This is a genomic window from Pseudarthrobacter sp. Hb11 (assembly GCF_059383655.1).
On the sequence record NZ_JBWZCM010000001.1, the window covers coordinates 690,968 to 798,585 of the forward strand.

A 107,618-nucleotide genomic window follows, 5' to 3' on the forward strand; every position below is an offset into this window, starting at 1 on the left:
CGGGTGGACGGTCACCCATGTTGGTAAGAAGCAGTCACTCACGTTCTCCACGGCACTAGCGCTCGGGGCGGGCGAGTTCGTAACCGTGGACATGGAAAAGCGGGAAGTGCTCGCTCAAGGCCAGTCCGCCCGCGCCGGCCACGTTACCTCACGGGGCTGGTTCTCCCTGGATCCGGGCGAGAACGATATTGCCTTCTCGGCACAGAACTACTCATCCACGGCGCTGCTGACAGTGACTACTAAACCGGCTTGGTCTTAGGAGGACCCCATGACAATCATTCTTCTGCAGCCTGACGGTGTGCCGATCACGGCGACTGCTGAGCGTCAGGGGTCCGCGGCGCTGTATGGGGGCGGCGCTAACCGTCCCCTTGGTGGGCGTTCCGGGCTCAGGGTGGACACGCCGTCTGATGTGCTGACGGTTACGACTACTGCTTGGACGTTGAAGCCGTGCTCCGCGATGATCGACCCGGGCGCGGCGACGCATCAGGGCATGTATGGGTGGGCTTCGGACGCGAACGTGACCGGAGCGCCGAACCCCCCTGATTCGACGCTGCCACGCAAGGACATCTACTACATTCAGGTGAACGACTCCACGGCCGGGGACGGTTCGGGTGCGGTGAGCGCGAACGTTTCCTACTTGGCAGGCGTCCCTAGCGCCAATCCTGCCGCCCCCGCGCTCCCGCCGCGGTCCTTCCTGATCGGTACTGCTACGGTTCCGCAGGTTGGGGGAGGTTCACCAACGGTGGCTCTGAACCCGGCCCGGTTCGTTGCTGCTGGCGGGATACTGCCGGTGTATTCGGCCACTGAGCGCGATGCCTTGGCAAAGTACAACGGGCTGTCGGTCCGCCGTTTGGACGTCGCCGGCAGGCCCACAGAAACGTGGGATGGAGCGACCTGGAGCCCAGCAGTTGCGCTGCCGGTCAGTTACTCCTTCGTTGACCCGCAACCGAACTACGACTTTCAGGGGACGGCTAACGTCACGACCCTGACGGACGGGCGTAAGCGCGTGGAGATTGATATGGCGATGCTCCGGTTGAACGCGTCCAACCCGGTGTCCAGCACCCGGCAGGATATGGGCGTGGTTCTCCCGCCTGCGGCTATCGGTGCGGGTAACAGCAAGATCATCGCAGCGCCGTTCAGTATCGGCACAGGCATTGTGTACGTGCAGGTACGCCCGTCAACGGGTGTGCTGACGTTTTGGGCACCGTCCGCGGTGACGTGGGCAGAGAACGATTTCGTGTCTCTGAACTTCACCTACTACATCTAGCGCTTAGTCGTGCGGCGATGAGGATTGCAGCCCCATCGCCGCACTACCCACACTCAACACCTAAATAGGAGGCATCGCCCGCATGGGTAGACCACACATTACAACATTGCGGGAGGGCCAATATGCGGGACCTTAGGAAATACCTGAAGCCCAAAGCGCTCTGCAAGATCCGCCGCCACGTACTCGATGCGCTCCCGAAGGTGTACGGCCCACGAGGAACGATCATGCTCGGCAAAGGCTTCATCTGCCTCTGCTTCGGGTTCGCCTACGTCGGCGTCCTGCAAACAGCCAACAGCCCGGGGCTTGACCTGGTGACCCGACTCATGCCCCTACCGCTATGGGGTGTCCTCTGGTTCATTACTGGGTTCATGCTCATCTCGGCTGCGTTCCGGGTGGACCATTCACGGGCGTTGGGCTTACTCACGGCGATGCTGTCTTTCTGGTCCCTGACCTACCTTGACTACTTCTTCCGTGTGCCGATCCTCCCGAACGGCAACGACAACACGGCTTACCTGTTCGCCGCGATCATGGCGGGCATGGCGTTGAGTGCTGCGGGTGTCGCCCGGATGCTGAACCACGGCAAGTCACACGCGGAAGTCATCATCAAGCCTGGCGAAGTGATGCCGGATGAGTGAATTTTTCCGCGAATGGGCGCCGCTACTTTCCCTCATCGCCGGATCCGCTGCGGGCATCATCGCCGCACGATGGAACCGCAAATCACAGGCTGAGGCCAACACCCTCACTGGGACCGGGCAGATATTCACCCATCAGTCCACTCTTCTTCAAGATGTCCAAGAAGAGCGCAATGCCGCGAAGACGGAAATCGCTACGCTCCGGGCTGACTTCGAGGCTTTCAAGGAATCAGTCAAAACCCAGTTCAGCGGGTACCGCGCTTACATCCACGGGCTCCGTGGCCAGGTTCACGACCTCGGAGGCGTACCTATCGAGTGGCCGAAAGACCTAGACCAGTGAGGGCGCTATGAGCTACTACCTTGAGGATCACCCGAACGCGACGACGGCGCAGTACGGCTGGCCGCGCACTTGGGCTTCCGGTGTTATTGGCGTGCACACTACAGAGTCCGGTGTAGTCCCGGCCGGCGCTGATCCTGGCGCGGAGAACACTGCTGGGTGGATCAGTCGCCGCGCCGATCACGGCAGTTATCACATTCTCGCGGACTGGGACACCATCGTGCCGTTGACCCGGCCTACGTTCGCGGCGTGGGCTGACACGACGAACAACGTCCACGCCCTGTCCGTCTCTGGTGCTATGGACGCTGCCCGGTGGCGTGACCTAAGCCCGGAACGTGCGGCGGGCATCGTCCGCAACATGGGTATCGCCGCGGCCATGCTCGCCCGTGACGCCGTTGCCCACGGCGTGCTGCAGGAAGTTCCGCCCGCCCGCAGGATAACCGCGTCAGAGGCCATCGCTGGAACTAAGGCGGGCTTCTACGGGCACGGCGAAACGAACCCCGGCACACGGTACGACCCAGGCCAGAACTTCGACTGGGACCTGTTCCTCGCCACTTACGCAGCCGCAGTCGGCGGCGGCATCAATTATCAGAGCGTCACTACCAAGGAGTGGTACCTCATGCCTGACATCCCCAAAGACAACCTGCTGCAAATCGTTGAGGCGTTGAAGTCCAGGGACTTCGGCGCCTTTATCCAGATGTCGGTAATGAACGCCACGGCCCCGTCGTCTGACGGGAAGAAGTACACGCTCGCTCTCCACCTGAAGGGCACGGCAGCGCGGACCGTGCAAATGGTCAAGGAGGCTGCGGCCATCCGGGGCGAGCTGGCCGGCATCAAGAACCACCTTGGGCAGCTCGCGGCTAAGACTGGCGTGCAGATCGACGCGGCACAGGTTGAGGCAGCGGCGCGTGAAGGCGCTTCCCAGGCTCTCGCTGAGGCTCAGGCCATCGATGCCAAGCTCATTGCGGACGCGGTGGTTGACGAGCAGGCAGAACGGCTCAACAGCAACGCAAACGATACACCCGCAGACGGCGGTGCGAAGTGAACGCCCTCGCGCCGTACTTCAAAGCGGTTGTGGCGTTCATCGCACCGGCCGCGACGTTGATCACCGCGGCGGTGCAGGAGGGCTCTCCGGGCGGGGAGTTCATCACTCATGGCGAGAGCATCACCGCGGCGTGTGCTTGCATCATCACCGCCGCGGCTGTCTACGCCGTCCCAAACAAGCCCGCCGCTGACGGTAAGCACGAAGCATAGGAGGTTGCGTTGACGCTCTCATGGGTATCTGTGGATGCGAACACGGGGAGCGTCATCGCTGACCTGCCAACGTTGCGGGTTGATTCCGCGTTGAAGGCCACGCTGATGCGGTACGAGTCGCAGACTGCCGTACTGCCGATTGATCAGGCGCCGCCGAACTGGCGTGTGGCTACCCGCAAGGGCGCTATGTTCCTGGTTGCTTTGGATGAGTCTGAGCGGCCTTTGTGGGGCGGGATGGTTATCCGGCGCACCCGTGCCATAGGGGCCAGCGCTTCCATGTCTCTGGTCACGGCTGAGGGGTACCTTGATCGGGTGTACGTGGGGGACGTGTCCTACAAGGGGATCGCTCAGAACCTGATCGTCAAGGACCTTGTGGAGCGTTACGCCAAGACGGGTGCGCTCCGGGGCTTGCCCATACGGGTGCAGTTAGTGGGCGGCAACGGCACGCCTCGTGACCGCGCCTACAAGGACTCTGAGGACAAAACCCTGTACTCGGTACTCACTGACCTTTCCGGCCTGCTTGGTGGCCCTGAGTGGACTATCGGCTGGGAATGGGTGGACGCGAAGACCCTGGGGCTTGTGTTCTACGTCGGTGATCGTATCGGCTCACCTGCCCCGGCCGGGTTGAACCCTGCAGCGCAGTTTTACCTGCCCGGTTCCGTGTCTGATGCGGAGCTCGAGGAAGGGTATGGCGCGGATGAGGGTGCTAACGATGTGATGGCTGTGTCTTCGGGCACTGAGGGTGCACGGCCCAAGTCGCCGCGGCAGAAGGTTACGACAGACCTGCGGCCACGGTTTGAGTTCAGGTGGACGCCATCAACGTCCATCACCAGCCCCGCTGTCCTTACTAGCCATGCGCAACGCGCCCTAGCGGCGATGAAAGACGGCACAGTGGCACTCACCCTCACGGCCAACCGGGAGGAAGCCCCACGCCTCAATCATGACTGGCGGATCGGGGATGACATCGGGTTCGACATCACCGCGCCGGAGTTCCCCGACGGGCTGGTAGGCACGGCCCGGGCAGTGGGCTGGGAACTGACAGATACAACCATCACACCCCTTGTGGATGTTACTGACGTGGAAGGGGTTGACTGATGGCTCAGCCAGGTTTGCCAGGTTCGCAGTTCGCGGGCGAAGACGCTCTACCGCGGCAGTTGAAGGACCTTGAACGGCAAGTGCAACAGTTCTCCGCGGCGAACATCCTTGCTACAGCGGGGATCAGCGCGTCTGAGGGCGGCGTGATGGTGAACGGGTTCATGGAGTACCGGCGCGCGGACGAAACGCTGGGCGTGAAGGTGGACCCGGCTACGGGTACTTTCACCGCTTATGACGCTTCCGGCAACACTGCTGTGGCCCGGTTCGGTGCACTGATTGAGTCCTCTCCCGGTTCCTACGGAGTTGAGGTTCGGGTTGGTGGTACCTGGGTGCAGCTCGGTGCGCAGGTAGCCACGTGGGACCTGCTGGCGGGCAAACCTGGCTGGGCGGGCAACTCTTCCAGTATCGCGGGCTCGAGCATTTCCGGTGCTGTGGCGAACGCTACTGAAGCTGTCCATGCGGCACAGGCTGACGGCTCAGAGTACGGATGGGCGAACAATGTCGCCGGCACATCGTTCTACGCACTGTGGGTGGGCAATGACGGCGGGTTCCATCTCGGCCGGAACGTCTCATCGATCAAGTACAAGGAGAACGTCACGGACGCAGGTGTGACCCCTGAGGACGTGTTGAACCTTCGCCCTGTCCGGTATGACCGCAAACCAACGTTCAAGTACCCGACAGATGAGGACGGCAACCGCCTAGTCGGCCCGGAACAACGTTTCGAGGGTGCGAAGAACGAGTTCGGCCTCATCGCTGAAGAGGTTGAGCAGCACCTTCCCGAAATCGTCACCCGCTACGACGGCGAGATTGACGGCGTGCGCTATGACCTGCTGGGCGTTGCGCTCTTGCCCGTAGTGAAGCAGCAGACGGCGGACATCGCCGCTTTGAAACAAGCGGTCAGGGACCTTGGAGGGAACATTGCGTAGACGTACTTGGGCTAACGGCATTTTGGGGAATACCCCTTTGGAACAGGACCGGTTGAACGGCCTCGAGGAAGACCTTGGGGCGGCTCTTCTGCAGCTCGCTGGTTACCCGCCCGCCCTGTTTTCCGGGGCTGTGACGGTGGACGCTGATGGGGCTCAAATTTCCGCGTCCGTGACGTGGCCTGACGGGACTCCGGGCGTGTATTCCGGGACGGCCTCTGAGGACTTCCCGGGCGCCGTGGACGCGTACACGATCACCTACGCCGGCACTCCCACACTGACCATTACCCAGCCTGCCGTCACTCGAAACACTGACGGCCAGATTACTAACTCGCCAGCACTTACGATCACCTAGGAGCCATCATGTCCCTACCCGCTGGCGTATCCACTCGCCCTGTCCGGCTCGCGGCCCCGGTAACCCATACGGGGGAGCCGCTTACCGTCCGTGTGACTATTGAGCCGTCTCACACCATCGTCCATGCGGCATCCGGTACTGCACTGGCAAGGATCGTCACGGATAATTCTGCGGATCCGGGGACGGGGCTTGTCGTCCAAGTGCCTGTGACTGATCAGGCCGGCTTCATCGACACTTCCGGTAACAGCTTTGTGGGCTGGTCTTACACTGCCCGGATTGAGCTTGTGGATGTTGTGGGCAAGTCGCAGCAGTTGACCAAGAAGTTCAGTGTGCCGGCGTCGTTGACTGACCTTGATTTGATGATGGTCCCTGGCGGGAACCCTGCCGCACCTGTGGTCACCGCCCCGGCGATGATCCTGTCTGTTGCCGGCGGGACTGGTGTTGTGACTGCTGAGCAGATCACCGAAGCGCAGGGGACGTATCTGGCGCTTGCTAAGGACCCGTCTCAACTGTTCGTTGGTGTGGTCACCCGGAACGCTTCAGGCGCCCCGACATCGGCCGCTGTGATCTGGCCTGACGGTATACCGGGAACCTACACCGGTACGCCTTCAACCACGTTCCCGGGAAGCATCGACGGATACACCATCACCTACGACGACACCCGAACCTACACCCAGCCTGCAGTTACGCGTGACGCTGCCGGCAACATCACCAATCAGCCCGCCATTACCCAGGAGCCCTGATGAGTTTTCTTGACCCTAAACCCCTGACCCCGGCCGGGCTGGACACTGCCGCCGCGGCGAAGATCAACACGCCTGGCAGTGCCATGGCAACGGCACTATCTGCCACTTATGCCCCCGCTTCAGGGTCCGCAAACTACAGCCCTTCTGCTGCCGCGTTCAAAGCGGCCTTTGGGCAGCGCCGCGGCAACCGGCTTGCGCTGCTGGGCGACTCGATCACCGACCAGGGTGCGACCCTGTCCGGCGAAGGGACCATCTGGCAGCAGGCTTCCGGCTACTGGGTACACATGCTCCAGCGCCTTGGGCAACGTTTTGACCTCGTGTACCAGTCCGCCACTGACCCGGAGTTCGGCGTATCCGGTGCGACCACGACAAGCCTGCTAGACGGCGGTCACGTTGACCAGCTTGTTGCCTCCAACCCTGATCTGGCTTTCGTCATGGCAGGCACTAATGACTTGACCAACTCAGCGGCTGGTGCGGACGTGGTAATCGCCGGGCGGCTGGTGCAGATCTTCGACAAGATCAGGCTGGCGGGCATCCCGCTGATTGTGGCGACCATCCCGCCCCGCTTGGTGGCGTCTGACACCGCAACGCAGATAGCCAATCACCACGCTGTAAATGCCGCCATCCGGGCCTACTCGGCCGCAAACCGTGGTGTGATCCTCTGCGACTGGTACAAGGTCATTAGCGACCCGGCAACGGGGCGGGCGAATCAGCTCTACCTGGGCGATGACGTTCACCCGAACATCGCCGGCGCATCCCGGCTTGGGCAGTTCCTCGCGGACCTGCTCGACCCGCTGTTCACGAAACGCCCGGTCCTGCCGAACGTGGGCGATCCAAAGAACATCGCTCCGGCTGGCGCGTTCACGGCTGCGCACGCAAACTCCACGGTCGCCGTCACCACCGTTCCCAGCACCGACTTGGACCCCCGCGACTGGACGCAGATGGCCGTCTCCGCAATCACAGGAGCGGACAATAACTCCTACGCCCGCCTACTCAAGACAACAGCGGCGGTCACTGCCGGCGATAAGTACCAGGCGGTTCTTGAGTTCCAGACCGACGCGGCTAGCTGGAACGTGAAGGGCTTCTACCTGATGGTCAAATGCAACGGCGGCCCCCTGCACGCGGTCTATGACGGGTACGTGGTCACTGGCACATCCGTAATGAACCGCCCGGCTTCTGGGGTTTTCCGCACGCCGGTCCTGACAGTCCCCGCAGGCACGACAACACTCGAACTGGCGGTCCGGCAGTATGGCGTCGGCACCACTCGTGTTCGCGGCGAAGGACTTATGAAGGTCTAAATAAGACCGGTTAAGTTCCCCTCTAGGAATGGGGCGATGGCTCGATGGTTGCGACGCGCCCGCACCTGAAGCGCCGACACAGTTCACTGCTCCGGTTCATGCCACTCCATAATGGAGCGATCTAGTGCCAAGGCCCCACGGCCCGAAACAGGCACTTCGACAGCGAAATATTGGGGAAGCACAAGCGTGGAAAAGAAAGAACAGGTAGGCGAACTCACGGACGGATTAGTGCAGCTTCGCTATTCCGACGAAGGCGGGACCATACATGACCTCAACGCAGCGGAGATGGCAGATGCCCTGCAGGGACTAGTGGAGCTAAATAGCCAGATGGCTAAGGCGGGTCTATACGGTGAGGGCATTCCCCCCGAGATCCGAGTTCGCCCTCCGCAAGAGGGATCGTTCATTATCGAGGCAGTGCTGCAATGGGCAGCAGAAAACCCCGAAGGGGCCGCCGCAGTCTATGGCACCGTCGGCGGCGCTCTCACCGGTGTCATAAATATGGGTGTGAGGCTTGTTCGAGGAGATGTCGTTGACGACTTCGAGTATCTCGACAACGGCAACGTGAAGGTCAAGTGGAAGAATGGCAGCCCCGACGAGGTGCCCCAGAAAGTTTGGGATGAGCTGAATACAAAGAAACGGCGCACACGGAAATCCCTCTCCAAGATCATGGCTCCACTCGGTGATGATGCTGATCGGCTTGAGATCAGGGACGGTAACACAGCCGAGACCACCAGCGAGATCATGCAGACACAGCCGGACCTTGTCGTTGGCCGTGACGACTACCGGGCGGCTGTTCAGGAGGTGGATGACATCACCGAAAATGTTTCACAGTTTGTAGCTGAGGCACAGCTTAGGGCCATCGACTTCCGGCGCGGTGAAAAGTGGACTGTCAAGACTCTCTACGGCACGCGCAAGGCTAAGATAGAGGACGAGGAGTTCCTGCTCGAGTTGGACCGTGGTATGGCCCTCCACAAGAACGACATCTTCGATGTTACGATCCACGAAGTAATCACCACGAAAAATGGTCGTAATTCGACGGAGTGGTCGCTGATCAGGGTTTCACGCAAAAAGCGAGGAGAAGATGATGACGATCAGACATCATCACCACCAGAGCCCGCCCAGACATAAGAAACTAGATTCCGTCAGCCTTGTAATGCTGTTCATCGCCGTGGTCTCCATAGCGGTAGGGCTGGTGGGGATCGCCGTACGAGGTACTGCACCCTGGATCCTGATTGGGCCGACGCTATTGGGTTGCTGGGCGATTGTCCGCCTAAATCGCTAACTCGAACGGGCAGAGGACGTACCTAGATAGCGCCCCATCTCTTCGGAGGTGGGGCGCTTTTGGCGTCCCCTAGTCAGCGCCGCCCCAGTATTGCGGCGAGTCGATGTCGTAGAGGTCGCCCTCTTCCGAGGCCACCTGATCCTGGTAAGCCTTTTTGGGTGACTGACGGTAGAGCTTTTCGAATGGAGGTTCGGCGCCGCCGGCAACGCCTTCCGCGTATTCCATCAAGGCGGGCAGTGGCACTTGCACTGCAGCGGCGATCCGGCGCAGCTGTGTGATGTCTGGTAGCTTCTTGTCGTTGATGATGCGGGAGAATGTCCCGTGCGGGATGTCGGTTAGGCGTTCGACGTCAGCTTTGCTTTGTTCCAGCCACTGCATCTTCAGTCGAAGGATGGTCGTGATGGCTTTGGAGAACTTGTCCGGCTCTGCTCTTGCTCCTGTAGGCATGCCAAGAAGAGTGCCATGTGGAACAGAAAGTTGCAAGTGGCACTCTTGGGGTTTACGGTGAAGGTACCGAAACGACGGCGACCTGCCCGGTGCTGGTACACCGGACAGGCCTTATGCCGACATCCATTCACCGCTAAGCAACATGGAGACGACGTGCACAACACTACCCTCATTGGCGTACCCACGGCCCGTATCACGACGCCTGCGGAGCTCGCGGCCGCGGGCTACCTTGCCCGCTACCGCGGCAGCACGCGAGAGACGTACAGGGTGTCCCTGAAGCTGCTGTTCGACTGGTGCGGCGGCCTGGGCGTCGCCGTCCTCGAAGGCATGCGCCGGCCAGTGCTGGAACTCTTCGCCCGCTACCTCGAGGACGAACGGAAGAACTCGCCGGCCACGGTCGCGCACCACCTGTCCATCATCCGCGGCTACTACAGCTTCGCCGAGATCGACGGGTACATAGACCGGTCACCAGCTGCGCACCTGCGGATGCCCCGCGTGTACCAGGACGAATCGCGCACGATGGGGCTGGACCGAATGGAGCTCGGAAGCCTCATCCAGACCGCGCGTGCTTCCTGCCCCTCGGACGCTGCGCTGATTACGCTGATGGGGATGCTGGGCCTGCGGGTGTCGGAGGCGTGCGCGGTGCGGATCGAGGATTACCAGGACATCGAGCGTGGCCACCGCGTGCTGCGGCTGATTGGTAAGGGCGGCAAGCCTGCCACGATTCCCTTACCAGTGCCTGTGCTGAGGGCCATGGATGCAGCCGCTGGTGACCGTACTTCCGGGCATCTGCTGCTGCGGCGCAAATCCGGGCAGCCGGTAAATCGGAAGTCGGCGGCGCTGACGGTTACCAGGCTGTGCAGGAAAGCCGGCATCCGGAAGCGGGTCACCCCGCACGGGCTGCGGCACTCGTTCGTCACTGCCGCCCTGGACGCTGGTGTGCCGTTGCGTGATGTGCAGGTGGCCGCCCGGCACTCGGACCCGCGCATCACCGCCCGGTATGACCGCGCCCGGCACAACCACGACCGCCACGCCTCGCACGTTGTGGCAGCGTTCCTGGCCGGCGCCGCGTAAGGAAAGTCTGCGCCCGCCCACTCCGGTGGGCGGGCGCATTCTCTATGCTGGGCCAGTGGCACGAATCGAGAAGCGGACCAAGTTCACGCTGGGCGGGAGCGCCTACGAGCATGCTTCTCCGGAGCCAGAGCTGGCCGCTGGGAGCGTCAGCAGGTTCACCGCGGGCGCCGAGCCGCGGGTCATCGCACAAATCCCGCTGACGGGTGGTGGGACGGTCGAGGTACACGGCTACGCGACGCACTACACCCGCAAGTGGGTCAGTGTGGTGTGGAACGACGACAACTTCCAGCACTTCGACTGCTGGGTCCCGGCTGCTGAAGTACGCCGCCCTGGTGAAAGTGAGTGGCACGGCCGGTACGTCCCGTTTTAGGGGCCGCACACAGCCAGCATCGCTCCACTAATCGTCGTACTGTCAACCAGCCCCGCATCGCGATCGTCCCCGTCATGCTTTTATGAAGCCGTAATCTTGCCGGCAACAGGTCAAAAAGGACCAACCTTCGGATAATATCCAGCCCAGAGGCGAGCTGATTTGCAGGTGGCCGGGACATGTAGGGGGCGCTGAGCATGTTTGCCAAGGTAGTCGGAAAATCAATAGTTGCAATTGCTGCTGCAATAAGTATCTCTGCCACGGGCGTCACCCCAGCACAAGCAGTCAGCCCCGATCCCATCCCTGTTGCGTCCAATTCCCCCTGTCAGGACGTCGTAGTTCTTGGCGCCCAAGGGTCAGGTCAGACCTTCGCTGACGACAAAGGTTTCGGTGCGCAGGCTTGGCTCGGTCTAACCTCGTACGCCCACTTTATGGAGGGCTACAACATTGGCTACTTCACAGTTCCGTACCCGTCAGCTCCAGTTGACGTAATCGCCCTATCAACCCCGCAGTATCGCGAAACGTTTTTTAAGTCCATAGATCAGGGCGTTTACGAAACGCTGAACTTCCTCAAGCACCGAGTAGCACACTGCCAGAGCCAGGGGCAGGAGGAGCACTACGTGCTTATGGGATATTCACAGGGAGCAATGGTCATGCACCGTGTTCTCTGGCAGCTCACAGAAGCTAAATCAAAGTATCCGAACCTAGGAGCACAAGTACTGCCCCTCTTGGACGGAATACTCGCTATAGCTGACGGCGACAGGGTTTCCAACCAAGGTGGCGCTGCCATGGATACCGCTGGCCCCAATGGATACGGCATATGGTGGGCGGGTGGGTCGCTTATTGCTAAAGCAGAGTACCAGCCGCTTTACAAGCCAATTCCCGACCTGGGAGAAAAGTGGTCTGCATCCAGGTTCCATTCAATCTGTCACGCCCGGGATATTGTGTGCGACACGAGCAATCTCGGGTTGAAAGCATCAGGCAACAAGTTCTTGAATGCATTCCTGCAAGCCCGGAACGCTGCCACTGTACTCGCTGGAATGAAAGTACACACAACCTACTACGGCCCGGGTGGCGACAGCGAGGTTTATGTTCGATCCGCTGCTCGGAATATCTCGAAGACATCTAAAGCTGCCAATCCTAAGGAAAGTGCGCAGCCGGCCATGCCGGTCCGGGTCGGACAAACGGGCACGGCAGTCTTGACTCCCGACTTGAAGGATGTCGCCTCGGTCGCATGGCTTTCAAGTCCCATCCCAAACACGCAGCTATCTCCCGGAATGCCAACGATTCCGGCGACATTGGCGTGGTCGCCCTCTACGCCTGAAATCGTCAACTACTCGATCCGCGTCAACTTCACCGATGGCACAAGCCGTGATGTGTCAGGCTCCATGCAATCATTCCCGGTGCCCGCCCGGTCGCTGTCGGTCGCGAATCTGCAGACGACGTATTCAACGGACCCACTAGTATCTTCCCCGTTCTCAACCGTGGTCTTCAACGTGATCAAAACGGCGCCCTCAGACACCAGCCCAAAAAAGGGTTTCACAGATCGCGAGGACCCAGCTAGTGACTTTTACTCATACACCGGCGGAGATTTGAATAGCAACAACGTCCTCGACATCGGAGAGAGCTGGTCATATAGGGGAAGGATCGAATGGGGCTACTGGGAGCCCTCAAACGTCCGCACGCGCACGGTCCTGATTGACGCCAATGACACCACGGGTGCGGGAGCGTGGACCGAAATGGAACTCCCCCTCACGTTGACCCGCTAGTCGCACAGGAGTGGCGGCGGTCATGTGCAGCCACTCCTTCCGGCCGAAAGGATCAACCTGCCTTGTGGTGGCGTTCATCAGTAGTCCTATGTTGCCTCTAGTTGCCGGTGACACCTACGCGCAGATCCCCCTAGCCCAGACGCAGACGGCCCTGCCAGGGAGCCTGGCAGGAGCCTGACACTCCGGTTGCCGTTCTCGCTCAGTGTCAGGAAAGGAAAAATCCTCGCCTAAGCGGGGTTTCGATAAGCGGTGCGAGGACCGATGCCCACTGCCCGGACCGTTTACAGCGAGGCCCAAGATTCCATCATAATTGGCGGGGCAGAAGGTCTGCCGCCAACTGGAACCGTCGTGTAAGAAGCGCCGGGGCAGCGCCAGCGTGGCAGCCGCAGTGAGGACCCCCGCCAGGACAAGAACCTCGGCGGGGGTCTTCGTCGGTACGTCTAGAACTTGTATTCCCAGCCGTTGGTGCTGGACATCGGGGCTTTCAGAACAAGAATGCCCTTCGCTGCGGGCAGATCCAGAACAACCTTGCCCGATGCTTTTTCTGCCGGCCCCAGGCCTGCTGATGGGAACAATTGTGTACTTGGCAGGCAGCTGAAGGCTGCTCCCGTGCCCAGGTTTCCGTTGAACGTCGTTCCGTTGGGGGCGACGAACTTGAAGTCGCCAGGGCTTAGGTGATAGCTCTGCATTATCGCTTCTGCGAGTTCAGGCTTTGTTTCAACGGCTACGTCCACGGCAACGAGATGGCCGTTTTCTGTGGGCTGCGCGTATTGTTCGGTGCAGGTCACGGGCTTGATGGACTTAACAGTGAAATTCACGATTTCCTTGTTGTCCTTCACCGTGTCAGTTATCGAGGCGCCTTCGCCCAACTTCTTTACGATGTTTCCCCGCGGTGACTTGGACGATTCCGCAGCCGCGGGGGTAGCTGAGGAGCTTGCGATGGGCTCAACGGTCGGTGCTGTTGGCGAGCTTTGCGGTGAACCCCCACATCCTGCCAGTAGCAGCGCCGCGGCAGGCAGGGTGAGTAGTGCCTTTTTCAATTGTTGCCCCCAGAAGGTGAGATTGTACGAGTTTGCTCAGCTTAGGTGAGCGGACCGACATTGATGCGTATGCATGATGGCAGACAAGTAACATTGCTGGATCTGGCCGTAACTTCGTCGGTTTCCGCGGATGCTCTAGTTTTGCGCATAATGAAGTTTGACCGAACGGGTTTAGAGCGATGATGGCCCGCATAGAGGCGGAGCGGGTGGAGGCGGAGCACCAGCGGGCTGCTTGGCGCTCGCCGTACGAGGATCTAGAGTCCGACTACGAGTACATGCCCTGACTTCAACCCCTTGACAGGCGTTCATCCGACTGTAAATTGGACTGACACCGCCTGGGGAGGAATCGCCTGCAATGGCGCAGCATGATTCTTCATGCCTCACAAACAATCTCAGAAATAACCCCAATTGAGGTAACGCTATGCGCAAATTTCTCGTATCCTTGGCTATCATTCTTGCTACTTTCGGCACCGCTTCGGCAGCGGAAGCTGTCGGGGGACAGCTCCCTAACAAGCCCACTACCAAAGAACACTGCATGAACGGTGGCTACAAGATCTACGGATTCAGTAACCAGGGCAGATGTATTGCCTACGTGAATACTGGAAAATAGAGAACCGCATGAGGAAGGCCCCCGCACGTCGTGATGGCCAGCCGGGGGCTTTCTCTGTTTGCGGCTACGCGGCTACCAGATCCTCGCGTCTGCCCGCTTACGTCCAGTGACGACGCGCATGGAGTCGAAGGTGGAAGGTGAACATTGCCCTCGCGCAGATCGGTCGATCTTTGTCCAACTCCTGCCAGCGCCTCGCGCGAGTGTCCGGGACGTGGTGAAACTAGATGTTGAGGCAAGGAAACGGATCCTTGCGGGAGTCGCTGGCAGAGGTGGAGCCGGCGCCTGACGAGGACCTGGAACCGGACTAAGAGTTCATGCCGGCGCCCTGGTGCAACTGCCACTGCCCCTAAGCAGGCCCGGCGCTGCGATAAGTGCGTTACCGACGCAGGCAGTCTTTATCGGTCTCCCTGAGTGTCATATGTGTGGTTGAATCGACCCATGACAGAACCAGCAAGCAAAGACGAGCAACCGCAGTTTCGGAAGATCCAAGAAGTAGCGGACCTATTCCGGATCAGCCGATCGACGGCCTTCCGAATGATGAAGGAGCAGGGTTGGCCGAGACATGAGTTCGGCACAGAGATCAGATTCAGCGCCGAGGACTTAGAAGCCATCAAGGCCATGAATCGCAAAGTACCCTCGCCCCCAAAGGTCGTCCCTAATGTTGGTACACGCGCCAACCGGAGAAGACTGCAAACAGGCGAATAGTCAGTCTCGCCTTGCCCACATCCTGCCCACACTCGGCCCATATTGAATGTGATTCTGGGTGAGCACTGGTTATAGAAATCCCTGCGATTCTGCTGATTTCCTTACCAGCACTAGCGGCGGAGAGGTTTCAAATCCCACCGTCACTGCGGCAGACGTGCCGATGATCTTGTCCACTGTCTCCACCGTGGCTCTTTGCGCGAGGCGGAAGCTCAGGCTGGGGGTCCGGCCGGCGGCAGCGGTCCGTTCGCTTATCCCAGCGGCTGGCGCCAGCAGCAGGTCAGTCCGCAGAAAGTCCGCAAGAGGTCCGCAAGACGACAGATACAGCCAACAACCTCCAACGGGGAAACCGCGGAAACTCAACGTTCTCATCGTCAACCAGCATCAGCCCATCAAGGCTATTTAGTTCGAGCTCTACTACGGCGTCTAGCCGGACCATACGGCTGATGCGGCATTAGTCCGCACACAGCCTGCTCGAAACGAATTGCAACAAGGGCCGGTCCCCTCGGGGGCCGGCCCTTGTTGTCTCCGCAAGCTGGACTAAAAATTCAGCCAGCGCCACCAGCGCGACTGCTCCGGTTCCGGCGTTGGTTCCGGCTCCGGCTCCTCACCCAAGGCCAGCGCGGCCTCGACGATGTCGTCCGCGGTGAGCGTCATGACGGCCTCACGATCGAGCGCGTCGAGAGTTTGTTCCCCGTCAAGCGAGAGCCGCAGCGCCTGGCGGTTGAGCGCCTGCTCGAACAGCGTGCGGGCGAACCGGGCGTTGCCGGAGTCCTCGCCGGCGTGGAGCCCGGTGAAGATGCGGCGCAGCATCTGGCCCGCACCCGGCTCCAGCATGTACTCGTGCTGGGCCAGCATCTGGTGGAAGATCGTCTGGAGTGCGTCGACGGAGTAGTCGGGGAACGTGATCTCGCGGGCGAACCGGGAGCGCAGTCCGGGGTTCGAGAGCAGGAAGGACTCCATCAGCCGCGGGTACCCGGCCACGATGACGACCAGGCGGTGGCGGTGGTCCTCCATCCGCTTGAGCAGGACCTCGATCGCCTCGGGGCCGAAGTCCGTCCGGCCGTCCTCCGGGGCCAGCGCGTAGGCCTCGTCGATGAACAGGACGCCGTCCAGCGCACGCCGGATCACCCGGTCCGTCTTGATGGCGGTCGCGCCGACGTACTGCCCCACCAGGCCCGAACGGTCGACCTCGACCAGATGGCCTTTCTGCAGCAGACCGACCGCGCGGTACATCTCGGCCAGGAGCCGCGCCACGGTGGTCTTGCCCGTGCCCGGGTTACCGAGGAACACCAGATGCTGTGATGTGGCCACCTCCGGCAGTCCGTGCGTCTTACGGCGGGCCTGGACCTGGAGCAGTGCGACGAGGGCCCGCACCTGTTCCTTCACGGTCTCCAGTCCGACCAGCGCGTCGAGCTCGGCCTGCACCTCGGACAGCGGCCGGGCCGGGCCGGGCCTCGCACCGATGAGATCGCCGACCAGGTCGTCGACGCGTTCCGAACCGGGCAGCTTGAGCTGATCGGCCAGATGGCCGATGGTTTCGCGCAGGTCGTCGAGCGGATTGCGGCTGGCAGCCATGCATCCACTGTAGTACCGATACCCGAACGAGGTGAGGCTCAGCTCACAGTTCGCAATCGGGGCCGGGGGCCCTACGCGCGGCGGACAGAGTCACCGGCTGGCGAAGGTGGGGACCCAGCTCCAGACGTGCTGAGACCGGGAGCCGGATCCCCTGACGAATGTCCCCCGAGACGAAGACTTCGGAAGCCTTCCCCCCAACAAGGTTTGAAGAACACCGCCAATCCACATGATCAAGCAATCCGCGGCCAAGCGCAACGCCGGGCTGCTTTATTATGGCGCTGCGGCCAGGCCAAAGCCCCGAAACATGATCCGTTGGGGTCCTGCCGGGCTGCCGCAATATTGCCCGCGGTCCTCAAAACCCGCGCGGCGGTAGGCGGCCATACCCGCCGGGTTCGCTTCGTTGACGGAAAGGACGACGCCGGTCTCCCCGGTTCCCTGCCGGACGCTGAGTTTTTCCGCAGCCGCCACGGCGGCGGCAGCACCCAGCGGACCGAGGCCTTTGCCCTGTTGCCGGCGGTCGATCAGGAATCCCCGCAGCAGCCAGGCGGAATCGTCGTCCGGCCAGCCCGCCAGCCGGGCTGCCCCGGCCTGTAAGGTGAGGAGTCCCACGGCCAGGCCGAAGGACTCGATGACGTATGGGCGGCGCGACTCCTCGGCCAGCCCCGCTAAGGCCATCCTCAGCGGGTCGCCAACGAACTCCTCCTGGCCCGGCCCAAGTTCCAGCTCCGCCACTGCGCCGAGCTGGATGGCGCGTGCGTCGTCGTCGAGGTCCCTCAGCGAAATCAACCAGACGCTGGGGTCCACCCCGCTCAGGACTGCGCGCTGGCGGAATCGTCACCGGCGGTGGACTCAGCCGGCGGACCGGCGGGATCCATCCATGTCACTTCCCAGAGGTGGCCGTCCGGGTCCTGAAAGCTGTGGTTGTACATAAATCCGTAATCCTGGGGGTCCTCAGAAGCGGACCCGCCGGAGGCCAACGCGGTCCTGACGGCCTCATCCACTGCCTCCCGGCTGTCCACGGAGTAGGCGATGATCGCTTCCGCAGACTCCCGGCTGTCCGCTACATTCTTGGACGTGAAGGTCTTGAAAAAGGTCTCCACCAGGAGCATGACATAGGCGTTCTCGTTGATGATCATGCACGTGGCGTTCTCATCCGTATAGTCCGGATTGAAGGAAAAACCCAAGGCCGTGAAGAAGTCCACGGAGCGCTTCAGGTCCTTGACGGGCAGGTTGAAAAAGATTTGGGTAGCCATTGGCTCAAATTAGCACCATGCCCCGACGGGTGTCAGCCACTCCCGGGAAACGCTGCCTGGCTGCGGGGCTAGTGGCCGTAGAAAACCCGTTCGAAAACGGCGCGTGCCCGGCGGCTGACCCGGAGATAGTCCTCTTCCAGCACCGCGGCATTGCCGGGCTCGTAGCCGCACCACCGCGCCACCGCTTCCAGGTCGCGCCTGGATGACGGCAGCAGGTCCGAGGCCTTGCCGCTCCAGATGACATTGGCAGACCTGATCCGGCTGGCAAGGCGCCAGGCAGCCGCGAGCAGGTCCGCATCGTCCTTGGCAAGCAGGCCGGTGTGGGTTGCGGCTTCGAGCGCCGCGATGGTGGACGTGGTGCGCAGCTCCCTGTGTTTGCCGGCGTGTTCGAGCTGCAAAAGCTGGACCAGCCATTCGACGTCGCTGAGCCCCCCGCGCCCCAGCTTGAGATGCCTGGCCGGATCAGCACCGCGCGGCAGGCGCTCGGATTCCACCCTGGCCTTGACCCGCCTGATTTCGCGGACGTCCTGGGCGGAGACGGACTCCGGATACCGGATGGGATCGATGAGTTCCATGAAGTCCGCGGCAAGGGCGTCGTCGCCCGCCATCGGCCGGGCGCGCAGCAGTGCCTGCGCCTCCCAGATGAGCGACCAGCGCCGATAGTACTCGGCGAAGGAGTCGAGGGAGCGCACCATCGCTCCGTTCTTGCCTTCCGGGCGCAGGTCGGCGTCCACCTGCAGCACCCGTTCCGCCATGATCGCCGGTTTCAGCGGCTGGGTCAGGAGGTTGGAGACCTTGGCGACGATCCGCGAGGCCTGCTCCTGCGCCTCCTCCTCGGAGAATCCGGGCAGCGCCCGGTGGACGTACATCACGTCCGCGTCGGATCCGTAGCCGATTTCGCGCCCGCCCTGCCGGCCCATGGCAACCACCAGGACAGCGGTCTTTAGGGGCCCGTTGGCTGACACAACGCCTTCGGCAACACGCAGTGCGCCGAGGACGGCTGCGCGGTCAGTGTCCGCCAGCGCAGCCCCCACCTCGTCCTGGTTCAGCAGTCCGGCAGAATCGGCGATCGCGATCCGGAGGGTTTCCCGCCGCCTGATCAGGCGGATCAGCCGCATGGCGCTCTCCGGGTCCGAATGGCGGGACATCTTGGCGGTGATTTCCTGCCACTGGGCCTCGAAGGTGACCGGCACGAGGTCCTTGTCGTGGCCGAGCCAGGCCACCGATTCAGGGGAAACTTCCAGCAGATCCGCAATCAGCCGCGAGTTTGCGAGCACGTGGCACAGCCGCTCCGCCGCGGCCTTGGAGTCACGGAGCATACCCAGGTACCAGTGGGTGGTGCCCAAAGCCTCACTGACCCGGCGGAAGGCGAGAAGGCCGCCGTCGGGGTCCACTCCTTCAGCGAGCCAGTCAAGCAGGATGGGCAGCAGCTGCCGTTGCAGGGCCGCGCGGCGGCTAACGCCGGCGGTGAGGGCCTCGATGTGGCGCATGGCGCCCTTCGGATCCAGGTACCCGAGAGCCGCGAGCCGGCCCTCGGCAGCTTCGGGCGTAAGCCTGGCGTCCTCACTGCTGAGTCTGGCTGCGGTGTTGAGCAGGGGCCGGTAGAAGATGCGCTCATGCAGCTCACGCACCGAACGCTTGGTCTTTTGCCAGGCGGCCAGCAAAGCGTCGGGGTGCGGGCGCTCATTGGAAAACGGTCCCAGCACAGCCTTGGCCAGGGCACGGAGCGCAGCCTCCCCCACCGGCATCAAGTGTGTCCGGCGCAGCTGAAAGAGCTGGATGCGGTGCTCCAGCAGCCGCAGGTACCGGTACGCGTTGTCGAAGGCCGCGGCATCCGAGCGCCCGATATAGCCGCCTGCGGAGAGGGCTGCGATGGCGGAAGTGGTGTCCCGCCGCCGCAAGGTCTCGTCAGACTTGCCATGGACCAGCTGGAGCAGCTGCACCGTAAACTCGACGTCGCGAAGACCGCCCCGGCCCAGCTTGATCTGCCGCTGTTCTTCCGCCTGCGGGATGTGCTCCGTGACCCGCCGGCGCATGGCCTGCACGGACTCAACGAACCCGTCCCGGCTTGCTGAACTCCAGATCAGCGGCGCAATGGCGTCCTCGTACTGTTGGCCAAGGACAACATCGCCGGCGATGGTGCGGGCCTTCAGCAGTGCCTGGAACTCCCAGCTTTCAGCCCATCGCGCGTAGTAGGTCTGGTGGGACGCCAGGGTGCGCACCAGCGGCCCGGACTTCCCTTCCGGCCGGAGGTTCGCGTCCACTTCCCACAGCCCTGGTTCCCGCGCAACAGAGGAGATGGCCCGGGATATTCCGCTGGCCAGCGCTGTGCCGATGGTGCTGGCCTGCGCATCATCAAGGCTGCCCGCTTCCGCCACGTAGATGACGTCGACGTCGGAAATGTAGTTCAGCTCCCGCGCTCCGCATTTGCCCATGCCGATGACGGCCAGGCCGACGTCCGCCACCTCCGAGGCGCTGTACTGGCTGGCCGCTTCCGCGCGCGAGACGGCGAGGGCAGCCTCGATCGCGGCGCCCGCCAGGTCCGCGAGTTCCCTGCCTGCCATGGGCAGGAAGTCCAGCGGGTCAGCGGCGCAGAGGTCCTTGACCGCAAGGTCCACCACGCCCCTGCGGTACGCCGTCCGAAGTGCCACGTAGGCCTCCGTTCCGGTGACAGCGGCAACGGGCCGGGCGGCACGCGGGTCAGCACCTACGGACGAAAGGAGGGAAGCCCGCAACTGCGCTGGATCCGCCTGCAACGGCTCCGGGCTGGGCCGGACGCTGAAGGCGTCGAGGTGTTCGGGGTGGCGGATGAGGAACTCTCCCAGCGCCTCCGATGCGCCCAGCACCCGGTAGAGTGCTTCGCTCGTTTCGGGATCAGCACCCGCCAGCTGCCGGAGACCCGGATGCTTTTCAATCAGCCGCACCAGGGACTGGAGGGCAGTGTCCGGACTGGCTGCCATCTGCAGCCCCGCAAAGAGCCGGTCTTCGTCCAGTCCCTCGAGCTCGCGGGCAGCCAGGAACCGTTCGGCCTTCTCCAGGTCACTGAAGCCGGCCGAAATCAGGCGCCGTGCGAGGCTCACCACCACCTCCTAGAGGATGGCCAGGTTGCGCTGCAACTCGTAGGGCGTCACCTGGAGCCGGTAGTCCTGCCACTCGGCGCGCTTGTTCCGGAGGAAGTGTTCGAAGACCTGCTCGCCCAGGATCTGCGGCATGAGTTCGGAGTCTTCCATGGTGCGGATGGCGTCATGGAGGCTGGCAGGAAGGGGGTCGTGCCCCATGGCGCGGCGCTCCGCGGAACTGAGCGACCAGACGTCGTCCTCTGCGGCTGCGGGAAGGTCGTAACCGCCTTCGATGCCCTTCAGGCCGGCGCCCAGCAGGACGGCGTAGGCGAGGTACGGATTAGCGGCGGAATCGATGCCGCGGTACTCGATCCGCGCCGACTGGCCCTTGCCGGGCTTGTAGAGGGGAACCCGGACCAGTGCTGAGCGGTTGTTGTGTCCCCAACTCAGGTAGCTGGGGGCTTCGCCGCCGCCCCACAGCCGCTTGTAGGAGTTCACGAACTGGTTTGTCACGGCAGTGAATTCGGGTGCGTGCTTGAGGATGCCGGCAATGAACTGGCGGGCGGTTTTGGACAGCTGGAACTCCGCGCCGGCTTCGTAGAAAGCGTTGGTGTCGCCCTCGAAAAGGGAGAAGTGGGTGTGCATGCCGGACCCGGGGTGCGCGGTAAAGGGCTTGGGCATAAACGTGGCGTACGTGCCCTGCTGGAGCGCCACTTCCTTGATGATGGTCCGGAACGTCATGATGTTGTCCGCCGTCTGGAGGGCATCCGCGTAGCGCAGATCAATCTCGTTCTGCCCCGGGCCGGCTTCATGGTGGCTGAACTCCACTGAGATGCCCACCGATTCCAGCATGGTTACGGCCGTACGGCGGAAATCCTGGGCCACGCCGCCCGGGACGTGGTCGAAGTAGCCGCCTTCATCCACGGGCACCGGCGCGCCGTCCGGCCCGGGCTCTTGGGACTTGAGGAGGTAGAACTCGATCTCCGGGTGGGTGTAGCAGGTGAAGCCCATGTCTGCGGCTTTGGCGAGGGTGCGCTTGAGGACGTTGCGGGGATCGGCCGCGGAAGGTTCACCGTCAGGGGTGAGGATGTCGCAGAACATGCGGGACGTCTGCTCGGTTTCGCCGCGCCACGGCAGGATCTGGAAGGTGGACGGGTCCGGCTGCGCGAGCATGTCGGACTCAAACACACGCGCGAGTCCTTCAATGGCTGAACCGTCGAAACCGAGGCCTTCCTCGAACGCGCCCTCCACTTCCGCCGGCGCCAGCGCCACCGACTTGAGTGAACCCACGACGTCGGTGAACCACAGGCGCACGAAACGTACGTCGCGTTCTTCGATTGTGCGCAGGACAAACTCTTGCTGGCGGTCCATAAATGGCCTCTTCTCCGGTCAACGTCCATGCCCCGGTCCGCAGGATGCCGGCAGCAGTTCACAAACACTGTACTAAGCAATTGGCGCCGGTGCTGGAGCCTGCAGGCCGCGTAACACAGCGTTAACACTAACGTCGGGGAATGGCGACGGCGGCAGCCGTGGCACGGGCCGCCGTCGGGCTCCCCGCCTATGACGCGAATCACCCGGGTGGGAGACGCCGCCGGTAGCTAGGACCGCGGATGCCGCACTACGCTCATGCCATGGCCTCCAGCAGCAGCTCCGACGCAAGCATGTCCGCCGACGTCCCCGCCCCCTATGGCAGCGGGCCCGGGCAGGGCGTTCCGCCGGCCGCGGAGCGGAAGCCGGCCAAGGTGCGCATCCACCACCTGCAGCAGGCCAAGAACGAGGGCACCAAATTCGCGATGCTCACCGCGTACGAGCAGTACACGGCGGAAATCTTCGACGCCGCCGGCATCGAGGTGCTCCTGGTGGGCGACTCCGCGTCTAACAATGTCTTCGGCAATGAGACCAGCCTTCCGGTCACCGTGGATGAACTGCTGCCCCTGTGCCGGGCAGTTGCCCGCTCTGCCAGGCGCGCCCTCGTTGTGGCGGACCTGCCGTTCGGAAGCTACGAGGTTTCCGCCGAGCAGGCCGTAGCCACGGGCGTCCGGTTCCTGAAGGAAGGATTGGCGCACGCCGTCAAGATCGAGGGCGGCAGATACTACGCGCCGACTGTCCGGGCCATGGTGCAGGCAGGCATTCCCGTCATGGCCCACATCGGCTTCACGCCTCAAAGTGAACACGCGCTGGGCGGCTACCGCGTCCAGGGCCGCGGCGATGACGCGCAGCGTTTGATTGACGACGCCGTGGCGCTGGCGGAAGCCGGCGCCTTCACCGTGTTGATGGAGATGGTCCCCGCGGAGACGGCGGCGGCAGTGGATAAGGCCGTAATGGTTCCTACCATCGGCATCGGCGCCGGTAAGGAAACCACGGGCCAGGTGCTCGTGTGGCAGGACATGGCCGGGCTGCGGGGCGGCAGGATGGCCAAGTTCGTCAAGCAGTACGCGGACCTGCGGACCACGCTCCTGGATGCAGCCGCCGCCTACGGCGAGGATGTCAGGTCCGGCCAGTTCCCCGGGCCCGAGCACACCTTTTAGGCGGGTGCGGACCGGGCAGGCCGGCACTTCGCCGGCCTGCTCCGCCTGTCCAGTCAGTCGTCGTCGTCCTTTTCCCAGACTTCATTGCGCGCGCGGACCTTCTCAAGGGCGTGCTCGGCCTCTTGCCTCGTTTTGTAGGGCCCGATCAGCTGGCTCCAGTCGGAGAGCCGGTCCTCCTCCACCTCGTGGGTCTTGATGTTGTACCAGTACTCAGCCATCACTGTTCCCCTTCCGCCGGGCAGGGAACCTGCGGCGTGACGCGCGTAACTTAAATCCTTACGCGGGACAGACCCGGCTCCCGGTTGTTAGGCCTTCTGTGGTGCCTTATATGATCAATCTATGCCTTCCCTTGCCTCGACTGCACCCATCGGCACCCTTACCCCGGGCACCGTGGGCCCGCAGCGCCCCGTTCCGGCGTCCATCGCCCGCCCCGAGTATGTCGGCAGGCCGGCACCTGCCAAGTTCACCGGCTCCGAGGTCAAGTCCGCCGAAACCATCGAGAAGATCCGCGTGGCCGCAAAAATCGCCGCGCAGGCCATCGTGGAAGTCGGGAAGCACATCGAGCCGGGCGTCACCACCGACCAGCTGGACAAGGTGGGCCACGAGTTCCTCCTTGACCATCACGCGTACCCCTCCACCCTCGGATACCGGGGATTCCCCAAGTCCTTGTGCTCGTCGCTCAACGAGGTCATCTGCCACGGCATCCCGGACACCACGGTGGTCAATGACGGTGACATCCTCAATATCGACATCACGGCCTACATCGGCGGCGTCCACGGCGACACCAACTACACGTTCCTGGTAGGAAATGTAGACGAGGAATCCCGCCTGCTTGTGGAACGGACGCAGGAATCCCTTAACCGGGCCATCAAGGCCGTTGCGCCGGGCCGTGAGATCAACGTGATCGGCCGCGCCATCCAGTCGTACGCCAAGCGCTTTGGCTACGGCGTGGTCCGGGACTTCACTGGCCACGGCGTAGGTGAAGCCTTCCACACCGGGCTCATCATTCCGCATTACGACGCCGCCCCCGCCTACAGCACAGTGATCGAACCCGGCATGGTGTTCACCATTGAACCGATGCTGACCCTGGGCACGGTCGAGTGGGACATGTGGGCGGACGACTGGACCGTCGTCACCCGCGACCGCAAACGCACCGCCCAGTTTGAGCACACCCTGCTGGTGACCGAGTCCGGCGCGGAGATCCTCACCCTGCCCTGACCCCGCCGCCCAACGGAAGCGGAACACCACCTGTCAACGGCAAGCCGCTGACCCAGCAACCACCCCGGGGGCCGGCTGCCCGCCGCCCCTTCCCTGCCCGCCCCCCCTGCCACGAACGGAAACCCATTGGCCAAGAAGGACGAAAAGTCGCAAAAGAACGCCCCGCTGATCGGCATCGACATCGGAGGCACGGGAATCAAGGGCGGCATCGTCGACCTGAAAAAAGGCAAACTGCTCGGTGAACGGTTCCGCGTTCCCACCCCGCAGCCCGCTACCCCGGAGTCCGTTGCCGAGGCAGTGGCGCTGGTGGTTTCCGAACTCTCGGCCCGCCCCGAGGCTCCGGCCGCCGGCTCCCCCGTAGGCGTCACTTTCCCCGGCATCATCCAGCACGGCGTGGTCCACTCCGCCGCCAACGTGGACAAGAGCTGGCTCAACACCGACATCGACGGACTCCTCACGGCGCGCCTGGGCCGTCCCGTGGAGGTCATCAACGACGCCGACGCTGCCGGGCTTGCGGAAGCCCGGTACGGCGCTGGCGCAGGCATCGCAGGCACCGTCCTGGTGATCACCCTCGGCACCGGGATCGGTTCAGCCTTTATCTTCGACGGCAAGCTGGTACCGAACGCTGAGCTGGGCCACCTGGAGATCGACGGCCACGACGCGGAGACCAAGGCCTCCGCCGTGGCCCGCGAACGGGATGGCCTGACGTGGGACCAGTACAGCGTCCTGCTGCAGCGCTACTTCTCCCACGTCGAGTTCCTGTTCTCCCCCGAACTGTTCATCGTTGGCGGCGGCATTTCCAAGCGCGCGGACGAGTACTTGCCCAACCTCAAACTCCGCACGCCGATCGTGCCCGCAGTCCTGCGGAACGAGGCCGGCATTGTAGGTGCCGCCATTGAAATCGCACTGAAGCACAAGCTCGCCAAGTAAGGTGGGCACTCCTGCTCCCGCCCGGGGCGTTATGGTGGTCACCGGTGCCAGCCGCGGCATCGGTGCCGCCATCGCCCGGCTGGCTGCCCGTGCAGGCTACGCCGTGGTGGTGAACTATTCCGCAGATGCGGACGGTGCGGCAGCCGTGGTTGAGGATATTGCGAACGACGGCGGCACGGCCGTTCCTGCCCGGGCGGACGTTAGTGACCCTGCCGCGGTCCGTTCCCTCTTCGATGCCGCCGCGCGGCTGGGGACGTTGACGGCAGTGGTGAACAACGCAGGGATCACCGGCAACCTGATTGGGAACCTTGTGGACGTGCCGGCGGAGAATGTCCGGCGGGTCATGGACGTCAATGTGACGGGCCTGATCTACGTCTGCCAGGAGGCGGTGCGCCGCCTCAGCATCCACACCGGTGGCGCGGGCGGTTCGATTATCAACATTTCGTCCACTGCAACCAAGGCAGGCTCCCCCGGAACCTGGGCGCACTACGCGGCGTCCAAGGGAGCGGTGGACGTCCTCACCACAGGATTTGCGGCCGAAGTGGCCCAGCAGGGCATCCGGGTGAATGCAGTGGCGCCGGGCAGCACCAACACAGGCCTGCATGCGGCGGCCGGCATGCCGGACCGTGTGGAGCGGCTGAACCCGACCATCCCGCTTGGCAGGGGCGCCGAGCCCGAAGAAGTAGCGGCCGCGGTCCTGTGGCTGATGTCCGCGGAGGCGGCCTACATCACCGGTGCGGTGTTGCCTGTTTCCGGGGGAAGGTAGCCGCGTGCCCCTTGCGGGGCAGGCGCGGTGCCGGTGGTGGCTGCGGCTTCCCCTCCAGTGCCACCACCGGAGCTTACAGTGGGCTCTTTTCGGAGCTCTTGGCGCCCTTGGCGGGAGTGCTCTTCGCGTCTTCTTCGGCTTCCTGGCGGAGCAGGGCGATGGCCGTCTCGAAATCCTCGAGGGATTCGAAGGCCTGGTAAACGCTCGCGAAGCGAAGGTAGGCCACCTTGTCCAGCTTCTGCAGCGGACCAAGGATAACGAGTCCTACCTCGTGGGCGTCGATCTCAGCAGCGCCGGATGAGCGGATCTGCTCCTCGACTTCCTGGGCGAGCAGAGCGAGGTCGTCTTCGCTGACCGGGCGTCCCTGGCAAGCCTTGCGCACACCGTTAATCACCTTGCTGCGGCTGAAGGGCTCGCCCACGCCGGAACGCTTGATGACGGACAGACTGGTGGTTTCCACGGTAGTGAAGCGGCGCCCGCATTCAGGGCACTGGCGGCGCCGGCGGATGGCCGAGCCATCGTCCGCCATCCGGCTGTCCACCACCCGGGAGTCGGGGTTGCGGCAGAACGGACAGTACATGGCACCCCTTCTTTCGCTTGATGTTCTTGCTTGGTCTTGACAGGTTGTATGGACGCGGCAAAACAAAGCCCGGCCCGCGGCGCCTCCAGTTTACGTCCCGGAACCAGCTAATAACAACCCTGTAATTACTACATGTTGTGGTGGGCACTACTAAATGTCGGGCCCGCAGCAGTTCCTGGGCTCAGGAGAACCGGGCCGTGACCGCCTCGCCGTGGGCGGGCAGGTCTTCTGCGCCGGACAGGCTGACGATGTGGCCGCTCACTTCTGCCAGCGCCTCACGGCTGTAATTCACTACCTGGATGGCCCGCAGGAAGGTGGTGACGTTCAGCCCGGACGAGAAGGCAGCCGTGCCGCTGGTGGGAAGCACGTGGTTTGAACCGGCGCAGTAGTCCCCCAGGCTGACGGGGCTGAAGTCCCCAACGAAGATGGCCCCGGCATTACGGATCCTGGCGGCCACGCCGGCGGCGTCGCGGGTCATGATTTCAAGGTGCTCCGCCGCGTAGGCGTCACAGGCGGCGATGCCCTGGTCAAGGTCGTCCACCAGGACCGCCCCGGACTGCGGGCCGGACAGCGCTTCGATGACGCGGCCGGAGTGCTTGGTGGCGGCGGCCTGCCGGTCCAGTTCGGTGCGGACGGCGGCGGCGAGGTCTTCGGAATCCGTGATGAGCACCGAGGCCGCCTTGGGATCGTGTTCCGCCTGGCTGATCAGGTCGGCGGCGACCAGTGCAGGTTGGGCCGTGGAGTCCGCGAGGATGGCAATCTCGGTGGTGCCGGCCTCGGAATCGATTCCTACTGCGCCTTTCACCAGGCGCTTGGCCGTCGCGACGAAAATATTGCCCGGCCCGGTCACCACGTCCACCGGTTCCAGCGACGGGCCGGCCTCCGCGGCGGGCACCCCGTAGGCGAACGCTGCGATGGCCTGGGCGCCGCCAATGGCGTACACCTCCGTGATGCCGAGGAGCGCAGCGGCGGCAAGGATGGTGGGGTGCGGCAGGCCGTCGAACTCTTTCTGCGGGGGCGAGGCCAGGGCAATGGACTCTACTCCGGCGGCGAGGGCCGGTATCACGTTCATGATGACGGAGGACGGGTAGACGGCAAGGCCACCGGGCACGTAGAGCCCCACCCGCGCCACCGGCACCCAGTTCTGGCTGACCAGTGCGCCGTCGCCGATCTCGACCTCCACGTTGCGCGGACGCTGGCCATCGGCAAACCGGCGTGCCCGGCTGATTGATTCCTCCAGCGCCCGCCGGACGGCGGGGTCCAGCTCCTGCAGTGCTGCCGCAAGGGCCTCCTGCGGGACGAGGGGGTGGTTCTGCTCCACGCCGTCGAAGCGAAGGGCCAATTCTCCCAGTGCGTCGAAGCCCCGCTGCCTGACGGCGGAAATAATGTCGAGGACCTTCTCTTCGGCGTCGGCTACCGTCTGGCCCTGGGCGCGGGGCACAGCGGCGCGGAGTTCCGCGAGGGTCAGGTTCCGGCCGCGGAGGTCAACAGTGCGGAAATTCACGGCGGCATCAGCGGGGGTGGCGGGAAGATCGGAAGAAATGGTCACCGCACTATTTTACGGGCCCCGACGCAACGTGCTGCGACCGGTGCAGGCCGCTGTCGTCCTTACCGCCGTCGTCCTTCCTTCCGAGGAGGTGCATCAACTCCAGCACAAAGACGGACACGGCAGTGGCAGCGGGCCACAGCAGCAGCACAGACAGGGAGCGCAACGAAAAGGCAATGCTGGCGTTGGCCGAGGCGTCTACCGCGGGTCCCCACAGCTGCGCGGACAGCAGGCCCGCCTGCCAGGCCAGCACGGCGCCGCACAGGCCGCCCGCCAGCCCCATGAGCAGGTCGGCCTGCGGATCCCGGCGCTTTTTGTCCGTCAGGAACACTGCCAGAAGGCACCCGGCGAAGACCAGAAGCCCGGCCAGCGTGAGGTCCCTGGGGAGCCATACCAGGGGGTTGGTGCCGGTCCCGAGGGTTGCCTCCCTGGTAATAAGGTTGAGGCCGCCGGGCGCGAGCAGCCACCAGAGAATTCCCACAGGCACCCCCGCCGCTGCCGGGACCGCGAGCATGGCCCAGGGCAGCCGCGGGCGTGCGCGGCGGGTTGGTTTCATCATGCAACAAACCTTAACAAATGTTCCGCCGGCTTAACCGCCGGACGTGGGGGTTCAAGTGATTCCCTGCCTGGCCAACCGGCCCATACCCTTGAAGGAGAACACAACCACCACCATCAGGAGTTCCCGTGACCGTAAATGACGTGCAGTTCGAGCGGACGTTCAGGGAGATGTTTCGGCGCCACGCCGCGGGAGTTGCCATCATCACGGTCAACTACCAGGACAGCCCGTTCGGCTTCACTGCCACCTCCGTAGCGTCGTTGTCGGCGCAGCCCCCGCGCTTTACCTTCAATATGGCGCGCAGTTCCAGGTCATGGCCTGCCGTGGCCAATACCACCTACCTCGGCGTCCACATGCTTGGCCTGGAGAACCAGCAACTCGCCGACCGGTTTGCCGGCGCCGGCAACCGTTTTGAGGGCGACCACTGGGACGTCGGGCCGCACGGGGTTCCGGTGCTGAAGGACGTGGCCGGCTGGTTGATTGGCGAGGTGCAGATGCGCCTCTCGTTCGAGAACAACGCGGTTGTGGTGGTGCAGGTGGTCGACGGCCAGGTGGGCGGCGACGGGTCGCCACTCCTCTACCACGCCGGCGGTTACAGCCAGCCGGTGCCGCTCGACTACGAAATCTAAGGGTCCCCGCCGGGCGATCAGGCATGGCGCCGAAGCAGGCGTCAAGAAACAGCAGCCCACGACGGCGGGGAGTCCCGCCGTCGTATGCTCCCTGTATGTCAGGCGTCGAGGCAGGCGGGGCCGAGCAGTACTTTCAGGTCGCCAAAGAGGGACGGGCTCGGGTTCACGCGGAGGTGGACCGGCAGGCCCATGATTTCGGTCCTGGTATCGCCCTGCAGGTGCAGGCGGACTTCGGAGTTCCCGCGGTGGGTCCGGAGCACGTCACCCAATTCCGTGACCACAGCCTCAGTGGCCTTGTGGGTGGGCATGGTGATCACCAGTGGTCCGTTCAGCCCTTCGCTCAGGTCAGGTACGGACAGTTCCATGCAGTTGAGGGCGATCGCGCCGTCGTCGCGCTTCTGCAGGCGCCCCTTGACCACAACGATCAGGTCCTCGGCAAGTACCGAGGCAATGGGCCCGTAAACCTGGCCGAAGAACATCACTTCCATGGAAGCACCGAGGTCCTCCACCTCAGCCCGGGCGTAGGCATTGCCGCTGGCCTTCGCGATGCGCCGGCTCAGTGACGTGATCATGCCGGCGATGGTGATAATGGCGCCGTCCTGCGGACCGTCCTCGCCCAGGACGGAAGTAATGCTCAGCTCGGCGTGCTGGCTCAGCACCCCTTCGAGGCCCTGCAGCGGGTGGTCCGAGACATAGAGTCCCAGCATGTCCCGTTCGAAGGACAGTTTGTCCTTCTTCTCCCACTCGGGAAGGTCAGGAATCTCTATGCTCAGCGACGACTCTGATTCCGCTTCCTCGAAGCCGGCGAACAGGTCGAACTGGCCGATCGCTTCATTGCGCTTGAGCGTGATGACCGAATCGATGGCCTCCTCATGGATCATCGCCAGGGCACGGCGGTGATGGCCCAGCGAGTCGAAGGCGCCGGACTTGATCAGCGATTCAATGGTGCGCTTGTTGCAGACCACTGCGGGCACCTTCATCAGGTAGTCCTTGAAGGACGTGTAAGCGCCCTCGCTTTCGCGGGCGGCCACCATGGCTTCCACCACGTTGACGCCCACGTTGCGGATGGCGCCCATGCCGAAGCGGATGTCGTTGCCCACAGGAGTGAAGTTCAGGGCGGACTCATTGACGTCCGGCGGGAGCACGGTGATGCCCATGCGCCGGCACTCGTTCAGGTAGATGGCCGACTTGTCCTTGTCGTCACCTACGGACGTGAGCAACGCGGCCATGTACTCCGGGGCGTAGTGGGCCTTCAGGTACGCGGTCCAGTAGGAGATCACTCCATACGCGGCGGAGTGGGCCTTGTTGAATGCGTAATCGGAGAACGGCAGCAGGATGTCCCACAGGGTCTTTACGGCCTCCATGGAGTAACCGTTGTCCTGCATGCCCTGGGAGAAGCCCGCGAACTGCTTGTCCAGCTCAGACTTCTTCTTTTTGCCCATGGCGCGGCGGAGGATGTCTGCCTGGCCCAGCGAGTACCCGGCCAGCTTCTGGGCCACGGCCATTACCTGCTCCTGGTACACGATCAGGCCATACGTTCCGCCGAGGATCTCGGAGAGCGGTTCCTTCAGTTCCGGGTGGATCGGAATGACTTCCTGGATCCCGTTCTTGCGGAGCGCGTAGTCGGTATGCGCATTGGCGCCCATCGGCCCCGGCCGGTAAAGCGCGAGCACGGCCGAGATGTCCTCGAAGTTGTCAGGCTTCATGAGCTTGAGCAGGGAGCGCATCGGTCCGCCGTCGAGCTGGAACACGCCCAGGGTGTCGCCACGGGCCAGCAGCTCGTAGGACGGGGCGTCGTCGAGTTCCAGGGACTCAAGGTCCAGGTCGATGCCGCGGTTCATTTTGATGTTTTCCAGGGCATCGGAAATGATCGTGAGGTTTCGCAGCCCCAGGAAGTCCATCTTGATCAGGCCGAGGCCCTCGCAGGTGGGGTAATCGAACTGCGTGATCACCTGGCCGTCCTGGATGCGGCGCATGATGGGGATAACGTCGATGATCGGGTCCGAGGACATGATGACGCCGGCGGCGTGGACGCCCCACTGGCGCTTCAGCCCCTCAATGCCCAGCGCGGTCTCGAACACCTTGGCAGCTTCGGGATCCGTGCTGACCAGCTGCCGGAAGTCTCCGGCTTCGCCGTAGCGCTTGGACTCCGGGTTCTGGATATCCGCCAGCGGGATGTCCTTGGCCATCACGGCAGGTGGCAGCGCCTTGGTCAGCTGCTCGCCCATGCTGAAGGGATAGCCCAGCACGCGTGAGGAGTCCTTGAGCGCCTGCTTGGTTTTGATGGTGCCGTAGGTGACGATCATGGCTACGCGCTCATCGCCGTACTTGCGGGTCACGTAGTCGATGACTTCCGAGCGGCGCCGGTCATCGAAGTCGACGTCGAAGTCGGGCATGGAGACGCGGTCAGGGTTCAGGAACCGCTCGAAGATGAGGCCGTGGCGAAGCGGGTCCAGGTCGGTAATGCGCATGGCGTAGGCCACCATGGAGCCGGCGCCGGAACCACGGCCGGGACCCACGCGTATGCCGTTGTTCTTGGCCCAGTTGATGAAGTCCGCCACCACCAGGAAGTAGCCGGGGAAGCCCATGGAGGTGATGACTCCGAGCTCGTAGTCAGCCTGCGCGCGGACCTCGTCCGGGACGCCGCCCGGGTAACGGTAGTCGAGTCCCGTGGCCACTTCCTTGACCAGCCAGGAGGTCTCGTCCTCCCCCGGCGGGCAGGGGAACCGGGGCATGTAGTTGGCGCCGGTGTTGAAGGAAACCTCGCACCGCTCGGCGATCAGGAGGGTGTTGTCGCAGGCGTCCGGGTGGTCGCGGAACAGCTCCCGCATCTCCTGCGGCGACTTCAGGTAGTAGCCGCTGCCCGAGAAGGCGAAACGGGAGCCGCCGTTGTCGTACGTGGGCTCCAGGAGGGTGGAGCCGGACTGGATGGCCAGCAGCGCCTCGTGGGCTTTGGCGTCGTGCTCGTGAGTGTAGTGGAGATCGTTCGTGGCGACGAGCGGAAGATTCAGGTCCTTGGCAAGGCGGAGCAGGTCCCCGGTGACGCGCCGTTCGATGTCCAGCCCATGGTCCATTAGTTCGCAGAAGTAGTTTTCTGCCCCGAAGATGTCGCGGAACTCGGCGGCTGCTTCCAGCGCCTCCCGGTATTGGCCCAGCCGCAGGCGGGTCTGGACTTCCCCGGACGGGCAGCCGGTAGTGGCGATGAGCCCCTCGGAGTAGGTGTTCAGCAGCTCACGGTCCAGGCGGGGCCATTTGCCGAAAACGGCGTCCAGCGAGGCGATGGAGGACGCCCGGAACAGATTCCGCATGCCCGCGTTGTTGTAGCTCAGCAAGGTCATGTGGGTGTAGGAACCACCGCCGGAGATGTCGTCCTTGCGCTGGTGCTCCTCGCCCCAGCGCACACGGCTTTTGTCACCGCGGGCCGTTCCCGGCGTCACATAGGCTTCGACGCCGATGATCGGCTTGATTCCCTTGTCGGTGGCCTTCTTCCAGAAGTCGAAAGCGCCGAAGAGGTAGCCGTGGTCGGTGGTGGCGATGGCGGGCATGCCCAGCCGTTCAGTTTCGTCGAACAGCTCGCCGAGCCTTGCGGCACCGTCCAGCATTGAATACTCGGTGTGGTTGTGGAGATGGACAAACGAGTCGTTGCTGGAAGTCACCGCACTATTCTATGCGCTGGGCACCCGCACCGAGGGTCAGGCCCGCCCGGACTCCAGCACTTCGAGGGCAAACGCAAGGTCCTGCGGATAGTCGCTGATGACACGAACCGGCTCGCCCGTCACCGGGTGCTCAAAGCCGAGCTCGCGGGCATGCAGCCATTGCCGGGTCAGTCCGAGCGTGGCGGCCAGCCGGGGGTCGGCGCCGTAAGTCAGGTCGCCTGCGCAGGGATGGCGGAGTGCCGAGAAATGTACGCGGATCTGGTGGGTGCGTCCCGTCTCCAGGTGCACCTCCACCAGGCTTGCCTTGCCGAACGCTTCCACCACTTCGTAATGCGTGACGGACGGCCGGCCGTCCTCAATCACCGCGAACCGCCAGTCATGTCCCGGATGGCGGCCGATCGGTGCGTCGATGGTGCCGGTCAGCGGATCGGGCAAACCCTGGACCACAGCGTGGTAGACCTTATCCACCGTGCGTTCCTTGAAAGCCCGCTTCAGGGCGGTGTAGGCGCGTTCAGACTTGGCGACCACCATTGCCCCGGACGTGCCGACGTCGAGCCGGTGGACAATACCCGCCCGCTCGGGCGAGCCGGAGGTGGAAATGCGGTAGCCCGCCCCGGCGAGTCCGCCCACCACGGTGGGCCCCACCCAGCCCGGAGAGGGATGGGCTGCAACACCCACGGGTTTGTCCACGACGACGAAATCGTCGTCGTCGAGCAGGATCTTCAGGCCTTCCACAACTTCCTCCACGACTTCAAGGGGGTCACGCCGTTCCGGCAGGCTCACCTGGAGGACATCTCCGGCTACGAGCTTTGCCGACTTTCCCAGTGCCTTGCCTTTGCTGAGGACATTGCCTTCGGCGATAAGGGTAGCGGCAAGGGAACGCGAGATACCCATCAGCCCGGCGAGCCCCGCGTCGGCGCGGGTTCCGGCGTATTCTTCGGCGACGACCACGCGCTCAGGCATCCGTGGGCTTTTCCTTGTTACCGGACGTCAGCCGTGTTCCGTCCAGGGTGATTCCGCGCAGCGTGAGGATGCAGATGATCGCGACGGCGGAGACTACAGCCGAGTCAGCGATGTTGAAGATTGCGAAATTGGGCAGCTGGATAAAGTCCACCACATGCCCCATACCGAAGGATGGTTCCCGGAAGAGCCTGTCGGTGAGGTTGCCCAGCGCGCCGCCCAGCAGCAGGCCGAGAGCCAGGGACCACCATTTCGAGCCGAGCTTGCGGACCTGGAACAGGATGGCCACCGCAACGGCGGCCATGATGATGGAGAACACCCAGGTGACGTTTTCCCCGATGGAGAACGCAGCCCCCGAGTTCCGGATGAAGTACCAATGCAGCAGCGGCGGGAAGACCGGGATCCGCTCCCCTTCCACCATGGTGGAGGTAACCCAGATCTTGGTCAGCTGGTCCAGGACGTAGGCGAAAACTGCGAACCCTGCGAAGAGGGACAGCAGCACGGCTCTCCGGGGGCGCGGCGAAGGCGGTACGGGGCGGGCCGGATCGGCGGCGAGTTCGTCAGTCATGGTGCTTTCATTCGTAAAACCTGGTTCAATGCCAAAAGCCGGTGGCCGAGGAATCCTCAGCCACCGGCTTTCAGAATACGTGCTAACCGGATTAGTTGGCTTCGCTGACTTCCGGCGTTGCCACTGAACCGCGGGCATCGAGGTCGCGGAGCTGGCCTTCGATGTAGGCCTTCAGGCGTGACCGGTAGTCGCGCTCGAAGCCGCGGAGCTGCTCCACCTTGCGCTCCAGCACGGAGCGCTGCTGCTCGAGGGCTCCGAGGATCTTGCGGGACTTTTCCTGGGCGTCGTTGACGAGGCTGCTGGCTTCGATCTGCGCTTCGGCGATGATCTTGTCCTTCTGCGCCTGTCCGTCTGCGACGTGGCGGTCGTGCATCTGCTGGGCCATGGCGAGCAAGCCGGCGGCGGATTCTGCTGAGGCGGTGGAGGCGGCCGGAGCGGCGGCAACGGGAGCGGCAGCTACCGGAGCGGACGGCTGGACGTCCTTCTTCTTGCGCTCTTCGGCGGCCTTGGCTTCGGCTTCAGCCTTCTCGCGTGCTTCGTCCTTGTCGGACTTAACGGGCGCGGGGACCTTCTCCACCACGGGTGCGGCGGCAGAGCTGGCGGGCACGCTGGACCCGGCTTCGGAGAGCTTCTTGCGAAGTTCGTCGTTTTCCTGGTTCAGGCGGCGGAGTTCAACAACGATCTCGTCCAGGAAGTCATCAACTTCATCCTGGTCGTAGCCTTCGCGGAACTTGGTCGGCTGAAAGCGCTTGTTGACAACGTCTTCTGGCGTCAAAGCCATCTGGTCACCTCACTGGTCTGGTTAGTCAGTAGGCCTTCCGGCCGTCAAAACTACGGTACCTAAAGTTGGTCTGGTTCCTCTAATTCAACACTGCGGTGTCAAACGCGAGTTTTCTTTACATTGCGCTGATGGTTCCCGGCGGGTTCCATCCGTGCGCTGCTGGGTCTATCCGGTAAATCAGGCGAGGCCCCTGGTGATCCCCATGGCAATGCTGACGGCGATGAACAGGACCAGGAAGCCCAGGTCCAGGGAAATGCCGCCAAGGCGCAGCGGCGGGATCAGCCGGCGCAGTCCGTTGAGCGGCGGGTCCGTGATGGAGTAGACGGCGTGAGCCACTACCAGCGCCGCTCCCCGGGGGCGCCACTCCCGTGCAAACATCTGCACCCAGTCGAAAACCAGGCGGATGATCAGTGCCACAAAAAACAGCAAAAGCGCGAGATAGACAAGCCCGAAAACAATTCCCATGACTTAATTCATATCTCCATGTCCATAGTGGTTACCGCGGCGTCCGGCCGATGCTTCTCGTCTATTTCAGCACAGATGCCAGGCAGGTGTGTCCCTGCCTGGCATCGCGTCAGAATATTCGGTCAGCTTTGATTAAAGAAGCTGGCTTGGGTCTCGCTGGCTTTTTTGTCATCGCCGATGACTTCGACATACGACGGCGAGAGCAGGAACACCTTGTTGGTCACCCGTTCTATGCTCCCGCGCAACCCAAAGACCAGGCCTGCGGAGAAGTCCACGAGGCGCTTGGCATCCGACTCGCCCATGTCCGTCACGTTCATGATGACCGGGATTCCGTCACGGAAGCTTTCGCCGATCAGCTTGGCATCGTTGTAGGAGCGCGGATGGATAGTGGTGATCTGGCGGAGACCGCTGGTCTCCTCGCGGCTCGAGGCCGCGCGCTTGATGGGTGTCACTGGGGCGCGGTATTCCTCTTCGGGGGTGTAGGACGTTTCGCGGCTGACCTCGCGGACGGGTGCAGGTGCACGGCGCTCCTCGCGGTCAGCTTCCATCGTTTCGTCCTCATCCTTACGTGTGGTCTGTTGCTCGGACTCGTAGTGTTCATCGCCGTCGGCGAGCCCAAGATAGATCATTGTCTTGCGCAGAGCGCCGGCCATGGTCGACTCCTAATCGTGTCCGTAAGCGGGCCGCCCAATGACTTGACAGCACTGGAGTCCCCCGCCCATCACTTCCAATAGCACCGACGCTACCCCACGGGGGGACGCGATCCGAGAATATCGGAACCGATGCGCAGGTGTGTCGCCCCGAACAGGATGGCCGCTTCCAGGTCCTGGCTCATGCCTGCCGAGATGCCGGTGGCCGCGGGATGCTGCGCCACAAGTGCGGCAGACACGGCGGCAAGTTTTTCGAAGGCCGGCCCGGGCGGGGCGCCAAGGGGGGCCACTGCCATCACGCCCGCAAGCTTCAGGCTCCCGGCTGTTGCTATCCGTTCTGCAAGCATCCCCACCTCGTTGGGGGCGGCACCACCGCGGTGGGTTCCGGCGTCGTCCTCCAGGCTGACCTGGATGAAGCACTCCAGCGGCGCCCGTCCGGTGGTGTCCTGCTGGGCCTGGGCCGCTTTGGCCAGGGCATCCACGAGCTGCGGCCGGTCAACTGAGTGCACAGCCGCGGCGTAGCGGACCACGGACTTCGCCTTTTTGGTCTGCAGCTGGCCCACGAAGTGCCACGCAAGTCCGCACTCCGCCAGTTGTTCCGCTTTGGCGGCCGCTTCCTGGTCGCGGTTTTCGCCAACGTCCGTAACACCCAGGACGGCAAGGCGTTTAATGTCCTCGGCCGGGTGGAACTTGGTGACCACGATCAAAGTCGGTAGATTGCCTGCCCGGCCTGCCGCGGTTGCCGCCGCCGTGATGCGGCGCTGGACGGCGTCGAGCCGGCCTCTCAGCTCCTCGGAGCGCGGGTCGCCGGCTGCTCCGGCGTCAGTCATGGCACCACACCACACCTGCGAATCGCCCGGTGTTGTTGTTCCGCCGGTATGAAAAGAGCGACTCAGTTTCAAGGGTGCAGGGTCCGCAGTACTCCACGCTGATGCCCAAGCGCTCCAGCTGGCTGCGGGCACCGGCGGGCAGGTCCAGTCCGGGGGTGCCCCTGGTGGTGGTACTCCGCGCGGCGGGCACAGCGGCTGCTACCTCGGCCTGCATCGCGGCGGGCACCTCGTAGCAGTTCCCGCAGATGGACGGCCCAAGCCAGGCGCGGATGCCAGAGGCCCCGAGGGACTCCATGGTCCCCACTGCGGCTGGAATGACGCCGCCGGCAAGTCCGGGCCGGCCAGCGTGCACGGCTGCCAGGACCGGCCCTTCCGCCGAATCCCCTGCCAGCAGGACGGGAATGCAGTCAGCAACCATCACTGCCAGCGGAAAGCCTAGGGAGACCATGGCATCGGCTTCGGGCGCCGCAGTGCCCTGGTCCATAACCGCCACGGTGGTGCCGTGAACCTGGTTCATGAACCGCAGGCCCTGCGGAGCGACGCCGATGGTCCGTTCCAGATCCGCGCGGCGCCGGCCCACTTCCACGGGGTCGTCGCCCACGTGCAGCGCCAGGTTTCCGGCGGCAGCGTCAGTAAAGGCGACGGACACTCCAGGCCGGATTTCGGCACGCCAGTGGAACAATCCTGCGCCTACTTCAGGAAGTCGGGGACATCCAGGTCATCCGAGTGGCTGCCGGAAAGGTCCGGCTCCACAACGGAAGGGAGGTCGACGTCGAAGCCTGAGTCAGCGGGGACAGCGGAGGGACGCTGCTGTCCCCAGTTGCTGAGCCCGGCTGCACCCACGCCGGCATGGACTGGCTGGACGTTGTGGGAGTGGTTTCCCGCGGAAGGCGCCTGGGCGGGCGCCGGGGCAACAGGCGCGGCCGGCCGCTGCGGTGCAACCTGCGGCTGGGACTGGTCCATGGACGGCGAAGTGGCCTTGACGTCGTCGAACCCTGCAGCGATGACCGTCACGCGGGCTTCGTCGCCGAGTGCGTCGTCGATAACGGCACCGAAGATGATGTTTGCTTCCGGGTGCGCCACTTCCTGAACCAGGCGTGCGGCTTCATTGATCTCAAACAGGCCGAGGTCCGAACCACCCTGGATGGACAGGAGCACACCATGGGCTCCGTCAATCGAAGCTTCCAGCAGCGGTGAGGCGATGGCGAGCTCAGCGGCCTTGACGGCGCGGTCTTCGCCCCGGGCCGAGCCGATGCCCATCAGGGCGGAACCGGCGCCCTGCATAACGGACTTGACGTCCGCGAAGTCAAGGTTGATCAGGCCCGGAGTGGTGATGAGGTCAGTGATGCCCTGGACACCCGAGAGCAGCACCTGGTCAGCGGAGCGGAAGGCGTCCAGGACGGAGACGTTGCGGTCGCTGATGGAGAGGAGGCGGTCGTTGGGGATAACGATCAGGGTGTCCACTTCGTCGCGGAGGGCGTCGATGCCGGCCTCAGCGGACCCCGCGCGGCGGCGGCCTTCGAACGTGAACGGGCGGGTCACCACGCCGATGGTCAGGGCACCAAGGGAGCGGGCAATGCGGGCGACGACGGGAGCGCCGCCGGTGCCGGTGCCGCCGCCTTCGCCGGCGGTAACGAAGACCATGTCAGCGCCGCGGAGCACCTCCTCGATCTCGTCGGCGTGGTCCTCGGCAGCCTGCTTGCCCACCTCGGGGTTCGCGCCTGCGCCGAGGCCGCGGGTCAGTTCCCGTCCCACGTCAAGCTTGACGTCGGCGTCGCTCATCAGCAGGGCCTGGGCGTCCGTGTTGATGGCGATGAATTCAACACCCCGGAGGCCGACCTCGATCATGCGGTTGACTGCGTTCACGCCACCGCCGCCGATGCCGACGACTTTGATGACGGCCAAGTAATTCTGCGGAGCTGCCACGTTACGTGTCCCTTGTTCGTGTCTTTTTGCGAAATCTGATGAAGAGCTTAGTGCCTGCAACCCTAACCTTCGACTTGAAGGTTATAGTTATGTCAAGTAACTCATGTCTGTGACGGTATTTCCTCTGGTTCACACATTCAATGACCGGCTCCGCGTGTCGGATTAATACCGGAAAGAAAGCATGTCAGCGGGTCACCGGATGCCGGGGCACACTCACGTCGTACACCTTAACCGGGTTTTGGGGATCCGCCGGAACCTTGAGGAGCGCGGCGAGTACTTTGGCCTTGAGTTCCTTCTCCCCCGCGTTGCCCCAGATGATGGTCTGGCCGTCCACGAGTTTCAGTTCCACCGCGTCCACTGACTGGGCGGACGCGTTGGACAGCTTGGCGAGCACATCCGCCGGCAGCGCACCCAGCACCTCCGCGGTGGCACGGAAGAGCTCCTTGCCGATGGTACCGGCGCCGCCGTCAATGACCGGCAACGAAACCGACGCCGGATCCGCCGTAGCGGCCAGCTGAATGCCCTCCACGTCCACCAGCTGGTACCGCTCCCCCTGCTTGACCAGCGCCACCGGCACGCGTTCACGCACCGCCACGGCCAGGCCCGACGGCGGACGTGCCTCGGCCGAGACGGACTTGACCTGGACCAGGGGCTCAAGGAGGCGCCCTACCTCCTCGTCCGTGATCTGTGGCAGGGGCTTGCCGTGCAGGGGTTCAAGCGCGGTCTGCACCTGCGCAGGAGTCAGCAGGCGCGTCCCGGAAACCGAGATCGTGTCCACCGCAAGGACCGGGGAGAACACAGCGGCGGCCAGCAGCGCGGCCACCAAAGCAACCAGGGTGGCGGCCGCGGCCAGTACATTCCGCTTCCGCCGTTTGCCCTTGGGCTCGGGAAACGCCAGGACATTGCCGGCCCGGCTTTCCGATGCCGTTGAGGATCCCGCTGGTTTGTCCTTGTTTCGGCCCGTGAACCTGGTTGCCTTTGCCTCTTTGGGTGACTGCGGAGCCTGGTCAACCACCGGCCGTGAGGCGGAGATGACGCCGGAGCCGCTGTCCGTATCCCGCCCTGCGTTACCGGAGCCGGGGGTCCTGCCGGCCGGGTTCCCACCGGCAGGGCGCCTTCCGGTGGACGCATACGTAGGGCGGCGTGAACTAGGCACGGAGGGCCTCTACGATCTGCGGCCCGTAAGCCGTTACATCACCCGCACCGGCTGTCAGGACGATGTCCCCGTCGCCGGCCGCGGCGGCCAGGGCCGGCACGGCCTCCCCGGACTGGACCAGCCGCCCGCCGTCGTCGAGGTGGTCCGCGATGAGCTGGCTCGTGACCCCGGGAATCGGATCTTCACGGGCCGGGTAAATGTCCAGCACCCAGGCAGTATCGGCAAGGTTCAGTGCCTCAGCGAATTCACGGGCAAATTCCCGGGTCCGTGAGAACAGGTGCGGCTGGAAAAGCACATGCACCTTGTGGTTGCCGGCCACCGAGCGGGCGGCGGCAAGGGCTGCCCGAACTTCCGTGGGATGGTGGGCGTAGTCGTCGAAGACCCGCACACCCCGAGCCTGGCCCTTCAGCTCAAAGCGCCGTGAAGCCCCGGAGAACTGTGCCAGGGCGCCGGCAGCCGCGGCTGGCTCGACGCCCAGCTCGAGTGCCACGGCAAAAGCAGCTGCCGCGTTCAGGGCGTTGTGCCGGCCCGGCACCTGCAGGTCGAGCTGGAAGCGGCCGGACGGCGTGGACACCGCAACGTCCCCAGGGCCGCCGTCGTGCAGCAAAAGCTCCGCCTCAGCGCCCGTCCCGTAAAGGACCACGCGGGCGCTGCCGCGTTCCCGGGCACGCTCCGCAAGGGCCAGCGCACCGGGATCGTCGGCGCAGGCGATCAGCACGCCGTCAGCCGGCAGCAGGGCGGTAAAACGGTCGAAGGATTCGTAGACGGCCTCGGCGGTGCCGTAGTAGTCCAGGTGGTCGGGCTCCACATTGGTGACCACGGCGATCCTGGGCCGGTAGTTGAGGAAGGACCCGTCGGACTCGTCTGCCTCGGCCACAAAGACCGGGGACGTTCCGGACGCGGCATTGACGCCGAGGGCAGGCACGTTGGCGCCTATGGCAAAAGAGGGGTCCAGGCCGGCGCCCTGCAGCAGGACCGCGACCATTGACGTGGTGGTGGACTTGCCATGGGTCCCGGCCACGGTCACCACTACGTCCTCACCCATGGTTGCCGCCAAGGCAACGGAGCGGTGCAGCACGGGCACCCCTGCTTCCCTGGCGGCCATCACCTCGGGGTTGTCCGCCCTGATGGCTGTCCCTGCCACCACGGTCTGCGCGTCCGCCAGGTTGGCTGCGTCGTATCCGACGGCGATGCGCGCCCCGGCGGCAGCAAGGTCCGCCATCACGGGAAGGTCCTTTGCATCTGAACCGCTGACCGGCACGCCCCGGGCCACCATGATCCGGGCCACAGCGGACATGCCCACGCCGCCGACGCCGACGAAGTGGACCTTGCCCAGGGAAGCGAGGCTGGGAATGGTGTCGGAGCTCATGCGGATACCGCTTCCAGGACTAGACCGGCCATGCGCTGGTCGGCGTTTCGGATACCAAGCCGGTACGAATTGGCGGCCATGGTGGCGAGGCGGGACTGGTCGGTGACGAGGGGAACCAGTTCACTGCCTACCCACTCGGGGGTGAAGTCGCGGTCCGCAACGAGCACGGCACCGCCGGCGGCGACGAGTCCAGCCGCGTTGAGGGCCTGTTCACCGTTGCCAATGGGCAGCGGCACCAGGACGGCCGGCACGCCGACAGCCGCAATCTCAGACACGGTGGCGGCACCGGATCGGGCCAACAGCACGTCGGCCGCGGCATAGGCCAGTTCCATGCCGTCGATGTACTCCACCTGGCGGTAGCCTTCGGCAACCAGCGGCCTGCCGCCATCATCAAGTAGGGACTTGCCACGGCCGGTGATGTGCAGGGTCTGGATGCCGGCGCCGGCCAGCTGCGCGAGGGCGGCCGCGATGGTGCGGTTGATGCTCTGCGCGCCCGATGATCCGCCGGTGACGATCAGGGTGGGTTTCGTTGCATCCAGTCCAAGTGCCTCCCGCGCCGCGGTTCGCGCGGCCGCCCGGTCCAGGCCTGAAATTTCGGTGCGCATTGGCATGCCCACGTGCAGGGCGCCCTTCAGCGGGGTGGCGTCGAAGGCTACTGCGACACGCTTGGTGAACATCGCGCCTACCCTGTTGGCCAGCCCGGGACGGATGTTGGCTTCGTGGATCACAATCGGGATGCCGCGTTTCCGTGCGGCCAGGTACATCGGTGTACACACGTAGCCGCCGACGCCCACCAGGACGTCCGCGCCTGCCTTGTCCAGGATGGCCCCTGCCTGCCGCACGGCGCCGCCGAGCCGTCCTGGAAGGCGAAGCAGATCCACGGAGGGCTTCCGCGGGAAGGGCACGCGGTCGATGGTGGCCAGCTCAACGCCGGCGGCGGGCACCAGGCGGGTTTCCATTCCCGCTGGTGTTCCGACTGCGAGGATGGCAGCGCCGGGAGCTGCCGTGCGGACGGCAGCTGCGATGGCCAGGAGAGGGCTGATGTGGCCGGCAGTTCCGCCGCCCGCCAGGACAATAGAGGGATTCTGGGACGTCATATGGGGCTTAAGCACGCTTTCTTGCAGTCTTTTTCTTGGGTGCGGTTGCCTTTGACGGCTTCGACTTGAACTTCAGCATCCGTTTCGGCCGGATGGCCGGGGCCATCTGCTCCCGCGCCAGCGAGAGCACCACGCCGATGGCGCACAGCGACATCAGCAGGGCGGACCCGCCATAGGAAATGAACGGCAGCGGCACACCGATAACGGGCATCAGGCCTGTCACCACGGACATGTTCACGGTGGCCTGGCCGAGCAGCCAAACCATGATGGTGCCGGCCAGGACCCGGTGGAACATGCCCTCCTGCGCCACCACCACGCGGTAGATGGCTGCGCCGAGGATCGCGAAAAGGATGAGCACGACGACGGTGCCCACCAACCCGAGTTCCTCGCCGATGATGGCGAAGATGAAGTCGTTGTGGGCTTCGGGGATCCAGCTGTACTTCTGCCGGCTTTGGCCCAGGCCCACCCCGAACCAACCGCCGGAGGCAAGGCCGTAGAGGCCGTTGGTGGCCTGGTAGTTGGCGTCGATGCCGTCGGCGCAGGACTGGCCGGTCCACCAGGACGTGATGCGGCACATGCGGTTTGAGCTGGTGACAGCCATGAGGCCGGCCAGGGCAGCTCCGAACAGTCCGGCGATACCGAAGAGGTAGAGGGGTGCCCCGGCAAAGAATAGTGCGGCAGCCGTGATCATCATGATGATCATGGCCGTTCCGAGGTCGTTTCCCACCAGGACCAGGCCAACGATGATGATGGCCATCGGGACGGCAGGAACCGCGACGTGCTGCCAGCGGCTGAGCAGCTTTCCCTTCATGGCCAGGACGGTGGCCATCCAGAGCGCGAGGGCAAGTTTTGACGCCTCTGACGGCTGGAAGGTGATGCCACCCAGGTCGATCCAGTTCTTGTTGCCGTTGACCTCGTCACCCACCACCTGGACGAGGACCAGGAGCACCAGTGCCGCACCGATCGCGGGCCAGGCGAGCCGCTTGAGCCAAATCACGTTGATCCGGGACAGCACAAACATGGTGAAAATACCGATTGAGGCGAACAGGCCTTGCTTCAGGGCGTCGCCGTAGGGCGACTTTCCGGCGGCAATGGACTCAACACTGGAGGCTGAGAGCACCATCATGATGCCGATGGCGGTCAGCGCCAGCGTTGATCCCAGGATGAGGTAGTACGTGGAACCGTTCCGGGAGGTTCCGGTTCCTTCCAGCGCGGACCAGAATCTGCGGTACATGGTCCGGAGCCTGGCGGCCGCGGTTGACGGGCGCCGGGCAGCTGTTGCCGAGGAGCCGGGGCGCGGCTTGCCGTCCTGCTGTTTTACTGGCTGCTGTCTGGCCGCCTGTGGCCGAGTGGGCGTGCTGGCCATTGTTACTCCTCGCCGGTCTGGGCCTGCCCTTCCACCAGCTCGCGGACAGCTTCGATGAAAGTGTCGCCACGGTGAGCATAGGAAGAGAACTGATCCATGGAAGCAGCTGCCGGGGCCATCAGCACAGTGTCGCCCGATGCGGCGAGCTGCGCTGCTGACGCCACGGCCCTGGCCATCACCGTTTCACCGGGTACGGAAGAACCGGACTGGACGGCGCCGGCCGCTGCGGCAGTCTGCACCTCTTCAGTTTCACCCGCCGCCGGGATGATCACCGGGACATCCGGCGCGTGTCGCTGGAGGGCCTCGGTGAGGGCCGTAGCATCGCTTCCAATGAGCACCACGGCCTTAAGCCGTTGCACGTGCTCCCGGACCAGGTCGTCGTAGGTGACGCCCTTGGATAGACCGCCGGCGATCCAGATGACGTTGCTGAACGTAGCCAGTGAGGCGGCCGCGGCGTGTGGATTGGTGGCCTTGGAGTCGTTGACCCACAGCACCCCGTTGTGGCGGGCCACCGGTTGGATGCGGTGGTCTCCCGGGATGTAGTCCTGGATGCCCTGCCGCACCGCCTTTGCCTCAACCCCGTAGGCGCGCACGAGCCCCGCGGCGGCGAGGGCGTTGGCCACCATATGGCGCGGGGCCAGGGCGCCCAGGTCGCTCATGGAAGCGAGTTCCGCGGCGCTGTCCTGGCGTTCGGCAATGAACGCGCGGTCCACCAGCAGCCCCTCCACCACGCCGAGCATGCTGATGGCCGGGGTGACCGTGGTGAAACCGACGGCGCGGCAGCCCTCCACTACATCTGCGTTTTCCACCATGCGCTCGGTTTCAATCTGCTCGGCGTTGTAGATGCAGACTTTTTGCGTTTGTTCGTAGACCTTGGCCTTGTCCGCCAGGTAGGAATCGTAGGAGCCGTGCCAGTCCACGTGGTCCTCGGCTACGTTCAGGCAGACACTGGCAGCAGGTGAAAGGGAATGTGCCCAGTGGAGCTGGAAGCTGGAAAGCTCGACGGCGAAGACGTCGTATTCCACCGGATCACGGAGGGCATCCAGGATGGGCGTGCCCACGTTGCCGACGGCGATGGCCTTCAGTCCGGCAGCCCGAAGCATTGATTCGGTGAGGCCGACGGTGGTGGTCTTTCCGTTGGTTCCCGTGATGGCAAGCCAGTCCGCCGTCTTGCGGCCTTCCCGCACGCGAAGCCGCCAGGCGAGTTCGACGTCGCCCCACACCGGAATGTGCGCCCTCGCGGCGGCTGCCAGCAGCGCCTGGTCGGGGCGCCACCCGGGTGAGGTCACGATCAGTTCGGGCAGCCCGCCGTCGATCCGGGGAATGCGCGCAACTGCGTCCTCGCCGAGCAGGACATCGGCGGCACCGACGATCCTGAGGGTCTCTGCGTGGGCCCTGGCCGTATCGCTCGTGGCCGCGTCCACCACGACCACCCGGGCACCGAGTTCGATGAGGGTATCGGCCGCCGCGAACCCGGAGACGCCGATGCCGGTAACGGCGACGCGCAACCCGGACCAGTCGGAATCCCAGCTGGTGAGGTTGTCGAGGCGGGAGGAAACGGTCACAGCAGCACAACCCATTCAGCGTAGAAAATGCCAAGCCCCGCGGCGACGAAGAGCCCGCAAAGGATCCAGAACCGGACCACCACCGTCACTTCCGCCCAGCCCTGCAGCTCGAAGTGGTGCTGCAGCGGGGCCATCTTGAAGACGCGCTTACCGCCGGTGGCTTTGAAGTAGCCCACCTGGATGATGACGGACAGGGTGATCAGGACGAACAGGCCGCCGATGATGCCCAGCAGCAGTTCGGTCCGGGACAGGATGGCGAAACCCGCGATGGCGCCGCCAATGGCCAGGGACCCGGTGTCGCCCATAAAGATCTTGGCCGGCGAGGTGTTCCACCACAGGAAGCCCACCAGCGCGGCGCTCATGATGGCTGCCAGCAGGGCCAGGTCCAGGGGATCGCGGACCGAATAGCACCCGCTGCCGGCCTCGCGGGGTGAACCGCAGGCCTGGTTGCTCTGCCAGATTCCCATCAGCGTATACGCGCCGAAAACCATCACGGCGGCACCTGCGGCGAGCCCGTCAAGGCCGTCGGTCAGGTTCACCCCGTTGGTTGCGGCGGTGACAATCAGGTTGGACCAGATCACGAACAGGATGGCCCCGAGGACGGTTCCGCCAAAGGCAAGGTCCAGCCAGGGCAAATCACGGACCAGCGAAATCTTGGTGGAGGCAGGCGTGACCCCGGCGTGGTTGGGGAAATTCAGGGCGAGCACCGCAAAGATAATGCCAACGGCTGCCTGCAGGATCAGCTTTGCCTTGGCGTTGAGGCCGAGGCTGCGCTGCCGGGAAATCTTGATGAAGTCGTCAAGGAATCCAACCAGGCCCATCCCCACCATCAGGAACAGCAGGATGAGGGCCGAAGCGGAGGGGCCGGAAGAACCGGGATTGACCATCAGCATGATCAGGTGGGTGAGGCCGTAACTCAGCAGTACCGCCGCCACCACCACTGTCCCGCCCATGGTGGGTGTGCCGCGTTTGGTGTGGTGGGAGGTGGGGCCGTCGTCCCTGATGAACTGGCCGTAGCCGCGGCGTACCAGCAGCCGGATGAAGAGCGGGGTTCCCACAAGGGCGAACAGGAGTGCCAGGCCGGCGCCGATCAAAAGTGCAATCACGGCAGAGTGCTCCTTCCATCGGCAGGTTGCGGGGTTTGTGGGGGTAATGCTATCCGATCGCCCAGGTGGCGAAGCCCTACGCTGTTCGAGGACTTGAACAGCACCAGGTCGCCTGGCTGGAGCTCGGCATCCAGCAGTTCGTGGGCCTCTTCCACTGTTTCCGCGAAAAGGCACTCGTCGCCCCAGGACCCCTCCTGCACTGCCGACACGTAGAGGGCGCGGGCTTCCCGGCCTACCACCAGCAGTCTGGAGATATTGAGCCGGACCACCTGGGTGCCGACCGCGGTATGTTCCCTGATGGAGTCCTCGCCGAGTTCGAGCATTGCTCCCAGCACGGCCCAGGTGCGCCTGCCGCGGCCAAGGTCCGCGAGCGTCCGCAGCGCGGCGCGCATGGACTCGGGGTTGGCGTTGTAGGCGTCGTTGATGATGGTGACGCCGTCCGGCCGCTCGGTGCGCTCCATGCGCCACCTGCTTGCGGCAGTTTGCATGCTGAGGGAGGACGCTATGTCCTGTCCGGGTACGCCCGCGGCCCAGGCCGCGGCGGCGGCGGCCAGCAGATTGCCAACATGGTGCGCGCCGATGAGGCGGCTGCTCACGTGCAGCCCGGTTTCGCCGTCCGGCAGCCGGAGGTCGAATTCAGGATGGCCGGCGGCATTGGTGTCGGCGTTCAATGCCTGCACGGCGGCGTCCCCCCGGCCTTCCGCCGAGAAACCCAGCACCGCCGCCGAGGTGCGTGCACGCATGGCCGCCACCCGCTCGTCGTCGAGGTTGACCACGGCGGTGCCCGTCGGGGCGAGGGCCTCTACCAGTTCCCCCTTGGCCCGGGCAATGTTCTGCACTCCCCCGAACTCCCCGGCGTGCGCGGTTCCGACCGCGAGCACTACGCCGATGTCAGGTTTGACCATGTCGGCAAGGTACTGGATGTGGCCTATTCCGGTGGCACCCATCTCTATCACGAGGTAGCGCGTATCGGTCCCGGCCCTGAAGACGGTGAGCGGCACGCCGATTTCGCCGTTGTAGGACCCCTGCGGGGCCACGGTGTTTCCCTGGGTGGCGAGGATGCCTGCGAGCAGGTCTTTGGTGGTGGTCTTTCCGGCCGAGCCCGTGATCCCCACAACCGTAAGTTCGCTGCCTTCCAGGGCCCGTGCTGCCCGGATCCTGCGCACGGCTTCGGCCGCCAGTGCGCCCATCGCGAGCACCGCATCGGGAACCAGGACCGAGGGATAGGGTGTTCCGTCCGGCCCGGACAACGGGCGCTCCACCAGGGCCAGGGTGGCGCCTGCTGCGAAGGCGGCTGCCACGTAGTCGTGGCCGTCGGCGTGCTCACCCGGCTTTGCGACATAGAGCGAACCGGGTGTGGATTCGCGTGAGTCCGTGACCACCGAAAGGGGCGTGATCCCGGGATCGGCGTCCAGGCGCCCGTTAGTGATTTCGGCGATCTCCGCCGCAGTAAATGCAATCATCTCGGTCTAGGACTCTATCCGGTCGTCTTGGAGAACGTTGAATCCCCTGGCTGTCAAGGCGCTGCGCAGCTCCACCCTGTCGTCCAGGGCAAGGTTGACGCCTTTGACCTCCTGCCACACCTCATGGCCCCGGCCGGCCACGAGGATGGTGTCCTCCGGCCGCGCCAGCTCCACGGCACGGCGGATTGCTTCGGCGCGGGGGAAGACCTCCAGGACTTCACACTTGAGGGAGTCCTTTTCTTTCGCTTCGCGGGCTCCGGCCAGGACGTCGGCGCGGATGGCAGCCGGGTCTTCATCGTGGGGGTCGTCATCGCTGATAATGACGGTATCGGCGAGGCGGGCGGCAATAGCGCCCATTGCGGGGCGTTTTCCCTGGTCACGCTGGCCGGTGGCACCAAAAACGACAATGAGGCGGGACCCGGGTAGCGGTGAGCGTACCGCCTCGAGGGCGCGGGCCAGCGCGTCGGTGTTGTGGGCAAAATCGACGACCGCTGCCGGCTCGTCGGAAACCAGCTGCATACGTCCGGGCACCGCTACGGTGAAGGGGTCGTGCTCGTCCAATGCGGACTGCAGCGTGCCGGCATCGACGCCTGCCGCCAGGACCATCACTGCCGCCAAAGCGGCGTTGGCAACGTTGAAGCTGCCGGGGAGGCCGGTGTGCACGGTGAGCCTGGCCCCGTCCGGGCCGCTGAGGGTGAATTCCGTGCCAAGCCCGCGCGCGGCCGTCTTCGTGACAGTCCAGTCGGCAGCGGTTCCGGCGGACGTGGCGAGGGTGGTAACCGGCACTTGAGTGGCGCCGGCAAGACGGCGCCCCCACTCGTCGTCGACCGTTACCACCGCCGCACGGGCGCGGTCTGGAGTAAAAAGCTCCGCCTTGGTGGCGAAATAATCATCCATGGTGAGGTGCAGGTCCAGGTGATCCTGGGTCAGGTTGGTGAAGCCCACAACATCGAAGAGCACTCCGTCCACCCGCTGGAAGGAGATGGCGTGGGACGAGACCTCCATGGCGGCAGCCGCAAGTCCCCTTTCCCGCATGAGCGCCAGCAGCGCGTGCACGTCGGTCGATTCGGGGGTGGTGAGAAGGCTCGGGATGGGGTCCCCGCCGGCGTGGATCTCGATGGTGCCAATCAGCCCTGTCTTCCGACCCAGGGCCCGCAGCAGCGAGTTGATGAAATAGGTGGTGGTGGTCTTTCCGTTGGTGCCCGTCACGCCGAACAACTGCGGCTGGCCGCCGCCCGGCTGGCTCTGATAGATCAAAGCGGACAATGGCCCCACCACGTTGCGGGGTGAGTCCACGATGATCACGGGTACCGGAACATCGTTGGACAGCGCCAGCAGCCTGGCGCCTGCGTCGTCCGTGAGGACGGCCACGGCTCCCGCTTCGACGGCCTGCGGAACGAAATCGGCACCATGACGTGCTGCGCCAGGAAGGGCGACGTAAAGGTCGCCCGGCTCCACGGCACGCGAGTTCAGGGAAATTCCGGTGACTTCCACGCCGGCCGCCGGACCGGGAACCGCCACATCAATGGCGTCGCCGATGCTTGCCAGCCGGACCGCTTCAACAGTTGACGGGCGGAAACGGCCCTGGCCGGCAGGTCCCTGCGGGACGGCGCGGCTATCGGACGGATTGAGGTCAGACAAGGAATCTCCGATGGTGCTAGTGGATCGAGCCCGGCATGGATGAACCGGTGGTGCTGCTGGTGCGGCCGGCTGTTGCCGGGATGCTACTTGGCGAACTGGGGCAGCCGGGCCGGTTCGCCCTTGGACGGCTGGACGTTGTAGGTCCGCAGTGCCTGGCTCATGACCGACCGGAAGACCGGCCCGTTGGTAATCCCATAGATGCTGCCCTTCGGCCGCTGGAGTACCACCTCAACAATAAACCGCGGATCATCCATCGGTGCCATACCCACCATGGAGGCGGTATAGCCGCAGAACCCGGACTTGCCGTCGTCGCACGGTGATTCAGAGGTTCCTGTCTTTGCGCCCACCCGATAACCGTCGATGGCCGCGTCCTTGATCTGCCCTTCGGTGACGGCGCTCTCGAGGATGTCCTGGACCTGCTGCGCCGTCTCTTCCGACACGGTTTGCCGCGGCGGTGCGGCGGGCACCTTTTCCTCCGTTCCATCCGGAGACACGTAGGCGTCAATGAGCCTGGGCTGCAGCATCACCCCATTGTTGGCGATGGACTGGAACGCCCGCACGGTCTGGAGTGTGGACTGGGACACGCCCTGCCCGAACAGTACTGTGTACTCCTGGCGCCCGTCCCACTGCTGCCACGGAGTGAGGATGCCGGACGCCGTTGCCGGCAGCCCGATATCCGGCGCCTCGCCGATGCCGAATCTCTTGAGCCAGTCGTACCGCTGTTCCTTGCTGAGGCGCTGGCCGGCCATGACGGTGCCGGTGTTCATCGAATAGCCCAGGATGCCCGCCAGGGTTCGCTCCTCGGTTCCGTGGGCGAATGAGTCGCTGAAGGTCTGCCCGTCCACCGTGTAGGTGGGGCCAAGGGTGAACGAATCGAGGGGCTTGGCCTTGCCCTCTTCAATGAGGGCCGCCGCGGTCATCATTTTTTGAACGGAGCCGGGCTCGTATGCCGCCGTGACCGCGCGGACGCCGCGGTCCTTGGCGGCCACCCGTCCGGGATCGTTGGGATCGGGGGAATTGGTGTCGGCCATCGCTACCAGGTCACCGGTCTTGGCGTCCATCACAATGATGACGCCCCACTCGGCGCTGAGCTTGTCCGACTGGCTTTGAATGGCCTGCTGGGCAAAATACTGCAGGTCGGAGTTGAGGGTGAGCTTGACGTCCTTGCCGTCCTGGGGCGACGTCAGCTCGTCCACGCCGACAGGGATGCGCAGGCCGTCTGCGCCGATTTCAAATAGGCGTTCGCCGTCCGCGCCCTTCAGCAGCTCGTTTTGGGTCTGTTCTATGCCGGCCTGGCCGGTAGTGCCGTCGGCCAGGAACCCGATGATTCCGCCGGCCACGGAACCATTGGGATAGACCCGCTTGCTGACGCCTTCCGTGACGATGCCGGGGACCTGGAGGTTGGAGATGCGGTCCTCAATGTCCGGTTTCACGTCCTTGGCCACGATGTAGTAAGGCTGTTGGCCCGTTACAGCGTCCCGGAGGGCGTCCTTCTCCATGCCGAGGGCGGCGGCCAGCTCTGTGAGGCCCTGGTCCCGGCTGACGTCCACCAGCTTCTCTTTGCCGTCCACCGTCTCCAGCCGCTTGAAGGTTTCGGTTTTAGTGTTCACCCGCTGGTCCACCACCACGTTGTAGCGGATGACGCTGTTGGCCAGCACCGTTCCGCGGGAGTCGAGGATGCTGCCCCTCTCGGCAGGCAGGACGGTCCGCTTCATCCGGCTGTTCAAGGCAGCTTCGGCCATTCCTCCGACGTCCAGCCCCTGGACCAGGAAGAGTTTGCCGCCCACCACCAAGAGGAGCGTCAGCATCATGCCAAGGCCCAGTCGGAGTCGCTTCTTGGCGTTGGGTACCTTGCCGCTTCTTGCTTTGCCGGTCCTCTGCGCCACCGTGATATTCCTTGCTGCTCGACCTTGTTGCCTGTCAGACCTGCCTGTTACTGTCCGGGGACCTTCTGCTGGGGCGCTGGTACCGATCCGCCGTGGAGCTCCACGGGCGGCACAGCCGGAGCGGAAGCCGGCGGAGTGCGGGTTGGTGTTGCGTCAGGGGCCGGTTTGGTCATTGCCGCCGCGGGGGCTGCAGCCGGGGCCTCCTCGACGGGTTTCCGGGCTTCCAGCGGATCCCGTTTGCTGGGTGGCGGAACCACGGTGAGCTGGCCGGCGACAGCAGGCGCCGGAATGACGGCTCCGGCAGCGCCGTCCTTTACAGCCGGGGTTGCTTTGCCGGTAACGGAGAGGGTGGACAGGTCAATCTGGCCCTTAACGGTGGAAGGCACCATCCCCAGCTTCGACGCCTGCGCCGCGAGGTTTTGGGGTGCTTCAAAGTTCTGGACCTGCTGGGTGAGGTCCTGGTTCTGCTTCGTCAGCGTGCTCTGCCTGGCACGGAGTTCCACCAACTGGTACTGCGCCGTGGAAACCGAAATATTCAGGACGAGAACGGCGATCAGGGCCACGGCGAGCATGGCAAAACACAGCACCACGAAGGGGGCACGGCGCCTGCGGGGAAGGGTCCGGACTACGGACAGCGGAGTGCGGCCCCGGCGCGGCCCGGCCGGCGAACCTGCAGGAAGCTGCTTGGCCGCCGAACCGGAAACGACGGGAAAGTTCTTCACGGCAGCGGTGCTCATTAGGCTCTCCTGGTTCGGATACGTTCCACAGCACGAAGCCTTGCTGAGGCAGCGCGGGGGTTTTCGGCGATTTCGACGGCGGTCGGCACCTCGGTGCCTTTGGTCAGGGTCTTCAGTTCGGGTTTATGCTCTTCCAGCTCAACCGGAAAGCCGAGTGGGGCGGAGGATTTGGAGCGGGCCTGGAAAACTGCCTTGACGATCTTGTCCTCCAGCGAGTGATAGGACATGACGACAATGCGGCCGCCCAGTGCTGTGGCCTCCACGGCTGCGGGAACAGCACGTTCCAGTACGTCGAGCTCCTCGTTGACCTCGATCCGCAGGGCCTGGAATGTCCTCTTGGCGGGGTGGCCGCCGGACTTGGCCGCGCCCGCCGGAACGACGGCCCGGATTTGCTCCACCAGCTCGCCCGTGGTGGTGAAGGGCTTGGTGGCCCGGGAGGCGACGATTCTGTTCGCGATGCGTCCGGCGAACTTCTCCTCGCCCCACTTCCGGATGATCCGGACGAGTTCCTCTTCGCTGTAGTTGTTGACGACGTCGGCGGCAGTCTGCCCGCGGCTGGTGTCCATCCGCATGTCCAGCGGCGCGTCAAAGGAATACGCGAATCCCCGTTCGCGCTCATCCAGCTGGAGTGAGGAAACGCCCAGGTCCATGAGGATTCCGTGAACTTCGGGCACGCCCAGGTCAGCGATGACTTCTTCGATTTCGTCATAGACGGCGTGGACCAGATCTGTCCGTGCCTCAAAAGGCGCCAGGCGCTCCCCGGCCAGAGCAAGGGCTTCTTCATCCCGGTCGATCCCGATCAGGTGAAGGTCCGGAAACCGCTGAAGCATTGCTTCGGAGTGGCCGCCCATCCCGAGCGTGGCATCGATGGCCACCGGGGTTTCGCCGCGGCTCCTGGCAGCCTCGAATCCGGGAGCCAACAAATTGATGCACCGGTCCCGAAGGACCGGCACATGGCGTTCAGACGTGGGCTTCGGTTGATCATTCATGCCTCGTCCTCTCTCGCCGTCGCTGTCACCTGGAATGGTTCTTGGCCCAGATCCCCATCCGCGCCTATCGTCCTGCCCGCCTGGCTCCGGGGAAGTGAGCCAGGTTGGCCGGCCGACGGGCCGGCTGGAGATCTCAACCAAGAAAAACTGCCCGCTGTTCTGTTCCGGTCAGAGAATGCCCGGAATGGGATCATCGGTTTCGGAGAAGGCGGTCTCCTTCTCCGCGAGGTACTCATTCCAGGCCTGGGCGTCCCAGATCTCGGCGCGGGTCCCGGCGCCGATGACGGCCAGTTCCCTCCCGAGCCCTGCGTACTCCCGGAGCGCCGGTGGAATAGTCACGCGCCCCTGCTTGTCAGGTACCTCGTCAGAGGCTCCAGAGAGAAAGACACGGATGTAGTCCCGCGCCTGTTTTGAGGAGATTGGCGCCTCCCGCATTTGCTCGTGAACCCGGGCAAATTCCTTCTCGCTGAAGACGTAGATGCAACGTTCCTGGCCCCTCGTAAGAACCAGTCCGCTGGCAAGTTCCTCCCGGAACTTAGCGGGGAGAATGATCCGCCCCTTTTCATCCAGACGTGGCGAATGCGTGCCCAGAAACACTGGCCCACCGCCTGTCCGATGTCAGGAACTGCACATCCCCTATGTTGCAACCACCCTCTTATGTCCTCCACATTACTCCACTTTCCACCACAGTCAACGCGAAAGGGGCGCTGGACAGGGCATTTTTTGGGAAGGTGGGCCCTAAAGGACGCGGAAATACGCTGGTGGTGGGAAGTGGAGGACCTCGCTCGGCCTGGGCCACGGGGAGGGGCGAATTGCAACCCTCGGGATCGAGGGGTCACGGCTATGCGTGCTGCAGGCAGGTTAAACGCGAAAAGACCCGCCGAAGCGGGTCTTTTCGCCGCGCTCCCCCATTCCGGGGAGCAAAGTGGTGTGCCGGGGGCGTCCGGGTCAATGGACGCCGGAAAGTTAGGGCTCGCCCCTGCGCCTCTCGTCCCAGCGTTCCTCCAGGCTGCTCATGAAGGAGCTCCGCTGCTTGCCGGGCTTGCCCGTACCGGTCTTGGTTCCTTTCGCTGCCGACGAGCTGCTCCGCATCGTGGCGAAGTAGACGCCGCCGCCCATGACAATGAAGCCCAGGACACCAACAAAGATACTTTGGAGGGTGACGCCCACCAGTAAGAGGAAGACACCGGCCAGCGCACCAAGGACGCCGATCACGACGTGTCTTGTCGACCACGAACGCCCGGGGTCCGACCCCATGGAATTCGCGAACTTTGGATCATCCTCGTGAAGCTGCTTCTCCAGCTGCTCCAGCAGCTTCTGTTCGTGCTCCGACAGCGGCATCACGACCTCCTTTTGTAGGCCAACGTCCGGGCTGGTCCCAGCCACTACTTCTGCTCGGATAACGTCTGGTATGCCCTGGTGGTTCCCGTACCCGCCTGCTGTGGCGGTAAACGGCAACCCGGGCATACAAATCCGGCGCGGAAGCATGTCCAAGAGAGCCCGTTAGTAAGTCCAAACACTCAAAAACTTCGTATCTATAAGGATAGTTTGTTCATGGCCGTTCTGAAAGACGGCAATGACTTTCCCGGCGCCCTCCCCGCCGCTTATCTGCCGGGTTTATCCGGGCCCGCTCCCTGGTTCCAGGAGGCGGGCAGGAAGAACCGACTTACCGCCGAATTTGCGGGCTACCTGGTCCACAGCCTGCTCTGCGGCGCGCCAGTTGTCATCCCTCCGGTCGATGCTCAGCTGGAGGGAGGTGCGCGCGGCTTCTTCGAGCTGCTCCGCCCGCACACCTACCAGCCGGACGGTCATCGGCCTGTCCACGGAGTCCAGGAGCTGTAGCACCACTGCATAGATGAGCTGCGCACTGTCCACGGGCGTTTGGACGGTCCTGCTGCGCGTGATGGTGGAGAAATCCGCGAACCGCAGCTTCAGGGCGATAGTCCGGGCCACCATGCCCGAACTCCGCAGCCGCTCTGCTGTACGGTGCGAGAGCCGCAGCAGCTCCCGGTGGAGGAGGGCGTCGTCGGCGGTATCCACGGCGAAGGTTTCTTCAGCGCCGATGCTCTTCTCGAGACGGACCGGGGTCACGGGACGCGGGTCTATTCCCCATGCGAGCTGGTGTACGTGGACTCCTGTGGCGCCGAGCATCTTTTTGAGGGAGGAGGCCGGGGTGGCCGCCAGGTCCGCTACGGTCTTAATGCCCATCCTCGCCAGGACATCGGTGGTTTTCGCGCCCACGCCCCAGAGGGCCCCAACGGGCAGGCTGTGGAGGTAGGGAACGGTTTCATCCGGCGTGATCAGGAGCAGGCCGTCAGGTTTACAGCGGGTGGAGGCAATTTTTGCCACAAACTTCGTCTCAGCGATCCCCACCGACGCGGTGATGCTCAGTTCAGCGGCTACCCTGCTCCGGATCAGCTCACCGATGGCCCGGGGCGGGCCCAGCCGGCGGATTGCGCCACTCACATCCAGGAATGCTTCGTCTACGCTGAGCGGCTCCACCAACTCCGTGACCGATTCGAAGATTGCCATCAGCTGGGCGGAAACCTCGTAATACACCTTGTGCCGGGGCTCGATGATGACTGCCTGGGGGCACATCCGCATCGCCACCGCCATTGGCATGGCCGACTTGACGCCGAACGCCCTGGCTTCGTACGACGCTGACAGGACGACCGAGCGCTCTGCCGGATAGCCAACGATGACGGGCCTGCCCCTGAGCTCGGGCCTCGTGCGCAGTTCCACGGTTACGAAAAAGGCGTCCATGTCCACGTGCATGATGCAGTTGCGCCTGCAGCGCCGGAGGCCTGCTCCGGCCGGCTCGTTCGTCCCAACAGGTGCCACGGCTGCAATCCTATCGCTTTGTACTGACTAAACTGGAGGCTGAATCCGGCATCTACACCAGGAGGAATGTCCCTGTGACGGTCATTGGAAACCCTAAGCCAGCAGCCCTGGCCGCTTTCGCTGCCGGGGCAGCACTGGCCCTCGCTGCCTGCAGCCCAACGCCCTCAGGAACACCGGATCCCACCGTCTCCGCGTCTGCACCGGAAACTGTCCAATCAACCATGACAGCCTCGGCCAGCCCCTCCGCCTCGCCCAACACCTCCGCAACCGTAGGTGGCTTCGTCGCAGGTTTCCCCCAGCAGCTCCTGCCGCTCATGCCGGGCGCGAGCGTGGTGTCCAGCAGCTTCGATAAGGCGTCGACGCCGGCCACCGCCGCCTTGGTTGCCACCATTACCTCGCCCACTGCGAAGGTCATGGATTTCTACACGAAGAAACTGGAGGCGCGCGGGTTCAAGGCAGTCCCCGGTGAGGCCGTGGGGGCGGTCGCTTCGAAGGACTTCGTCCGGGGAGACAATGAGACGGTCAATCTCTCCGCCGTGGAAACGGCCGGTGTCGTCACCTTCACCATCGGCGCCAACGTGGCAGCTGAGTCAGCCAAGTGACGGCGGCTGAGCAGCTAAGGAATGAACAGGCCGCCTTCGTTGCGGCAGTAGCCGGCGAACTGACCGACTTCCTCACGTCCAGGCAGTCCATCATGTCAGCCATCTCTCCGGACATCGAACCCATCATGGGTTCCATTTCCAATCTGGTGACAGGCGGAAAGCGCCTCCGTGCGCTCATGTGCTACTGGGGATGGCGGGGCGCCGGCGGTGACCCGTCCGCTCAGCAGGTAGTGACGGCCGGTGCGGCGCTGGAATTGTTCCAGGCTGCCGCGCTGATCCACGATGACATCATCGACCGTTCGGACACCCGGCGTGGCGGACCCAGCGTCCACCGCCGCTTCAGCCAGCTGCATGGCACCCGCGGCTGGGCACTGGACAGCGAGCGGTTCGGGCAGGCAGCCGCAATCCTCGCCGGGGACCTCTGCCTCTCGTTCAGTGAAGAAGCTTTCACGGATATCGGTGAGCGGGCTGCTGCGGGCAGCCGGGCACGGCTGATCTTCAACCTCATGCGCGCAGAGGTGATGGCCGGCCAGTATCTGGACATCCTGGAGGAAGTGGCCGGTCCTGTTCGGGACCGCGCGGGCGCCGTCAGCAGGGCGCAGTCGATCATCCGGTTCAAGTCAGCCAAGTATTCAACGGAGCACCCGCTGGCCCTGGGCGGAGCACTCGCCGGCGCCTCGAACGAACTGCTCCGCGGCTACTCGGCCTTCGCTTTGCCCCTTGGCGAGGCTTTCCAGCTTCGTGACGACGTGCTGGGCGTCTTCGGCGATCCGCTCACCACAGGCAAGCCTGCCGGGGACGACCTCCGCGAAGGCAAGCGGACGGTACTGGTGGCGCTGGCCCTGGACCAGGCGTCCGAGGCCGAATCCGCCTTCATCGACGCCAGGCTGGGCAGCCCCAACCTCGCAGATGAAGACATTCTCGAAATCCGGCGAATTATCGAAGAATCGGGAGCTCTGCAGGCCACTGAAGTCCTCATCAACGAATTCGGCGCGGCAGCATTCGATGCCCTCGAGGCACTTCCCCTGGACGAACTGCCGAAAACCGCGTTGCGGAGGCTGGCTGAAGCTACCGTCAGCCGCGCCTCCTGATTCGGTCGGCTAAGTTCGACAGCTACCAGGCCAGGGTCTGCGCCCGGCGCCTGATCTCTGTTTTGCGGCCCTCCCGCAAGGCGTCAATGGGACGGCCGCGCAGTGATTCGTCGGGCGTGAAAAGCCAGACAATGAGGTCCTCGTCAGAGTAGCCGGCGTCAGCGAGCACAACAATGGTGCCTTTGAGGCTGTCCACCACCTGGCCGTCCTGAATGAATTCAGCCGGGACCGACCGGATGTTCCGCTCTCCCACCCGCAGAGCCGCCAAGGCATGCTCATCAAGCAGGCTATGGACTTTGGTGATGGAAACATCCAGCAATTGGGCGACGTCGGGCAGGGGCAACCATTCGCCCACCAGGTTTTCTACATTACTCACGGATCAAGGTTGCCACGGTGCGTACCGTCGCGCCTAGTCGGTAAATTCCCGGAGGCGTTCCTGACCTGCGGACACTCCACAAATTCCTGCTTGCCGTAAATGTGGGAATTCTTGTGCTACCCGTAATTTCGTGAGAGATTCACATAGATAACATTCGTAACAGTAACAACACGAGTAACAGTAGTATCGGAATAACAGCGGCATCCCCGCCCGCGCCCGCAGTTGAGAAGAGGATTCTTTATATGACGACGTCCCGCTCGCCCAAGCAGCCCCCCAAGCCGAGTCTGCCCATGATCGCTGCCACCACGGCAGCGCTGCCAGCGGTCGTATTGTCATCCTTGGCCCTCGCCCAGCCCGCCGTTGCCGAACCGCCCGCCCGCGCTGTCCCGGCCACCCTCGCCGCCGCCATGAAAGCGCAGGCGGCACAGGCGACGGCAGCCGTCATTCCGGCGTCGTCCGTCTCCACGGCCATCCCCGCGGCCTTCCAGCCAGCCCGGCCGTCAGCACCGGCGGTGTACACGATTGCCCGGGGGGACACCATCAGTGCCGTTGCCGGCAGGTTCGGGTTGAGCACCAGCCAGGTACTGAAGCTCAACAACCTGCAGGCGAAAACCATCATCTACCCGGGGCAGAAGATCAGGCTTTCGGGTTCCGCCGCCGCGGCGCCCGCGAAGCCTGCTCCCGCAGCCCGTTCCTCCGCTGGCGGCGGCGCCACCTACACGGTGAAGCCGGGCGACACGCTTGGGGCCATTGCGGCAAAGCACAAGGTGGGCCTGTCAAGCGTGCTCTCCTGGAACAACCTCAACGTCCGTTCCATCATCTACCCCGGGCAGAAGATCAAAGTCGGCGGCGGTTCCGCTTCCGCCCCGGCTGCCCCCGCTCCGGCCCTGGCAAACTCCTCGGCTGCTTCCCCGGCATCCGGCTCGTACACCGTCAAGGCCGGCGACACACTCTCCGCCATCGCCTCCCGCCACGGGGTCCGGCTTTCGGATCTCCTCTCCGCCAACCGGATGAACCTGCGCACGGTAATCTATCCGGGCAACAAGCTGGCCATCCCTGGTGCCGGCCAGCGGGCACCGCAGCCCGCAGTCTCGGTTACGCCGCTGGTGCCCAGTTCCTTCCTGGGCTTCCGCTACCCGGCAGCAGTGGTGAGCTCGGCGAACAAGAACAAGGCACTCCTGAACGCTTCGCCGGTCCCCTCCCGCGAGCAGATGCGCCGAATCGTGGCGGACACGGCACGGGCAATGGGTGTGCAACCTTCGCTCGCCCTCGCCTTCGCGCACCAGGAGTCCGGCTTCGACCAGCGCGCGGTATCCCCCGCGAATGCCATCGGAACCATGCAAGTCATTCCCAGCTCCGGCCAGTGGGCATCGGATCTGGTGGGCCGCAAGCTGAACCTCCTGGACCCTTACGACAATGCAACGGCCGGCGTGGCGATCATCCGCCAGCTCCTCGCCACCAGCAAGGACAGGGATTCAGCCATCGCCGGTTACTACCAGGGCCAGTACTCCGTGAGCAAGTACGGCATGTACGACGACACCAAGTCCTACGTCGCGGCCATCAAGGCACACCAGAAGAACTTCGGCTAGCACCGGTCCCCGCATCCGCAGCGCGGGGGCGGGCAGGAGAAATCGGCACGGGTCCGGACCGGTAAGGGTTCGGACCCGTTTCATTGCTGGATTACGATCGTAGGGTGCAGGAACACGTGTCAGACCCTCTGGTAGGAACCCTGGTGGACAACCGGTACGCCGTGAGGTCCAGGCTGGCGCGCGGCGGGATGTCCACCGTCTACGTTGCCACCGACCAGCGGCTGGAACGGGATGTTGCCCTGAAGGTGCTGCACCCCCACCTCTCTGCCGATGAGAGCTTCCTCGGCAGGCTGGGCCGGGAGGCCAAGGCTGCCGCCAGGCTGTCCCACCCCCACGTGGTGGGAGTACTGGACCAGGGCACCGACGCCCACACCGCCTATCTGGTAATGGAATACATCAAGGGCCACACGCTGCGGGACGTCATCAAGGCCGAGGGTGCGCTTCCGCCCAGGCGTGCCTTCAAGCTGATTGAGCCGGTGGTGGAAGGCCTGGGCGCCGCACACGCGGCCGGTTTCATCCACCGGGACGTAAAACCGGAAAACGTCCTGATAGCCGAAGACGGCAGGATCAAGATCGGCGACTTCGGACTGGCGCGCGCGGTCACCACCTCCACAAGCACCGGAGTACTGCTCGGGACCGTTGCCTATCTCTCCCCCGAACTGGTCCTCGGCAGATCCGCTGACGCCCGCAGCGACGTGTACTCCGTGGGAATCATGCTTTACGAGATGCTGACCGGTCAACAGCCGTTCACGGGTGAAGTTCCCATCCAGGTGGCCTACCAGCACGTCAACGGGACAGTGGGCCCGCCCTCAGCCCTCGTGCCCGGCCTGGCAGCAGAGGTGGACGAGCTGGTGCAGTGGTGCACCGCCAATGATCCGGAGAACCGCCCCATCGACGGGAACGCGCTGCTCCAGGAACTGCGCCACATCAGGACCAACCTCAGCGACTACGATATGGACCTCCAGCCGCCCGCAGCCGTGGAAGCCAGCGGCCAGGACCCCGCCGGAAACCCGGGCCACACCGAGGTCATAGCCCGTACCAACAATCCAACAAGCGTTATGCCCTTTGGCCGGCCTGCGGCACCCACGCACCTCCCACTCCAGCCCCAGGCTAATCAGGGCCCCGGCCAGGAGAAACGCCCTCCGGCTTCCGGTCTTCGATACAAGCTCACTCCCCCCGGCTCCGACGATGACGCGCGGTGGGCTGCGGCGGCGCCCGCGGCCATCAGCAAGCGGGCCCAGCTCAAAGCCGACAAGGAGAACGAAAAAGCCCGGGCACGCGCAGCGGCCACCCCGGCACGCAACCTGCGCGAGGGCAGCCCGCGCCGCCGAGGGGTCCTGTGGGTGGTCATCCTGCTCATCGCCGCCTTGCTGGCAACGGGGGCCGGCTGGTTTTTCGGCATGGGACCGGGCTCGGCCGCAGCCATCCCTGCCGTGGCGAACAAAACGGTGGCACAGGCCCAGGAACTGCTCAGCCAGGCAGGGTTCCGGTCCACCAGCAGGGACGTTTTCGACGACGACGTGCCCAGCGGGCTTGTGGTGGGCACCGAACCCCCGGCCGGCTCGGAAATCCGGAAGTTCCAGCCTGTCTCGGTGTTTGTTTCGAAGGGCCCGCAGCTTTTCCCGCTGCCCGGACTGACCGGGGGCACCCTGGAGGAAGCGAAGGTCGGGCTGAACGGCGCGGAAATGGCTTTGGGGAAGGTCACCGGGCAGTTCGATGAAGCTGTAGCGGCGGGCATTGTCCTGTCGCAGGATCCTGCCGCCGGTACCCCTGCCCGGCACGGTACACCCGTCAACCTGGTGGTATCGAAGGGCCCCGAGCCGATCCCGGTCCCCAACGTGGTGGGCCAGGACGAGGATGATGCCAAGGACGCCATCGAGGCGGCCGGCCTGCAGGCGGACGTGGCGCGCGAAGAAGTGTTCGACCGGAACATCCCGGAGGGCGCCGTTGTCAGCCAGTCTCCGGCCAACGGCGCCCTCACCCGGGGCGGCACGGTGATCCTGACCATCTCGAAGGGGCCGAGGATGGTGGAGGTGCCCAGCTACATCGGCAAGCAGGCGGCGGACGCGAAGCGTGCCCTCGAAGGCCTGGGCTTCCAAGTGCGGGTAAACAACATTCTTGGCGGCTTCTTCGGCACGGTCCGGGACCAGGACCCGGTGGACACCGAAGTACCAGAAGGATCAGTCATCACACTGACCGTGGTGTAGGCGGCCCCGGCCGCCCACACCACGCACCTACGCCTGCCAGGTGCGGGGTACCGGCAGGCATTAATGCTTGGCGAGTGCCCCTGCCACCAGGAAGGCCATTTCGAGCGACTGCATGTGGTTGAGGCGGGGGTCGCAGACAGACTCGTAGCGGTCCAGGAAGGCTTCCTGGTCAATCGGGTCGGCGCCACCGAGGCACTCCGCGACATCGTCGCCGGTCATTTCCACGTGCAGGCCGCCGGGGACTGTCCCCAAGGCGTGGTGAACCTCGAAGAAGCCGCGCACTTCGTCAATGACGTCGTCGAAATTGCGGGTCTTGTACCCGTTCGGGGACGTTACGGTGTTCCCGTGCATGGGATCGGTGACCCAGAGCACCTGTGCGCCTGAGGCAGTGACCTTCTCGACGACGGCGGGCAGCTTTTCGCGGATGTTGCCGGCACCCATGCGGGTGATGAAGGTCAGCCGGCCGGGCTCCCGCTCCGGGTCCAGCTTGTCGATCAGGCGCAGGGCGTCATCACCTGTGGTGGACGGGCCCAGCTTAACGCCGATGGGGTTGCGCACCCGGGACAGGAAGTCGACGTGTGCGTGGTCCAACTCGCGGGTCCGTTCCCCGATCCAGAGGAAGTGCGCGGAGGTGTCGTACGGGAATCCGGTACGGGAGTCGATACGGGTGAGTGCACGCTCGTAGTCCAGGAGGAGGGCCTCGTGGCTGGCGAAGAACTCAACGCGCTTAAGCGCCTCGAAGTCCGCGCCGCAGGAGTCCATGAACTTGATGGCACGGTCGATGTCCCGTGCGAGGGATTCGTAGCGTGCGTGGGCAGGGTTTTCGGTGAAGCCCTTGTTCCACTGGTGCACTGAGCGCAGGTCCGCGAAGCCGCCCTGGGTGAAAGCGCGGATGAGGTTCAGGGTGGAGGCGGACGTGTGGTAGGCGCGCAGCATGCGTGCTGCGTCGTGGCCGCGCGATTCGGGTGTGAAGTCGTAGCCGTTAACGATGTCGCCGCGGTACGCCGGAAGTGTGACGCCGTCGCGGGTTTCATCGTTGGACGAGCGGGGCTTGGCGAACTGGCCCGCCATACGGCCCATCTTGATGACGGGCATCGCGGCGCCGTAGGTCAGGACCACCGCCATCTGGAGGATGGTCTTGACGCGTGCGCTGATCTTGTCCGCAGTAGCGGCTTCGAAGGTTTCGGCGCAGTCGCCGCCTTGAAGCAGGAACGCTTTGCCCTGGGCGGCAGCTGCCAGCCGCTCGCGGAGGATGTCCACCTCGCCGGCGAACACCAGCGGAGGAAGGACAGAGAGTTCCTTGACCGAGGCATCGAACACGTCCCTGTCCTGCCAGCTGGGCTGCTGGGAGATGGGCATGTCCCGCCAGTCATCGAGCCCGGGATAATTGGCCGCTCCGCTCTGGGCGGTGCTGGACAGCGAAAAGGCAGGTTTTGCAGATAGCTCAGTCACCTTCTAAGCCTAACGGTCGTGAAGGTGCCTGGAACACCGCGGCGTCACGCATCCCGGGCACGGCGTCACAGACATGCGCCGCGCCGTCGGTCGCTTCGGATGACTGCCGTACCTCCGCCAGCCCGGCTCAGGCCGTGGCGGCAGCCCCGCCGTCGTCCTGCCCTTCTCCGTGGTCGGCCGCCTGGCGGCCGGCACGGACGTTTGGGGCACTTGGATCAGCATCCGGGCTGCCGTCAGTCGGCGCCGGCGTGGCAAGGGGTTCTGCGGCTGCTGCCGGATCCACAGGCTTGCCTGCGAGCCGGAGCTTCACCACGGCCGCGTACTCATCCACGTATTCCTGGCCTGAGAGACGCATCAGCTCGAACATGATCTCGTCTGTGACCTGCCTCTGGACCAAACGGTCCTCGGCCTGGTCGTGGTACCTGCTGAAGTCCAGTGGTTCCCCGAAAATCATGCCGATCCTGCGGATGTTCGGCAGGCGCTTGCCGATGGGCTGTACCTTGTCCGTGCCGATCATTGCAACGGGAACAACCGGTACACCGGCCTTGAGCGCCAGCCTGGCCACCCCGACTTTGCCCCGATAAAGGCGGGAATCCGGGCTGCGCGTACCCTCCGGGTAGATGCCGAGCAGCCCGCCATGCGAGAGGACATCCATTCCGGCACTCAGCGATGCCTCGGAGGCAGCGCCACCGGACCGGTCCATGGGGAGCTGGTTGGTGAGCCGGAAGAACATGGCCGTTAGCCTCCCCTTGATCCCGGTGCCGGTGAAGTACTCCGACTTGGCCAGGAATACCACCGGACGGCGGACCATCAACGGCATAAAGATAGAGTCGGAAAACGAGAGGTGGTTGGAGGCGATGATCGCGGCACCGCCGGCCGGGATGTTGTCCAGGCCCTTCACCCAGGGGCGGAAAAGCAGCTTCAGCACCGGACCCAGGAAGATCCTTTTCATCACCCAATAAAACACGTGCAAAACCTCTCCGGAAGGCAGCTTCCAAGCCCCGCATCGGGCCTGGCCAGCAGTTCAATGCAACCCTACTCTAGTGAGATTTGCCCGGAACAGTGACACGATGGAGTCATGAGCGAAAGCAGCATCCCGTCCCGTCCTGCCGCTTTCAGCTATCCGGGCCATGGTGCCAACGCCCGGATCGGAGTGGCAATCTGCCACGGTTTCACCGGCAGCCCCCTGAGTGTGTTGCCGTGGGCGGAACACCTCGCTGCCCAGGGATACGCGGTTACGGTGCCGCTGCTGCCCGGGCACGGGACGGACTGGCGCGAGCTCGCCCGGACACGCTGGAGCGACTGGTACGGCAGCTTCGAAACCGCCTACCTTGAGCTTTCGGAGCGGACTGAAACGTGCTTCGTCGCGGGTTTGTCCATGGGCGGAGCCATCGCGCTGCTGACTGCGTCCAGGCACCAGGTGGCGGGCGTTTCGGTGGTCAACCCCGGCCTGAGTTTCTACGACCGCCGGGTACGCGTCATTGGCGTGCTGAAGTACTTTCAGAAGACCGCCCTCCCCATCCAGGAGGAGCAGCCCACGGCGGTTGTCACTGAAGACGGCGACTATTCGCGCACTCCCCTCGCTGCCGTCCACGAATTGAAGAAGCTGTTCGGAGCCGCAATCCGGGGCCTGCCCCTCGTCACCGCTCCCGTGCAGGTGTTCAAGTCCCACACCGACGCAGTAGTCCCGCCCACCTCGCTTGCGGTCCTAAGAAAACGCCTTGGTATGCACCTTGTGGAGGTGGTCAGCCTTGCCAGCAGCGGCCATGTGGCTACGCTGGACGTGGATGCGCCGGAAATCTTTGCCAAGTCCGGCGCCTTTTTCTACGCCATCGCCCGCCAGAACACTTCAGTGGAGAGCCCATGACCTCCAGTCCGGACCACAGCCCCTACAGCAGTGCATTCAACGGCGGGGGGCCCCGGATCGGTGTGGTCCTCTCGCACGGGTTCACGGGAAGCCCCCACGGCCTGCGCACGTGGGCGCAGGCTTTTGCCGCCGCGGGTTTTGCTGTCCGCATGCCCCTGTTGCCGGGCCACGGCACCAGCTGGCAGGAACTTGCCCGGACCACGTGGCAGCAGTGGCATGGGGCGCTTGACGACGCCTACCTGGAACTCGACGCCGACTGCGACTACGTCTTTTCAGCCGGCCTCAGCATGGGTGGTGCGCTGGCGCTGCGCATCGCCGCCACGCGTCCGGTGGCAGGGGTGGTGCTCGTGAACCCGGGACTTGTCATTGATGACCCCCGCGCGCCGCTCGCCGGAATCCTGAAGCTGGTCATGAAAAGCACGCCGGCCATCGCGAACGACATCCTTAAGGAAGGCATGGACGAGGGTGCCTATAACCGCACCCCGGTAGCTGCCGCCCACGAACTCAACAAGATGTTCAAAGACACCATCAGGATCCTGCCCAGGGTCACCGCTCCCGTGCAGGTCTACCGTTCCACCGTTGACCATGTAGTGTCCGATTCGAGCATCGTGGCCCTGCGCCGCGGCCTCACGCACGCTCCCCTGGAGCTGGTAAGGCTGGAAAACAGTTACCACGTTGCCACTATGGACAACGACGCCGAACAAATCTTTGCGGGTTCGGTGGACTTTATCCGCGGTGTGGTTTCCGCTGCCGGCCCTGTGTCCGCAACAGCAGCACTGCCCGGCCAGGAGGCTTCCCATGAACAGGCCTGACGCGGGCTCACCGGACCAGGGAGCCAACCACGACGACGCCGTTTGGCTTGATCTCGTGGCCCGCCTCGAATCAGACTCCCCAACAGGGCCTGCGGGTACCGGTACCGCCGACGGCACGCAGGCGCCGGAAGGCACCCCCGCTGCCGCCGGCAGGTCCGCCACGTTCCGGGACTTCGACCCCCTGGGACTGGCCGGGGCTGCCCCCACCGAACTGTCCGCCGCCGAGCGGCAGGACTCTGCCCCAGGCGGCGCCGCCGGGAACGGCAACGCGGCTGCCGGGCCACGCGATTATGACGTGGACGGGGACGATGGCGACTTCATTCCCGAGGAACCGCCGAGCCTCGCGGGAACAGATCCGTTGACCATGCTGGCCTGGCTGGCAGCAGTGGGCGGGCCCATAGCGCTGTTGCTGTCGGCCATGTTCTGGCGCTCGGCACCATTGCTCGCTGTGGTGGGCATCGTGGGCGTGTTTGTGCTGGGAACGGTCTACCTGATCATGAAGCTTCCGAAGGAAAAAGACGAGAACGACGACGGCGCACGCGTTTAGTGCCCGCCCCGGTTAGTAGCTCAGGCGCGTACCCTGCTGCTCACCCGGGAGAGATCCGCCGCCCCGATCAGCCCGGCGTTCGGGCCCAGGGCCGCCAATTGAATGCCGGCGGCAGGCCGGAACCCGCGGCCGGTGAGGTTCCGTGAAAATGCCTTTCGGGCAGGTTCCACCAGCAGGTCCCCGGCGGAACAGAGGCCGCCGCCGATAACGAACAGCCCGGGATCCAGCGCGGCCGCCAGGTTGGCCAGGCCCAAACCCAGCCAGTCGCCTACTTCATCAATAAGTTCACGGGAAGCGGCGTCACCTGCCAGGGCCAGGTCGGTGACGATTGCGCCCGTGATGGTATCGGTGTTGCCGCCCACGGCAGCCAGCAGGTCCTGGGCCACCGGGGAGTTGGCCCGCGCCAGGATCCGGGCTTCACGTCCCAGGGCATTCCCGGACGCATACTGCTCCCAGCACCCCCGGTTGCCGCACTCGCACCGGTGCCCGCCAGGCATGATGATCTGGTGGCCGAACTCGCCGGCTACGCCAAACCTGCCGCGCTCGACCCGCCCGTCCATCACCATGGCCCCGCCGATTCCCGTACCCAGGGTGATGCACACCAGGCGGTCCTCACCCTGGCCGGCACCAAAGCGCCATTCGGCCCACGCTGCGGCATCGGCGTCGTTCGCAAGCAGTACGGGACGGCGCAAGAGGTGCTGCAGGTTTTCCCGGAGCGGTTCGTTCCGCCAGGCCAGATGCGGGCTGAAAAGCACCGTGCCGCCGTCGAGATCCATCCACCCTGCGGCGCCGATCCCCACCGACCAGATCCGGTGCCCCCGCCCAAGCTCCTCCACGAGTTCCACGATGACCTGTTCCACTGCCCGCGGGTCCGTGCCCGGCGTTGAGCGGCGCGCCTCATTGAGGATCCTGCCTTCGGCGTCCACGACGCCGGCCGCCACCTTGGTGCCCCCGATGTCGATGCCGATGGCGAGGCCCTTGCGCCCGAGGCGCAGGTGTTCGCGGAAGCCTTCACCGTGGCGCAACCTGGTCCGGCCGGTAGTCGGGCGCCGCCTCCACGGAGCTGGTCGTCGCAAGGGGCCGGTCTGTTCGCCGGGGGGCGGTGCATACATAGTCAACCATTCTAGGCGGGCGGTTCCGGCGCCAGAGGAGGGCGCCCCCGCATGTCCCGCCCGGCACCATTGACGGCTAAGTTACTGATCAGTAGCTTTAGATACTGCACGGCCCGGTACAGCCGTACTAGTCTTTAGGCATACCCTGCGCGGGTCTTCGGATATCAAAGGAGCTATAGTGCGCGAATTCAGTGTTCCGCCTCTTGTTGTTGTCCCACCGGAAACCAACATCACTGATCTGGTATTGCGGCAGGCTGCAAAGCCCAGCAACCCGGCACTGTTTTCGCGGCTCGATTCCGCCGGTGCCTGGCAGGACATTCGAGCCACGGACTTCCTGGCCGATGTCTCGGTCCTGGCCAAGGGACTTATGGCAAGCGGCGTTGCTGCGGGCGACCGCGTAGGCATCATGTCCCGCACGCGCTACGAATGGGCCCTGGTGGACTTTGCCATCTGGTTTGCGGGAGCAGTATCGGTTCCGATTTACGAAACCTCCTCTCCTTCGCAGGTGGCCTGGAACCTCGGTGACTCGGGGGCGGTGGCAGCCTTCGGCGAGGCAGCGCACCATGAGGACGTGATCCGCCAGGCGGTGACTGCGGAGGGCCTCACCGCGCTCCAGCACGTGTGGCAGCTGGAGGGCCAGGGCCTGGATGCCCTCCGTGAAGCCGGTCGCGGGGTCAGCGACGCAGACCTCGAGGCGCGGCGCGCGACCGCCAACCTGGACGACGTCGCCACCATCATCTACACCTCCGGCACTACGGGCCGCCCCAAGGGCTGCGAACTCACGCACGGAAACTTCGTTGAACTCTCGGACAACGCCCTGGCCATCATCGGCGAGATCGTCCACGAGAACGCGAAGACCATCATGTTCCTGCCGCTGGCCCACGTTTTCGCGCGCTTCATCTCCGTCCTGGCCATGGCCGCCGGAACCACCGTGGCCCACACCCCGGACATCAAGAACCTGCTCGCTGACCTGCAGAGCTACGAGCCCACGTTTATCCTCGCCGTACCCCGCGTTTTCGAAAAGGTCTACAACTCGGCGCTGACCAAGGCAGAGGACGGCGGCAAGGGCGCCATATTCCACAAAGCCGCGGACACCGCAATCGCCTTCTCAAAGGCGCGCCAGAACGGGCGGGTGGGCCTTGGCCTCAAGCTCCGCCACGCCCTCTTCGACAAGCTCGTGTACAGCAAGCTGCGGGCCGCCATGGGCGGCCACGTTGCCCACGCGGTCTCCGGAGGGGGCCCGCTGGGTGAACGCCTGGGCCACTTCTTCCAGGGCATTGGCCTGCAGGTCCTCGAAGGCTACGGCCTGACCGAAACCACGGCCCCCATCTCCGTGAACACTCCGTCGCTGATCAAGATCGGATCTGTCGGCAAGCCGCTGCCGGGGAACGCCGTCAGAATCGCCGAGGACGGTGAAATCCTCGCCAAGGGCGTCTGCGTGATGCACGGCTACTACAAGCGGGAGGACCTTACCTCGGAGACGTTCGCCGACGGATGGTTCCGCACCGGCGACATCGGCCGCCTCGACGAAGACGGCTTCGTATGGATCACCGGCCGCAAGAAGGAAATCATCGTGACTGCCGGAGGCAAGAACGTCATCCCGGCGCTCCTTGAGGATCAGATCCGCGCCGATGCCCTGGTCTCCCAGGTGCTGGTGGTGGGCGACAACAGGCCCTTCATCGGGGCACTTGTCACCCTGGACCAGGAGGCCCTGCCCGGCTGGCTGCAGCGCCACAACCTCCCCGCAAACACCTCCCTCGAGGACGCGGCCAACAACTCCGTGGTCAAGGCAGCAGTCCAGGACCTGATCACCGCAGCGAACGCCTCAGTGTCACAGGCCGAAGCGATCAAGTCCTTCCGGATCGTGCCCGCTGACTTCACCGAGGCATCCGGGCACCTCACCCCCTCCATGAAGGTCAAGCGGGCCCAGGTGATGAAGGACTTCGAGACGGTCATCGAAGAGATGTACGCGTCACCGCGCTCCTAGCCGTGGCGGGGAAAGGCAGGCCCCGATCCTCTGCGTGCTATGCAGGAGGCCCCGCGCACTGAAACGCATGACGAGACTGGCCTGGTCCGGCAGTGTGCGTAAAAGGGGCCCCGCGCTCCCGCTCGCCGCGAAGCGGCCTTAGCGGGGCGTGGGGAATAGCACGCAGAGGATCATGCCTGCCGTGACCACGGCGACGCAACGAAGCAACGAAGCAAAAAGGGCCCTCCCGCCGTGAGCTTCTCACGCCGGGAGGACCCTTTCGTATTTCTTAGTTATGTGGTTACTGCTCGATTACCAGCAGCAGGTCTCCGCCCTGGACCTGCTCCACCGAGGAGATGGCGAGCCGGGCAACCTTGCCGGCAGCCGGCGTCGTGATGGACGCTTCCATCTTCATGGCTTCGATGGTGGCCACGGTGTCTCCCGCGTTCACGGTGTCGCCGGGCTTGACGGTTACGGTGACGGCACCGGCGAACGGGGCTGCCACGTGGCCGGGCTGGGCGGGGTCGGCCTTCTCTGCGGCCTTGACGTTGCTGACCACGGAACGGTCGCGGACCACCACGGGCCTGGACTGGCCGTTGAGGGTGCACATTACCGTGCGCATGCCCTTTTCGTCAGGCTCGGACACCGCTTCGAGGGACGCGATCAGCCGCACACCCTTCTCCAACTGGATTTCGTGCTCCTGGCCGCGCTGGAGTCCGTAGAGGTAATCCCGGGTGTCCAGGACCGAGATGTTGCCGTAGGTCTCCACGCTCTTCAGGTAGTCCTTGGTGGGTCCGTCGAAGAGCAGCCGGTTCAGCGTGTGCTGGCGGGTCTTGGAGTCGGACTTCAAGGCGGCGCTGTCTTCGGCGCTGAGCTCCACGTCGCGGACCTTCACGCTCCGGCCCTGGAGGGCTTTGGTGCGGAAGGGCTCGGGCCAGCCACCCGGAGGGTCACCCAGTTCGCCCGACAGGAATCCGATGACCGAATCCGGGATGTCGTAGTTCTGGGGGTTCTCGTTGAAGTCCGCCGGATCGGCGTTCAGGCCAACGAGGTGCAGGGCCAGGTCGCCCACCACCTTGGAGGACGGGGTGACCTTGACCAGGTGGCCCAGGATGCGGTCAGCGGCTGTGTACATGTCCTCGATCGCCTCAAAGCGCTCCCCCAGTCCCAGTGCCATCGCCTGCTGGCGGAGGTTCGAGAGCTGCCCGCCGGGGATCTCGTGCTGGTACACACGCCCGGTGGGGCCCGGAAGTCCGGACTCGAACGGCGCGTAGACGCGGCGGACGGCCTCCCAGTACGGTTCCAGCGAGCTGACAGCAGCAAGGCTGAGGCCGGTGTCCCGCGGGGTGTGTGCCAGCGCTGCAACCAGGGCCGAAGCCGACGGCTGGCTGGTGGTTCCCGCCAGCGAAGCGGAGGCAACGTCCACGGCGTCAACACCGGCGTCCACGGCCGACAGCAGGGTGGCCAGCTGGCCGCCTGCGGTGTCGTGCGTGTGCAGGTGCACCGGCAGGTCGAAACGTTCCCGCAGGGCGGAGACAAGTTTGGCCGCGGCGGCGGGACGGAGGAGGCCCGCCATGTCCTTGATCGCCAGGATGTGGGCTCCGGCGTCCACGATTTTCTGCGCCAGCTCCAGGTAGTAGTCCAGCGTGTAGAGCTTCTCTTCGGGGTCCAGCATGTCCCCGGTGTAGCAGAGTGCCACTTCGGCGACGGCGGTGCCTGTTGCCCGGACAGCGCGGATGGCGGGTGCCATCTGGCTGACGTCATTCAGGGCATCGAAGATGCGGAAGATGTCGATGCCGGTTGCCGCGGCCTCGTTGACGAACGCTTCGGTGACCTCTTCAGGGTAGGGCGTGTAGCCAACGGTGTTGCGGCCGCGGAGGAGCATCTGGATGCAAACGTTCGGCAGCGCCTGGCGAAGGGCGGCGAGCCGGTCCCAGGGGTCTTCACCCAGGAACCGGAGGGCGACGTCGTACGTGGCCCCACCCCAGGCCTCGACGGAGAGCAGCTCCGGCATCAGGGCGGTGACTGCGGGGCCCGCCGCCACGAGGTCGCGGGTACGGACGCGGGTGGCCAGGAGTGACTGGTGGGCGTCCCGGAAAGTGGTGTCTGTGACGGCCACTGCGTTCTGTTCGCGAAGCGCCTTGGCGAAGCCCGCGGGTCCCAGCTCAAGGAGCCGCTGCCGTGAGCCCGGTGCTGCTTGTATGTCCTTGACGGACGGCAGCTTGGCCGCAGGATTTGAGTGCACTGTCAGCTCGCCGTTCGGCTTGTTGACCGTGACCTCAGCCAGCCAGGTCAGGAGCTTGGTTCCGCGGTCGGCGGAGACCCGTGCCTTGAGAAGCTGCGGGCGCTCGTCAATGAAGTTCGTGGCGACGTCGCCGGCGATGAAGTCGGCGTCGTCAAGCACCGCCTGGAGGAAGGAGATGTTCGTGGAGACACCACGGATACGGAATTCGGCCAAGGCGCGGCGGGCACGGGCGACCGCGGCCGGGTAGTCCCTGCCGCGGCAGGTGAGCTTCACCAGCATGGAGTCGAAGTGGGGGCTGATCTCGGCACCCGAGTAGACAGTGCCGCCGTCGAGCCGTACGCCTGCTCCGCCGGCGGAACGGTAGCCGGTGATCTTTCCGACGTCGGGGCGGAAGCCGTTGGCCGGGTCCTCGGTGGTGATGCGGCTCTGCAGCGCGGCGCCCCGCAGCCTTACAGTGTCCTGGGAGAGCCCGAGGTCAGCAAGCGTTTCGCCGGCGGCAATCCGCATCTGCGCCTGCACGAGGTCTACGTCGGTGACTTCCTCGGTGACCGTATGCTCCACCTGGATGCGCGGGTTCATCTCGATAAAGACATGCTGGCCGGCACGCTCACCAACGGTGTCAACGAGAAATTCAACGGTGCCGGCATTGACGTAGTTCAGGGCCTTGGCGAACTTAACGGCGTCGCGGTACAGGGCCTGGCGGATGCCTTCGTCCAGGTTGGGGGCCGGGGCGATTTCAATGACCTTCTGGTGCCGGCGCTGGATGGAGCAGTCACGCTCGAAGAGGTGCATCACGTTGCCCTCGGCGTCGGCAAGGATCTGCACTTCGATGTGCCGCGGCCGCAGTACGGCCTGCTCGAGGAACATAGTGGGGTCGCCGAAGGCAGCGTCCGCCTCACGCATGGCAGACTGCAGGGCATCCGGCAGCGCCTCGCGGGTGTCCACCCGGCGCATGCCGCGCCCACCGCCGCCGGCCACGGCTTTGGCAAAAATGGGGAAACCGATCTCATCGGCGGCCGCGATGAGCTCGTCCAGGTCCTTGGAGGGCGCGCTGGACTTGAGAACGGGAACACCGGCGTCGCGGGCAGCCTTCAGCGCCGCAACTTTATTGCCCGCCAGTTCCAGGACCTCAGCCGGCGGACCAACAAAGGTAATGCCGGCTTCCTTCGCCGCGCGCGCCAGATCTGGATTTTCCGAGAGGAAACCGTATCCGGGGTAAATGGCGTCGGCACCGGACTCCTTTGCTACCCGCACCACTTCCGCAACGTCCAGGTACGCCCTTACGGGGTGGCCCTCTTCGCCAATCAGGTAGGCCTCGTCCGCTTTCTGGCGGTGGATCGAGTTCCTGTCCTCATTTGGAAATACAGCAACGGTCTTAGCGCCCAGCTCGTAGCCGGCGCGGAAGGCCCTGATCGCGATTTCGCCGCGGTTGGCCACCAGAACTTTGGAAAACATACTTCTCCTGCATCATTGCGGGTGGATCGGTGAGTGGTCACAGTGTCTAGGACCTGGAAGGACAAACACAAATCTTTGTGGCCACCATCACAGATTTCCCCGTCATGTCCCGAGCCCTTCTGCCGGACCGGGCGGAAACCGCCCTGGCAGCATACTCGGTGCCATGCCGACGCCTGATAAAGCAGGATTCGCCGACGCATCCACATATGATGAGTAGGGCGGCAGGACCGTCCGGCTTCGGCACTGCCGGAGCAAACATTACTCCCAACACGGCATCCGGCGTTAGGTTTTGGTCTCTCAAGTGCAAGTAGTCAGCATCAGCAGCCTCAAGGGTGGGGTCGGCAAGACTTCAGTCACCACAGGATTGGCGTCTGCAGCCCTTGCCGCAGGCATCCGCACGCTGGTGGTGGATCTTGATCCCCACGCAGACGCGACCACCGCCCTGGGCGTACAGCCCGGCGACCAGCTGGACATCGGAAGGATGCTCAAGAGCCCCCGCCGTGCCAAGCTCGCGGAGAACGTTGTGGGCAGCAGTTGGACGGCGAAGGCCCACTCCAACGGCTCGGGTCCGGCGGTTCTGGATGTCGCCGTCGGCTCTGCCTACACGGGCATCTATGACCGTCCGGACCTCAGCCGCCGCGACCTGCGGCGGCTGTCCTCGGTACTGGCCACCGCGGAGAACTACGAGCTGGTCCTGATCGACTGCCCGCCATCCCTCAACGGCCTGACCCGAATGGCGTGGTCAGCGAGCGACAAGGTTGCCCTGGTTGCCGAGCCGGGGCTGTTCTCCGTTGCGGGAACCGAGCGGACCATGAGGGCCATCCAGCTCTTCCGCCAGGAATTCGCGCCCAACTTGTCGCCCGCCGGCATCGTTGCCAACCGTGTGCGGTCCGGGTCCTCCGAGCACAGCTACCGGCTGGCCGAGATGGAGTCAATGTTCGGCGAGCTCCTCCTGAGCCCTCGAATCCCTGAGCAGGCAAACTGGCAGCAGATTCAGGGCGCCGCCCACCCGGTGCACCACTGGCCCGGCGAGTCAGCCAAAGCGGCCGCCGCCCTGTTCGATGACCTGCTGGCCAACCTGATGGCAGTAGGAAGCGGCTTGCGCAGCCGGGCACGCTAGAGAAGCAACATCAACAGCAGAGGCCGCTCTCCAAAGGGAGAGCGGCCTCTGCTGTTGACAACAGGCTGTGGCGCAGGCGTCAGCTGATCTTGCGGGCTGCCCGCCGTTTGCTCAGTTCGTCGTCCGGAAAGGACTGCTCAGCGGCATGTTCGCTCGGAAGCGACGCCAGGCTGCCTTCAACCTCTCGCCAGACGCGGCCGACGGCGATGCCGAAGACTCCCTGGCCGCCCTGGACGAGGTCAATGACTTCATCCGCGGATGTGCACTCGTAGACGCTGGCGCCGTCGCTCATCAGCGTGATCTGGGCGAGGTCCTCCACACCGCGTTCACGCAGGTGTTCTACCGCGGTGCGGATCTGCTGCAGTGATACGCCGGTGTCCAGCAGGCGCTTGACCACCTTGAGGACGAGGATGTCGCGGAAGCCATACAGCCGCTGGGATCCCGACCCGGCGGCGCCGCGGACAGCAGGTTCCACAAGTCCGGTGCGTGCCCAGTAATCCAGCTGGCGGTACGTGATGCCCGCTGCCTTGCACGCGGTGGGACCCCGGTATCCGGCGTCTTCGTCCAGGACAGGGAGGTCTTCGGTGAACAGGAGGCCCTGAGCACCGCTTGCGGGCACAGCAACACCGGCCGTGGGCTGTTTCAGCCCTCCTGCTTCGCCTTTGGGACTCACCTGGATCCTCCTTGTCATAAGCTCCGCGGGAAGAACTGCAGCAGCCTCAACAGGAATGAAGATCATGCCTGTAATTTCCGCGGGGCGCACCTTCCAGTGTGACTTGCGCGGCTGCCGTAAGCAATGGGAACTCGATACTTAGACGTTAGGCCCGCGGAGACCCAAGGTCAAAGACGTTGGGCCCTTCGAAGAGGCGTGTCGAAACTTTCATCCTCGACTTTAACCTTAACGTGACCTTAGCCGTCGAAATCCTCGGGTTCCACGTCGTCCAGGAACTCGCGGAACCGGCGCATCTCACGCTCTTCATCAACGGTGGGACCGGGCTCCGTGTCCTCACCCTCGTCGTGTTCCGTGATCCGGACGCCGGCTTCGTCCATTACGGAATCCGCGCACCAGATCCGGCACTTGGCACGGAGGGCGACGGCGAGGGCGTCGGAGGCACGCGAACTGACAGTGGTGCCGTTTTCGAACTGGAGCTGGCCGTAGAAGATGTTGTCCTCCACTGCCACAATGTTCACGCTGACCACGGAGTGGCCCAGCGACTCGACCACATCCACCAGGAGGTCGTGCGTCATGGGCCTAGGCGGAACCACTCCCTGCTGGGCAAGGGCGATGGCGCTGGCCTCGGGGGTGCCGATCCAAATGGGCACGTGGCGTTCCCCGTGCATCTCCCGCAGGAGGACCAGCGGCTGGTTGGAAGGCAGTTCGATCCGAACGCCTACGATCTCGACTTCAATCATCAGATGTCCATGCGTGAGATGTGGTCCTGCACCAGAGCACGGTGCAGGGTGAGGCAGAGGTCGCTGATTTCGCGGGCAGCCTCCGCCGCCCGCGCCTGGGACGCGGCGTCCTTGCGCGAAGCAAGCGGCGCCACAGCGCGTTCCACCAGGCCGAACTCCCTTTCGGCAGCTGCCTGAAAGGGCCGGAGGTGCCTGGGCTCGAGCCCGTGGCTTTCCAGCTGTACGCAGGCCCGGGCCACCTGGAGAGCGTGCTCGTCGAATTGCCCGTTGGAGTGGCTGACGAGGCCGAAGCTCAGAAGGGCCTGGAGCAGGGAAACGCTGGCGCCGGACTCCGTGCGGAGCTGCTCTTCGGTGAGCTTCCGTCCCCGGTTCTGCAGTTCCACGGCCAGCTCGTCCGAGACGATGCGCGGGGACACCACGACGCCGGGCGGCAGGTTCTCGGGCCGCTCTCCCCTGTCGATGGCGTCAAGGTAGTCCTTGATCACCTTCAGGGGAAGGTACTGGTCCCGCTGCAGAGCCAGCACAAAACGCAGCCGCTCCACGTCGCCGTCGGAATACTGCCGGTAGCCCGCCGGCGTGCGGCGGGGATTAATCAGGCCTTTTTCCTCGAGGAACCTGATTTTTGACGCTGTCATGCCAGGGAAGTCGCCGCTGAGCTGAGCGAGGACTTCGCCGATGTTCAGGACCTGCGGTCCCCGGCGTTCCGGTTGTGCCATTGCCACAGGCAGCGGTCCCCGGATCAGCCGCGGCCTGCAGCGCTGGCAGGGCTCAGGTAGAAGGTGAGGCGGAACTTGCCGATCTGGACTTCACTGCCGGACTTCAGCTCGACGCTGTCCACGCGGTCGTGGTTGACGTAGGTGCCGTTCAGGCTGTTCTTGTCCACCACCTCGAAGCTCCGCGCGGTGCGCCGGAATTCCACGTGCCGGCGGGAGACCGTGACGTCGTCCAGGAAGATGTCGGCATCGGGGTGACGGCCCGCGGTGGTGACATCCGAGTCAAGCAGGAAGCGGGCACCGGCGTTGGGGCCGCTGTGCGCAACCAGGAGGGCGGAGCCGGCCGGCAGTGCCTCCACCGAGCTGCGCTCGTCCGAGGAAAGTTTTGGTGCAATCGTAGGCTCATCGCGCACCGGGGTGAGATGGATTGAGGTGGTCTCCGACGCCCTGGCCGCACCATTGCCGTATTCCCCATCGGCAGGGTTGTTTGTGTGGCCAGCCATGGATTCCTCCTCTTCCGCTGCAGCTCTCACGCCTGCAAGTAACATTTGCCGTCCAGGCCTGCCTCGCAGGTCCTGCACCGGCTCCCGATCCGGCCGCTGACGTGCGAAGACGTACTGTCCTCACAGCTGACCGAACCGGATTCACCGGTTAGCTTTTAGCCTACCTGTTGTTCGTACTCGGATGCACTGAGCAACGACTCAACGGCGTCCGCTTCGGCGAGTTTCACTTCAATGAGCCAGCCGTCGCCGTAGGGATCAGTGTTGATCAGCGCAGAATCCGTGTCGAGTGACTCATTGCGGGCCACTACCTCACCGGTGACCGGCGCGTAGATGTCGCTGACGCTCTTGGTGGATTCGACTTCACCCACAACTTCGTTCGCCGTAATCCTGGTGCCCACTTCCGGCATCTGGGCGTACACTACATCGCCCAGTGCGTCCTGGGCGAAGTCGGTGATGCCCACCCGCACCACCCCGTCGGCGTTGGGAGCAGAAATCCACTCATGTTCGGCGGTGTAGGACAGGTCTTCGGGAATGTTGCTCATTAGGGGCCTTTCATGGGGTACGAACACCAGTGTCAGCGGGGCCAAAAGGGCCGCCGCTGAAAGTATAGGCACAACTGCCGGGGCGTTCGCCGGTGATTCTGACAAGATGGAACCCATGAGCGTATGCACCCTTCCGGGTCGCCGGGAAGCCGCAGGGTAAGCAATGCCCGAACTTCCCGAGGTGGCCGGCCTGGCTGAATTTCTTGACGAGCATCTGCAGGGAACCTCGGTGACCAAAGTGCAGATCGTTTCCTTCGCTGTCCTCAAGACCGCCGATCCGCCCTTCAACGCCTTGGAAGGCAGGACGGTGACCGGCGTGCGGCGCTTCGGCAAGTTCGTCAGCATCGACACCGGAGGAATTTCGCTGGTGTTCCATCTGGCAAGGGCGGGCTGGGTGCGCTTCACGGACTCCCCCACCGACGCCCAACTGCGGATGGGCAAGGGCCACATCGCGGCGCGCTTTGCTTTCACCGGCCCTGACGGGCCGCGCGGCATCGACCTTACGGAGGCCGGTACCAAGAAGAGCCTGGCCGTCTACGTGGTGCGGGATCCCCAGGACGTGCCGGGCATCGCCACGCTCGGGCCGGATCCCTTCACCGAGGCGTTCGACGCCGACATGCTGGCCGAGATCCTCGCTGGCAGTTCCCAGCAGATCAAGGGTCTCCTGAGGAGCCAGAGCGTTATTGCAGGCATCGGCAATGCGTACAGTGACGAGATCCTGCACGCCGCGCGGATCTCGCCCTTTGCCACCGCCAGGTCACTGGACCGCGAAACAGTGCAGGTCCTTTACGATTCCATCCACGGCGTACTGGGGACCGCACTGGCCGAGGCCAGCGGCAAGCCGCCCAAGGACCTGAAGGACGTCAAGCGCAGCCACATGCGGGTCCATGCCCGGACCGGCGAGCCGTGCCCGGTGTGCGGAGACACCGTGCGGGAAGTTTCCTTCGCCGATACGGCCCTTCAGTACTGCCCCACGTGCCAGACGAAGGGCAAGATCCTTGCTGACCGCAGGACGTCGAAGTTCCTGAAGTAGGTAGGCCAAACTACTGCCAGGCAGCTATGCACCGACCCTGCCAGATGGACCGGAAACAAGAAAAAGGCCGGAGCCATGCGTTTCCGCGTGGCTCCGGCCTTTATGGTCGGGCTGACAGGATTTGAACCTGCGACCCCTTGACCCCCAGTCAAGTGCGCTACCAAGCTGCGCTACAGCCCGTTAGTTCCGCCGTTCTCCGCTGTGTTTCATCCGCAGGCTAACCTGCGGATTTCCACCAGCAGTCCGGCCGAACCACCTAGAAGAGCTTACACGATTCCGGAGGGTGCCTGTGACACTTTCCGTGTTTCGAAGCCCACGTGTGTCGGAATTAACGCTTCTTGCCGCGCTTTTCCCGGACGCGCATGTTGACCTCGATCGGGGTGCCCTCGAAGCCAAAGGTTTCCCGCAGCCGGCGTGTGATGAAGCGTCGGTATCCGGGGTCCAGGAATCCGGTGGTGAACAGCACGAACTTCGGCGGCCTGCTTGAGGCCTGGGTGCCGAAGAGGATGCGCGGCTGCTTTCCGCCCCGGACGGGGTGGGGGTGTGCAGCCACGAGCTCGCCGAGGAAGGCGTTCAAGCGGCCGGTGGCAATGCGCTTGTCCCAGTTTTCGAGCGCCAGGTCCAGGGCAGGAACGAGGCGGTCCTTGTGCCACCCGGTCTTGGCCGAGATGTTGACGCGGGGCGCCCACTCCACGTGGGCCAGGTCCTGCTCAATTTCGCGTTCGAGGTAGCGCCGGCGTTCGTCGTCGAGCAGGTCCCACTTGTTGAAGGCAAGCACCATGGCGCGGCCCGATTCAATGGCGAGCTGCAGGATCCGGACGTCCTGCTCGCTGAGGACCTCGTCCACGGCGAGGAGCACGACGGCGACCTCCGCCTTCTCGAGCGCGGCCTGCGTCCGCAGGGAGGCGTAGTAGTCCGCGCCCTGGGCCATGTGCTGGCGGCGGCGGATGCCTGCCGTGTCCACAAAGCGCCAGGTGCGTCCGCCGAGTTCAATAAATTCATCCACGGGGTCACGGGTGGTGCCGGCGGTGTTGTCCACCACCACACGTTCGGTACCGGCCAGCTTGTTAAGCAGGGACGACTTGCCCACGTTGGGGCGGCCGATCAGCGCGATGCGGCGTGGCCCGCCGGAACGTTCCAGGCCTTCGATGGTGGAAAACTCGGGAAGCGTATCCATCACGTGGTCAAGCAGGTCGGCCACGCCCCGGCCGTGCAGTGCCGAGACGGGGTAGGGCTCGCCGAAGCCGAGTCCCCACAACGCAGCGGAGTCTGCCTCCTGGGCAAAGTCGTCCACCTTGTTGGCCACCATGATGACGGGCTTCTTGCTGCGGCGCAGCATCTTCATCACGCCTTCGTCAGTGGCGGTGGCACCCACCGCGGAGTCGACGACGAAGAGGACTGCGTCCGCAAGCTCAACGGCCATCTCGGCCTGCTCAGCCACGCGGGCGTGGATGCCGCGGGCGTCGTGTTCCCAGCCACCGGTGTCCACCAGGGTGAAGTTGCGGCCGTTCCAGCTGGCCGAGTACATCACGCGGTCACGGGTCACACCCGGGGTGTCCTCAACTACCGCTTCGCGGCGGCCAAGGATGCGGTTGACCAGGGTGGACTTGCCCACGTTGGGGCGTCCGATGATCGCAAGGACGGGGTCCAGCTTGACCGGGCCGTCATAGTCCTCGTCGTCATACTCTCCGCTGAGCAGCGCGGCGTCGTCCTCGTCAAGGTCGTAGTCCTCCAGGCCCGCCCGGAGGGACGCGGCACGGAGCTCGGCCTCGTCGTCGTCAATCGCCGCCAGCCGCTCCGCCACCTGGTCGGTGCCCGAGGGGATGTACTCGTCGTCGCCGGCGCCGGCGTGACCGGAAGTTTGGGTTGTGTCGCTCATTGCGTTGTCCTTAGTGGTCATCTGCCGGCGTCCCGGCTACTGCTGTGAAGTCTTTGGAAAAATCTGCATCCGGCAGAGGCTGCCCCGTGAGCTGAATGGAATCCTGCACGTGCCCTGACAACGCGGCCCGGATCTCCAGCGCCGCCCTGTCCATTGAAGCACGGCCGCTTTCCCCAGCCCTGCGGGTCAGCGTCAGCGCATTTCCGAAGCGGACGTGGAAGCGCCTGCCCGGCCGCGGCACTGAATCCACGTGTTCGTCCCCCTTGCGGGTGCCAAGGATGGCCACGGGCACTACCGGAGCTCCGGAGTTCAGCGCCAGCCAGGCTACGCCGCCGTTGATGTCCGATGCTGCCCCGCTCCCCCGGGTCCCTTCGGGAAGAATCCCGACGCAACGGCCGGCGTCGAGCAGGTCCTTGCAGCGCTGAAGCGCCGCACGGTCGCCCGCCCGGTCCACGGGCATTTGCCCGGATGCGGTGAGCACCCCGCCCAGGAAGCCCTTAAACATCTCCTGTTTTACCAGGATGTGCATGGGGCGCGGTGACGCCCCGAACATCACCGGCCCGTCCAGGAAGCTGATGTGGTTGCCCGCAAAAATCACCGGGCCGCCGGTGGGAACATTGTCGCGGCCGGTGACGGAAGTCCGGTAGACCAGATGGTCCAGGATCCACCCAACGGGCCTGCTCCAGGCCATTGTCCAGCCGGACGGGATGTCCAGCCTGGGCTTGACCACGGTGGGCTCAGTCACGGTTCAGGACCTTGGTCACAATCACGAGGGCTGCGGCTACCGTCTGATCGAAATCCAGGTCGGAGGAATCGAGGGTGACTACGCCGGAAGCGGCCTGCGTGAAGTTGACCACCGTGGAGTCCTTGGCGTCGCGGTGGGTCACCTGTGCCGCCAACTGCTCGGCGTTCTGGGTGCCGCCGAGCTGGATTCCGCGCCGGCGCAGCCGTGCTTCCTCGCTGGCCGTGAGCAGCATCCGCACTTCTGCGCCGGGCGCGACGACGGTGGTGATGTCCCTGCCTTCCACCACCATCCGGCGGTGGTGCTTGTCAATATATTCGCGCTGGCGCCGGATGAGCTCGGTCCTGGCCCCAAGGGTGGTGGCCACGGCACTGACTGCTGAGGAGATGGCAGGTTCACGAATGGCGTCTGTGACGTCAACCCCGTCCACGCGGACGTATTCCTCCTGTGGGCCGGTGCTCATGTCCAGGACCAGGTCCCGGGACGCCTGCTCCACCGCAGCACCGTCCTCCAGGTCAATGCCATTGGTGACGCAGTACCAGGTGAGTGCCCGGTACATCGCGCCGGTGTCCAAGTAAGCAAGCCGGAGCCTGCGGGCTACTTCCTTGCTGACGCTGGACTTGCCGGAGCCTGAGGGCCCGTCGATGGCAACCACCAGCGGCCTGCCAACGCGCAGCGCGGGCAGGGTGTCAAGAAGTTCTTGTGTCATTACTGGAGTACCCGCCATCCGCGGTCGTTGAGTGCTTCGATCAGGTGGTCATGCTTGTTCGGCAACACGGAGATTTCCACCATACCTACGTTTTGGCCCGACGAGTGGTCCAGGCGCAGGTCCTCCAGGTTGACGCCGATTTCACCAATTTCGGTGAGGAGCCGGGCTATCTGGCCCGGTGTATCGTCCACCAGGACGGTAAGCCACGAATACGCCTGGGGAGGCCCGCCGTGTTTGCCGGGAATCCGGGCCTGACCGGCGTTGCCTTCGCTCATCAACTGTGCGAGGTCAAGCCTGGCACCCGGGGCAGTTGGCTCTTCGAGCGTGCCGATCAGGCGGTTGAGGTCCTCCCGCACGCCGTATAGGATCTCGACCACCTTCGCCGCGTTGCCGCCCAGGATCTGGACCCAGAGGGCTGGATCGCTGGCTGCTATCCGGGTGACGTCCCGCAATCCGTTGCCCGCAAGGGACAACGCGTGCAGCGGTGTTCCCTGCAGCCGGCTGGCCAACAGCGATGACATGACCTGGGGCAGGTGCGACACCAAGGCCACAGCTTCGTCGTGTTCGTCTGCAGTGAACTGGGAAACAACTGCTCCCAGGTCCGTGGCCAGTGCGCGGGCGGTCTGGAGGGCCGCCCCGGACGATTCCCCTGAGGGGCATACCACCCAAGGCATCGAGGTGAAGAGCTCCCCTCGGGCCGCGACCGGCCCGGACTTTTCCCGCCCGGCCATGGGGTGTGTGCCGACGTAACGGGAAAGGTCCACACCGCGGCTGCGCAGCGCCGAGAGGATCCCGGCCTTGACACTTGCGATGTCAACCACCACGGACTCCGGGTAGTCTGCCAGCGCTTTGGCCACAACATCTGCCGTGACGTCCGGCGGGGCAGCCACCACCACCAGCTGGGGTGCAGCGCCGGCAAGCCCGGTCAGGGGCTGGCCCGCGCCAATATCCACCGCTACAGCCTGGTTGGTGGGCGAAGGGTCAGAGAGGAAAACCGGCACGCCCCGGCCGCGCAAACCCAGCCCAATGCTGGTGCCCAGCAGCCCCGTACCGATGACCACCACCGGACCGTCCAGGTGCCCGCGGCCCTGGCTGTGGAAAGCAGACATGCCTCAGAGCCCTACGGATGCCAGCAGGTGGCCGACTTCCTGCTTGCCGAGGTTGCGGATGCTTCCCTGGCGCTGGTCACCCAGACCGATGGGACCCACCTTGACGCGGACCAGCCGCAGGACCGGGAATCCGACGGCATCGAACAGACGGCGGACGATCCGGTTCTTGCCGGAGTGCAGCACTACCTCGATCAGGACGTGGCCCGGAGTGGAGTCAACGAGCCGGAAGGAATCCACCGAAGCGAAGCCGTCCTCCAGTTCCACGCCTTCCTTGAGCTTGGCACCGATACCCTGCGGGAAGGGGCCCCGGACCTGTACCAGGTACGTCTTGGGCACCTCGTAGGAGGGGTGCGTCAGGCGGTTGGCGAGTTCGCCGTCGTTGGTCAGCAGCAGCAGCCCCTCGGTGGCGACGTCGAGCCGGCCCACATGGAACAGGCGTTCCCCCTGCTGGTGGCGCAGGAAGTCGCTGATGCAGGGCCGGCCCTCGGGATCCTCCATGGTGGAAACAACGCCCTTGGGCTTGTTGAACACCATGTACACCAGGTTCTCGTCCAGCTGGATCCGGAGTCCGTCAACGTGGATGACGGCGGTTTTAGGGTCGATGCGGACACCCAGCTCAGTGACGACCTGGCCGTCCACTTCCACCCGGCCCTCGGCAATCATCTCCTCGCAGACGCGCCGTGACGCTACCCCTGCGGAGGCCATGACCTTCTGCAGGCGGACGCCGTCGGCATCATGCAGTTCCGACTGGGGAACCTCGCCGCGCGGGCCCTTTTTACGTGAAGGCCGGCGGAGCGGGCCCAGGTTCTGGCCGAAGCGTTCGCTGCCGAAAGCACGGGAAGCTGCGGCTCCCGGGGCGCCGGTACGTGGCTTTGGCTTGAGGGCACCCGGCGTTCCGGGTGCTTTCTTGGCGCCTGGCTTGCGGGCGGCAGGCTTCCTCGAGGAAGGCTTGGCGAATCTGGGTTCCGCGGCTCCACGGCCGGGCTGGGTGCCGGCAGCGGCCTCGTCCGGATCGATGAAGCGCTCCTCGCGCGGCTTGGGTGCGCGCTGCGGGCGGTCGCTGCCGAATCCGCCGCCGCGCTTGGCGGCGCCGCCCCGGAAGCCGCCGCCCGGGTTGCCTCCCTGGGAGGTGTTGCGCTGTGATGCATTGCGTTCCGAACCGTTACGTCCCGAACTGTTACGTGGTGAACCCTGGCGTCCCGCCTGTGTCATGACCCGTCCTTCGATATATTGACCGGAAAGGTGTCCAAGGACAACCCTAGCCAGCCGTGCAGAAATTATCTGCGCTTGTAAGTACTCTTGCGTGCAGCCGGAGTGGTGCCCCGGCTATATTCCTTCGGTGTCGTAGAACTCCGCGATGCCGTCCAGCCCCGGAAGGTGCGGCGACAGCTGCGGCAGCTCAGCCACCGAGCTGATTCCCATCCGCTCCAGAAAATATGAGGTGGTCCGGTAGAGGATGGCGCCGGACTCGGGATCCGTTCCCGAGTCCTCGATCAGTCCGCGCTGGGCGAGCGTCCGTACGACGGAATCAACATTGACTCCCCTGATTGCGGATACCCTGGCCCTGGAGACCGGCTGGCGGTAGGCAATGACCGCGAGCGTTTCCAGGGCGGCCTGGGTAAGCCTGGCTGTTTGGCCCTCCAGCACATATTTGCCCACGATGTGGGCGAACTCGGTACGGGAGTAGATCCGCCAGCCACCGGCGACCTTCCGCAATTCAAAACCCCGGGGGCTGGAGCCAAAACCAGTTCCACTGGCTTGATCCATATCCGGGGCTTTAACAGTATAGCCGCTATAATCCCGCTGAAGTTCTGCGAGCAGGGCAGCGACGGCGGCAACGGGAAGTTCGAGCCCTGCCGCCAGTTCTTCCTCCGTGGCGGGCTCGTCTATGACCATGAGCACCGCCTCGAGGGCGGCTTTGGCCCCGCCGGGGAGGCTTTCGACGCCCGGCTCCCCCTCGGTGTCAGCTTGGGTTGCCTGCTCAGTCACAACTGCTCCTCGAATTCTTCGCTCAGGTTTTCCGCCGACCATTCCCCGTTCCCGGCAATCCAATGCACTGCCAGGTCTCCCAGCGGCAAGAGCTGGTCGAATGAAACAGCCTTGTCCCGGAACAGCTCAAGGAGGGCAAGGAACCTTGCAACCACCACCAGCGTGGATTCAGCATCGGCGATCAGGGCCCGGAAGGTCAGCGGCGATTCAATGCGAAGCCGCAGGCCCATTACTTCTGCCTGCTCCTTCACGCTGACATGGCCGCCGTGCAGATGCGCAAGGCCCACCTCGGTTGGCTTTGGGGCCTTGGGCTGCAGGGCGGCCTCGGCCAGGCGGGCAAACTGTTCGGGAGTGTGCTTCCAGACGAGCTCGGGAAGCATGGCCGCGAAGTGTCCCTCCAGCGCCACCTGCCGCGGAAAGCGCATGGCCTCCTGGTGCAGGGTTTCGCCCAGGAGACCTGCCACGTGTTTGAAGGCCTTGTACTGGAGCAGCCGGGCGAAGAGCAGATCCTTGGCTTCAAGCAGCGCGATGTCTTCATCGTTCTCGACCTCCCCGGCAGGAAGGAGGCGGGCGGCTTTGAGGTCCAGCAGCGTGGCGGCGATGACCAGGAACTCGCTGGCCTCATCCAGGGCCCACTCCTCCCCCAGCTTCTGCAGGTTCCGGATGTACTTGATGAATTCGTCGGTTACCGTGGCGATGGCTACCTCGGTGATATCCAGCTGATGCTTGGCAATCAGTCCGAGCAGGAGGTCGAAGGGACCTGTGAAGTTGGCCAGCCGTACCTCGAAGCCGGGCTTGGATTCGGCCACGGCGTGGCTAGGGTGCGCCGCCGCGCGAAATAAGTTCTTTGGCCAGCCTGCGGTATGCATCGGCGCCCACGTGGTTGCCCGCATAGCTGGTGATGGGCTCCGCGGCGACGGTGGCGTCGGCGAACTTGATGGAGCGCTTGATGACGGTCTCGAAGACTTTGTCGCCAAAGGCCTCAACCAAACGGGTGATGACCTCGCGGCTGTGCAGCGTCCGGGCGTCGTACATGGTGGCCAGCACACCATCCACCTGCAGGCGCGGGTTAAGCCTGTCCTGGACCTTGTCGATGGTCTCCACCAGCAGCGCCACAGCGCGGAGGGCAAAGAACTCGCAGATGAGCGGGATGATCACACCGTGCGCGGCGGTCAGCGCGTTAACAGTCAGGAGGCCAAGGGAGGGCTGGCAGTCGATGAGGACGACGTCGTAATCGTCTTCCACCTTTTTGAGGGCCCGGTCAAGGACCTGCTCGCGGGCCACCTCGTTGACCAACTGGACTTCCGCCGCTGAGAGGTCGATGTTTGCGGGCAGGAGGTCCACGTGTTCGACGCCGGTCTGGTGAATGGCGTCCCGGATATCCACTTTGCGGTCCATCAGCACGTTGTAGACGGTGAGGTCGAGTTCGTGCGGATTCACGCCGAGGCCGGCAGACAGGGCGCCCTGGGGATCAAAGTCGACCAGGAGCACGCGGCGGCCGTACTCAGCCAGTGCTGCCGCCAGGTTGATGGTGGATGTGGTCTTCCCCACGCCGCCTTTTTGGTTGACCATGGCGATGACGCGTGCCGGACCGTGGGAGGCCAGGGGCGCGGGTTCCGGGAACTCGCGGTAGGGGCGCCCCGTGGGTCCCATTACCGCGTCTTCCAGGTCGAATTGCGTGCCCTCCAGAGTTGCTGAACCCTGTTCGCTGCTCACGTATCTATCCACACTTTCGATGACGTTGATTTCCTGCCGCTGGCTGGCCAGCAACGCTCCTTCTTCTTCCCAAGGTTACAGCGCCCGACACGGTATTCCAGGCAACTTGACTTTCCGCGAATGTTGAGCCTTGACCCTCTAGCTGAGGTAGAAGGTTGCCTTGCCCCGACTCGCAAATGCCCCCGCAGCGAGGGCTGCGGGGGCGTTTGCGGGCTGAGCCTCGCTGTAGGTCAGGCGTTCGCCGGGACCGGCCGTACCTCGGTTTCGGTGACTGCGGGGGCTGCATGGCCGGCAATCATTGTCTGCTCATCGAAGGGCAGTTCGCCCGAGAGGACCTGGTCCACCTGGCCGCCGTCGATCTCCTTGACCCAGGTGCCGATCAGGATGGTGGCCACGGCGTTGCCGGTGAAGTTGGTCAGGGCGCGGGCCTCGGACATGAAGCGGTCGATGCCGACGATCATGCCGACACCGCCCAGAAGTTCAGGCTTGTGTGCCTGCAGGCCGGCGGCGAGGGTGGCCAGGCCGGCGCCGGTGACACCGGCGGCGCCCTTGGAGGCGATGATCATAAAGATCAGCAGGGAGACCTGGGCGCCGAGGTCCAGCGGGGTCCCCATGGCGTTGGCAACGAACAGGGAGGCCATGGTGAGGTAAATGGCCGTGCCGTCAAGGTTGAAGGAATAGCCGGTGGGTACCGTGACGCCAACAACGGGCTTGGAGACGCCGAGGTGTTCCATCTTGGCGATCAGGCGGGGCAGGGCTGCCTCGGAGGAGGACGTGGAGAAGATCAGGAGGTATTCGCGGCCCAGGTACTTCATCAGCTTGAAGATGTTGACGCCGGAGACAACTTTCAGGATTCCGCCCAGGATGATGACGATGAACAGGGCGCAGGTGATGTAGAAGGCGGCCATCAGGGTGAACATGCTGACAATGGCCTGGAAGCCGGTAGCACCCACGACGGCGGCGATGGCACCGAAGGCGCCCACGGGGGCAAGCCACATGATCATGATCAGGATGCGGAACACCAGGACCTGGCCGTGGCCTATGGCCTTGAGGATCGGTGCGCCCTGCGGGCCCATCTTCTGCAGTGCGAAGCCAACGAGGATAGCGGCAAACAGAGTGGGCAGGACCGGAATATCGCCCGGGATGATGCCCAGGAGGAAGGCAACGGTGCTGTCTACTTCCGCCTTCTTATTGGGGTCGTAGGCGGCCAGCTTCAAACCTTCGCCCGGGTGGATCAGGTTGCCCACCACCAGGCCGATGCCAAGTGCGAAGGTAGACATGAGCACGAAGTATCCCAGTGCCAGGCCGCCCACCTTGCCCACTGTTGCGGCCTTCGCGATGGAGCCGATGCCGAGGACGATGGTGCAGAAAATGATCGGTGCGATCATCATCTTGATGAGCTTGATGAACCCGTCGCCGAGCGGCTTGAGGGATTTACCAACCTCGGGGAACATCAGGCCCACCACCGCGCCGAGGATGACGGCGGCGATAACGGCGATGTAGAGGTAGTGCGATTTGTCGATGCCCTTGCGCCGCGTCTTCACGGTGTCAAGCGACTCTCCTCGTTGAGAAGCCATGATGTGTCTCCTTTGGATAATCTGATAGACGCTGCGGCACAGTCTCTGGGCTCGACACGTCCTCCGGTGTGATATCCATCATTGGGCACGTGGTGACCCAGCTCACCGTTGCGTTCATATTGGTCGTGGGAGGTACAGATGATCCACCGCTGGAGTATCGCCCGAAGGCTCTTCGTGGCTAACCTGCTGATTGTGGTTGCGTTCATCGCCATCGTTGGAACGGCCACTTATGTGGACGCCCGCGACCGCACCTATAACGAAGCGGGGCAGCGGATGGCTGGGATTGCGGCTTCCATCGCGGCCAGCCCGCTGGTGTTGCAAGCCGCCGCTTCCCGCGACCCTTCCCCCATCCTTCAGCCCTACGCCAAGGACGTCATGGCGGCGACCGGCGTCGACTTCATCACCATCATGGCCCCGGACCGGACGCGGTGGACACATCCCCGCGACGAGGAACTCGGCCGGCCCTATATCGGCTCCATTGACGCCGCGCTTCGGGGCGAGGCCTTCACCGAGGTTGTGGCAGGAACCCTTGGCCCCTCGGTGCGCACCATTGTTCCCGCTAAGGATGGAACGGGGGCGATTAAGGCGATGGTGTCTGTGGGCGTCACCGTGCGCACAGTCGATGTTGCCTTCGCCGGGCGCTTGCCCGCGCTCCTGGCCATCGGCCTTGCCCTGCTGGTGGGAGGCTCGCTGGCCTCGTGGCTGCTGGGGCGTTACCTCCGCGGAGTCACGCGGGGGTGGGGGCCGGAGCAGCTGGCCCAACTTTTCGCCTACTACGAATCGGTGCTGCATTCCGTGCGGGAGGGACTGATCCTCATCGACACAAAAGGCCGCGTAGTGATGTACAACGACCAGGCGGCCGAGCTGCTCGGCCTGGACGGTCCTGGCAGCAAGGACCCCACCCGGCCGCCGTCGCTGGCCGACCTGCCGCTCGAGGAGGGACTGCGGGCCCTGTTCGAGTCGGGGCGCAGCGCCAAGGACGAGATCCTCCTGACCGGTTCCCGCATCCTGGTGGTCAACCAGGGACCCGCCAAGGGGCCCGAGTCTTCGGGAAGCCGCGCAAAAACCCCCGTGTACGGCACTGTGGCAACGCTGCGGGACCGCACTGAAATCGAAGCCCTCGGCGGCGAGCTGGAAACGATGCGCACGCTCTCCGATGCCCTCCGCGCCCAGACGCACGAGCACGCCAACCGGCTGCACACCATGGTTTCACTGCTGGAACTGGGCCGCACCCAGGAGGCCCTGGCCTTCGCGACAAAGGACCTGGAGCTCAGCCAGCAGCTGACGGATGACATGGTCAGCTCCGTGGACGAACCCGTGCTTGGAGCGCTGGTGATGGGCAAGGTGGCCGAAGCCCACGAACGCGGCGTGCAGTTGGATGTGGCCGCGCTCGGCTCAGCAAGTGTGGCAGGAATTGCCGTCCAGGACCTGGTGACCATCCTTGGTAACCTGCTGGACAACGCCATGGATGCTGCCGCGGACGGCCCGCCGCCGCGGCGGGTGGAGCTCACGGTGGAGTCAGATGAGGAAGGACTGGACATCACGGTCCACGATTCCGGGCCCGGTATTGACCAGGCCGCGGCGGAGAACATCCTCCGGCACGGTTTCAGCACCAAGCCGGCTGGCCCCGGCGGCCGGGGCATCGGGCTCGCCCTGGTGCGGCAGGCGGTGCAGCGCCTGGGCGGCAGCCTGACCATCAATGGACGGCGCGGCGCCAAGTTCGAAGTGTTCCTCCCCGCAGCGGTGCCAGCACAGAAGGAGCACAAACAGTGAGCAACATCCGGATCCTCGTTGTTGAGGACGAGGCCATCGCGGCCGCCGCGCATGCAGCATACGTGGGGCGGCTGCCGGGCTTCGAGCTCGCCGGCACCGCCCCGGACGGCCAGTCCGCCCTGCGGCTGCTCAGCGAGTTCACGGCCGCGGGAAACCCGGTGGAACTTGTCCTGCTGGACATGAACCTGCCCGACCTCCACGGTTTGGATATCGCCCGGCGGATGAGGTCGGCAGGAATCCTGGCGGACATCATCGCCATCACGGCGGTCCGCGAACTTGCGATTGTGCGCAGCGCAGTTGCCATCGGCGTTGTCCAGTACCTGATCAAGCCCTTCACCTATGCCACCTTCGCGGACAAGCTGGCAAGCTACCAGCAGTTCCGGCAGCAGCTGGCCGGTCCGCAGGGCGGTCATGGGAAGGCAGGGGCTTCCCAGACGGACGTGGACCAGGCGTTCGCGAGCCTGCGGGCACCATCCGAACTGCCCCTCCCCAAGGGGCTCTCGGTGTCCACCCTGGCGTCCGTCCAGGAGTTCATGAAGCTGCAGCAGGGTGCTGTCTCCGCCACTGAAGTCATGGATGCACTGGGCATGTCACGGGTCACCGCGCGCCGTTACCTTGAGTACCTGGCCGACGCGGGAACTGTGTCCAGGACAGCCCGCTACGGAACGCCCGGCCGGCCGGAGAACGAATACCGGTGGAGTGGCCGCTGACTGCCACAACCGGAGGCTGAGCCTGCCGAAATCCGTTCGAGCGGCGCTATGTATACAAGCCGACAGCAGGGGGTAAGAAAAAAGGCCGAATCTCGCCACAAATGGTTATTTGTGTATACACTGTGGTCAAAGCCAGCGAAGGGACACCCAGTGCGAGCCAGCGACCGTGCCTACGCCGCACTCCGCGACGACATCGTGCAGTGGCGGCTCCAGCCAGGTGCATTGCTTGCCGAAGTAGAGCAGGCCGCACGCCTGGGCGTCTCGCGCACGCCCCTCCGGGAGGCGCTGGGGCGCCTCACCGCAGAAGGACTGACGACGGCGGCAGCCGGCCGCGGCGTCGTCGTCACCGATATCTCGCTTGACGACATCGACGAACTCTTCGAGCTGAGGGAGACGCTGGAAGGAAAGGCTGCCGCCCTGGCAGCCGAACGGGGCAACGCAGAAGTTTTCCGGAAGCTTGAGGCGGAATTCCGGGCAGCGCCGTCGCTCATCACCGGCACCGCTCCCGCCCTGCAGGACTACTACCTGCTGGTGGACGGGCTGGACTCTGCCGTGGACGCCGCCATCTCCAATGCCTACCTTGCCCAGGCCATGGGCAGCCTCCGGGTCCACCTGGTCCGCATCCGCCGCCTCGCAGCCGACGATGCTGCCCGGCTCACCGCCGCAGCGGACGAACATGCCGCCATAGCCGAGGCCATCGCCATCCGGAACCCGCGCCTGGCGCAGGCCGCCACCACCCTCCACCTGCACCGCAGCCTCTCCCACATCAAAGCCACGCACCCATCCCGCTAAGGAGCACCATGGTCAAGGAACACCACGTCCGCGTCTACAAGAGCGAGGAAAACCTGCCCCGCGAGGACCAGCTCGCGCACAAAATCGCCAGGGTTGCCGCCGATCCCGTGGAGGTGCCCGCCGACGTCACGGAGATGGTGATCAACCGGGTGATCGACAACGCGTCGGTGGCCGTTGCTTCGCTGAACAGGGCCCCGATCGTGGCGGCCCGGGCACAGGCACTGACCCATGGCCCCAGCTCCGGTGGGAAGGGCGCAAAAGTCTTTGGGATCGGCGAGCGCGTCTCTCCCGAATGGGCTGCGTGGGCCAACGGCGTGGCGGTGCGTGAGCTGGACTACCACGACACGTTCCTGGCTGCGGACTACTCCCACCCGGGGGACAACATTCCGCCGATCCTCGCTGTGGGCCAGCACGTGGGGTCAACCGGCCGGGACCTGGTGCGGGCAATTGCCACGGGGTATGAGATCCAGGTGAACCTGGTGAAGGCGATCTGCCTGCACAAGCACAAGATTGACCACGTGGCCCACCTTGGCCCTTCCGCCGCGGCGGGCATCGGCACCCTGCTGGGGCTCGACGTCGAAACCATCTTCCAGTCCGTGGGCCAGGCGCTGCACACCACCACGGCCACGCGGCAGTCGCGCAAGGGTGAGATCTCCACCTGGAAGGCCCACGCCCCGGCGTTCGCGGGAAAGATGGCCGTGGAAGCAGCTGACCGGGCGATGCGCGGCCAGACCTCGCCCGTTCCCATCTACGAAGGCGAGGACGGTGTGATCGCGTGGCTGCTGGACGGTCCCGACGCCTCCTACCAGGTACCCCTTCCCGAAGCCGGCGAAGCCAAGCGCGCCATCCTGGACACGTACACCAAGGAGCACTCCGCGGAATACCAGGCGCAGGCCTGGATCGACCTTGCCCGGAAGCTGAACCGTGAGCACCCCGGGGCTACGGATCCGGCGAACGTGAAGTCCGTGCTGATCAGGACCAGCCACCACACCCACAACGTGATCGGTTCCGGGGCCAACGATCCGCAGAAGTACAGTCCCACTGCCTCGAGGGAAACCCTGGACCACTCCATCCCGTACATCTTCACTGTCGCCCTGCAGGACGGCGCCTGGCACCACGTGGACTCGTACTCGCCCGAACGCGCCGCCCGGCCGGACACGGTGGAGCTGTGGCAGAAAGTCAGCACCGAGGAAGACCCTGAGTGGACCCGGCGCTACCACTCTCTCGACATCAACGAAAAAGCCTTCGGCGGGTCCGTGGAGATCACGCTCACCGACGGGACGGTCATTACCGATGAGATTGCCGTCGCCGACGCCCACCCCCTGGGTGCCCGCCCCTTCGGCCGGGAGCAGTACATCACCAAGTTCCGCACCCTCGCCACGGGCCTGGTGGAGGAAGCTGAAATCGAAAGGTTCCTTGCCGCCGTCGAACGCCTGCCGGAGCTCGCCGCCGGCGAGCTGGACCAGCTGAACATCACCGCAGCGCCAGGCGTCATCGACTTCACTGCCGCACCCAAGGGACTGTTCTGATGCTGTATTCCAAGGTCACCCCCGAACAGAAGCGGATTCGGTTCCGGGAACTGCTGGCCGCCGGGACCATTGCCCAGTTCCCCGGAGCGTTCAACCCGCTCTCCGCCCGCCTGATCGAGGAAAAGGGCTTCGCCGGGGTCTACATCTCCGGCGCGGTCCTTGCCAACGATCTTGGTTTGCCGGACATCGGCCTGACCACCCTCACCGAGGTTGCCACCCGCGCCGGGCAGATCGCCCGGATGACCGACCTGCCCGCCATCGTGGACGCCGATACCGGCTTCGGTGAACCGATGAACGTGGCACGCACCGTCCAGGAAATCGAGAACGCAGGCCTTGCCGGTCTGCACATCGAGGACCAGTTCAACCCGAAGCGCTGCGGCCACCTGGACGGCAAAAACGTGGTAGACCTGGAAACTGCAACCAAGCGGATCCGCGCTGCAGCCGATGCCCGCAGGGACCCGAACTTCCTGATCATGGCCCGCACCGACATCCGCGCCGTGGGCGGGCTGGAGGCCGCGCAGGACCGGGCCCGGGCGCTCGTGGAAGCCGGAGCCGACGCCATCTTCCCGGAGGCGATGAAGGACCTCAGCGAGTTCCAGGCCATCCGGGAGGCTGTGGACGTGCCCATCCTGGCCAACATGACAGAGTTCGGTAAAAGCGACCTGTTCACCGTGGACCAGCTCCAGGGCGTCGGCGTGAATATGGTCATCTATCCGGTGACCCTTCTCCGTAGTGCCATGGGCGCTGCCGAGCGTACGCTGGAATCGATCAGGGCTGAGGGCACGCAGGAGGCGCAGGTAGGGAGCATGCTGACACGCGCACGGTTATACGATCTGGTTGACTACGAAGGCTACAACCGCTTCGACAGCGGAGTGTTCAATTTCCGGATCCCCGGGGAGTAGGGAAACCGCGCCGGCTCCGGCCGGCACAACAGGCGACAGGAACGAAGGAGTTTCAGCATGGCTGAAGAGGACATCAAAAAAGGTCTTGCCGGCGTCGTGGTGGATTACACGTCCGTCTCGAAGGTCAACCCGGACACCAATTCCCTGCTCTACAGGGGCTACCCCGTCCAGGAGCTCGCCGCCAGGTGCAGCTTCGAGGAAGTGGCCTACCTGCTCTGGAACGGTGAGCTGCCGGATCAGCAGCAGTTGGCGGAGTTCACCGCGCGTGAGCGGGCCGGCCGTGCCCTGGACCCGGTGGTCAAGCAGGTCATCGACGCGCTGCCGGAGAGCTCCCATCCGATGGATGTCTGCCGGACTGCTGCCTCGGTGATGGGCGCCCGGCACCCCCTGGCCGAAGACTCCTCCCGCGAGGGCAACATGGCCAAAGCCACCGACCTCTTCTCGGCCATGCCGGCGGTGGTGGCCTACGACCAGCGCCGCCGCCACGGGCAGGGAGTCATCGAGCCGCGCGATGACCTGGGCTATTCCGCCAACTTCCTCTGGATGACCTTTGGCGAGGAACAGGTGCCGGAGGTGGTGGAGGCCTTCAACGTCTCGATGATCCTCTACGCCGAGCACTCCTTTAACGCCTCAACCTTCACGGCCAGGGTGATCACGTCCACGCTGGCGGACCTGCACTCTGCCGTCACGGGTGCCATCGGCGCATTGAAGGGGCCCCTGCACGGCGGCGCGAACGAAGCTGTGATGCACACCTTTGACGAGATCGGGATCCGACCGCAGGAATCCCTGGAGGAAGCAGCGGCCCGCGCCAAAGCATGGATGGAAGACGCGCTGGCCTCCAAGAAGAAGGTTATGGGGTTCGGGCACCGCGTGTACAAGCACGGGGACTCCCGTGTGCCCACCATGAAGGCCGCGCTGGACAAGATGGTTGCCCACTACGGCCGGCCCGAGCTGCTGGGGTTGTACAGCGGGCTGGAGACGGCGATGGACGAGGCCAAGGGCATCAAGCCGAACCTCGACTATCCAGCCGGCCCCACTTACCACCTGATGGGGTTCGACACCCACACCTTCACTCCCCTGTTTGTGGCCAGTCGCATCACCGGGTGGACGGCGCACATCATGGAGCAGCTGGACGCCAACTCGCTGATCCGTCCGCTGAGCGAATACGTGGGTCCGGAGGAGCGGCACGTTCAATAGGCTGGCGGCAATAGCGTACGACGGCGGGCTGTCCCTTGGCGGGCAGGCCGCCGTCGCCTGTTACCGGCTTATGGCAGCAGGCTTTCCGACGAGGCGACTGTTTCATTGTCGGCGTCCATGGTCACGACGACGTTGACCCTGCCGCCTTCCAGCACCACGGGCAGCCAGTGGTCGGCGTCCTGCCACATCCTCTCCACGGGGAGGGTGTCCACGCGGAACCACCCAGGCAGGACTTCGTCGCTGGGGGCCGGCTCGCCCTTCCATGCACGGGCGGTATAAAGCCTGGCTTTCATGTCCCACTCAGGCCGGGCCGGGAACACAAAGTGCACCACGCCCGCGTCCGTGAGGTCCTCCACGTGTACCGAGACGCCGGTTTCCTCGAAAACCTCCCGGATGACCGCTTCGCTGTCGCTCTCTCCCGGCTCCACGTGGCCGCCGATCCCGACGATTTTGCCTTTGCCGAAACCGGTGCGCTTCATCCCCAGAAGCACCTCAGGGCCGTACGGCCTGTCCCGGAGCAGGAAGCAGAGGGTCACATTGGCTGCAGTCATTGAACAAGCCTAGTTGGGCCACCTCATGGAGATAACGGTGACTGGACCATTTTGGCCGCATGGCTACAGTGAGGCCCATGAGCTGGCTGGAGAGGAGCACACCACGCCCGCCCCAAAGGCCAACGCCCTGCCGGACGGCGCTGTCCGGCTGCCCGTTGGCTGCCTGCGTTGCTGGTCAGGAACCCGCTGCATGCCGGCTGGGCGTGGACCGGGGCCGTGGAGCTCACCCTCAACGTGATGGCCTGAAGGCTTAACGGTCCCGCCAGGCTGGGCCTCAGCCCAAGGCCCGCGGGTGCGCTGCCGCGTAGATCTCGCGCAGGGTGTCTGCCGTGACCAGCGTGTAGACCTGGGTGGTGGTGACCGAGGCGTGGCCCAGCAACTCCTGGACCACACGGACGTCGGCCCCGCCCTCGAGCAGATGGGTGGCGAAGGAGTGCCGGAGGGTGTGTGGTGAGACGTCCTTGGTGATGTTGGCCTTTTCAGCGGCCGCCTTCAGGATGGTCCAGGCACTCTGGCGGCTGATCCGTCCGCCGCGGGCATTAAGGAACAAGGCCGGTGTCCCTTTGCCCTTGGCCGCCAGGAGCGGGCGGCCACGGACCAGATAGGCATCGAGCGCCCGTGCGCCGTACGAACCCAGCGGTACCAGCCGTTCCTTGGACCCCTTGCCGAAGAGCCGTACGATGGCGGGCCCGGTCTCCGGCTCCTGCAGGGAGATGTCGTCCACGTCCAGGCCCACAGCCTCGCTGATACGCGCACCGGTGGAGTACAGGAATTCCAGGAGTGCCCGGTCGCGCAGCCCGGTAGCGGTGTCGGTTCCGGCCGCTTCCAGGATCCTGGTCACTTCGTCCACGCTGATGGCCTTCGGCAGCCGCTTCCCGGGCATGGGTGGATGCACGTCGCTGGCAGGATCCGTGGGGGTGAACCCTTCCAGGGCCCAAAACTTGTGCAACCCCCTGACGGCGACCACTGTCCTGGCGGCGGACCGCACGCCCAGGGAGGATCCGCCGTCGGACCCGTCCGACAACGCCCGGACGTAGCCCGTCACGTGGTGGCGGGTGATGTCCCCGGGGCGGCCGCAGCCGGCGGCGGCGAGGTAACGGGAGTACCGGGCCAGGTCCCGGCGGTAGGCCGCCAACGTGTTGGCGGCGACGCCCCGTTCCACGCCCAGGTGCTGGAGGTAGTCCGTGATGCCGCGGTCGATGGCGGTCGGCGGGGAAGCTGGCGGCGGGTCACTGACCTGCGCGGGGGCGTCCTGGAGAAGTCCGGCAGGAGCCAGTTCAGCAGAAGGACCAGGCACCATCAGCGCTGGCTGGGGTGCGCCGGCCAGGGCGCGTCTGCCGGGCGGAGATTGACGTATCCCCCAGCCCGGGCGGCCGCGGCGGCAAGGATCCCGACGACGGCGGACGGGTTGTGGAGCCTGCCGGCCAGTACCGATTCCACGGCGTCGTCAACGTTGATCCAGTGGAACTCGATCTCGGCTTCCTCGTCCGTCCGCTCATGGCGTTCATGGTGCGGTACGTGGGTGAGGTTCCGGGCCAGGTAGATCCTGATGGCCTCGCTGGAGGAACCGGGTGAGTTGAAGAAATCGGCCAGGACATTCCAGGTGCCGGCGGCGAGATCTGCTTCTTCCGCGAGTTCACGGGCCGCGCCCACCACGAAGTCCTCGCCTTCGACATCCAGCAGTCCGGCCGGAATCTCCCAGAGGTCCATGCCCACGGGGTGCCGGTACTGCTTGAGAAGGAGGATCTCGCCGTCGTCATTCATGGGCAGGACGGCCACGGCGCCGGGGTGTTCAATGTAGTCCCGGGTGAGGGCCTCACCCGTGTCCTGAAGCTGGAAACTGTCGCTGACCACGTCCCAGATCCGGCCCTCGTAGACCTTTTTGGTAGACAAAAGACGGCGCGGGCTCGGTGCATCCGAAACCTTTACAACAGGGGTGGTTTCAGGTGTACCGGGCATCGCGCCGTCCTTATTTTCGTGCGGAACTACTTAGCGGCTACCGTACCGGACTGCTCGGCCTCCGGGGCAACAGCACCCAGGCCGGCGGCCGTGTCGGCGCCCTCCTGGTGGTCCAGGGCTGCCTTGACCAGCCCGGCGAAGAGCGGGTGCGGCCGGGTGGGGCGCGAGCTCAGCTCAGGGTGCGCCTGGGTGGCCACGTAGTACGGGTGGACGTCGGCGGGAAGCTCAACGAACTCCACCAGCTTGCCGTCCGGGGACGTGCCCGAGAAGACCAGCCCTTCGGCTGCGATCTGGTCACGGTACTTGTTGTTGACCTCGTAGCGGTGACGGTGGCGTTCGCTGACGGTGGTCTTGCCGTACGTCCCGGCGATCACCGAGCCGGCGTCGAGCTTGGCCTCGTACAGGCCCAGGCGCATGGTGCCGCCCAGGTCGCCGCCGCCCTCGACGAACTCCAGCTGCTCTTCCATGGTGGCGATGACGGGGTACTTGGAATCCGGCTCGAACTCGCTGGAGGACGCACCTTCCAGCCCCACAACGTTGCGGGCGTACTCGATGACCATGCACTGCAGGCCGAGGCAGAGTCCCAGGACAGGCAACTTGGTTTCGCGGGCGAACTTCAGGGCACCCAGCTTGCCCTCCAGTCCGCGGATGCCGAAGCCGCCGGGGACGCAGATGGCGTTGACCCCGTCCAGCGCCTGGATGGCACCTTCGCGGGTTTCGCACTCGTCCGAGGGGACCCAGCGGATCTTGACCTTGGTGTCGTTGGCGAAACCGCCGGCACGCAGAGCCTCGGTGACGGACAAGTAGGCGTCCGGCAGGTCGATGTACTTGCCCACCAGGGCAATTTCGACGTGGTGCTTGGGGTTATGGACAGCCTCAAGCAGCTTGTCCCAGCTGGTCCAGTCCACGTCCTTGAAGGGAAGGTCCAGGGCACGCACGATGTAGGAGTCCAGGCCCTGGGTGTGCAGCGTCTTGGGGATGTCGTAGATGCTGGGCGCATCGGCGGCGTTGACTACGGCGTCGATGTCGACGTCGCACATCCGGCCGATCTTTTCGCGCATGGCGTCCGGCACTTCACGGTCCGAGCGGATAACGATCGCTTCGGGCTGGATGCCGATGGAGCGCAGTGCTGCGACGGAGTGCTGGGTGGGCTTGGTCTTCAGTTCCTGGGACGGTCCGATGTACGGCACCAGGGAGACGTGCAGGAAAAAGACGTTGGTGCGGCCGATGTCCTGGCGGACCTGGCGGGCCGATTCGAGGAATGGCTGGGATTCAATATCGCCGACGGTGCCGCCGATTTCGGTGATGATGACGTCCGGGGCGTTTTTGCCTTCGGCGGGCAGGCGCATACGGCGCTTGATCTCATCGGTGATGTGCGGGATGACCTGCACCGTGTCTCCGAGGTACTCGCCGCGGCGTTCCTTGGCGATGACGGTGGAGTACACCTGGCCGGTGGTCACGTTGGCCGAGCCCTCTAGGTTTTCGTCGAGGAAGCGCTCGTAGTGTCCGATGTCCAGGTCCGTCTCCGCACCGTCATCGGTGACAAAGACTTCGCCGTGCTGGAAGGGGTTCATCGTGCCCGGATCCACGTTCAGGTAGGGATCGAGCTTCTGCATAGTTACAGACAGGCCGCGTGCCCGCAGCAGATGACCGAGGCTTGATGCCGTCAGTCCCTTACCGAGCGAGGACGCCACACCACCGGTTACGAAGATGTGTTTGGTCGTCTTGGACGAGCCCGGGAACCGGGAATTTACACGGGAATTTGATCGCTGCACCACGGAATTCGAGCCTATCATCAAATGAGCCTTCCACGGGTCCGGAACTGTTTCCCCAAATGATCCAGTCTGGGGGTCCGGGCACACGGTAAGCAAGGGGTTGCGGGGTTTTGGGACAAGTGCCCCGGGACCGGGTCAGGCCCGCTGCGGCAACAGTTTGGCGTCGTCCAGCAGCTCTTGCGCATGTGCCTGCGCCGACTCCGAGTCCTCCTGGCCGGCCAGCATCCGGGCCAGTTCACGCACCCGTTCCGGGCCGTCGAGGAGGCGGACATCACTTGAAGTGAACCCGGTGGCAGTTTTGCCGTCGGCTCCCCTGACCGAGGTCTTCGTGACAGTGATGTGCTGGTCCGCGAAGGCGGCCACCTGCGGCAGGTGCGTCACCACCAGCACCTGCACATGGCGTGCCAGCATGGCCAGCCGGCGGCCGATCTCGACGGCGGCACGTCCGCCCACTCCCGCGTCCACCTCATCAAAGACAAAGGTGGGAACAGGGTCCACGGCGGCCAGCACCACTTCGATGGCCAGCATCACGCGGGACAGTTCACCGCCGGATGCCCCCTTGCCCAGCGGCCTGGCCGGAGCACCTGAATGCGGCTGCAGCAGGAAGCTGATCTCGTCCGCGCCATGCGGTCCCAGCTGGCCGGTGCCCTCAAGGTTTATCACCAGGGTGGCGTCGGCCATGGCCAGGGCCTTCAGCTCAGCGCTGACTCGTGAGGAGAGCTCCTTGGCGGCCTTGGTCCTGATCCTGGTGATCCCTGCCGCCTGCTTCTGCAGGTCCGCCTCGGCCCGGACCACCTCGGCTTCCAGGCTTTCGATGCGGGTTGAATCGTCCTGCAGTTCGTCAAAGCGCACCCGGGCATTTTCGGCCCACTGAAGTACTTCGTCGATGGAGGGGGCGTACTTGCGGATCAGCTTGGCCAGGACAGCGCGGCGGTCCTCGATCTCGGCGAGCCGTTCCGGGCCTTCGGTGTCCAGCCCGGCCTGGTAGCTGGCCAGTTCGGTGGCGATATCATTCAGCAGGAACCCCACCTCGGCCAGCCGTGCCGCTGCGGAGCCGAGCTCCGCGTCGTGCTCAGCCACGTGCTCAAGGGTCCGCTTCGCGGCGTCTACGAGGGTGGTTGCATCTCCTGCGTCACCGAAATCCTCGGCAATCAGGGCCTGATGTGCAGTGCTCGCGGCAATTCGAAGCTCCTCAACGTTGGCCAGCTTCACTGCCTCTGCCTTGAGGAGTTCGTCCTCCCCCGGTTGAGGATCAACTTCGTCGATCTCAGCCAGTGCCGCCTCCAGCGATTCGGCTTCACGGAGCCGGTCCCGGGCGGCACTGCGGAGCGTGTCCAGCTCGGCCTGGCTGGATTTCCAGTGGCTGTAAAGATCCTGGTACGCGCTCAGCGGGCCAGCCAGCGTTTCGCCGGCGAACTTGTCCAGTGCGCCGCGCTGCGCTGCCGCGCCCTTGAGCCGGATCTGGTCCGACTGGCCATGGACCACAACCAGCGTTTCGCCGATCTCGGCGAGGACCCCCACAGGGGCGGCCCGGCCGCCCAGGAAAGCACGGCTGCGGCCGTCCGAACCCAGCCGGCGGGCGAGAATGAGCTCAGCGCCGTCGTCGAACTCTTCCGCCTCCGCGCCGGCCTCGAGGGCACGCGCGATGGCGGGGTGGCCGGCGTCGAGCTTGAGCACTGCCTCGGCAGTTGCGCTCTTGGCGCCACTGCGGACGGCGCCGGCATCCGAACGGGCTCCCAGGAGGAGGCCGACGGCGGTGACCACCATGGTCTTGCCGGCGCCGGTCTCGCCGGTCACCACGCTCAAGCCGGGGCCAAGCGGCAGTGTTGCGTCGGTGATGACGCCCAGATCTCGGATTCTCAGTTCTTCAAGCATGGTTCACTTTGCTGTTGAGGGATCGGGGTCGATGCCCGGCTGGCCGCTGTGCGGCAGCTGAAGCGGCGGCATGGGCCGCGGAGTGCGGACGATGGGAATGGGGCCGGTGTGGATGGCTTCTGCCTTGGGGACAGGCCCCCGCCAGCCGTGGATGGGCAGTTCGAACTTCCGCACCAGCCGGGCCGAGAACGGGGTCTGATGGGTGCGGGCCAGCCGCACGGGAGTGGCTGACTTCGTGACTTCCACCCTGGCGCCCGGTGGCAGGTCCACGGAGCGCCGGCCATCACACCAGAGGACACCCTGGGCATCTGTGCGGCTGAGGACTTCGACGGCGAGGCGTGAGCGGGGCGACACCACCAGCGGCTTGGCAAAGAGTGCGTGGGCGCTGATGGGAACAATGACGAGGGCCTCCACCTCCGGCCAGACCACGGGACCACCGGCGGAAAACGCGTAGGCCGTGGAACCCGTGGGGGTAGCCACCACAATGCCGTCGCAGCCGAAGGACGTAAGTGGTCGTTGATCCACCTCGGTGACCACCTCGAGCATGCGTTCCCGGTTGGCCTTCTCGATCGCGGCCTCGTTGAGCGCCCAGGTATGCCAGATCTTCTGGCCGCGTACCCACACCTGCACGTCGATGGTCATGCGCTCTTCCACCGTGTACTCGCGGCTGGCGATCCACTCGACGGTCTGGGTGAGGTCCGCCCGTTCACTTTCGGCAAGGAAGCCTACGTGGCCAAGGTTCACACCCAGCAGCGGCACGTCCACCTCCCGTACCAGCTCAGCGGCGCGAAGGATGGTGCCGTCACCGCCGAGGACCATCACCAGTTCAACGTCGGGGAGCTGGACGTGGTCGTGGAGGACTTCAACCGGCTGGGCGAGGTGCCCGAAGAACCGTTCCATGTCACCCAGCTCGGATTCCTGCATCACCGGCACAATCCCGGAGGCCTGCAGCTGGACGCAGGCCTCCCAGGCGGCCTTCAGGGATTCCTCGCGGCCGGTGTGGGCGAGGACCAGTACACGCCTGCTCATCAGGTTCCGCTTTCTAGTGGTTGTGCCAGATACGTCCGAGCAAGGCAGCGGCGGCTGCGTCTCGCTCTTCGATCTTAGGCAACTCTTGGCTGATCCTGCGCTTTATCCACAGGAAGTATTCGACGTTTCCGTCCTGGCCCGGCAGCGGGCTCTGCGCAAGGCCATGGAGCTCGAGGCCTGCGTCCTGCGCTGCCCGGGCCACTTTTTCCACCGCCATCCGGCGTTCCCGCTCCGAGGTCACCACACCGGTGCGCCCCAGCCGGTCCTTGCCAATTTCGAATTGCGGCTTCACCATCAGCACCAGGTCACCGCCCCGTTCGGTGCACTCCGCCAGCGGCTGCACCACCAGGCTCAGCGAAATAAAGGACAGGTCAGCCACGGTAAGCGCTGCCGGGCCGCCGATGTCTTCGGGATTCATGTACCGCACGTTGAGTCCTTCGTGGACTTCCACGCGGGGATCTTCCCGCAGCCGGGGCACCAGCTGGCCGTGCCCGACGTCGACCGCCACCACGAGCGCGGCGCCGCGCCGGAGCAGGACATCAGTAAAGCCGCCGGTGGAGGCGCCGGCGTCAAGGCACCTTTTCCCGGCCGGCGAAACCTCGGGGAAGGCATCCAGAGCACCGGCCAGTTTATGCCCGGCGCGGCTTACGTAGGTGTCCTGCTCGTCGTGCTGGACCACGAGGTCCTTGTCCTCGGTCACCTGGAGTGACGCCTTGCCGAGCACTTGGCCGGCAGAGCTTACTTTTCCTTCGGCTATCAGCGTGGCGGCATGGGTGCGGGACCGGGCAAGGCCGCGCGCAACCAATGCCTGGTCAAGGCGCACCGGCATCAGGCGCAGTCCGAACTCTTGATGCGGGCGCGGTGATGCTCCGCCGGATCTGCGTCCAGGGCGGCGCGCAGCTCATCATGGAGTTCGCTGTAGGCCGCCTCGTGCTCCGAGACGGGGGTTTGGGGCAATGCGTCCAGGCGTCCCAGGGACTGTTGTACCAGTTGGTCCGTTACCTCGGCCTGACTGGGGGGCGGCCAGTCCAAGGAGGGCTGGGCTGCTGCGGATTCGTCAGGGTGGCTCAGCTCAGTCATTCAACCAGTCTAGTGATCCATCCACACGAGCTGCGGCGCCTGAGGGGAGGAGGCATCCGGGGTGGCTGCCCACCACGCGGCACACGCCGCCCGCCATGAATCGAGATTGTCCTGGCTGCCAATGATGCCCACGGCGCCGTTGGCCACGCGGGCCGTCGCCTCGCCACATGTGTAGGTACCGTCATTTTCGGTGACGGCCGGGTACGCGCGGTGAAGGTCAGCCAGGGAGCTGATGATGTAGTCGGGGCGCTCGGCGGACCGGGCGGCCAGGATGGTCTGCCGGGTGTCGACGCCGGTCAGCACCGCCACCGTGGCGAAGCCTGCGTTGTTCCCACCCAGGATGTCAGTGTCCAGCCGGTCCCCTACCACCAGGGGACGTTCCGCTGCCAGCCGCTTGGCGGCGGAGTGGAAGAGCGGGGCTTCCGGTTTACCGGCGACACGCGGCGTCTGGCCTGTGGCCGCGGTAACTGCGGCGACAAGGGTGCCGTTGCCGGGCGCGATGCCGCGGGCCTGCGGGATGGACATGTCCGTGTTGGTGGCCACCCACACTGCTCCGGCCGACACCACGTAGGCTGCCTCGGCGAGTTCCTTCCAGCCGATGGCCGGGTTGAAGCCCTGGACCACCGCCACGGGCTCCTCGTCCTGGCCGTACACGGGTACCAGGCCCACCAGTTCGATCTCCCGGGCAAGCGCCGGACTTCCGGTGATCAGCACTTTGGATCCTGGGGCCAGTTCCGAGGCGAGCAGCTCCGCAGCGGCCTGCGAGGAGCTGACCACCTGGTTGTCATCTGCGGGTGCGCCAAGTTCCCGGAGGTGGGCTGCGACGTCGGCGGGGCTCCGCGACGCATTGTTCGTCACGTAGCCGAGGCCCACGCCCAGGCCCGCCAGCTGCTGGAGTGATTCCACCGCAGCCGGGATGGCTTGCGCGCCTGCATAGACCACCCCATCCAGATCGGCGAGCAATGCATCGAACCGGGAAATCAGGGTCGCTTCAGTCATCCACTTAGTCTTCCCGGCGATCCTGGTTGTCCTGCGGAGCGTTGCCGTCGGGCAATCCCTCTCCGTCGTGGTCCAGTTCGTCGGGTTCAACCGAGTCCTCATCGGACTCGGCGTCGTCGGAAACGAAGTAGTCCGCTTCCTGGTCATCGATGCTGGCATCGACAGCCTTGCCGGCTTCGCCTGCGGGCGTCTCTTCCAAGGCAGCAGCAGAGGTCGCAGCGGCGCCGGTTGTCGCGGGCATTTCAGCGGCAGCAGCCGACCCCGAAGCGGAGGACGCGCGGTCCAGCAGGCGGCGGCGTTCTGCTTCCTCGCGGGCTTCCTCCTGCTCGTCCCAGCCCAGATCAATGATGTCCGGTTCTTCGTCGACGCCCAAACCAAGCGCCTTCTCCGCCACTAGTGCCTGCTTGTGCCATTTCTCCGCCTCGGCGGAACGGCCGACGGCGGCGAGTGCGTCCGCGTAGGCCCGGAACAGGCGTGGGCTGTAGGAGAACGCACGGTTGATGTCCAGCTGCGCGATCTCCAGTTCGGCCACGGCGGCGTCGAGCTGGCCGAGGTCGGTCCGCGCGCCGGCAGCCACGATTGCGAGCTCAGCCTTGCCTGGAGCGTCCAGATCCTGGGCTTCCTCGGACCGGACCACGTCGAGGGCGCGGTCGGGACGGCCGAGGCCGCGTTCACAGTCAGCCATCACCGGCAGATGCACGTTGGAGCCGCTGATCCGGCGGTACGTCCGAAATTCCCGAAGCGCCTCGCCGTAGTGGCCGGCAGCATAGGCCGTGAGTCCGACGGCTTCGCGGACAGCAGCAAGCCTGCCGCCGCGGCGGCTGGCAGCCAGGGCGTGCTGGAAGGCCAGTTCGGGCTCGTCGTCAATCAAGCGGCCGGCCATTACGAGGTGGCGGGCGACCCACTCGGCGCTGGCAGCCTCGAGCGTCTTGATCTGGTGCTGCGTGGCGCGGTCCAGCTCCCTGCCGGTGACGTCCTCGTCGATCTGAGGGGACCGTTCGCGGTCCGGGCGGTTGGCGCTGCGGAGGTCACGCATGTTGGGGACACGGGCCGGGCGCTCTTCCTGGCGGTCCCGTCCAAAGGTGCGGGGTCCGGCGTCGCGGTTAGGGTCGCGATCGGAGCCCCGGTCGAAGCTGCGGGGCCCACGGTCCGGGCGGTCACCGCGGTTGGGGCGGTCACTCCGGTCGCCAAAGGGCTTCCGGTTCTCGCCACCGCCGAAACTACGGCGGTCACCCTCGCCGTCACGGCGCGGACGATCCCCAAAGGACCTGTTGTCGCGATCGCCGTACGGCTTGCGGTCACGGTCGCCGAACGGCTTACGCTCACCGCCACCGCCGAAATTACGGCGGTCACCCTCGCCGTCACGGCGCGGACGATCACCAAACGGCTTGCGCTCTCCGCCACCAAAGCTGCGACGGTCTCCCTCACCATCACGGCGAGGACGATCACCAAACGGCTTCTTGTCACGATCACCAAAGGGCTTACGCTCACCGCCACCAAAGCTGCGGCGCTCACCCTCACCATCACGGCGCGGACGATCACCAAACGGCTTCTTGTCACGATCACCAAAGGGCTTACGCTCACCGCCACCGGCCGGCCGGCCCGAGGAATCGTTGTTGTCCCGGTTGGTACGGGATCGGAAACCGCGCGGGTCGCCACCCGAATTGTTGTTGCCGCGGAACCCGCCGCGGTCATTTCCGCCGCGGTTGCCACCGTTGTGCTCAGCCATATGGATTCCTCCTGTTGTGAGCCGACCACTGGCGCAACTGCAGCCGCTCATATCCGTGTTTCGTTTTCCTACGCAACCCGAAATCAAGCGCTTCGAAGTCCGTACATCTGCATCAATTCTAGTGGAGCCGCCTCGCCGGGCGGGACAGAGCCGTTGCCAGCAGTCCCCATCGTGGCAATATTCACACCGCGCTCCATCACCTCCTGCGCTCCTCCCGGCACGGTTCCGCACCTCCCGGAGCACTGGGCCAAACGCTCTATCAGCTCCTGCGTGTTTTTGCCCCACGCTCTCGCAGTTTCGAAGGAGCCCGACGGCGGTGCTGCAACCGCTGCGCCCGCCCCTGCGACGCTCTCGTACTTTCTGGTGGTTAAAGTGGTGGGGCCCTGACGTGGTGTCAGGGCCCTGGGGTGTTTTAAGTGTGGGAGGCCCCAACCAGTGACTGGTTGGGGCCTCGACCGAATG

At 64.7% G+C, this 107,618-nt stretch carries 101 protein-coding genes and 1 tRNA gene (1 of these 102 cut by a window edge); 38 read left to right on the top strand and 64 right to left on the bottom strand.

The annotated features are described in order from the left end of the window. From AC50X7_RS03255 to AC50X7_RS03310, 12 genes are all read left to right on the top strand, one after another. A protein-coding gene (locus tag AC50X7_RS03255) for a phage distal tail protein (RefSeq protein WP_494977723.1) crosses the window boundary here: on the top strand, window positions 1-259 show its final stretch. It extends 659 nt beyond the left edge of the window; 259 of the gene's 918 nt are visible here — the last part of the coding sequence; its start codon lies off the left edge, out of view; it ends in the stop codon at window positions 257-259. A 9-nt stretch (window positions 260-268) separates the two neighbouring features. Then, window positions 269-1,267: a hypothetical protein gene (locus AC50X7_RS03260; protein WP_494977724.1), complete on the top strand. Its 999-nt coding sequence runs from the start codon at window positions 269-271 to the stop codon at window positions 1,265-1,267. 224 nt (window positions 1,268-1,491) lie between these two features. Next, a complete protein-coding gene (locus AC50X7_RS03265) occupies window positions 1,492-1,902 on the top strand; it encodes a hypothetical protein (protein ID WP_494977725.1) in 411 nt (136 codons plus the stop codon). Beyond that, the gene (locus tag AC50X7_RS03270; protein ID WP_494977726.1) at window positions 1,895-2,239 is read left to right on the top strand and encodes a hypothetical protein; all 345 of its coding nucleotides are present in this window, start codon (window positions 1,895-1,897) and stop codon (window positions 2,237-2,239) included. Before AC50X7_RS03265 ends, AC50X7_RS03270 begins: the two co-directional genes overlap by 8 nt. 7 nt (window positions 2,240-2,246) lie before the next feature. Next, a complete protein-coding gene (locus tag AC50X7_RS03275) occupies window positions 2,247-3,281 on the top strand; it encodes a hypothetical protein (RefSeq protein ID WP_494977727.1) in 1,035 nt (344 codons plus the stop codon). Beyond that, window positions 3,278-3,490, top strand: coding sequence for a hypothetical protein (locus tag AC50X7_RS03280; protein ID WP_494977728.1), 213 nt, complete (start codon window positions 3,278-3,280; stop codon window positions 3,488-3,490). The genes AC50X7_RS03275 and AC50X7_RS03280 overlap by 4 nt, the downstream gene beginning before the upstream one ends. A gap of 9 nt (window positions 3,491-3,499) precedes the next feature. Beyond that, window positions 3,500-4,585, top strand: coding sequence for a hypothetical protein (locus AC50X7_RS03285; RefSeq protein WP_494977729.1), 1,086 nt, complete (start codon window positions 3,500-3,502; stop codon window positions 4,583-4,585). Next, entirely contained in the window at window positions 4,585-5,511 is a 927-nt protein-coding gene (locus AC50X7_RS03290; protein ID WP_494977730.1) for a tail fiber domain-containing protein, read from the top strand. The genes AC50X7_RS03285 and AC50X7_RS03290 overlap by 1 nt, the downstream gene beginning before the upstream one ends. Window positions 5,512-5,548: 37 nt before the next feature. Continuing rightward, the gene (locus AC50X7_RS03295; protein ID WP_494977731.1) at window positions 5,549-5,863 is read left to right on the top strand and encodes a hypothetical protein; all 315 of its coding nucleotides are present in this window, start codon (window positions 5,549-5,551) and stop codon (window positions 5,861-5,863) included. 206 nt (window positions 5,864-6,069) lie between these two features. Then, window positions 6,070-6,606, top strand: coding sequence for a hypothetical protein (locus tag AC50X7_RS03300; RefSeq protein ID WP_494977732.1), 537 nt, complete (start codon window positions 6,070-6,072; stop codon window positions 6,604-6,606). Next, a complete protein-coding gene (locus AC50X7_RS03305; RefSeq protein WP_494977733.1) occupies window positions 6,606-7,904 on the top strand; it encodes an SGNH/GDSL hydrolase family protein in 1,299 nt (432 codons plus the stop codon). Before AC50X7_RS03300 ends, AC50X7_RS03305 begins: the two co-directional genes overlap by 1 nt. Window positions 7,905-8,090: 186 nt before the next feature. Next, window positions 8,091-9,032 carry an LAPAL motif-containing putative phage structural protein gene (locus tag AC50X7_RS03310; protein WP_494977734.1) on the top strand — a complete coding sequence of 314 codons (942 nt, stop codon included), beginning with the start codon at window positions 8,091-8,093 and terminating at the stop codon, window positions 9,030-9,032. A 223-nt stretch (window positions 9,033-9,255) separates the two neighbouring features. Here AC50X7_RS03310 and AC50X7_RS03315 read toward each other — a convergent pair whose 3' ends face one another. Further along, window positions 9,256-9,633, bottom strand: coding sequence for a helix-turn-helix domain-containing protein (locus AC50X7_RS03315; RefSeq protein WP_494977735.1), 378 nt, complete (start codon window positions 9,631-9,633; stop codon window positions 9,256-9,258). A gap of 153 nt (window positions 9,634-9,786) precedes the next feature. On the opposite strand from AC50X7_RS03315, the gene AC50X7_RS03320 reads away from it, so the two are divergent. The 3 genes from AC50X7_RS03320 to AC50X7_RS03330 all read left to right on the top strand — a co-directional run bounded on the left by AC50X7_RS03320 (window position 9,787) and on the right by AC50X7_RS03330 (window position 12,843). Beyond that, window positions 9,787-10,707, top strand: a complete 921-nt coding sequence (locus AC50X7_RS03320) for a tyrosine-type recombinase/integrase (protein WP_494977736.1) — start codon at window positions 9,787-9,789, stop codon at window positions 10,705-10,707. 55 nt (window positions 10,708-10,762) lie between these two features. Then, window positions 10,763-11,077, top strand: coding sequence for a hypothetical protein (locus AC50X7_RS03325; protein WP_494977737.1), 315 nt, complete (start codon window positions 10,763-10,765; stop codon window positions 11,075-11,077). Window positions 11,078-11,271: 194 nt separating this feature from the next. Beyond that, on the top strand, window positions 11,272-12,843 hold the full coding sequence (locus tag AC50X7_RS03330; protein ID WP_494977738.1) for a cutinase family protein: 1,572 nt from the start codon (window positions 11,272-11,274) through the stop codon (window positions 12,841-12,843). 440 nt (window positions 12,844-13,283) lie between these two features. Here AC50X7_RS03330 and AC50X7_RS03335 read toward each other — a convergent pair whose 3' ends face one another. Continuing rightward, the gene (locus tag AC50X7_RS03335; RefSeq protein WP_494977739.1) at window positions 13,284-13,682 is read right to left on the bottom strand and encodes a hypothetical protein; all 399 of its coding nucleotides are present in this window, start codon (window positions 13,680-13,682) and stop codon (window positions 13,284-13,286) included. A 1,249-nt stretch (window positions 13,683-14,931) separates the two neighbouring features. Here AC50X7_RS03335 and AC50X7_RS03340 point away from each other — a divergent pair. Next, window positions 14,932-15,198 (top strand): helix-turn-helix domain-containing protein, encoded by a 267-nt coding sequence (locus tag AC50X7_RS03340; RefSeq protein ID WP_494977740.1) that lies wholly within the window; start codon window positions 14,932-14,934, stop codon window positions 15,196-15,198. 537 nt (window positions 15,199-15,735) lie between these two features. Here AC50X7_RS03340 and AC50X7_RS03345 read toward each other — a convergent pair. From AC50X7_RS03345 to glnA, 5 genes are all read right to left on the bottom strand, one after another. Further along, a complete protein-coding gene (locus AC50X7_RS03345) occupies window positions 15,736-16,773 on the bottom strand; it encodes an AAA family ATPase (protein ID WP_494977741.1) in 1,038 nt (345 codons plus the stop codon). 270 nt (window positions 16,774-17,043) lie between these two features. Next, complete coding sequence (locus AC50X7_RS03350; RefSeq protein ID WP_494977742.1) at window positions 17,044-17,577, bottom strand: GNAT family N-acetyltransferase; 534 nt, start codon at window positions 17,575-17,577, stop codon at window positions 17,044-17,046. 5 nt (window positions 17,578-17,582) lie between these two features. Continuing rightward, window positions 17,583-18,026 (bottom strand): VOC family protein, encoded by a 444-nt coding sequence (locus AC50X7_RS03355; RefSeq protein WP_494977743.1) that lies wholly within the window; start codon window positions 18,024-18,026, stop codon window positions 17,583-17,585. 68 nt (window positions 18,027-18,094) lie between these two features. Next, complete coding sequence (locus tag AC50X7_RS03360) at window positions 18,095-21,106, bottom strand: bifunctional [glutamine synthetase] adenylyltransferase/[glutamine synthetase]-adenylyl-L-tyrosine phosphorylase (RefSeq protein WP_494977744.1); 3,012 nt, start codon at window positions 21,104-21,106, stop codon at window positions 18,095-18,097. Between the two features lie 9 nt (window positions 21,107-21,115). After that, the gene (gene glnA, locus AC50X7_RS03365) at window positions 21,116-22,456 is read right to left on the bottom strand and encodes a type I glutamate--ammonia ligase (RefSeq protein WP_307095438.1); all 1,341 of its coding nucleotides are present in this window, start codon (window positions 22,454-22,456) and stop codon (window positions 21,116-21,118) included. Window positions 22,457-22,716: 260 nt separating this feature from the next. Between glnA and panB the strand changes: the two genes are divergently transcribed. After that, on the top strand, window positions 22,717-23,613 hold the full coding sequence (gene panB, locus AC50X7_RS03370) for a 3-methyl-2-oxobutanoate hydroxymethyltransferase (protein WP_494977745.1): 897 nt from the start codon (window positions 22,717-22,719) through the stop codon (window positions 23,611-23,613). 53 nt (window positions 23,614-23,666) lie between these two features. Here panB and AC50X7_RS03375 read toward each other — a convergent pair whose 3' ends face one another. Then, complete coding sequence (locus tag AC50X7_RS03375; protein ID WP_146069240.1) at window positions 23,667-23,831, bottom strand: SPOR domain-containing protein; 165 nt, start codon at window positions 23,829-23,831, stop codon at window positions 23,667-23,669. Between the two features lie 121 nt (window positions 23,832-23,952). Between AC50X7_RS03375 and map the strand changes: the two genes are divergently transcribed. The 3 genes from map to AC50X7_RS03390 all read left to right on the top strand — a co-directional run bounded on the left by map (window position 23,953) and on the right by AC50X7_RS03390 (window position 26,527). Then, window positions 23,953-24,831 carry a type I methionyl aminopeptidase gene (gene map, locus AC50X7_RS03380; RefSeq protein ID WP_494977746.1) on the top strand — a complete coding sequence of 293 codons (879 nt, stop codon included), beginning with the start codon at window positions 23,953-23,955 and terminating at the stop codon, window positions 24,829-24,831. Between the two features lie 126 nt (window positions 24,832-24,957). Continuing rightward, a complete protein-coding gene (ppgK, locus tag AC50X7_RS03385; RefSeq protein ID WP_307095441.1) occupies window positions 24,958-25,761 on the top strand; it encodes a polyphosphate--glucose phosphotransferase in 804 nt (267 codons plus the stop codon). 31 nt (window positions 25,762-25,792) lie between these two features. Continuing rightward, entirely contained in the window at window positions 25,793-26,527 is a 735-nt protein-coding gene (locus AC50X7_RS03390; RefSeq protein WP_494977831.1) for an SDR family oxidoreductase, read from the top strand. Between the two features lie 73 nt (window positions 26,528-26,600). Here the strand turns inward: AC50X7_RS03390 and nrdR are convergent, their stop codons facing one another. The 3 genes from nrdR to AC50X7_RS03405 form a co-directional block, all read right to left on the bottom strand. After that, window positions 26,601-27,107, bottom strand: a complete 507-nt coding sequence (nrdR, locus tag AC50X7_RS03395) for a transcriptional regulator NrdR (RefSeq protein ID WP_104045320.1) — start codon at window positions 27,105-27,107, stop codon at window positions 26,601-26,603. A gap of 181 nt (window positions 27,108-27,288) precedes the next feature. Further along, the gene (gene hisD, locus AC50X7_RS03400) at window positions 27,289-28,656 is read right to left on the bottom strand and encodes a histidinol dehydrogenase (RefSeq protein ID WP_494977747.1); all 1,368 of its coding nucleotides are present in this window, start codon (window positions 28,654-28,656) and stop codon (window positions 27,289-27,291) included. A gap of 4 nt (window positions 28,657-28,660) precedes the next feature. Continuing rightward, the gene (locus AC50X7_RS03405) at window positions 28,661-29,212 is read right to left on the bottom strand and encodes a hypothetical protein (protein WP_494977748.1); all 552 of its coding nucleotides are present in this window, start codon (window positions 29,210-29,212) and stop codon (window positions 28,661-28,663) included. 167 nt (window positions 29,213-29,379) lie between these two features. Between AC50X7_RS03405 and AC50X7_RS03410 the strand changes: the two genes are divergently transcribed. Then, window positions 29,380-29,838: a flavin reductase family protein gene (locus AC50X7_RS03410; protein WP_494977832.1), complete on the top strand. Its 459-nt coding sequence runs from the start codon at window positions 29,380-29,382 to the stop codon at window positions 29,836-29,838. A 98-nt stretch (window positions 29,839-29,936) separates the two neighbouring features. Here AC50X7_RS03410 and dnaE read toward each other — a convergent pair whose 3' ends face one another. The 23 genes from dnaE to dinB form a co-directional block, all read right to left on the bottom strand. Beyond that, window positions 29,937-33,494 carry a DNA polymerase III subunit alpha gene (dnaE, locus tag AC50X7_RS03415; protein ID WP_494977749.1) on the bottom strand — a complete coding sequence of 1,186 codons (3,558 nt, stop codon included), beginning with the start codon at window positions 33,492-33,494 and terminating at the stop codon, window positions 29,937-29,939. 36 nt (window positions 33,495-33,530) lie between these two features. Further along, window positions 33,531-34,457, bottom strand: a complete 927-nt coding sequence (locus tag AC50X7_RS03420; protein WP_104045316.1) for an RluA family pseudouridine synthase — start codon at window positions 34,455-34,457, stop codon at window positions 33,531-33,533. Next, window positions 34,450-35,022 (bottom strand): signal peptidase II, encoded by a 573-nt coding sequence (lspA, locus tag AC50X7_RS03425; protein ID WP_307095450.1) that lies wholly within the window; start codon window positions 35,020-35,022, stop codon window positions 34,450-34,452. The genes AC50X7_RS03420 and lspA overlap by 8 nt, the downstream gene beginning before the upstream one ends. Before the next feature lie 91 nt (window positions 35,023-35,113). Then, window positions 35,114-35,803, bottom strand: coding sequence for a DivIVA domain-containing protein (locus AC50X7_RS03430; RefSeq protein WP_307095452.1), 690 nt, complete (start codon window positions 35,801-35,803; stop codon window positions 35,114-35,116). Between the two features lie 177 nt (window positions 35,804-35,980). Then, a complete protein-coding gene (locus AC50X7_RS03435) occupies window positions 35,981-36,268 on the bottom strand; it encodes a YggT family protein (RefSeq protein WP_104045313.1) in 288 nt (95 codons plus the stop codon). 122 nt (window positions 36,269-36,390) lie between these two features. Further along, complete coding sequence (locus tag AC50X7_RS03440; protein WP_494977750.1) at window positions 36,391-36,921, bottom strand: cell division protein SepF; 531 nt, start codon at window positions 36,919-36,921, stop codon at window positions 36,391-36,393. Window positions 36,922-37,010: 89 nt separating this feature from the next. Next, a complete protein-coding gene (locus AC50X7_RS03445) occupies window positions 37,011-37,748 on the bottom strand; it encodes a YggS family pyridoxal phosphate-dependent enzyme (protein WP_494977751.1) in 738 nt (245 codons plus the stop codon). Continuing rightward, a complete protein-coding gene (locus AC50X7_RS03450; protein ID WP_494977752.1) occupies window positions 37,741-38,430 on the bottom strand; it encodes a purine nucleoside phosphorylase YfiH/LACC1 family protein in 690 nt (229 codons plus the stop codon). The genes AC50X7_RS03445 and AC50X7_RS03450 overlap by 8 nt, the downstream gene beginning before the upstream one ends. 8 nt (window positions 38,431-38,438) lie before the next feature. Next, the gene (gene ftsZ / locus AC50X7_RS03455; protein ID WP_104045309.1) at window positions 38,439-39,674 is read right to left on the bottom strand and encodes a cell division protein FtsZ; all 1,236 of its coding nucleotides are present in this window, start codon (window positions 39,672-39,674) and stop codon (window positions 38,439-38,441) included. A gap of 184 nt (window positions 39,675-39,858) precedes the next feature. Continuing rightward, window positions 39,859-40,830, bottom strand: coding sequence for a cell division protein FtsQ/DivIB (locus AC50X7_RS03460; RefSeq protein WP_494977753.1), 972 nt, complete (start codon window positions 40,828-40,830; stop codon window positions 39,859-39,861). Next, window positions 40,823-42,199 carry a UDP-N-acetylmuramate--L-alanine ligase gene (gene murC, locus AC50X7_RS03465; RefSeq protein WP_494977754.1) on the bottom strand — a complete coding sequence of 459 codons (1,377 nt, stop codon included), beginning with the start codon at window positions 42,197-42,199 and terminating at the stop codon, window positions 40,823-40,825. The genes AC50X7_RS03460 and murC overlap by 8 nt, the downstream gene beginning before the upstream one ends. Further along, window positions 42,196-43,296 (bottom strand): undecaprenyldiphospho-muramoylpentapeptide beta-N-acetylglucosaminyltransferase, encoded by a 1,101-nt coding sequence (gene murG / locus AC50X7_RS03470; RefSeq protein ID WP_494977755.1) that lies wholly within the window; start codon window positions 43,294-43,296, stop codon window positions 42,196-42,198. The genes murC and murG overlap by 4 nt, the downstream gene beginning before the upstream one ends. Before the next feature lie 7 nt (window positions 43,297-43,303). After that, complete coding sequence (ftsW, locus tag AC50X7_RS03475) at window positions 43,304-44,662, bottom strand: putative lipid II flippase FtsW (protein WP_494977756.1); 1,359 nt, start codon at window positions 44,660-44,662, stop codon at window positions 43,304-43,306. A gap of 2 nt (window positions 44,663-44,664) precedes the next feature. Beyond that, window positions 44,665-46,242: a UDP-N-acetylmuramoyl-L-alanine--D-glutamate ligase gene (gene murD / locus AC50X7_RS03480; protein ID WP_494977757.1), complete on the bottom strand. Its 1,578-nt coding sequence runs from the start codon at window positions 46,240-46,242 to the stop codon at window positions 44,665-44,667. Next, window positions 46,224-47,333: a phospho-N-acetylmuramoyl-pentapeptide-transferase gene (gene mraY, locus AC50X7_RS03485; protein ID WP_494977758.1), complete on the bottom strand. Its 1,110-nt coding sequence runs from the start codon at window positions 47,331-47,333 to the stop codon at window positions 46,224-46,226. Before mraY ends, murD begins: the two co-directional genes overlap by 19 nt. Beyond that, window positions 47,330-48,796 carry a UDP-N-acetylmuramoyl-tripeptide--D-alanyl-D-alanine ligase gene (locus tag AC50X7_RS03490; RefSeq protein ID WP_494977759.1) on the bottom strand — a complete coding sequence of 489 codons (1,467 nt, stop codon included), beginning with the start codon at window positions 48,794-48,796 and terminating at the stop codon, window positions 47,330-47,332. The genes mraY and AC50X7_RS03490 overlap by 4 nt, the downstream gene beginning before the upstream one ends. Window positions 48,797-48,802: 6 nt before the next feature. Continuing rightward, window positions 48,803-50,437, bottom strand: a complete 1,635-nt coding sequence (locus AC50X7_RS03495) for a UDP-N-acetylmuramoyl-L-alanyl-D-glutamate--2,6-diaminopimelate ligase (protein ID WP_494977760.1) — start codon at window positions 50,435-50,437, stop codon at window positions 48,803-48,805. 83 nt (window positions 50,438-50,520) lie between these two features. Beyond that, window positions 50,521-52,323 carry a peptidoglycan D,D-transpeptidase FtsI family protein gene (locus AC50X7_RS03500; RefSeq protein ID WP_494977761.1) on the bottom strand — a complete coding sequence of 601 codons (1,803 nt, stop codon included), beginning with the start codon at window positions 52,321-52,323 and terminating at the stop codon, window positions 50,521-50,523. A 47-nt stretch (window positions 52,324-52,370) separates the two neighbouring features. Next, a complete protein-coding gene (gene ftsL, locus AC50X7_RS03505; protein WP_494977762.1) occupies window positions 52,371-53,060 on the bottom strand; it encodes a cell division protein FtsL in 690 nt (229 codons plus the stop codon). Then, the gene (rsmH, locus tag AC50X7_RS03510; RefSeq protein WP_494977763.1) at window positions 53,060-54,049 is read right to left on the bottom strand and encodes a 16S rRNA (cytosine(1402)-N(4))-methyltransferase RsmH; all 990 of its coding nucleotides are present in this window, start codon (window positions 54,047-54,049) and stop codon (window positions 53,060-53,062) included. Before rsmH ends, ftsL begins: the two co-directional genes overlap by 1 nt. Window positions 54,050-54,217: 168 nt before the next feature. Continuing rightward, a complete protein-coding gene (gene mraZ, locus AC50X7_RS03515; protein WP_018763545.1) occupies window positions 54,218-54,646 on the bottom strand; it encodes a division/cell wall cluster transcriptional repressor MraZ in 429 nt (142 codons plus the stop codon). A 369-nt stretch (window positions 54,647-55,015) separates the two neighbouring features. Next, on the bottom strand, window positions 55,016-55,390 hold the full coding sequence (locus AC50X7_RS03520) for an SCO2097 family morphological protein (protein ID WP_494977764.1): 375 nt from the start codon (window positions 55,388-55,390) through the stop codon (window positions 55,016-55,018). Between the two features lie 276 nt (window positions 55,391-55,666). Next, window positions 55,667-56,824 carry a DNA polymerase IV gene (dinB, locus tag AC50X7_RS03525; protein ID WP_494977833.1) on the bottom strand — a complete coding sequence of 386 codons (1,158 nt, stop codon included), beginning with the start codon at window positions 56,822-56,824 and terminating at the stop codon, window positions 55,667-55,669. 140 nt (window positions 56,825-56,964) lie between these two features. On the opposite strand from dinB, the gene AC50X7_RS03530 reads away from it, so the two are divergent. Together AC50X7_RS03530 and AC50X7_RS03535 are read left to right on the top strand one after the other, a co-directional pair. Further along, window positions 56,965-57,492 (top strand): hypothetical protein, encoded by a 528-nt coding sequence (locus AC50X7_RS03530; protein ID WP_494977765.1) that lies wholly within the window; start codon window positions 56,965-56,967, stop codon window positions 57,490-57,492. Next, complete coding sequence (locus AC50X7_RS03535) at window positions 57,489-58,583, top strand: polyprenyl synthetase family protein (RefSeq protein ID WP_494977766.1); 1,095 nt, start codon at window positions 57,489-57,491, stop codon at window positions 58,581-58,583. The genes AC50X7_RS03530 and AC50X7_RS03535 overlap by 4 nt, the downstream gene beginning before the upstream one ends. Before the next feature lie 22 nt (window positions 58,584-58,605). Here the strand turns inward: AC50X7_RS03535 and AC50X7_RS03540 are convergent, their stop codons facing one another. Continuing rightward, window positions 58,606-58,959 (bottom strand): Rv2175c family DNA-binding protein, encoded by a 354-nt coding sequence (locus AC50X7_RS03540; RefSeq protein WP_307095483.1) that lies wholly within the window; start codon window positions 58,957-58,959, stop codon window positions 58,606-58,608. 242 nt (window positions 58,960-59,201) lie between these two features. Between AC50X7_RS03540 and AC50X7_RS03545 the strand changes: the two genes are divergently transcribed. Further along, window positions 59,202-60,548 (top strand): lytic transglycosylase, encoded by a 1,347-nt coding sequence (locus AC50X7_RS03545; RefSeq protein ID WP_494977767.1) that lies wholly within the window; start codon window positions 59,202-59,204, stop codon window positions 60,546-60,548. 104 nt (window positions 60,549-60,652) lie between these two features. Then, complete coding sequence (gene pknB, locus AC50X7_RS03550; protein ID WP_494977768.1) at window positions 60,653-62,755, top strand: Stk1 family PASTA domain-containing Ser/Thr kinase; 2,103 nt, start codon at window positions 60,653-60,655, stop codon at window positions 62,753-62,755. A gap of 60 nt (window positions 62,756-62,815) precedes the next feature. On the opposite strand, the gene AC50X7_RS03555 is transcribed toward pknB, so the two are convergent. Together AC50X7_RS03555 and AC50X7_RS03560 are read right to left on the bottom strand one after the other, a co-directional pair. Further along, window positions 62,816-64,207, bottom strand: a complete 1,392-nt coding sequence (locus AC50X7_RS03555; protein ID WP_494977769.1) for a class II 3-deoxy-7-phosphoheptulonate synthase — start codon at window positions 64,205-64,207, stop codon at window positions 62,816-62,818. Window positions 64,208-64,334: 127 nt separating this feature from the next. After that, entirely contained in the window at window positions 64,335-65,174 is an 840-nt protein-coding gene (locus tag AC50X7_RS03560) for a lysophospholipid acyltransferase family protein (protein ID WP_494977770.1), read from the bottom strand. Between the two features lie 111 nt (window positions 65,175-65,285). Between AC50X7_RS03560 and AC50X7_RS03565 the strand changes: the two genes are divergently transcribed. Genes AC50X7_RS03565 through AC50X7_RS03575 form a run of 3 tightly spaced genes read left to right on the top strand, consistent with a single transcriptional unit; the run spans window position 65,286 to window position 67,433 of the window. Continuing rightward, a complete protein-coding gene (locus AC50X7_RS03565) occupies window positions 65,286-66,074 on the top strand; it encodes an alpha/beta hydrolase (protein ID WP_494977771.1) in 789 nt (262 codons plus the stop codon). Further along, the gene (locus tag AC50X7_RS03570; protein WP_494977772.1) at window positions 66,071-66,886 is read left to right on the top strand and encodes an alpha/beta hydrolase; all 816 of its coding nucleotides are present in this window, start codon (window positions 66,071-66,073) and stop codon (window positions 66,884-66,886) included. Before AC50X7_RS03565 ends, AC50X7_RS03570 begins: the two co-directional genes overlap by 4 nt. Continuing rightward, the gene (locus AC50X7_RS03575; protein WP_494977773.1) at window positions 66,873-67,433 is read left to right on the top strand and encodes a hypothetical protein; all 561 of its coding nucleotides are present in this window, start codon (window positions 66,873-66,875) and stop codon (window positions 67,431-67,433) included. Before AC50X7_RS03570 ends, AC50X7_RS03575 begins: the two co-directional genes overlap by 14 nt. Before the next feature lie 20 nt (window positions 67,434-67,453). Here AC50X7_RS03575 and AC50X7_RS03580 read toward each other — a convergent pair whose 3' ends face one another. After that, entirely contained in the window at window positions 67,454-68,545 is a 1,092-nt protein-coding gene (locus AC50X7_RS03580) for an ROK family glucokinase (RefSeq protein WP_494977774.1), read from the bottom strand. Window positions 68,546-68,723: 178 nt separating this feature from the next. On the opposite strand from AC50X7_RS03580, the gene AC50X7_RS03585 reads away from it, so the two are divergent. Then, entirely contained in the window at window positions 68,724-70,532 is a 1,809-nt protein-coding gene (locus tag AC50X7_RS03585; protein WP_494977775.1) for an AMP-dependent synthetase/ligase, read from the top strand. 280 nt (window positions 70,533-70,812) lie between these two features. Here AC50X7_RS03585 and AC50X7_RS03590 read toward each other — a convergent pair whose 3' ends face one another. After that, entirely contained in the window at window positions 70,813-74,211 is a 3,399-nt protein-coding gene (locus AC50X7_RS03590; protein ID WP_494977776.1) for a pyruvate carboxylase, read from the bottom strand. Between the two features lie 301 nt (window positions 74,212-74,512). Between AC50X7_RS03590 and AC50X7_RS03595 the strand changes: the two genes are divergently transcribed. Beyond that, window positions 74,513-75,331, top strand: coding sequence for a ParA family protein (locus AC50X7_RS03595; RefSeq protein ID WP_494977777.1), 819 nt, complete (start codon window positions 74,513-74,515; stop codon window positions 75,329-75,331). Window positions 75,332-75,410: 79 nt separating this feature from the next. Here AC50X7_RS03595 and AC50X7_RS03600 read toward each other — a convergent pair whose 3' ends face one another. The 5 genes from AC50X7_RS03600 to gcvH form a co-directional block, all read right to left on the bottom strand. Next, window positions 75,411-76,004, bottom strand: a complete 594-nt coding sequence (locus tag AC50X7_RS03600) for a MerR family transcriptional regulator (RefSeq protein ID WP_009358601.1) — start codon at window positions 76,002-76,004, stop codon at window positions 75,411-75,413. A 236-nt stretch (window positions 76,005-76,240) separates the two neighbouring features. Continuing rightward, window positions 76,241-76,744 (bottom strand): bifunctional nuclease family protein, encoded by a 504-nt coding sequence (locus AC50X7_RS03605; protein ID WP_104045283.1) that lies wholly within the window; start codon window positions 76,742-76,744, stop codon window positions 76,241-76,243. After that, window positions 76,744-77,460 carry a transcriptional regulator FtsR gene (gene ftsR, locus AC50X7_RS03610; RefSeq protein ID WP_494977778.1) on the bottom strand — a complete coding sequence of 239 codons (717 nt, stop codon included), beginning with the start codon at window positions 77,458-77,460 and terminating at the stop codon, window positions 76,744-76,746. Before ftsR ends, AC50X7_RS03605 begins: the two co-directional genes overlap by 1 nt. Before the next feature lie 23 nt (window positions 77,461-77,483). Beyond that, window positions 77,484-77,960, bottom strand: a complete 477-nt coding sequence (locus AC50X7_RS03615) for an FHA domain-containing protein (RefSeq protein ID WP_307095503.1) — start codon at window positions 77,958-77,960, stop codon at window positions 77,484-77,486. A 155-nt stretch (window positions 77,961-78,115) separates the two neighbouring features. After that, window positions 78,116-78,502 (bottom strand): glycine cleavage system protein GcvH, encoded by a 387-nt coding sequence (gcvH, locus tag AC50X7_RS03620; RefSeq protein WP_307095505.1) that lies wholly within the window; start codon window positions 78,500-78,502, stop codon window positions 78,116-78,118. A gap of 163 nt (window positions 78,503-78,665) precedes the next feature. Here gcvH and AC50X7_RS03625 point away from each other — a divergent pair, with 163 nt between their 5' ends. Further along, window positions 78,666-79,535: an Fpg/Nei family DNA glycosylase gene (locus AC50X7_RS03625; protein ID WP_307095507.1), complete on the top strand. Its 870-nt coding sequence runs from the start codon at window positions 78,666-78,668 to the stop codon at window positions 79,533-79,535. A 103-nt stretch (window positions 79,536-79,638) separates the two neighbouring features. On the opposite strand, the gene AC50X7_RS03630 is transcribed toward AC50X7_RS03625, so the two are convergent. From AC50X7_RS03630 to AC50X7_RS03675, 10 genes are all read right to left on the bottom strand, one after another. Continuing rightward, window positions 79,639-79,715, bottom strand: a tRNA-Pro gene (locus AC50X7_RS03630). 148 nt (window positions 79,716-79,863) lie between these two features. After that, window positions 79,864-81,414, bottom strand: a complete 1,551-nt coding sequence (der, locus tag AC50X7_RS03635; RefSeq protein WP_494977779.1) for a ribosome biogenesis GTPase Der — start codon at window positions 81,412-81,414, stop codon at window positions 79,864-79,866. 10 nt (window positions 81,415-81,424) lie between these two features. Further along, window positions 81,425-82,105 (bottom strand): lysophospholipid acyltransferase family protein, encoded by a 681-nt coding sequence (locus AC50X7_RS03640; protein ID WP_494977834.1) that lies wholly within the window; start codon window positions 82,103-82,105, stop codon window positions 81,425-81,427. 46 nt (window positions 82,106-82,151) lie between these two features. After that, a complete protein-coding gene (cmk, locus tag AC50X7_RS03645; RefSeq protein ID WP_494977780.1) occupies window positions 82,152-82,865 on the bottom strand; it encodes a (d)CMP kinase in 714 nt (237 codons plus the stop codon). Continuing rightward, complete coding sequence (locus AC50X7_RS03650) at window positions 82,865-83,974, bottom strand: prephenate dehydrogenase (RefSeq protein WP_494977781.1); 1,110 nt, start codon at window positions 83,972-83,974, stop codon at window positions 82,865-82,867. The genes cmk and AC50X7_RS03650 overlap by 1 nt, the downstream gene beginning before the upstream one ends. A gap of 3 nt (window positions 83,975-83,977) precedes the next feature. Then, window positions 83,978-85,186, bottom strand: coding sequence for a pseudouridine synthase (locus AC50X7_RS03655; RefSeq protein WP_494977782.1), 1,209 nt, complete (start codon window positions 85,184-85,186; stop codon window positions 83,978-83,980). A 114-nt stretch (window positions 85,187-85,300) separates the two neighbouring features. Further along, window positions 85,301-85,963 carry an SMC-Scp complex subunit ScpB gene (gene scpB / locus AC50X7_RS03660; RefSeq protein ID WP_494977783.1) on the bottom strand — a complete coding sequence of 221 codons (663 nt, stop codon included), beginning with the start codon at window positions 85,961-85,963 and terminating at the stop codon, window positions 85,301-85,303. Continuing rightward, entirely contained in the window at window positions 85,960-86,772 is an 813-nt protein-coding gene (locus AC50X7_RS03665) for a segregation and condensation protein A (protein WP_307095516.1), read from the bottom strand. The genes scpB and AC50X7_RS03665 overlap by 4 nt, the downstream gene beginning before the upstream one ends. 7 nt (window positions 86,773-86,779) lie before the next feature. Continuing rightward, the gene (locus AC50X7_RS03670; RefSeq protein WP_307097856.1) at window positions 86,780-87,679 is read right to left on the bottom strand and encodes a ParA family protein; all 900 of its coding nucleotides are present in this window, start codon (window positions 87,677-87,679) and stop codon (window positions 86,780-86,782) included. Between the two features lie 230 nt (window positions 87,680-87,909). Beyond that, a complete protein-coding gene (locus tag AC50X7_RS03675) occupies window positions 87,910-89,256 on the bottom strand; it encodes a cation:dicarboxylate symporter family transporter (RefSeq protein WP_494977784.1) in 1,347 nt (448 codons plus the stop codon). 138 nt (window positions 89,257-89,394) lie between these two features. On the opposite strand from AC50X7_RS03675, the gene AC50X7_RS03680 reads away from it, so the two are divergent. The 6 genes from AC50X7_RS03680 to AC50X7_RS03705 all read left to right on the top strand — a co-directional run bounded on the left by AC50X7_RS03680 (window position 89,395) and on the right by AC50X7_RS03705 (window position 96,159). Next, on the top strand, window positions 89,395-91,029 hold the full coding sequence (locus AC50X7_RS03680) for a sensor histidine kinase (RefSeq protein ID WP_494977785.1): 1,635 nt from the start codon (window positions 89,395-89,397) through the stop codon (window positions 91,027-91,029). Continuing rightward, window positions 91,026-91,739: a response regulator gene (locus AC50X7_RS03685; RefSeq protein ID WP_494977786.1), complete on the top strand. Its 714-nt coding sequence runs from the start codon at window positions 91,026-91,028 to the stop codon at window positions 91,737-91,739. The genes AC50X7_RS03680 and AC50X7_RS03685 overlap by 4 nt, the downstream gene beginning before the upstream one ends. 150 nt (window positions 91,740-91,889) lie before the next feature. After that, the gene (locus tag AC50X7_RS03690) at window positions 91,890-92,531 is read left to right on the top strand and encodes a GntR family transcriptional regulator (RefSeq protein ID WP_494977787.1); all 642 of its coding nucleotides are present in this window, start codon (window positions 91,890-91,892) and stop codon (window positions 92,529-92,531) included. A gap of 8 nt (window positions 92,532-92,539) precedes the next feature. Beyond that, the gene (locus tag AC50X7_RS03695; protein WP_494977788.1) at window positions 92,540-94,060 is read left to right on the top strand and encodes an MmgE/PrpD family protein; all 1,521 of its coding nucleotides are present in this window, start codon (window positions 92,540-92,542) and stop codon (window positions 94,058-94,060) included. Continuing rightward, window positions 94,060-94,962 (top strand): methylisocitrate lyase, encoded by a 903-nt coding sequence (gene prpB, locus AC50X7_RS03700; protein WP_494977789.1) that lies wholly within the window; start codon window positions 94,060-94,062, stop codon window positions 94,960-94,962. The genes AC50X7_RS03695 and prpB overlap by 1 nt, the downstream gene beginning before the upstream one ends. Before the next feature lie 57 nt (window positions 94,963-95,019). After that, window positions 95,020-96,159, top strand: a complete 1,140-nt coding sequence (locus AC50X7_RS03705; RefSeq protein WP_494977790.1) for a bifunctional 2-methylcitrate synthase/citrate synthase — start codon at window positions 95,020-95,022, stop codon at window positions 96,157-96,159. Between the two features lie 68 nt (window positions 96,160-96,227). Here AC50X7_RS03705 and AC50X7_RS03710 read toward each other — a convergent pair whose 3' ends face one another. The 10 genes from AC50X7_RS03710 to AC50X7_RS03755 all read right to left on the bottom strand — a co-directional run bounded on the left by AC50X7_RS03710 (window position 96,228) and on the right by AC50X7_RS03755 (window position 106,463). After that, entirely contained in the window at window positions 96,228-96,710 is a 483-nt protein-coding gene (locus AC50X7_RS03710; protein WP_494977791.1) for an 8-oxo-dGTP diphosphatase, read from the bottom strand. A 274-nt stretch (window positions 96,711-96,984) separates the two neighbouring features. After that, window positions 96,985-98,010, bottom strand: a complete 1,026-nt coding sequence (gene xerD, locus AC50X7_RS03715) for a site-specific tyrosine recombinase XerD (RefSeq protein WP_307095527.1) — start codon at window positions 98,008-98,010, stop codon at window positions 96,985-96,987. Further along, a complete protein-coding gene (locus tag AC50X7_RS03720; RefSeq protein ID WP_494977792.1) occupies window positions 98,010-98,669 on the bottom strand; it encodes an NUDIX domain-containing protein in 660 nt (219 codons plus the stop codon). The genes xerD and AC50X7_RS03720 overlap by 1 nt, the downstream gene beginning before the upstream one ends. Window positions 98,670-98,695: 26 nt before the next feature. Beyond that, window positions 98,696-100,465 (bottom strand): CTP synthase, encoded by a 1,770-nt coding sequence (gene pyrG / locus AC50X7_RS03725; protein WP_494977793.1) that lies wholly within the window; start codon window positions 100,463-100,465, stop codon window positions 98,696-98,698. A 114-nt stretch (window positions 100,466-100,579) separates the two neighbouring features. Next, a complete protein-coding gene (recN, locus tag AC50X7_RS03730; RefSeq protein WP_494977794.1) occupies window positions 100,580-102,319 on the bottom strand; it encodes a DNA repair protein RecN in 1,740 nt (579 codons plus the stop codon). Window positions 102,320-102,322: 3 nt separating this feature from the next. Continuing rightward, window positions 102,323-103,348, bottom strand: coding sequence for an NAD kinase (locus AC50X7_RS03735; RefSeq protein WP_494977795.1), 1,026 nt, complete (start codon window positions 103,346-103,348; stop codon window positions 102,323-102,325). Window positions 103,349-103,361: 13 nt separating this feature from the next. Further along, entirely contained in the window at window positions 103,362-104,177 is an 816-nt protein-coding gene (locus tag AC50X7_RS03740) for a TlyA family RNA methyltransferase (protein WP_494977796.1), read from the bottom strand. Next, window positions 104,177-104,428, bottom strand: coding sequence for a hypothetical protein (locus tag AC50X7_RS03745; protein ID WP_494977797.1), 252 nt, complete (start codon window positions 104,426-104,428; stop codon window positions 104,177-104,179). The genes AC50X7_RS03740 and AC50X7_RS03745 overlap by 1 nt, the downstream gene beginning before the upstream one ends. A gap of 9 nt (window positions 104,429-104,437) precedes the next feature. Beyond that, window positions 104,438-105,427, bottom strand: a complete 990-nt coding sequence (locus AC50X7_RS03750) for an HAD-IIA family hydrolase (protein WP_494977798.1) — start codon at window positions 105,425-105,427, stop codon at window positions 104,438-104,440. A 4-nt stretch (window positions 105,428-105,431) separates the two neighbouring features. Next, a complete protein-coding gene (locus AC50X7_RS03755) occupies window positions 105,432-106,463 on the bottom strand; it encodes a hypothetical protein (RefSeq protein ID WP_494977799.1) in 1,032 nt (343 codons plus the stop codon). Between AC50X7_RS03755 and AC50X7_RS03760 the strand changes: the two genes are divergently transcribed. Then, window positions 106,365-107,543: a hypothetical protein gene (locus AC50X7_RS03760; protein WP_494977800.1), complete on the top strand. Its 1,179-nt coding sequence runs from the start codon at window positions 106,365-106,367 to the stop codon at window positions 107,541-107,543. The two genes, AC50X7_RS03755 and AC50X7_RS03760, sit on opposite strands and share 99 nt — an antisense overlap. The last annotated feature ends 75 nt before the right edge of the window (window positions 107,544-107,618 follow it).

Coding starts and splice junctions, on each gene's coding strand:
- AC50X7_RS03260 (WP_494977724.1), top strand. CDS start 269: ATGACAATCATTCTTCTGCAGCCTGACGGTGTGCCGATCACGGCGACT.
- AC50X7_RS03265 (WP_494977725.1), top strand. CDS start 1,492: ATGCTCGGCAAAGGCTTCATCTGCCTCTGCTTCGGGTTCGCCTACGTC.
- AC50X7_RS03270 (WP_494977726.1), top strand. CDS start 1,895: ATGAGTGAATTTTTCCGCGAATGGGCGCCGCTACTTTCCCTCATCGCC.
- AC50X7_RS03275 (WP_494977727.1), top strand. CDS start 2,247: ATGAGCTACTACCTTGAGGATCACCCGAACGCGACGACGGCGCAGTAC.
- AC50X7_RS03290 (WP_494977730.1), top strand. CDS start 4,585: ATGGCTCAGCCAGGTTTGCCAGGTTCGCAGTTCGCGGGCGAAGACGCT.
- AC50X7_RS03305 (WP_494977733.1), top strand. CDS start 6,606: ATGAGTTTTCTTGACCCTAAACCCCTGACCCCGGCCGGGCTGGACACT.
- AC50X7_RS03315 (WP_494977735.1), bottom strand. CDS start 9,633: ATGCCTACAGGAGCAAGAGCAGAGCCGGACAAGTTCTCCAAAGCCATC.
- AC50X7_RS03330 (WP_494977738.1), top strand. CDS start 11,272: ATGTTTGCCAAGGTAGTCGGAAAATCAATAGTTGCAATTGCTGCTGCA.
- AC50X7_RS03340 (WP_494977740.1), top strand. CDS start 14,932: ATGACAGAACCAGCAAGCAAAGACGAGCAACCGCAGTTTCGGAAGATC.
- AC50X7_RS03345 (WP_494977741.1), bottom strand. CDS start 16,773: ATGGCTGCCAGCCGCAATCCGCTCGACGACCTGCGCGAAACCATCGGC.
- AC50X7_RS03355 (WP_494977743.1), bottom strand. CDS start 18,026: ATGGCTACCCAAATCTTTTTCAACCTGCCCGTCAAGGACCTGAAGCGC.
- glnA (WP_307095438.1), bottom strand. CDS start 22,456: ATGGACCGCCAGCAAGAGTTTGTCCTGCGCACAATCGAAGAACGCGAC.
- panB (WP_494977745.1), top strand. CDS start 22,717: ATGGCCTCCAGCAGCAGCTCCGACGCAAGCATGTCCGCCGACGTCCCC.
- AC50X7_RS03375 (WP_146069240.1), bottom strand. CDS start 23,831: ATGGCTGAGTACTGGTACAACATCAAGACCCACGAGGTGGAGGAGGAC.
- map (WP_494977746.1), top strand. CDS start 23,953: ATGCCTTCCCTTGCCTCGACTGCACCCATCGGCACCCTTACCCCGGGC.
- AC50X7_RS03390 (WP_494977831.1), top strand. CDS start 25,793: ATGGTGGTCACCGGTGCCAGCCGCGGCATCGGTGCCGCCATCGCCCGG.
- nrdR (WP_104045320.1), bottom strand. CDS start 27,107: ATGTACTGTCCGTTCTGCCGCAACCCCGACTCCCGGGTGGTGGACAGC.
- AC50X7_RS03405 (WP_494977748.1), bottom strand. CDS start 29,212: ATGATGAAACCAACCCGCCGCGCACGCCCGCGGCTGCCCTGGGCCATG.
- AC50X7_RS03410 (WP_494977832.1), top strand. CDS start 29,380: ATGTTTCGGCGCCACGCCGCGGGAGTTGCCATCATCACGGTCAACTAC.
- AC50X7_RS03420 (WP_104045316.1), bottom strand. CDS start 34,457: ATGCCTGAGCGCGTGGTCGTCGCCGAAGAATACGCCGGAACCCGCGCC.
- lspA (WP_307095450.1), bottom strand. CDS start 35,022: ATGACTGACGAACTCGCCGCCGATCCGGCCCGCCCCGTACCGCCTTCG.
- AC50X7_RS03430 (WP_307095452.1), bottom strand. CDS start 35,803: ATGGCTTTGACGCCAGAAGACGTTGTCAACAAGCGCTTTCAGCCGACC.
- AC50X7_RS03435 (WP_104045313.1), bottom strand. CDS start 36,268: ATGGGAATTGTTTTCGGGCTTGTCTATCTCGCGCTTTTGCTGTTTTTT.
- AC50X7_RS03440 (WP_494977750.1), bottom strand. CDS start 36,921: ATGGCCGGCGCTCTGCGCAAGACAATGATCTATCTTGGGCTCGCCGAC.
- AC50X7_RS03445 (WP_494977751.1), bottom strand. CDS start 37,748: ATGACTGACGCCGGAGCAGCCGGCGACCCGCGCTCCGAGGAGCTGAGA.
- murC (WP_494977754.1), bottom strand. CDS start 42,199: ATGAGCTCCGACACCATTCCCAGCCTCGCTTCCCTGGGCAAGGTCCAC.
- murG (WP_494977755.1), bottom strand. CDS start 43,296: ATGACGTCCCAGAATCCCTCTATTGTCCTGGCGGGCGGCGGAACTGCC.
- ftsW (WP_494977756.1), bottom strand. CDS start 44,662: ATGGCCAGCACGCCCACTCGGCCACAGGCGGCCAGACAGCAGCCAGTA.
- murD (WP_494977757.1), bottom strand. CDS start 46,242: ATGGGTTGTGCTGCTGTGACCGTTTCCTCCCGCCTCGACAACCTCACC.
- AC50X7_RS03490 (WP_494977759.1), bottom strand. CDS start 48,796: ATGATTGCATTTACTGCGGCGGAGATCGCCGAAATCACTAACGGGCGC.
- ftsL (WP_494977762.1), bottom strand. CDS start 53,060: ATGAGCACCGCTGCCGTGAAGAACTTTCCCGTCGTTTCCGGTTCGGCG.
- rsmH (WP_494977763.1), bottom strand. CDS start 54,049: ATGAATGATCAACCGAAGCCCACGTCTGAACGCCATGTGCCGGTCCTT.
- AC50X7_RS03520 (WP_494977764.1), bottom strand. CDS start 55,390: ATGCCGCTGTCGGAGCACGAACAGAAGCTGCTGGAGCAGCTGGAGAAG.
- dinB (WP_494977833.1), bottom strand. CDS start 56,824: ATGCACGTGGACATGGACGCCTTTTTCGTAACCGTGGAACTGCGCACG.
- AC50X7_RS03545 (WP_494977767.1), top strand. CDS start 59,202: ATGACGACGTCCCGCTCGCCCAAGCAGCCCCCCAAGCCGAGTCTGCCC.
- AC50X7_RS03565 (WP_494977771.1), top strand. CDS start 65,286: ATGAGCGAAAGCAGCATCCCGTCCCGTCCTGCCGCTTTCAGCTATCCG.
- AC50X7_RS03570 (WP_494977772.1), top strand. CDS start 66,071: ATGACCTCCAGTCCGGACCACAGCCCCTACAGCAGTGCATTCAACGGC.
- AC50X7_RS03575 (WP_494977773.1), top strand. CDS start 66,873: ATGAACAGGCCTGACGCGGGCTCACCGGACCAGGGAGCCAACCACGAC.
- AC50X7_RS03580 (WP_494977774.1), bottom strand. CDS start 68,545: ATGTATGCACCGCCCCCCGGCGAACAGACCGGCCCCTTGCGACGACCA.
- AC50X7_RS03590 (WP_494977776.1), bottom strand. CDS start 74,211: ATGTTTTCCAAAGTTCTGGTGGCCAACCGCGGCGAAATCGCGATCAGG.
- AC50X7_RS03605 (WP_104045283.1), bottom strand. CDS start 76,744: ATGATTGAAGTCGAGATCGTAGGCGTTCGGATCGAACTGCCTTCCAAC.
- ftsR (WP_494977778.1), bottom strand. CDS start 77,460: ATGGCACAACCGGAACGCCGGGGACCGCAGGTCCTGAACATCGGCGAA.
- AC50X7_RS03615 (WP_307095503.1), bottom strand. CDS start 77,960: ATGGCTGGCCACACAAACAACCCTGCCGATGGGGAATACGGCAATGGT.
- gcvH (WP_307095505.1), bottom strand. CDS start 78,502: ATGAGCAACATTCCCGAAGACCTGTCCTACACCGCCGAACATGAGTGG.
- AC50X7_RS03625 (WP_307095507.1), top strand. CDS start 78,666: ATGCCCGAACTTCCCGAGGTGGCCGGCCTGGCTGAATTTCTTGACGAG.
- der (WP_494977779.1), bottom strand. CDS start 81,414: ATGAGCGACACAACCCAAACTTCCGGTCACGCCGGCGCCGGCGACGAC.
- AC50X7_RS03640 (WP_494977834.1), bottom strand. CDS start 82,105: ATGGCCTGGAGCAGGCCCGTTGGGTGGATCCTGGACCATCTGGTCTAC.
- cmk (WP_494977780.1), bottom strand. CDS start 82,865: ATGACACAAGAACTTCTTGACACCCTGCCCGCGCTGCGCGTTGGCAGG.
- AC50X7_RS03650 (WP_494977781.1), bottom strand. CDS start 83,974: ATGTCTGCTTTCCACAGCCAGGGCCGCGGGCACCTGGACGGTCCGGTG.
- AC50X7_RS03655 (WP_494977782.1), bottom strand. CDS start 85,186: ATGACACAGGCGGGACGCCAGGGTTCACCACGTAACAGTTCGGGACGT.
- AC50X7_RS03675 (WP_494977784.1), bottom strand. CDS start 89,256: ATGGCTTCTCAACGAGGAGAGTCGCTTGACACCGTGAAGACGCGGCGC.
- AC50X7_RS03680 (WP_494977785.1), top strand. CDS start 89,395: ATGATCCACCGCTGGAGTATCGCCCGAAGGCTCTTCGTGGCTAACCTG.
- AC50X7_RS03695 (WP_494977788.1), top strand. CDS start 92,540: ATGGTCAAGGAACACCACGTCCGCGTCTACAAGAGCGAGGAAAACCTG.
- prpB (WP_494977789.1), top strand. CDS start 94,060: ATGCTGTATTCCAAGGTCACCCCCGAACAGAAGCGGATTCGGTTCCGG.
- AC50X7_RS03705 (WP_494977790.1), top strand. CDS start 95,020: ATGGCTGAAGAGGACATCAAAAAAGGTCTTGCCGGCGTCGTGGTGGAT.
- AC50X7_RS03710 (WP_494977791.1), bottom strand. CDS start 96,710: ATGACTGCAGCCAATGTGACCCTCTGCTTCCTGCTCCGGGACAGGCCG.
- xerD (WP_307095527.1), bottom strand. CDS start 98,010: ATGGTGCCTGGTCCTTCTGCTGAACTGGCTCCTGCCGGACTTCTCCAG.
- AC50X7_RS03720 (WP_494977792.1), bottom strand. CDS start 98,669: ATGCCCGGTACACCTGAAACCACCCCTGTTGTAAAGGTTTCGGATGCA.
- pyrG (WP_494977793.1), bottom strand. CDS start 100,465: ATGATAGGCTCGAATTCCGTGGTGCAGCGATCAAATTCCCGTGTAAAT.
- recN (WP_494977794.1), bottom strand. CDS start 102,319: ATGCTTGAAGAACTGAGAATCCGAGATCTGGGCGTCATCACCGACGCA.
- AC50X7_RS03735 (WP_494977795.1), bottom strand. CDS start 103,348: ATGAGCAGGCGTGTACTGGTCCTCGCCCACACCGGCCGCGAGGAATCC.
- AC50X7_RS03740 (WP_494977796.1), bottom strand. CDS start 104,177: ATGCCGGTGCGCCTTGACCAGGCATTGGTTGCGCGCGGCCTTGCCCGG.
- AC50X7_RS03745 (WP_494977797.1), bottom strand. CDS start 104,428: ATGACTGAGCTGAGCCACCCTGACGAATCCGCAGCAGCCCAGCCCTCC.
- AC50X7_RS03750 (WP_494977798.1), bottom strand. CDS start 105,427: ATGACTGAAGCGACCCTGATTTCCCGGTTCGATGCATTGCTCGCCGAT.
- AC50X7_RS03755 (WP_494977799.1), bottom strand. CDS start 106,463: ATGCGTGACCTCCGCAGCGCCAACCGCCCGGACCGCGAACGGTCCCCT.